At 62.4% G+C, this 104,923-nt stretch carries 111 protein-coding genes, 3 tRNA genes and 2 pseudogenes; 35 read left to right on the forward strand and 81 right to left on the reverse strand.

Going from position 1 to position 104,923, the window contains the following annotated elements; genetic code table 11:
* The 12 genes from ABW22_RS16840 to ABW22_RS11590 all read left to right on the forward strand — a co-directional run.
* A partial coding sequence (locus ABW22_RS16840) for an IS1595 family transposase (protein WP_193393299.1) occupies positions 1 to 614 on the forward strand: 614 nt, incomplete at its 5' end.
* Positions 615 to 1,106: 492 nt separating this feature from the next.
* A complete protein-coding gene (gene gspG / locus ABW22_RS11540) occupies positions 1,107 to 1,541 on the forward strand; it encodes a type II secretion system major pseudopilin GspG (protein WP_059756616.1) in 435 nt (144 codons plus the stop codon).
* Positions 1,541 to 2,725, forward strand: coding sequence for a type II secretion system F family protein (locus tag ABW22_RS11545; RefSeq protein WP_059756619.1), 1,185 nt, complete (start codon positions 1,541 to 1,543; stop codon positions 2,723 to 2,725). The genes gspG and ABW22_RS11545 overlap by 1 nt, the downstream gene beginning before the upstream one ends.
* On the forward strand, positions 2,722 to 4,398 hold the full coding sequence (locus tag ABW22_RS11550; RefSeq protein WP_059756621.1) for a GspE/PulE family protein: 1,677 nt from the start codon (positions 2,722 to 2,724) through the stop codon (positions 4,396 to 4,398). Before ABW22_RS11545 ends, ABW22_RS11550 begins: the two co-directional genes overlap by 4 nt.
* Positions 4,379 to 5,137, forward strand: a complete 759-nt coding sequence (locus ABW22_RS11555) for a hypothetical protein (protein ID WP_059756624.1) — start codon at positions 4,379 to 4,381, stop codon at positions 5,135 to 5,137. The genes ABW22_RS11550 and ABW22_RS11555 overlap by 20 nt, the downstream gene beginning before the upstream one ends.
* Before the next feature lie 2 nt (positions 5,138 to 5,139).
* The gene (locus ABW22_RS11560; protein WP_059756627.1) at positions 5,140 to 5,655 is read left to right on the forward strand and encodes a hypothetical protein; all 516 of its coding nucleotides are present in this window, start codon (positions 5,140 to 5,142) and stop codon (positions 5,653 to 5,655) included.
* Entirely contained in the window at positions 5,652 to 6,182 is a 531-nt protein-coding gene (locus tag ABW22_RS11565; protein WP_059756630.1) for a GspMb/PilO family protein, read from the forward strand. The genes ABW22_RS11560 and ABW22_RS11565 overlap by 4 nt, the downstream gene beginning before the upstream one ends.
* Positions 6,179 to 6,685 carry a hypothetical protein gene (locus tag ABW22_RS11570; RefSeq protein ID WP_059756633.1) on the forward strand — a complete coding sequence of 169 codons (507 nt, stop codon included), beginning with the start codon at positions 6,179 to 6,181 and terminating at the stop codon, positions 6,683 to 6,685. Before ABW22_RS11565 ends, ABW22_RS11570 begins: the two co-directional genes overlap by 4 nt.
* 1 nt (position 6,686) lies before the next feature.
* A complete protein-coding gene (locus ABW22_RS11575) occupies positions 6,687 to 8,603 on the forward strand; it encodes a secretin N-terminal domain-containing protein (protein WP_059756636.1) in 1,917 nt (638 codons plus the stop codon).
* A gap of 2 nt (positions 8,604 to 8,605) precedes the next feature.
* Complete coding sequence (locus ABW22_RS11580; RefSeq protein WP_059756638.1) at positions 8,606 to 9,091, forward strand: type II secretion system protein; 486 nt, start codon at positions 8,606 to 8,608, stop codon at positions 9,089 to 9,091.
* Positions 9,092 to 9,095: 4 nt separating this feature from the next.
* Positions 9,096 to 9,476, forward strand: a complete 381-nt coding sequence (locus ABW22_RS11585) for a type II secretion system protein (protein ID WP_059756641.1) — start codon at positions 9,096 to 9,098, stop codon at positions 9,474 to 9,476.
* On the forward strand, positions 9,463 to 9,960 hold the full coding sequence (locus ABW22_RS11590) for a type II secretion system protein (RefSeq protein ID WP_059756644.1): 498 nt from the start codon (positions 9,463 to 9,465) through the stop codon (positions 9,958 to 9,960). Before ABW22_RS11585 ends, ABW22_RS11590 begins: the two co-directional genes overlap by 14 nt.
* A 153-nt stretch (positions 9,961 to 10,113) precedes the next feature.
* Here the strand turns inward: ABW22_RS11590 and ABW22_RS11595 are convergent, their stop codons facing one another.
* From ABW22_RS11595 to ABW22_RS11620, 6 genes are all read right to left on the reverse strand, one after another.
* On the reverse strand, positions 10,114 to 11,463 hold the full coding sequence (locus ABW22_RS11595; protein ID WP_059756647.1) for an alkaline phosphatase PhoX: 1,350 nt from the start codon (positions 11,461 to 11,463) through the stop codon (positions 10,114 to 10,116).
* Between the two features lie 161 nt (positions 11,464 to 11,624).
* Positions 11,625 to 14,738, reverse strand: coding sequence for an efflux RND transporter permease subunit (locus ABW22_RS11600; RefSeq protein ID WP_059756939.1), 3,114 nt, complete (start codon positions 14,736 to 14,738; stop codon positions 11,625 to 11,627).
* 14 nt (positions 14,739 to 14,752) lie between these two features.
* Positions 14,753 to 16,117 carry an efflux RND transporter periplasmic adaptor subunit gene (locus ABW22_RS11605; protein ID WP_059756650.1) on the reverse strand — a complete coding sequence of 455 codons (1,365 nt, stop codon included), beginning with the start codon at positions 16,115 to 16,117 and terminating at the stop codon, positions 14,753 to 14,755.
* Between the two features lie 91 nt (positions 16,118 to 16,208).
* Entirely contained in the window at positions 16,209 to 17,186 is a 978-nt protein-coding gene (locus ABW22_RS11610) for a multicopper oxidase domain-containing protein (RefSeq protein ID WP_059756654.1), read from the reverse strand.
* A gap of 20 nt (positions 17,187 to 17,206) precedes the next feature.
* The gene (locus tag ABW22_RS11615) at positions 17,207 to 18,229 is read right to left on the reverse strand and encodes a multicopper oxidase domain-containing protein (protein WP_157648618.1); all 1,023 of its coding nucleotides are present in this window, start codon (positions 18,227 to 18,229) and stop codon (positions 17,207 to 17,209) included.
* Positions 18,230 to 19,134: 905 nt separating this feature from the next.
* A tRNA-Ser gene (locus ABW22_RS11620) sits at positions 19,135 to 19,224 on the reverse strand.
* Between the two features lie 121 nt (positions 19,225 to 19,345).
* On the opposite strand from ABW22_RS11620, the gene mltF reads away from it, so the two are divergent.
* Positions 19,346 to 20,707, forward strand: coding sequence for a membrane-bound lytic murein transglycosylase MltF (gene mltF, locus ABW22_RS11625; RefSeq protein WP_237763328.1), 1,362 nt, complete (start codon positions 19,346 to 19,348; stop codon positions 20,705 to 20,707).
* Positions 20,708 to 20,713: 6 nt separating this feature from the next.
* On the opposite strand, the gene serS is transcribed toward mltF, so the two are convergent.
* The 3 genes from serS to ABW22_RS11640 are packed head-to-tail and all read right to left on the reverse strand — an operon-like array spanning position 20,714 to position 22,632.
* Positions 20,714 to 21,997: a serine--tRNA ligase gene (gene serS, locus ABW22_RS11630; RefSeq protein WP_059756660.1), complete on the reverse strand. Its 1,284-nt coding sequence runs from the start codon at positions 21,995 to 21,997 to the stop codon at positions 20,714 to 20,716.
* A gap of 60 nt (positions 21,998 to 22,057) precedes the next feature.
* Complete coding sequence (locus tag ABW22_RS11635) at positions 22,058 to 22,399, reverse strand: type II toxin-antitoxin system RelE/ParE family toxin (RefSeq protein WP_059756664.1); 342 nt, start codon at positions 22,397 to 22,399, stop codon at positions 22,058 to 22,060.
* Entirely contained in the window at positions 22,396 to 22,632 is a 237-nt protein-coding gene (locus ABW22_RS11640; RefSeq protein WP_059756667.1) for a type II toxin-antitoxin system ParD family antitoxin, read from the reverse strand. Before ABW22_RS11640 ends, ABW22_RS11635 begins: the two co-directional genes overlap by 4 nt.
* 149 nt (positions 22,633 to 22,781) lie before the next feature.
* On the opposite strand from ABW22_RS11640, the gene ABW22_RS11645 reads away from it, so the two are divergent.
* Positions 22,782 to 23,327, forward strand: coding sequence for a TetR/AcrR family transcriptional regulator (locus ABW22_RS11645; RefSeq protein ID WP_059756682.1), 546 nt, complete (start codon positions 22,782 to 22,784; stop codon positions 23,325 to 23,327).
* Positions 23,328 to 23,470: 143 nt separating this feature from the next.
* On the opposite strand, the gene ABW22_RS18345 is transcribed toward ABW22_RS11645, so the two are convergent.
* Positions 23,471 to 23,677: a hypothetical protein gene (locus ABW22_RS18345; RefSeq protein WP_157648619.1), complete on the reverse strand. Its 207-nt coding sequence runs from the start codon at positions 23,675 to 23,677 to the stop codon at positions 23,471 to 23,473.
* Positions 23,678 to 23,734: 57 nt separating this feature from the next.
* Between ABW22_RS18345 and ABW22_RS11650 the strand changes: the two genes are divergently transcribed.
* Together ABW22_RS11650 and ABW22_RS11655 are read left to right on the forward strand one after the other, a co-directional pair.
* Positions 23,735 to 24,289 carry a pyridoxamine 5'-phosphate oxidase family protein gene (locus tag ABW22_RS11650; RefSeq protein ID WP_193393300.1) on the forward strand — a complete coding sequence of 185 codons (555 nt, stop codon included), beginning with the start codon at positions 23,735 to 23,737 and terminating at the stop codon, positions 24,287 to 24,289.
* Positions 24,290 to 24,295: 6 nt separating this feature from the next.
* Complete coding sequence (locus ABW22_RS11655) at positions 24,296 to 24,631, forward strand: hypothetical protein (RefSeq protein WP_059756685.1); 336 nt, start codon at positions 24,296 to 24,298, stop codon at positions 24,629 to 24,631.
* Positions 24,632 to 24,987: 356 nt separating this feature from the next.
* Here ABW22_RS11655 and smc read toward each other — a convergent pair whose 3' ends face one another.
* On the reverse strand, positions 24,988 to 28,485 hold the full coding sequence (gene smc / locus ABW22_RS11665; protein ID WP_059756692.1) for a chromosome segregation protein SMC: 3,498 nt from the start codon (positions 28,483 to 28,485) through the stop codon (positions 24,988 to 24,990).
* A gap of 226 nt (positions 28,486 to 28,711) precedes the next feature.
* Here smc and queF point away from each other — a divergent pair, with 226 nt between their 5' ends.
* Complete coding sequence (queF, locus tag ABW22_RS11670; protein WP_059756696.1) at positions 28,712 to 29,131, forward strand: preQ(1) synthase; 420 nt, start codon at positions 28,712 to 28,714, stop codon at positions 29,129 to 29,131.
* Between the two features lie 4 nt (positions 29,132 to 29,135).
* Entirely contained in the window at positions 29,136 to 30,404 is a 1,269-nt protein-coding gene (locus tag ABW22_RS11675) for an FGGY-family carbohydrate kinase (protein WP_059756699.1), read from the forward strand.
* 47 nt (positions 30,405 to 30,451) lie between these two features.
* Here ABW22_RS11675 and ppx read toward each other — a convergent pair whose 3' ends face one another.
* Genes ppx through ABW22_RS11695 form a run of 4 tightly spaced genes read right to left on the reverse strand, consistent with a single transcriptional unit; the run spans position 30,452 to position 34,631 of the window.
* Entirely contained in the window at positions 30,452 to 31,930 is a 1,479-nt protein-coding gene (gene ppx, locus ABW22_RS11680; protein ID WP_059756703.1) for an exopolyphosphatase, read from the reverse strand.
* Positions 31,927 to 33,165 carry a nucleoside recognition domain-containing protein gene (locus ABW22_RS11685; protein ID WP_059756706.1) on the reverse strand — a complete coding sequence of 413 codons (1,239 nt, stop codon included), beginning with the start codon at positions 33,163 to 33,165 and terminating at the stop codon, positions 31,927 to 31,929. The genes ppx and ABW22_RS11685 overlap by 4 nt, the downstream gene beginning before the upstream one ends.
* 21 nt (positions 33,166 to 33,186) lie before the next feature.
* Positions 33,187 to 34,104, reverse strand: a complete 918-nt coding sequence (locus tag ABW22_RS11690) for a CobD/CbiB family protein (RefSeq protein ID WP_059756710.1) — start codon at positions 34,102 to 34,104, stop codon at positions 33,187 to 33,189.
* Positions 34,104 to 34,631 carry a hypothetical protein gene (locus ABW22_RS11695; protein ID WP_059756712.1) on the reverse strand — a complete coding sequence of 176 codons (528 nt, stop codon included), beginning with the start codon at positions 34,629 to 34,631 and terminating at the stop codon, positions 34,104 to 34,106. Before ABW22_RS11695 ends, ABW22_RS11690 begins: the two co-directional genes overlap by 1 nt.
* 111 nt (positions 34,632 to 34,742) lie before the next feature.
* Between ABW22_RS11695 and ABW22_RS11700 the strand changes: the two genes are divergently transcribed.
* Both ABW22_RS11700 and ABW22_RS11705 read left to right on the forward strand, forming a co-directional pair.
* Positions 34,743 to 35,690: an MBL fold metallo-hydrolase gene (locus ABW22_RS11700; protein ID WP_059756716.1), complete on the forward strand. Its 948-nt coding sequence runs from the start codon at positions 34,743 to 34,745 to the stop codon at positions 35,688 to 35,690.
* Positions 35,691 to 35,830: 140 nt separating this feature from the next.
* Positions 35,831 to 37,435 (forward strand): diguanylate cyclase, encoded by a 1,605-nt coding sequence (locus ABW22_RS11705; protein WP_059756720.1) that lies wholly within the window; start codon positions 35,831 to 35,833, stop codon positions 37,433 to 37,435.
* A gap of 158 nt (positions 37,436 to 37,593) precedes the next feature.
* Here the strand turns inward: ABW22_RS11705 and ABW22_RS11710 are convergent, their stop codons facing one another.
* From ABW22_RS11710 to ABW22_RS11725, 4 genes are read right to left on the reverse strand one after another with little or no spacing between them, the layout of a single operon-like run.
* The gene (locus ABW22_RS11710) at positions 37,594 to 38,343 is read right to left on the reverse strand and encodes a sulfite exporter TauE/SafE family protein (protein WP_059756723.1); all 750 of its coding nucleotides are present in this window, start codon (positions 38,341 to 38,343) and stop codon (positions 37,594 to 37,596) included.
* A gap of 5 nt (positions 38,344 to 38,348) precedes the next feature.
* Entirely contained in the window at positions 38,349 to 38,660 is a 312-nt protein-coding gene (locus tag ABW22_RS11715) for a DUF190 domain-containing protein (RefSeq protein ID WP_059756728.1), read from the reverse strand.
* Positions 38,657 to 39,031: a fluoride efflux transporter CrcB gene (crcB, locus tag ABW22_RS11720; RefSeq protein WP_059756732.1), complete on the reverse strand. Its 375-nt coding sequence runs from the start codon at positions 39,029 to 39,031 to the stop codon at positions 38,657 to 38,659. The genes ABW22_RS11715 and crcB overlap by 4 nt, the downstream gene beginning before the upstream one ends.
* Before the next feature lie 60 nt (positions 39,032 to 39,091).
* Positions 39,092 to 39,550, reverse strand: coding sequence for a DUF302 domain-containing protein (locus ABW22_RS11725; protein ID WP_059756736.1), 459 nt, complete (start codon positions 39,548 to 39,550; stop codon positions 39,092 to 39,094).
* Positions 39,551 to 39,607: 57 nt separating this feature from the next.
* Here ABW22_RS11725 and ABW22_RS11730 point away from each other — a divergent pair, with 57 nt between their 5' ends.
* Complete coding sequence (locus ABW22_RS11730) at positions 39,608 to 39,967, forward strand: winged helix-turn-helix domain-containing protein (RefSeq protein WP_237763329.1); 360 nt, start codon at positions 39,608 to 39,610, stop codon at positions 39,965 to 39,967.
* Positions 39,968 to 40,082: 115 nt separating this feature from the next.
* On the opposite strand, the gene ABW22_RS11735 is transcribed toward ABW22_RS11730, so the two are convergent.
* The 11 genes and pseudogenes from ABW22_RS11735 to mobB form a co-directional block, all read right to left on the reverse strand.
* Positions 40,083 to 42,026 (reverse strand): peptidase U32 family protein, encoded by a 1,944-nt coding sequence (locus ABW22_RS11735; RefSeq protein ID WP_059756738.1) that lies wholly within the window; start codon positions 42,024 to 42,026, stop codon positions 40,083 to 40,085.
* A 54-nt stretch (positions 42,027 to 42,080) separates the two neighbouring features.
* Complete coding sequence (locus ABW22_RS11740; protein WP_059756956.1) at positions 42,081 to 42,656, reverse strand: YceI family protein; 576 nt, start codon at positions 42,654 to 42,656, stop codon at positions 42,081 to 42,083.
* A gap of 175 nt (positions 42,657 to 42,831) precedes the next feature.
* The gene (locus ABW22_RS11745; RefSeq protein WP_059756741.1) at positions 42,832 to 43,389 is read right to left on the reverse strand and encodes a YceI family protein; all 558 of its coding nucleotides are present in this window, start codon (positions 43,387 to 43,389) and stop codon (positions 42,832 to 42,834) included.
* Positions 43,386 to 43,934 carry a cytochrome b gene (locus ABW22_RS11750; RefSeq protein ID WP_237763330.1) on the reverse strand — a complete coding sequence of 183 codons (549 nt, stop codon included), beginning with the start codon at positions 43,932 to 43,934 and terminating at the stop codon, positions 43,386 to 43,388. The genes ABW22_RS11745 and ABW22_RS11750 overlap by 4 nt, the downstream gene beginning before the upstream one ends.
* Positions 43,931 to 44,371 (reverse strand): MarR family winged helix-turn-helix transcriptional regulator, encoded by a 441-nt coding sequence (locus tag ABW22_RS11755; protein ID WP_059756744.1) that lies wholly within the window; start codon positions 44,369 to 44,371, stop codon positions 43,931 to 43,933. The genes ABW22_RS11750 and ABW22_RS11755 overlap by 4 nt, the downstream gene beginning before the upstream one ends.
* A 110-nt stretch (positions 44,372 to 44,481) precedes the next feature.
* Complete coding sequence (locus tag ABW22_RS18090) at positions 44,482 to 45,318, reverse strand: hypothetical protein (RefSeq protein WP_237763331.1); 837 nt, start codon at positions 45,316 to 45,318, stop codon at positions 44,482 to 44,484.
* 52 nt (positions 45,319 to 45,370) lie between these two features.
* Positions 45,371 to 45,586 (reverse strand): annotated as a pseudogene (locus ABW22_RS18095) (GntR family transcriptional regulator); the annotation flags it as partial.
* A gap of 331 nt (positions 45,587 to 45,917) precedes the next feature.
* Positions 45,918 to 46,373 (reverse strand): molybdopterin synthase catalytic subunit MoaE, encoded by a 456-nt coding sequence (gene moaE, locus ABW22_RS11770; RefSeq protein WP_059756754.1) that lies wholly within the window; start codon positions 46,371 to 46,373, stop codon positions 45,918 to 45,920.
* Between the two features lie 4 nt (positions 46,374 to 46,377).
* On the reverse strand, positions 46,378 to 46,629 hold the full coding sequence (gene moaD / locus ABW22_RS11775; RefSeq protein ID WP_059756758.1) for a molybdopterin converting factor subunit 1: 252 nt from the start codon (positions 46,627 to 46,629) through the stop codon (positions 46,378 to 46,380).
* On the reverse strand, positions 46,626 to 47,819 hold the full coding sequence (gene glp / locus ABW22_RS11780) for a gephyrin-like molybdotransferase Glp (RefSeq protein ID WP_059756761.1): 1,194 nt from the start codon (positions 47,817 to 47,819) through the stop codon (positions 46,626 to 46,628). Before glp ends, moaD begins: the two co-directional genes overlap by 4 nt.
* Positions 47,794 to 48,327, reverse strand: coding sequence for a molybdopterin-guanine dinucleotide biosynthesis protein B (mobB, locus tag ABW22_RS11785; RefSeq protein ID WP_269083912.1), 534 nt, complete (start codon positions 48,325 to 48,327; stop codon positions 47,794 to 47,796). The genes glp and mobB overlap by 26 nt, the downstream gene beginning before the upstream one ends.
* A 47-nt stretch (positions 48,328 to 48,374) precedes the next feature.
* Between mobB and moaA the strand changes: the two genes are divergently transcribed.
* A complete protein-coding gene (gene moaA, locus ABW22_RS11790; RefSeq protein WP_059756768.1) occupies positions 48,375 to 49,358 on the forward strand; it encodes a GTP 3',8-cyclase MoaA in 984 nt (327 codons plus the stop codon).
* A gap of 5 nt (positions 49,359 to 49,363) precedes the next feature.
* Here the strand turns inward: moaA and senA are convergent, their stop codons facing one another.
* Positions 49,364 to 50,521, reverse strand: coding sequence for a selenoneine synthase SenA (senA, locus tag ABW22_RS11795; RefSeq protein ID WP_059756770.1), 1,158 nt, complete (start codon positions 50,519 to 50,521; stop codon positions 49,364 to 49,366).
* Positions 50,522 to 50,585: 64 nt separating this feature from the next.
* On the opposite strand from senA, the gene selD reads away from it, so the two are divergent.
* The 5 genes from selD to ABW22_RS11820 all read left to right on the forward strand — a co-directional run bounded on the left by selD (position 50,586) and on the right by ABW22_RS11820 (position 55,619).
* Entirely contained in the window at positions 50,586 to 51,656 is a 1,071-nt protein-coding gene (gene selD / locus ABW22_RS11800; RefSeq protein ID WP_059756773.1) for a selenide, water dikinase SelD, read from the forward strand.
* The gene (egtD, locus tag ABW22_RS11805; RefSeq protein WP_059756775.1) at positions 51,657 to 52,607 is read left to right on the forward strand and encodes an L-histidine N(alpha)-methyltransferase; all 951 of its coding nucleotides are present in this window, start codon (positions 51,657 to 51,659) and stop codon (positions 52,605 to 52,607) included.
* A 135-nt stretch (positions 52,608 to 52,742) separates the two neighbouring features.
* The gene (locus ABW22_RS11810; RefSeq protein WP_059756778.1) at positions 52,743 to 54,209 is read left to right on the forward strand and encodes a protein adenylyltransferase SelO; all 1,467 of its coding nucleotides are present in this window, start codon (positions 52,743 to 52,745) and stop codon (positions 54,207 to 54,209) included.
* Positions 54,206 to 54,928 (forward strand): hypothetical protein, encoded by a 723-nt coding sequence (locus ABW22_RS11815; RefSeq protein WP_082708776.1) that lies wholly within the window; start codon positions 54,206 to 54,208, stop codon positions 54,926 to 54,928. Before ABW22_RS11810 ends, ABW22_RS11815 begins: the two co-directional genes overlap by 4 nt.
* Before the next feature lies 1 nt (position 54,929).
* Entirely contained in the window at positions 54,930 to 55,619 is a 690-nt protein-coding gene (locus ABW22_RS11820) for a transcriptional regulator domain-containing protein (protein WP_059756783.1), read from the forward strand.
* Between the two features lie 108 nt (positions 55,620 to 55,727).
* On the opposite strand, the gene ABW22_RS11825 is transcribed toward ABW22_RS11820, so the two are convergent.
* From ABW22_RS11825 to ABW22_RS11895, 15 genes are all read right to left on the reverse strand, one after another.
* A complete protein-coding gene (locus ABW22_RS11825) occupies positions 55,728 to 56,312 on the reverse strand; it encodes a superoxide dismutase (protein WP_059756786.1) in 585 nt (194 codons plus the stop codon).
* Between the two features lie 217 nt (positions 56,313 to 56,529).
* A tRNA-Pro gene (locus ABW22_RS11830) sits at positions 56,530 to 56,606 on the reverse strand.
* A gap of 47 nt (positions 56,607 to 56,653) precedes the next feature.
* A complete protein-coding gene (locus tag ABW22_RS11835; protein ID WP_059756790.1) occupies positions 56,654 to 57,013 on the reverse strand; it encodes a MerR family transcriptional regulator in 360 nt (119 codons plus the stop codon).
* Positions 56,991 to 57,302 (reverse strand): integration host factor subunit alpha, encoded by a 312-nt coding sequence (locus ABW22_RS11840; RefSeq protein ID WP_059756792.1) that lies wholly within the window; start codon positions 57,300 to 57,302, stop codon positions 56,991 to 56,993. The genes ABW22_RS11835 and ABW22_RS11840 overlap by 23 nt, the downstream gene beginning before the upstream one ends.
* Positions 57,303 to 57,372: 70 nt before the next feature.
* Positions 57,373 to 59,718: a phenylalanine--tRNA ligase subunit beta gene (gene pheT / locus ABW22_RS11845; protein WP_059756794.1), complete on the reverse strand. Its 2,346-nt coding sequence runs from the start codon at positions 59,716 to 59,718 to the stop codon at positions 57,373 to 57,375.
* A gap of 11 nt (positions 59,719 to 59,729) precedes the next feature.
* The gene (pheS, locus tag ABW22_RS11850) at positions 59,730 to 60,767 is read right to left on the reverse strand and encodes a phenylalanine--tRNA ligase subunit alpha (protein WP_059756797.1); all 1,038 of its coding nucleotides are present in this window, start codon (positions 60,765 to 60,767) and stop codon (positions 59,730 to 59,732) included.
* Positions 60,768 to 60,961: 194 nt separating this feature from the next.
* Positions 60,962 to 61,321, reverse strand: a complete 360-nt coding sequence (gene rplT, locus ABW22_RS11855) for a 50S ribosomal protein L20 (protein ID WP_059756800.1) — start codon at positions 61,319 to 61,321, stop codon at positions 60,962 to 60,964.
* 12 nt (positions 61,322 to 61,333) lie between these two features.
* Positions 61,334 to 61,531, reverse strand: coding sequence for a 50S ribosomal protein L35 (rpmI, locus tag ABW22_RS11860; RefSeq protein WP_059756802.1), 198 nt, complete (start codon positions 61,529 to 61,531; stop codon positions 61,334 to 61,336).
* Between the two features lie 136 nt (positions 61,532 to 61,667).
* The gene (infC, locus tag ABW22_RS11865; RefSeq protein WP_082708777.1) at positions 61,668 to 62,192 is read right to left on the reverse strand and encodes a translation initiation factor IF-3; all 525 of its coding nucleotides are present in this window, start codon (positions 62,190 to 62,192) and stop codon (positions 61,668 to 61,670) included.
* Between the two features lie 106 nt (positions 62,193 to 62,298).
* Positions 62,299 to 64,206, reverse strand: a complete 1,908-nt coding sequence (gene thrS / locus ABW22_RS11870; protein ID WP_059756807.1) for a threonine--tRNA ligase — start codon at positions 64,204 to 64,206, stop codon at positions 62,299 to 62,301.
* A 192-nt stretch (positions 64,207 to 64,398) separates the two neighbouring features.
* Positions 64,399 to 64,475, reverse strand: a tRNA-Val gene (locus ABW22_RS11875).
* 68 nt (positions 64,476 to 64,543) lie between these two features.
* On the reverse strand, positions 64,544 to 65,101 hold the full coding sequence (thpR, locus tag ABW22_RS11880) for an RNA 2',3'-cyclic phosphodiesterase (protein ID WP_088178783.1): 558 nt from the start codon (positions 65,099 to 65,101) through the stop codon (positions 64,544 to 64,546).
* Entirely contained in the window at positions 65,094 to 65,576 is a 483-nt protein-coding gene (gene ispF / locus ABW22_RS11885; RefSeq protein ID WP_059756810.1) for a 2-C-methyl-D-erythritol 2,4-cyclodiphosphate synthase, read from the reverse strand. Before ispF ends, thpR begins: the two co-directional genes overlap by 8 nt.
* Positions 65,569 to 66,267: a 2-C-methyl-D-erythritol 4-phosphate cytidylyltransferase gene (gene ispD, locus ABW22_RS11890; RefSeq protein ID WP_059756813.1), complete on the reverse strand. Its 699-nt coding sequence runs from the start codon at positions 66,265 to 66,267 to the stop codon at positions 65,569 to 65,571. Before ispD ends, ispF begins: the two co-directional genes overlap by 8 nt.
* Positions 66,264 to 68,537, reverse strand: coding sequence for a DNA translocase FtsK (locus ABW22_RS11895; protein ID WP_059756817.1), 2,274 nt, complete (start codon positions 68,535 to 68,537; stop codon positions 66,264 to 66,266). The genes ispD and ABW22_RS11895 overlap by 4 nt, the downstream gene beginning before the upstream one ends.
* Positions 68,538 to 68,647: 110 nt before the next feature.
* Here ABW22_RS11895 and trxB point away from each other — a divergent pair, with 110 nt between their 5' ends.
* The 3 genes from trxB to ABW22_RS11910 all read left to right on the forward strand — a co-directional run bounded on the left by trxB (position 68,648) and on the right by ABW22_RS11910 (position 70,873).
* Positions 68,648 to 69,604, forward strand: a complete 957-nt coding sequence (gene trxB / locus ABW22_RS11900; protein WP_059756818.1) for a thioredoxin-disulfide reductase — start codon at positions 68,648 to 68,650, stop codon at positions 69,602 to 69,604.
* A gap of 139 nt (positions 69,605 to 69,743) precedes the next feature.
* Complete coding sequence (locus tag ABW22_RS11905) at positions 69,744 to 70,406, forward strand: Smr/MutS family protein (RefSeq protein ID WP_059756821.1); 663 nt, start codon at positions 69,744 to 69,746, stop codon at positions 70,404 to 70,406.
* Positions 70,407 to 70,417: 11 nt separating this feature from the next.
* Positions 70,418 to 70,873: a peroxiredoxin gene (locus ABW22_RS11910; protein ID WP_059756823.1), complete on the forward strand. Its 456-nt coding sequence runs from the start codon at positions 70,418 to 70,420 to the stop codon at positions 70,871 to 70,873.
* 365 nt (positions 70,874 to 71,238) lie between these two features.
* Here ABW22_RS11910 and ABW22_RS11915 read toward each other — a convergent pair whose 3' ends face one another.
* From ABW22_RS11915 to ABW22_RS11950, 10 genes are all read right to left on the reverse strand, one after another.
* Positions 71,239 to 71,562 (reverse strand): hypothetical protein, encoded by a 324-nt coding sequence (locus ABW22_RS11915; protein WP_202813947.1) that lies wholly within the window; start codon positions 71,560 to 71,562, stop codon positions 71,239 to 71,241.
* 1 nt (position 71,563) lies between these two features.
* Positions 71,564 to 71,842 carry a BrnT family toxin gene (locus tag ABW22_RS11920; protein ID WP_059756830.1) on the reverse strand — a complete coding sequence of 93 codons (279 nt, stop codon included), beginning with the start codon at positions 71,840 to 71,842 and terminating at the stop codon, positions 71,564 to 71,566.
* A gap of 131 nt (positions 71,843 to 71,973) precedes the next feature.
* Positions 71,974 to 72,273 (reverse strand): HigA family addiction module antitoxin, encoded by a 300-nt coding sequence (locus ABW22_RS11925; RefSeq protein ID WP_059756965.1) that lies wholly within the window; start codon positions 72,271 to 72,273, stop codon positions 71,974 to 71,976.
* Positions 72,274 to 72,285: 12 nt separating this feature from the next.
* Positions 72,286 to 72,567 carry a type II toxin-antitoxin system RelE/ParE family toxin gene (locus ABW22_RS11930; RefSeq protein WP_059756834.1) on the reverse strand — a complete coding sequence of 94 codons (282 nt, stop codon included), beginning with the start codon at positions 72,565 to 72,567 and terminating at the stop codon, positions 72,286 to 72,288.
* Positions 72,568 to 72,714: 147 nt separating this feature from the next.
* Positions 72,715 to 73,488 (reverse strand): nuclease-related domain-containing protein, encoded by a 774-nt coding sequence (locus ABW22_RS11935; RefSeq protein WP_059756837.1) that lies wholly within the window; start codon positions 73,486 to 73,488, stop codon positions 72,715 to 72,717.
* Positions 73,489 to 73,624: 136 nt separating this feature from the next.
* On the reverse strand, positions 73,625 to 73,801 hold the full coding sequence (locus ABW22_RS17340; protein WP_162264487.1) for a hypothetical protein: 177 nt from the start codon (positions 73,799 to 73,801) through the stop codon (positions 73,625 to 73,627).
* A 379-nt stretch (positions 73,802 to 74,180) separates the two neighbouring features.
* The gene (locus tag ABW22_RS11940) at positions 74,181 to 74,654 is read right to left on the reverse strand and encodes a group I truncated hemoglobin (protein WP_202813948.1); all 474 of its coding nucleotides are present in this window, start codon (positions 74,652 to 74,654) and stop codon (positions 74,181 to 74,183) included.
* Between the two features lie 178 nt (positions 74,655 to 74,832).
* The gene (locus ABW22_RS11945) at positions 74,833 to 75,132 is read right to left on the reverse strand and encodes a hypothetical protein (protein ID WP_059756840.1); all 300 of its coding nucleotides are present in this window, start codon (positions 75,130 to 75,132) and stop codon (positions 74,833 to 74,835) included.
* Positions 75,133 to 75,220: 88 nt separating this feature from the next.
* Positions 75,221 to 75,670 carry a hypothetical protein gene (locus ABW22_RS17345; RefSeq protein WP_157648622.1) on the reverse strand — a complete coding sequence of 150 codons (450 nt, stop codon included), beginning with the start codon at positions 75,668 to 75,670 and terminating at the stop codon, positions 75,221 to 75,223.
* A gap of 63 nt (positions 75,671 to 75,733) precedes the next feature.
* On the reverse strand, positions 75,734 to 76,093 hold the full coding sequence (locus ABW22_RS11950; RefSeq protein ID WP_059756843.1) for a hypothetical protein: 360 nt from the start codon (positions 76,091 to 76,093) through the stop codon (positions 75,734 to 75,736).
* Positions 76,094 to 76,245: 152 nt separating this feature from the next.
* On the opposite strand from ABW22_RS11950, the pseudogene ABW22_RS18100 reads away from it, so the two are divergent.
* A pseudogene (locus tag ABW22_RS18100) lies at positions 76,246 to 77,261 on the forward strand (integron integrase).
* Between the two features lie 176 nt (positions 77,262 to 77,437).
* Here ABW22_RS18100 and ABW22_RS11960 read toward each other — a convergent pair.
* From ABW22_RS11960 to ABW22_RS11970, 3 genes are read right to left on the reverse strand one after another with little or no spacing between them, the layout of a single operon-like run.
* The gene (locus ABW22_RS11960; protein WP_059756846.1) at positions 77,438 to 78,325 is read right to left on the reverse strand and encodes a pseudouridine synthase; all 888 of its coding nucleotides are present in this window, start codon (positions 78,323 to 78,325) and stop codon (positions 77,438 to 77,440) included.
* Between the two features lie 2 nt (positions 78,326 to 78,327).
* Positions 78,328 to 79,008: an SMC-Scp complex subunit ScpB gene (scpB, locus tag ABW22_RS11965; RefSeq protein ID WP_059756849.1), complete on the reverse strand. Its 681-nt coding sequence runs from the start codon at positions 79,006 to 79,008 to the stop codon at positions 78,328 to 78,330.
* Positions 78,989 to 79,816, reverse strand: coding sequence for a segregation and condensation protein A (locus ABW22_RS11970; protein WP_059756852.1), 828 nt, complete (start codon positions 79,814 to 79,816; stop codon positions 78,989 to 78,991). The genes scpB and ABW22_RS11970 overlap by 20 nt, the downstream gene beginning before the upstream one ends.
* Positions 79,817 to 79,921: 105 nt before the next feature.
* Between ABW22_RS11970 and ABW22_RS11975 the strand changes: the two genes are divergently transcribed.
* From ABW22_RS11975 to ABW22_RS11985, 3 genes are all read left to right on the forward strand, one after another.
* The gene (locus tag ABW22_RS11975; protein ID WP_193393301.1) at positions 79,922 to 80,140 is read left to right on the forward strand and encodes a hypothetical protein; all 219 of its coding nucleotides are present in this window, start codon (positions 79,922 to 79,924) and stop codon (positions 80,138 to 80,140) included.
* A 102-nt stretch (positions 80,141 to 80,242) separates the two neighbouring features.
* Positions 80,243 to 80,494: an AbrB/MazE/SpoVT family DNA-binding domain-containing protein gene (locus ABW22_RS11980; protein WP_059756857.1), complete on the forward strand. Its 252-nt coding sequence runs from the start codon at positions 80,243 to 80,245 to the stop codon at positions 80,492 to 80,494.
* Complete coding sequence (locus ABW22_RS11985; RefSeq protein ID WP_059756860.1) at positions 80,488 to 80,883, forward strand: type II toxin-antitoxin system PemK/MazF family toxin; 396 nt, start codon at positions 80,488 to 80,490, stop codon at positions 80,881 to 80,883. Before ABW22_RS11980 ends, ABW22_RS11985 begins: the two co-directional genes overlap by 7 nt.
* 120 nt (positions 80,884 to 81,003) lie before the next feature.
* Here the strand turns inward: ABW22_RS11985 and lon are convergent, their stop codons facing one another.
* The 22 genes from lon to clpS form a co-directional block, all read right to left on the reverse strand.
* Positions 81,004 to 83,412: an endopeptidase La gene (lon, locus tag ABW22_RS11990; protein WP_237763332.1), complete on the reverse strand. Its 2,409-nt coding sequence runs from the start codon at positions 83,410 to 83,412 to the stop codon at positions 81,004 to 81,006.
* Positions 83,413 to 83,444: 32 nt separating this feature from the next.
* Positions 83,445 to 84,221, reverse strand: coding sequence for a flagellar motor protein MotD (gene motD, locus ABW22_RS11995; protein ID WP_059756864.1), 777 nt, complete (start codon positions 84,219 to 84,221; stop codon positions 83,445 to 83,447).
* 4 nt (positions 84,222 to 84,225) lie between these two features.
* Entirely contained in the window at positions 84,226 to 84,963 is a 738-nt protein-coding gene (locus ABW22_RS12000) for a flagellar motor protein (protein ID WP_059756867.1), read from the reverse strand.
* A complete protein-coding gene (locus tag ABW22_RS12005) occupies positions 84,945 to 85,676 on the reverse strand; it encodes an RNA polymerase sigma factor FliA (protein WP_059756869.1) in 732 nt (243 codons plus the stop codon). Before ABW22_RS12005 ends, ABW22_RS12000 begins: the two co-directional genes overlap by 19 nt.
* Before the next feature lie 9 nt (positions 85,677 to 85,685).
* Entirely contained in the window at positions 85,686 to 86,567 is an 882-nt protein-coding gene (locus tag ABW22_RS12010) for a MinD/ParA family ATP-binding protein (protein WP_237763333.1), read from the reverse strand.
* The gene (gene flhF / locus ABW22_RS12015; protein WP_059756878.1) at positions 86,560 to 87,828 is read right to left on the reverse strand and encodes a flagellar biosynthesis protein FlhF; all 1,269 of its coding nucleotides are present in this window, start codon (positions 87,826 to 87,828) and stop codon (positions 86,560 to 86,562) included. The genes ABW22_RS12010 and flhF overlap by 8 nt, the downstream gene beginning before the upstream one ends.
* The gene (gene flhA, locus ABW22_RS12020; RefSeq protein WP_059756882.1) at positions 87,825 to 89,909 is read right to left on the reverse strand and encodes a flagellar biosynthesis protein FlhA; all 2,085 of its coding nucleotides are present in this window, start codon (positions 89,907 to 89,909) and stop codon (positions 87,825 to 87,827) included. Before flhA ends, flhF begins: the two co-directional genes overlap by 4 nt.
* Positions 89,906 to 91,060, reverse strand: a complete 1,155-nt coding sequence (gene flhB, locus ABW22_RS12025; protein ID WP_059756886.1) for a flagellar biosynthesis protein FlhB — start codon at positions 91,058 to 91,060, stop codon at positions 89,906 to 89,908. The genes flhA and flhB overlap by 4 nt, the downstream gene beginning before the upstream one ends.
* A gap of 150 nt (positions 91,061 to 91,210) precedes the next feature.
* Positions 91,211 to 92,143, reverse strand: coding sequence for a flagellar motor protein MotB (motB, locus tag ABW22_RS12030; protein WP_059756889.1), 933 nt, complete (start codon positions 92,141 to 92,143; stop codon positions 91,211 to 91,213).
* A 49-nt stretch (positions 92,144 to 92,192) separates the two neighbouring features.
* Positions 92,193 to 93,053: a flagellar motor stator protein MotA gene (motA, locus tag ABW22_RS12035; RefSeq protein ID WP_059756892.1), complete on the reverse strand. Its 861-nt coding sequence runs from the start codon at positions 93,051 to 93,053 to the stop codon at positions 92,193 to 92,195.
* 155 nt (positions 93,054 to 93,208) lie between these two features.
* Entirely contained in the window at positions 93,209 to 93,967 is a 759-nt protein-coding gene (locus ABW22_RS12040) for a class I SAM-dependent methyltransferase (RefSeq protein WP_059756895.1), read from the reverse strand.
* Between the two features lie 22 nt (positions 93,968 to 93,989).
* Positions 93,990 to 94,541: a flagellar transcriptional regulator FlhC gene (gene flhC / locus ABW22_RS12045; protein WP_059756899.1), complete on the reverse strand. Its 552-nt coding sequence runs from the start codon at positions 94,539 to 94,541 to the stop codon at positions 93,990 to 93,992.
* 32 nt (positions 94,542 to 94,573) lie between these two features.
* Positions 94,574 to 94,891: a flagellar transcriptional regulator FlhD gene (flhD, locus tag ABW22_RS12050; RefSeq protein WP_059756902.1), complete on the reverse strand. Its 318-nt coding sequence runs from the start codon at positions 94,889 to 94,891 to the stop codon at positions 94,574 to 94,576.
* A gap of 258 nt (positions 94,892 to 95,149) precedes the next feature.
* Positions 95,150 to 96,571 carry a mannose-1-phosphate guanylyltransferase/mannose-6-phosphate isomerase gene (locus ABW22_RS12055; protein ID WP_059756905.1) on the reverse strand — a complete coding sequence of 474 codons (1,422 nt, stop codon included), beginning with the start codon at positions 96,569 to 96,571 and terminating at the stop codon, positions 95,150 to 95,152.
* A gap of 22 nt (positions 96,572 to 96,593) precedes the next feature.
* Entirely contained in the window at positions 96,594 to 97,499 is a 906-nt protein-coding gene (gene rfbD, locus ABW22_RS12060; RefSeq protein ID WP_059756908.1) for a dTDP-4-dehydrorhamnose reductase, read from the reverse strand.
* Complete coding sequence (gene rfbC, locus ABW22_RS12065) at positions 97,481 to 98,023, reverse strand: dTDP-4-dehydrorhamnose 3,5-epimerase (RefSeq protein WP_059756910.1); 543 nt, start codon at positions 98,021 to 98,023, stop codon at positions 97,481 to 97,483. Before rfbC ends, rfbD begins: the two co-directional genes overlap by 19 nt.
* Positions 98,023 to 98,907, reverse strand: a complete 885-nt coding sequence (rfbA, locus tag ABW22_RS12070) for a glucose-1-phosphate thymidylyltransferase RfbA (RefSeq protein ID WP_059756913.1) — start codon at positions 98,905 to 98,907, stop codon at positions 98,023 to 98,025. The genes rfbC and rfbA overlap by 1 nt, the downstream gene beginning before the upstream one ends.
* Positions 98,908 to 98,909: 2 nt before the next feature.
* Positions 98,910 to 99,971 carry a dTDP-glucose 4,6-dehydratase gene (gene rfbB, locus ABW22_RS12075; RefSeq protein ID WP_059756915.1) on the reverse strand — a complete coding sequence of 354 codons (1,062 nt, stop codon included), beginning with the start codon at positions 99,969 to 99,971 and terminating at the stop codon, positions 98,910 to 98,912.
* An 8-nt stretch (positions 99,972 to 99,979) separates the two neighbouring features.
* Entirely contained in the window at positions 99,980 to 100,924 is a 945-nt protein-coding gene (locus tag ABW22_RS12080; protein ID WP_082708787.1) for an EpsD family peptidyl-prolyl cis-trans isomerase, read from the reverse strand.
* A gap of 157 nt (positions 100,925 to 101,081) precedes the next feature.
* On the reverse strand, positions 101,082 to 101,681 hold the full coding sequence (locus tag ABW22_RS12085) for a hypothetical protein (protein ID WP_157648625.1): 600 nt from the start codon (positions 101,679 to 101,681) through the stop codon (positions 101,082 to 101,084).
* 157 nt (positions 101,682 to 101,838) lie between these two features.
* Positions 101,839 to 104,094, reverse strand: a complete 2,256-nt coding sequence (gene clpA / locus ABW22_RS12090) for an ATP-dependent Clp protease ATP-binding subunit ClpA (RefSeq protein WP_059756922.1) — start codon at positions 104,092 to 104,094, stop codon at positions 101,839 to 101,841.
* Complete coding sequence (clpS, locus tag ABW22_RS12095; protein WP_059756925.1) at positions 104,095 to 104,403, reverse strand: ATP-dependent Clp protease adapter ClpS; 309 nt, start codon at positions 104,401 to 104,403, stop codon at positions 104,095 to 104,097.
* A gap of 307 nt (positions 104,404 to 104,710) precedes the next feature.
* Between clpS and ABW22_RS12100 the strand changes: the two genes are divergently transcribed.
* Positions 104,711 to 104,923 (forward strand): EAL domain-containing protein (locus ABW22_RS12100; RefSeq protein ID WP_237763334.1); only part of this gene is annotated, 213 nt, incomplete at its 3' end.

The raw sequence follows: 104,923 nt of genomic DNA on the forward strand, positions 1-104,923 counted from the left end.
AGACCATGATTGGCGGCGTTCGGCCTGGGAAGCGCGGACGCGGGGCTGCTGGCAAGGCTCTCGTCGCAGTGGCGGTTGAACAGATGCAGCCAAAAGGATTCGGTCGGTGCCGGATTCAAGTCATCCCCAACGCCGAAACAGGCGCTCTGCGATCCTTTCTCCTGGCTCATGTTGAGCCCGGCTCCACGATCCATACTGACGGACTGGCATCCTATCCGGGAGCAGCCGGGACCGATTACGCCCACCAAAGTACCTCCATCAAGGGTTCCGGCAAAGACGCGCACGAAGTGCTCCCGGGAGTGCACCGAGTCGCCGCTCTCGTAAAAAGGTGGCTGATGGGCACCCATCAAGGGTCGATTGGCGCCGACCACTTGCAGGCCTACCTGAATGAATTCGCCTTCCGTTTTAACCGCAGAGGATCGCGCGCCAGGGGAATGCTCTTCTACCGGCTTCTTCAGCAGTCGGTTGCTATGCACCCAATGTCCTTTCGCGATCTCGTGGCCAACCCAAAACCAAGGAAGGCGGGGCAAGACCGGCCCGCACCGCCTGGCGTGCGCCGCACAGCACCATCGTCGCTATATGTGCCAACCCCGTCAAATCCTTGGCGTAGCTAGATCGCCGCATTTGTATGGATACCCCATTTCTTCAATGCGCGCCCATTCCCGGGTGTGGATCAACTTCGTCAGCCGGGGTGTCAGTCCTTCAATTTCCCGACCCAGGCTAGGGATCAGTTCTTCCTGTACCACAGACCAACGTTGCAGCAGTCCAGCGCGTTGTGTAGCATCCATTTCGGGCGTCCGATGGTTGTCTCAACAGCCCCCATCTTGCCAGCAATGGCGGCGCCCAACCCCGCTTCTCACAACAATAATTCAGTAAGGATGGCGGGTTTTGCAACTACCTCAGCTGACAAACAGTCCAGCAGCGGCATGCGACTGTAGACAGGGAGGTTGATCGCCCCGACATACCCATAAATCAGGCATCCATATTTCTGTAACCTGATTTACGCAATATGTTGTTCTTTATTGCAGCTTTGCCCAGTTGATGCTGCTCGAAGATGGTCATGGATCAGCACCATTAAGCCGGGATATTCATAAGGAGACTCAACCGTGTTATCCACAAAACGGGTTGTCAGCATCCGTCGCCATGGCGGTTTCACCCTGCTTGAACTGCTGGTGGTGCTGGTCATTCTGGGTTTGCTGGCGGGCTATGTGGCACCCAAATATTTTTCCCAGATCGGCAAGTCGGAAGTGAAGACGGCCCAGGCGCAGATCGGGGCGCTGGAAAAGGCGCTCGACCAGTACCGCATCGATACCAGACGTTACCCCAGCACCGAACAGGGGCTGGCGGCGTTGAACGCCAGGCCGGCCGACGAGGCGCGCTGGGACGGTCCCTATCTGAGAAAAGCGGTGCCAAACGATCCCTGGGGCAAGCCGTACCAATACCGCATGCCGGGCGAACATAGCGAGGTGGATATCTTTTCCTTCGGCCGCGATGGCGCGCCCGGCGGCAGCGGCGACGGCGCCGATATCGGCAACTGGTAATGCGCTATCGGGTAAAAGCCTTGCGTCCAGGCGCCGGCGTGACAGCGCTGACGGTTGAAGCGCTCGACGAAGCAGAGGCCACCGCACGGCTGCAACACGAAGGCGCGCAGGTGCTGTCCATCGTCGCCGAGCGCGGCAACTGGCTGGCAACGCGGCGCGCGCGCTTTCCGCTGCTGCTGTTCACCCAGGAACTGATCGCGCTGCTGGACGCCGGGCTGACCTTGACCGAAGTGCTGGAAACGCTGACCGAAAAGGAGAGTCGGCCTGAGTCGCGCCAGCTGATCGAACGCCTGCTTGCCACCATGCGCGAAGGGCGGCCATTTTCGGCGGCACTGGCGGCACAGGCCGAAACCTTTCCCCCGCTCTATGCCGCCACGGTGCGTGCGGCGGAAAACACCGGTGATCTGTCGCCTGCGCTGGCCCGCTACGTCGGTTATCAAAACCAGATCGACACGGTGAAAAAGAAAGTGCTGTCGGCGTCGATTTACCCCTTGCTCCTGATCAGTGTCGGCACGCTGGTGATCGGCTTTCTGCTCGGTTATGTGGTGCCGCGCTTTGCCACGGTATACGCCGACTCAGGTCGCGACCTGCCATGGATGTCACAGATGTTGCTGGCCTGGGGCGAGGCGGTCGAAGCGCACGGCGTCTGGATCGCGCTGGGGGTGGCGGGTGCCCTCGCCAGCCTCATCCTGGCGCTGGCGCAGCCTGCCACCCGCGCGGCGCTTACCCGGCTGGCCTGGCGCACGCCGGCGATCGGCGAGCACCTGCGTACCTTCGAACTGGCCCGTTTTTACCGCAGCCTCGGCATGCTGCTGGTCGGCGGCATTCCGATCGTTCCGGCGCTCGGTATGGTGTCGGGCCTGCTGTCCGCCCATCTGCGCAGCGGCGCGGCGACGGCAATGGACGCGATGCGGCGCGGCGAAACCATCTCGGCCGCATTCGCCCACGGCGAACTGACCACGCCGGTGGCCGCGCGGCTGCTGCGAGTCGGCGAAAAAAGCGGCCGTATGGGTGAAATGATGGAGCGCATCGCCATCTTCCACGACGAGGAAATGGCGCGCTGGGTGGACTGGTTCATCCGCCTGTTCGAGCCGCTCTTGATGGTGTTCATCGGCCTGACCATCGGCCTCATCGTGGTGCTGCTCTATATGCCGATTTTCGAACTGGCGGGATCGATCCAGTGAACGCACCGCAACCCGAGCTAAACGCCGAAACCCTTGCCAAGCTGCGTCAGGAATCGCGCGCCGCTGGCCAGCCCTTCATGCTGCGGGTGCAGGAACAGTTCGGCCTCGACGCCGATGCCACGCTGCATATGTTGGCCGCACACAGCCACCAGCCGGCCTTCGACATGGGCGCGCTGAATGCGCTGACGGTCGACTTCAGCCAGCTGAATTTCAACGAGGCCGCACGACGGCATTGTCTGGCCGCGCGCGACGCCGATGCGCAACTGTGGCTGCTGCTGACCGACCCGTGGGACAGCGCCGGCCGCGCCTATGCCGCGCATGTGCTGGGCGTGCCGTTCAAGACCGGCCTGGCACACCCTGCCGATCTGGCTGCCCTGCTGGCGCGCCACGAAGAAGGCCTGCGCGCAATGGAAGGCGTGGGCGACAGCGGCGCGCTGTCGGTGCGGGATTCGGGCGCCGAGGCGCTGTCGTTTGCCAGTATCGCCGAGGACACCAGCCCGGTGGTGCGACTGGTCCGCTCGACGCTGTACGACGCCCTGAAAGCCGGCGCCTCCGACATCCACCTGGAAACCGATCCGCGCGGACTGACGGTGAAATACCGCATCGACGGCGTGCTCTCGCACATTGCCCACGCGCCGGGAATGGAGGTGGCCGAACAGGCGGTGTCGCGCATCAAGGTGATGGCCGAACTCGACATCGCCGAGCGCCGGGTGCCGCAGGACGGCCGCTTCAAGGTGGCGATCCAGGGCCGCGAAGTCGACGTGCGCGTGTCGGTCATGCCGAGCGTGTTCGGCGAGGACGCGGTGCTGCGCATTTTGGACCGGCAGGCGCTGTCGGATGAACTCTCCGGCCTCACGCTGGAAGGCCTGGGCTACGCCGGAACGACGCTGGCGCGCATCCGCAAGCTGGCGGCCGAACCCTACGGGATGCTGCTGGTGACCGGGCCGACCGGTTCCGGCAAGACCACCACGCTGTACGCGGCGATTTCCGAAATCAACCACGGCCGCGACAAGATCATCACCATCGAAGACCCGGTCGAATACCAGCTGCCCGGCGTGCTGCAGATTCCGGTCAACGAGAAAAAAGGACTGACCTTCGCGCGCGGCCTGCGCTCCATTCTGCGCCATGACCCCGACAAGATCATGGTCGGCGAAATCCGCGACGCCGACACCGCGCAGATCGCGGTGCAGTCTGCGCTCACCGGGCACCTGGTATTCACCACGGTGCATGCCAACAACGTGTTCGACGTCATCGGCCGCTTTATGCACATGGGGGTCGATCCCTACAGCTTCGTCTCGGCGCTCAACGGCATCGTCGCGCAGCGTCTGCTGCGGATAAATTGCCCGCATTGCGCCGCGCCCAATGTGCCATCGGCTGAAATCATGGAGCTGTCAGGATTGACTACCGAAAAAACCCATGATTTCACATTTCGCCAGGGCAGTGGTTGCGGCCATTGCCGCGGCAGCGGCTACAAAGGCCGCCGTGCGATCGCCGAAATCCTGCTGCTCACCGACGAGCTGCGCGAACTGATCGTGGCCCGCGCGCCGATCGGCCAGATCAAGGAAGCCGCCGCCCGCGGCGGCACCCGAAGCCTGCGCGAGGCCGCGCTCGCGCTGGTGAAGTCGGGCGACACCACGCTGGAAGAAATCAACCGTGTCACGCTGGTCGGCTGAAACGCTGCGCATCGCGCTCGCCCCCGGCGAAGCGGCCTTGCTGCATCCGCGCGGCACGCGCGTGCTGACCACGCATGAACGCAGCGCGACGAGCCTGCTGCCGCTGCTGGACGAGGCGCTTGCCGATCCAGCCTGGCATGGCCGCCGGGTCGAAGTGGTGCTGTCGCAGCACTTCGTGCGCCACGTGCTGACGCCGGCGCCCGGCAAGGCCTTGCGCCGGAACGAGGAAGCGGCGCTGGTGGCCGCCAGCCTGCGCGAGATATACGGCGACGAAGCGGCCCATTGGCGGGTTCAGGTGCACAGCCAGCCGCCGCAATACGGCCTGCTCGGCGCGACAGTGGACGAATCCTTCGCGCAGCAGCTGGACGCGCTGCTGGCCCGTCACGGCTTTCGCGACGTGGCCATCCGCCCGCTTGCCAGCGTTGCCGCGCATCATCTGCCGAAACGGTTTCAGGGCTGGTGGGTGCTCGCCGAGCCGGGCTGGCTGAGCCTGTTCGGCGGGGCAAATGGCGTCTGGCAGCATCTCGCCGGCCAGCCGGTCGACGCCGACTGGGCCGCGGCGCTACCCGAACTGATCGAGCGTGAGACCGCCTGGGCACCGCTGCCCGCGATGCCCACGGTGTGGATTCAGGCGCTCGGCGTCGGCTCGGTTTCAACGCCGGACTCCGTCAACGCGCGCTGGCAGGTGCTGCCGCACGATAGTCAGGTTCGTGGCGCACTGGCGCTGGCAGGAATATAACAATGGCGCGCCTCGATTTCGATTTCCATGCGCGCCCGGCGCGCTCCGGCAAGCTGGGCATCGCGCTGGCGCTGGCCGGCGTGGCGGCCCTGGTCTGGGCCTGGAGCAATCTGCAGGCGGCACGCACAACCGAAGCCGGTCTGGCGCTGCAGATTGCCGCCATCGAGCAGGCCCGTCCGCGCCCTGCTGCCAAGCCCGCCTCACCCACCGATCATGCAGCGCAAACCACACAGACGCGTATCGCGGCGCAGCTCGCCTATTCATGGCAGCCCGCCTTCGACGCGCTGGCCGCCGCGCGCAGCAGCAAGATCGCGCTGGTGTCGCTCGATGCGGTGCAGGCCAAGTCGCAAATAAAACTGGTGGCAGAAGCGCGGCAACTGGCGGATGCCGTCGCATTCATCGAAGTCCTGCAGCAGCAGCCGGGGATCAGACGCGCCGCGCTCACCCAGCACGAGGAGCAGGCGGACGACGCGCAAAAACCGGTGCGCGTCCACATCCTGCTGGAGTTGGATACATGAACACGCTGCGCTGGCATCTGCATCAATGGGTACGACGTCTGGGGCGCAGCGGGCTGGTGGGGCTGGGTTTGCTGACGGCTGCGCTGCTGCTGCAGGTGATCCAGGTCGAGTCCTCGCAGCAGGCAGTCATCGCACAGCATGAAAAGTTGACCGCGCTGCGCCTAGCCGCCGTCACGCATGACGCCGATCCTGTGCCGGCTCCGCTCAACCCGCTGGCCATGTTGCCGCCAACAGGCGAAGCCTCGCAACGCATCGGCGAACTGGAACAGCTGGCGCATGCACACGGCATAAGCTTGCCGCGCGGGCAATACAGCGTATCGCCGCTGGCGGGCACGACGCATGCGCGCTGGCAGCTGGTGCTGCCGATCGAGGCACCCTACCCGGCCTTGCATGCCTTTCTGGCTGCTGCGCTGGAGCGCCTGCCCAACCTGACGCTGGACGAACTGAAGCTCAAGCGCGAACGCATCGAGACAAGCGAACTGCAGGCCGAACTACGTTTGAGCCTGTTTGTGGAGACCGCTCCATGACTAAAAAACAGCGGCGCTCGGTATTGTTCATCGCACTGGCGGGCGTCGTCGCGTGGTCGGCCTGGCTGGCATTCAACAAACCGGCGAGCGATGCGAATACCGATCTGGTCGAAGTGGCTGCGCCGGCGGCGCGCACAAACCCTCCAACCGCCGCAGTCGCCATTGCCCCGATTAAATCGCAGGCAGCCGCGCCGCGGCTGGCACTTTCCCGCGCCAACCTGTTCCCCGAGCAGACCTGGTTCGTTGCGCCGCCCCCGCCTCCTGCGACCCCCTATGTGCCGCCGCCTCCGCCGCAGGCGCCTGCATTGCCGTTCAGCTACATGGGACGCTGGCAGGAAGCCGACCAGACCACGTATTACCTGGCGCGCGGCATCCTGCCGGTCAGCGTGCGCGCAGGCCAGGTGCTCGACGGCGTGTGGCGGCTGGAGCCGGTGACCGGCGGCCAGTTGAATTTCACTTACCTACCGCTGGACCAGACGCGCAGCCTGCGCACAGGAGATTGAGTTGCAGCCTACCCGCCATTCCATTTTGACCACCGCGCTGCTCGCCCTGAGTCTGGCCGGCTGCGCCAGCACCGGCCTCAACGAAGGGCGCGAACTGATCGCCGCCGGGCAGACCGAAGCCGGCATCGCCCGTCTGCGCACGAGCCTGGCCGAGGAACCCGACAACATCGAGATCAAGGCCTATTACCACACGCAGCGCGAGCGATTGACCAGCAATCTGTTGACCCAGGCGCAGCAGGATCTGGACGCAAGCCGCTTCGATGCTGCCGAAGTCACGCTGCGAAAGGCACTGGTACTGCATCCCGAGAATCCACGTGCAGGCATGCTCCTGTCCAACCTCGTCACGGCGCGCCAGCACGAGCAAACTTTGCAAACGGCGAACCAGGCATTGGCATCCCACCCGGCCGAATCCGAACAGGCTGCGCGCCTGATCCTGGCGCAGGCGCCCGGTCATGCCGGTGCGCTGGCACTGCTGCAGCAGATCCAGGCGGCGCGCACAGCAGACGAACTCAACCCCCGCGAACTGGGCGCGGCCTACCGCAAGCCCATCACCCTGGAATTTCGAGATGCCACGCTGCGCAATGTGTTCGACATGATTGCGCGGCAGTCGGGCATCAATTTCATCTTCGACAAGGACGTGCGACTGGACACCAAGGCTACGCTGTTCGCGCGCAACACGCCGATCGTTGATGCGGTGGACATGCTGCTGATGACCGGGCAGTTGTCGAAAAAGGTGGTCAACGCCAACACCCTGCTGATCTATCCTGACCTGCCGCAAAAGCAGAAGCAGTATCAGGAACTGCTGGTGAAAAGCTTTTATCTCGGCAATGCAGACGCCAAGTCGACCATGGCGATGCTGCGCACCCTGATCAAGGCCAGAGATTTATACGTGGACGAGCGGCTGAACCTGCTGGTGATGCGCGACACGCCCGAAGCCATCCGCCTGGCGGAGAAGATCATCGCGGTGCAGGACCTGGCCGAGCCGGAAGTGATGCTGGATGTTGAGGTGCTCGAAGTCAAACGCGGGCGGCTGCTCGATCTGGGAATACAGTACCCCAACCAGTTTTCGTTGCTGAATTTACCACCCGCGACCACTTCAACCATTGGCCAGGGGGGCGTTGTCACCAACACCACACCTCCTGCTTCGGTGCTGACCGTCGAGAGTTTAAAAAACATCGCCGCAAGCCAGATTGCCATCAGCCCCGTGCCCACGGTGAATTTCCGCAAGGACGACAGCGACGTCAACATTCTGGCCAACCCGCGTATCCGGGTGAAGAACCGCGAAAAGGCCAAGATCCACATCGGCGACAAGGTGCCGGTCATCACCTCCAACACCACGGCGACCGGCGTGATTTCGGAATCGGTGTCGTATCTGGACGTGGGACTCAAGCTCGACGTCGAGCCCAGCGTGCTGATGCGCGATGACGTGCAGATCAAGGTCGGCCTGGAAGTCTCCAATATCGTGCGCGAAATCCGCAGCAACAGCGGCACGCTGACCTACCAGATCGGCACCCGCAATGCCAGCACCACGCTGCGCCTGAAGGACGGCGAAACCCAGGTGCTGGCCGGCCTTATTTCGGACGAGGACCGCAGCACCGCCAGCCGCATTCCCGGACTGGGCGACCTGCCACTCCTGGGCCGGCTGTTCTCCAACCAGCGCGACGAACGCAGCAAGACCGAAATCGTGCTGTTGATCACGCCGCGCGTACTACGCAGCGACGCCACCCGCCAGCCGGCGCTGACCGAATTCCGCGGCGGCACCGAAAACGCCATCGGCGGCGGCTTGGTTCCCGCGCCCTTTGTGGTCGGGACGGAACTGGTTCTGCCGTCGCAGCTCGTTCAGCCCGACGGCATCCCGGTGACGCCGCCGCTGCTGCCCGCCCCCCAGACGCCCCCGCCCACGGACACGCCTGACTGATCATGCAAGCACGACGTCTTGGCGGCTTCAGCCTGATCGAGCTGGTGGTGACCCTGGCCATCCTCGCGCTGCTCGCCAGCATGGCAGTGCCGTTCGCCCAGCTGGTGCAGCAGCGTCACAAGGAAACCGAACTGCGCGAGGCGTTGCGGCAGATTCGCACCGCGCTCGACAAATACAAACAGATGGCAACGATGGACAACGGCCCCATCACGAGAACCGAGGGCGCCAGCGGTTACCCGCCCGATCTCGATACCTTATGGAAAGGCGTGGCCGACCAGACCAAACCGGACGCGAGCAAGCTCTACTTCATCCGCCGTCTGCCGCGCGATCCGTTTTACCCCGACCCGGCCGCAGCTGCGGCCGAAACCTGGGGGCTGCGCAGCTATGCCAGCCCGCCCGATGCGCCGACACCCGGGCGCGACGTTTTCGATGTCTATTCGCTGTCGGCGAAAACCGGACTGAACGGCGTGCCGTATCGTGAATGGTGAAGCCATGCTGAAACAGACAAAACGCGGATTCACCCTGGTCGAACTGATGGTGGTGATGGCCATCATCGCGCTGCTGCTGGCGCTGGCGCTGCCGCGCTATTTCAATCACCTGGAAAACTCGCGCGAAACCATTCTCAAGCAGGATCTCGCCGTCATGCGCGACGCCATCGACAAATACCATGGCGACCGCGGCCGCTACCCCGACAGCCTCGACGAACTGGTAGGTGCGCGGTATCTGCGCACGCTGCCGGTCGATCCGATCACCGAGCGCCCGGACACCTGGCAAGTGGTGGCACCGTCGGGCGACGAAGCCGGCGCGGTGTACGACATCAGGAGCGGCGCGCCCGGCACGGCGCGCGACGGCAGCGCCTATGCCGACTGGTAAGGCCGCCCAGTCCGGTTTCACCTATCTGTATGTGCTGATGCTGATTGCGCTGATCGGCATGGGCCTCGCCGCCGCAGGCACGCTGTGGCATACCGATGCGCAGCGCGCACGCGAGACCGAGCTGCTGTTCATCGGCGCCCAGTATCGCCAGGCGATCCGCAGCTACTACGAGCTCGACCCCGCGCAGCCCCGCCTGCCGCAAAGCATCGACGATCTGCTGAAAGACAACCGCCGCCCCGGCATCGTGCGACACCTGCGCCGCGCATATCGCGACTCCCTCACCGGTGGCGAGTTCGCGCTGATCCGCGCGCCCGATACCCGAGGCATCGCAGGCGTTTACAGCCTGGCAGCGGGACGCCCCTTCAAGATCGCAGGATTCCTGCCCGAAGACGAGGCGTTTTCCGGTGCGGCCAGCTATGCCGACTGGCGCTTTGTCTTTAGCCTTCCAGCCACGCAGACACAGCAGGTGAAGCCGTCACCATAACAAGCCCATCAACCAATTGATCCGGACGGCTGGATCAGGACGGTGCACAGTACTCCACTTCCATATCCCATACTGGGCGCACGAAATAAAAAGCCCCTGCCGAACCGGCAGGGGCTTTAAGGCGAAAAGCGAATCAACGCCCCTCACATATCATCAGTCATTGTGATGCTTGTCATGGCCTTTGTGCTGCTTGGTAATGGCCATGGTCTTGTCGTTGCCGGTGCCGGAATGCTGCACGTTGACGAACAGGGTGCGCGGATCCTTGCCGAAGTAGATGCCGCTGCCCTCGGCCGGCTTGTCCTTCAGTGAGGCGAACAGATGCACGCCATCCTTGTAGCCGTCGCCGTTGGCGTCTTTGGAGCGCGGGTCGTACACCCAGATATCGCTGAAGGCGTTGTCTTCGATGATCCACAGCTTGCCGTCGGGGCCGTTGGCCAGGTTGTCCGGGCCTTTGAAGCCGGTGATGCCGGCGGCCTGGTCTTCAATCGGCGCATTCTTGCCGGCGGAAACGACATAACTGACCATGGGCTTGTCGCCCAGTTCGACGGCCATTACCGCGCCCTTGCCGCTGGTGTTGGCGGGGTTGTCGACGTCCTCGCAGGTCAGCGCCACATACAGGGTGCTGTCGATGCGCTCGAGGTCCTCGGGGCGGCAGAACTCGGTGGCGCCAACCGCGGTCGCGGCAGCATGCGCCTTGATCTGGGCTTGGGTCATGTCGAGAGCAACCCATTCGGCGGCGCCGGTCTTGGCGCCGTCCATCACCTTCAGGGCATACAACTGGCCGCTGGAAAGATCGCCGTAGGTGGTCGGCACGAATTTGTAGATCGAACCCTTGCGGTCTTCGTCGATGACGTAGACGTTGCCTTCGGCGTCGATTTCGAGGCCTTCGTGGGCCAGCGCGCCGAGCATAGGACGCACGGTCACGCTCTCGGCGGACATGGGGTCATGCTTGTCCAGCTTGAGCTCATACACCAGGCCAGCCTGGGCTTGGGGCGCATCGGGATCGGGACGCGCAGCGGTACCGACTTCTTCGGCGAACAGGACGGTACGCCACGGGGTCCAGACGATGCCATCAAGCGCTTCCCAGTCGGCACGGCCAACCACTTCCTTGGAAATTCCGGTTTTCAGGTCGACCACGGACACGGCACCGCCGCTGCCTCCGTCGACGCGCAGCGAATTGCCGTCGTTGCCGATGGCACCACCGCGCACTTCGTGCGTGCGGTACATGTAGCGGCCGGCGTGCTTGCCGGTCTCGTTGACGGTGTTCATGTCGTGCCAGTCATTGGCAACATAGATGTCCAGGTCGGTTTCGTCGGAGACGATGGACTGGACATAGCCCTCGGGAATCACCCAGGGGGTGGTGGTGATGTCAGCATCGTTTTCCATGCCGTAGGCGGAAGCGGCGATGGGGTTGAACGCCATCGGGCCATTTACGGCGGAACCGGCATGGACATTGGCCGCAAAAGCAGCGACCAGGGTCAGGGCAAGCGTGGATTTTTTCATTGAAAACTCTCCTGAAACTGTAGGGATAAAAGGCGGGGCGACACGGCTATGCCGCACTGAGCATTGTTCTCAGGATGTATTGCGGACGTGTGATGGTTTCGTGAAATTGGCAAAAAGCGGATCGGAATGATCACGCACCTGCCCGGCGCCGGCATGATGCCTTATTCACCGTCCGGAAGCGCTTTCCCGTACCACAGCGAATACACCACGGGAATCAGAATCAGCGACAGCAAAGCGGCCGACACCATGCCGCCGACCAGCGGGGCGGCGATGCGCTTCATGACGTCGGCCCCCGTGCCCTGGCTGAACAGGATCGGCAGCAGGCCGACGATGATGACGGACACGGTCATGATCTTGGGGCGGATGCGCAGCAAGGCACCTTCCACGATGGCCTGGTGCAGGGCCGCGCGGTCTTTCAGTTCGCCGGCCTGGCGAAAGCGCTCGATGGCGTTGTCCAGGTACAGCAGCATGACGATGCCGAACTCGGCGGCCACGCCGGCCAGCGCGATGAAGCCGACCGCCACGGCGACCGAAAGCGGGTAGCCCAGCGCATAAATCAGCCAGAAGCCGCCCACCAGCGACAGCGGCAGGCAGGCCATCACCAGCATGACCTTGCCGGCATGGCGGAAGTGCATGTACAGCAGCAGCAGCACCAGCAGGAGGGTGAGCGGCACCACCCACATCAGTCTGTCCCTGGCGTGCTGCATATGCATGTACTGGCCGGTCCACGCCACCGCATAGCCGGGCGGCAGCTTGACGGACTGGTCCACTGCCGCCCTCGCCGCCTTGACGTAGCCGCCCTGGTCGCTGCTTTCGATATCGACGTAGACGTAGCCGACCAGCCGCCCGTTTTCGCTCTTGATTTCAGCGGGCCCATCGACGACACGCACGGACGCAATCTCGCCCAGCGGCACGTGCAAGCCGGCGGGCGTGGTGACCCGGCTCGCGGCCAGCGCGTCGAGCGAGTCGCGGTGGCCGCGCGGGTAGCGCAGGTTGATCGAATAGCGCTCGCGGCCATCGACCACCCTGCCGATGGTGTCGCCGCCGATCGCGGTGCGCACCAGGTTCTGCACATCGGCGACCCGGATGCCGTAGCGCGCCGTCTTCGCGCGGTTCACCTCAATATCGATGTAGCGCCCGCGGGTCACGCGTTCGGCAAACGCGTTGCGGGTGCCCGGCACCTCGCGGACCACCGCCTCGATCGCCTGTGCGACCTCGACAATACCCTGAAGGTCCGGCCCGGTGATCTTGGCGCCGACGGCGGTGCGAACGCCGGTCGACAGCATGTCGATGCGGGTGCGGATGGGATAGCCCCAGGAATTGGTCAGCCCCGGCAGGTTGACCGTCTCGTCCAGCTTGCGGATGAGGTCCTCGACGCTGGAGCCGGGCGGCCACTGGTCACGTGACTTCAGCAGGATGGTGGTTTCCAGCATGGACAACGGCGCCGGGTCGGTGGCGGTGTCGGCCCGCCCAGCCTTGCCGAACACGCGCTCGACTTCCGGCATTTGAAGAATCAGCCGATCGGTGATCTGCAGGATATGGGCGGCCTCGTCGATCGACAGCCCGGGCAAGGTGGTGGGCATGTAAAGCAGGTCGCCTTCATACAGCGGCGGCATGAACTCGCTGCCTGCCCTGCCCGCCGGCCAGGCGATGCTGGCCAGCGCCAGCGCGGCAACCAGCAGCGTGGCGCGCGGCCGCCGCAGCGCCCACAGCAGCAGCGGGCGGTAGGCGTTCTGCAAAAAACGGTTAGCCGGATTCCGGGTTTCCGGGGTGATGCGACCACGGACCAGATAGCCCATCAACACTGGCGTCAGCGTCACCGCCAGCGCCGCGCCGGCAGCCATGGCATAGGTCTTGGTGTAGGCCAGCGGCGCAAACAGCTTGCCTTCCTGCCCGGTGAGGGTGAGCACGGGGAGGAAGGAAACGGTGATGACCAGCAGCGAGAAGAACAACGCCGGGCCGACCTCGATCGCGCTTGTGCGTGCCACCTCCCAGACATCGTAATCCGGGCCCGCGCGCTCCAGGTGCTTGTGCATGTTCTCGATCATGACGATGGCGGCGTCGACCATGGCGCCGATGGCGATGGCGATGCCGCCCAGCGACATAATGTTGGCGGTAATGCCTTGTTGCTGCATCACGACGAAGGCGGCCAGGATGCCCAGCGGCAAAGTCACCACCACCACCAGCGCGGAACGCAGGTGGAACAGGAAGACGAGACAGACGAGCGCGACGACGATGGATTCCTCCATCAGCTTGCCGCCTAGGGTGTCGACTGCGCGCCCGATCAGGCCTGAGCGGTCGTAGGTCACCACCAGTTCGACGCCCGGCGGCAGCCCCGGTTTGAGTTCCTCCAGGCGCTGCTTGACCCGGGCTATTGTGTCCAGCGCGTTCTCGCCGTAGCGCATCACCACGATGCCGCCCGCCACCTCGCCCTCGCCGTCGAGGTCGGTCACCCCGCGGCGAGCTTCCGGGCCAGTTTGGATATGTGCCACATCGCCCAGCCGGATCGGCACGCCTTTTGCGTCGGTGCCAAGCGGGATGGTCGCAAAATCCTCCACCGATTTGAGGTAGCCGCGGACGCGCACCATGTATTCGGCGTGGCCCATTTCCATCACCGCCCCGCCGGTTTCATCGTTGCTGGCGCGCACGGCGTCCCCGATCTGCTGCAGGCTCAGGTTGTGACGCGACAGCCGGTTGGGGTCCACCTCGATCTGGAACTGCCGCACCGTGCCGCCGACGCTGGCGACTTCGGCCACCCCGGGCACGTTCTGCAGTTCGACCTTCAGGAAGAAATCCTGCACCGCGCGCAGCCGGTCAAGGTCATAGCGGTTCTCGCGGTCGACCAGCGCATATTCGAACACCCAGCCGACGCCGGACGCATCAGGGCCCAGCGTCGGGCGGACGCCTTCGGGCAGCTGCGGCTGCGCCTGGGCCAGATACTCCAGCACCCGGCTGCGCGCCCAGTAGGGGTCGGTTCCGTCCTCGAAAATGACGTAGATGAAGGATTCCCCGAACATGGAAAAGCCGCGCACCGCGGTGGATTTCGGCACTGCGAGCAAGGCGCTGGTCAGTGGATAGCTGACCTGGTCCTCCACCGTTTGCGGGGACTGGCCGGGGTACGATGTCTTGACGATGACCTGCACATCGGACAGGTCGGGTATGGCGTCCAGCGCGATCTGGCGCGTGCTGAAATAGCCCGACGTGGCGAGCACGATGCCGGCGAGCAGCACCAGCAGGCGGTTCTTCAGCGACCATTCGATCAGGCGGACGACCATCCCGTTTTCGGCCATCATTGCGCCGGGGCTTGGCTGGCGCGCATGCGCTGCGCGCTATCGGCAATGGACGCGGCGGCATCCAGCAGGAACAGGCCGTTGACCGCCACCTGATCGCCCTCGTCGAGCCCGTCACGAATCGCGATGCGCTCGGCGGTCTCGATGCCGGTGACGACCTTGACCGGCATGAAATGTCCCTTGTCCAATGCGCGCATCACAAAATTGCCGCGCCCGCTGCGCATCACCGCGCTCTTCGGCACCGACAGCACCTCGCGCGGCGTGGCATGGATCGTCACCTGGGCATATTCGCCCAGCCTGGGCGTGCGCGAGAGCGTCACCGGCATGCGTACCCGAAGCGTGCGGGTCGTCTCGTCCAGCAGTGGATGCAGGCCACGCAGCTTTGCCTTGATCGTTTCGCCGTCAGAAAACACCAGGGTGACGGCATTGCCCTCCTCCACCCAGTTGAGCTGGTCCGGGTACAGCACCATTTCGATCTGGGCGTGCGCCGGGTCGACGCAGTGCAGGATCTCGGTCATGGTGCCCACCGTCATGCCCGGCCGCGCCATCACCGCCTGCACCACGCAGTCGCGCTGTGCCCGGGCCTGCACCACGCCGAGCGCCTCATCGGTTTGGATCAGCCGGTCCAGCATGGCGTCGCTAAAGCCGATTTGCTGCAGACGCAGCTTCACTCGCGCGCGGTCGCGCTCCAGCGGCTGCAGGATCGACCTCAACTGCTCCTCGCTCTGACGGACGCCGCGCTCGGCCTGCTCAAGTTCGGCGGGATCGTAGTCACGCGCTTTTTCCAGAATGACGCGATTCTGCCCACGCCGTTCCGTCGCCATGTTCATGGCGGGCAAGCCGCGCCGCAGAATATCGATGTATTCGTACTGGAGATCCAGGGCTTCCTGCGAGGACAGCTCGTACAGCAGCTGGCCGCGCTCGATGCGCTGGCCGACGCGGCTCACATGCAGCCGCGTCAGCAGGCCGCTTACATTGGGGGTAATGCGCAGCACCGCGCTTTCATCGGCCACCAGCGTCCCGTAGATGGGCATGTCGTGCGTCAGGGTGGCGCGTTCTGCTTTCGCCAGGCGCACGCCGAGCTTTTGCTGCGTCGCGGTGTCGACGTGGATCTGGCTGTCTACCGCGCCGGACGCATCCTTCAGCACCACCAGATCCATGCCGCAAATCGGGCAATCGCCGGCGTGATCCTGGGCAATGTGCGGGTGCATCGGGCACACATAGGTCTGCCCGGCAGCCGAGGTGGCCGGTTGTGATAAAGCATCAAGGGAAGCGGGCGGGGATGAAGCCTGGCGGGTTCCCAGCCAGAAACCGCCTGCGCCGACGGCCACCGCGATCAGCAATACCAGCGCTGCTTTATTCATTCAGGTCGCACCGAAATCAATCAGAAAACAGGATGGCCATGCCAAAAAAAAGGGGGGAAGCCCCCCCTTTCAACCTGGCATGGCCGTGCGCTCAGGTCACGTTGATGCGCGTGCGCGCCGTCCCCATCACCGCGCCGGTGCGCCAGTGCAGGAACTGGACGGTCACGGTCCAAGTCCCGGTGGTAGTCGGCTTGATGATGCAGTCGTAGCGCTCGGCCGAATGAGCCTCGATCGCCTGGGTCTGCCAGACTGCGGGCAGCGGGCGGCCGTCGGAGGCCACCACATCAACGGTGAGGCCGCCGAAATCGATCTTTTGCGGATGGAAGCCGGCGCAGATATAGCGCGCCAGCAAGGTCTGGCCGAGCGTCATGTCGACCGCCACGCCCGGATGGGTCAGCGCAGAGCTCGCGCCGTCCACGCCGCTGATGATGAAATACTTGGGATTGAGGTTGTTCAGTCCGACATCGCCGCCGCAGGTGCCCGCATACCACGGCAGGTTGTGCCAGGCCGGGTCGATTTCATCCGCCGCCCAGATCGCTTCCACATCGTAGATCGGTCCGTTGGCAAAGGCGCGCCGCGTCCCCGCCGGATCGTTCGGATCCGGCTTCGGATCCACGATCAGCCCGCCATACATGCCCATTTCCGCATGCAGCGGGGTGTTGGTATGGCAGTGATAGAAATAGGTGCCCGCGCTAGAAGGCCGCCACTGATAGGTGTACGTCCCATTCGTGACATCCCATGAAAAATGCCCGACGCCGTCGTTCTCCTCGCTCGGCTCGATGCCGTGATGATGGATGGTATGCATCCACATCATGCCCACCGTCAGTTCGGTATGGACGATCTGCCCTTCGGTCACGCGGATCGCTGGTGACGGGAAGGAGCCGCCGCCCATCCCGTCGTCCTGCCCTTGCCCTGCCGCAAGGTCGGTAAAGCCCCAGATCGTCACCGATTTTCCGTCGTCGAAGCTCATCGAGCCGTTCATGTAGATGCCGCGTCGGAACAGCACGTCGGGCGTGACCCGTCCCGGCGTCGCCGGCGCATCCGGATACACATAGCAGGCATCGCTCATTTGTCAGTCTCCTCGATTTTTTATTTGAATACGATTTCGGTCATCGCGCCGAACTGGTACATGCCACCACCAGCGGTCTGCGACATCTCATCGTGCAGGTGCATGGGGAAATGCCCCGTGGTGACCGGCGGATAGGCATCGGGCGGCGCCTCGAACGGGTAGATGGCGTCGATCTTGCCCAGCTTGTTGCGCACCTGAATCGTGTCCTTCTTCCACACCTGGGGCCGCACCGAACCGCGATCGGTTAGCCACTCCATATGGTTGGCATGCACATGCATCGAATGCGTACACATGCCCGCATTCAGCATGCGAACGAGGGTGCGGTCGCCCAGATATCCCGCCAGCTGAGAACGCGTGTCGAACAGGGCGTCGCGCGTGGGATCGCCATGACCCGGCGCGCCCGGCGGCAACGAGGTGAGGCCATTGATGGTGAAGTAACGCGGGGTGAAACTGGTGGGAATGGCCGTGCCATCCTGCACCGCCTTGTTCAGCGCCGGATCGATGTCGTTGAAGATCCAGAATGTCTGCTTCTTGAACGTCGGGCTGCCCGAATACATCTGATTGGTCTTGCCCGCCGGCATGATCGCCAGCCCGCCGTGCAGACCGAGGAAGACGTTGTAGTTCGTCTTGTTGTCGTAAAACAGGTAGGAGCCTGCTTTGCCGGTGGGGATGGTGTAGGTGATGGTCTTGCTGCCACCCCCCGCGATGTCGCCGGTGCTGGCCAGCGGCGCATCGCCTGCCTTGAGGCCGCCGATCACGAAGTTATGCGTCACCGCGAGGCGGTTGATCACCGTGATCTCCAGCGTGTCGCCTTCCTGGCAAATGATCGGGGTGGCCGGGATATTGAGGTCGGCGGACGAATCGCTGAACCCCTTGACGTAAATCGACACGCCGTCCGGCATCGTCTGCGTGCCGGCGGTAATGTAAAACGTCTTGCTGATGGTGGCCGCTTCCGAACGGGTTGACCACGACAACAAGCCGGTCCCCGTCATCAAGCTGGCAAACCCGGCCGTTCCGGCCTTCAAGAACCCTCTACGCTCCATGGTCTTCTCCTTTTGCTTGTGTGATGCTGTTTTGAACTACAGGGGTGATGCAAGCCATGCGTGAAAGCCGCCCGGCTGAGCGGCTTTCACATCAGCTTAGAGAGACGCTGATTAATCCGTCTTTGCGAGGAGCGAAGCGACGCGGCAATCCAGAAAGCCTGCTTAATCAATGCGCTGGATTGCCGCGCTTCGCTCGCAATGACGGCTATATCGAATTAATCAGTGTTTCCTTAGTCCTGGCTTGGGGTACGTTGGGGCGGAGACACGCTGCCAAGCAATTCGGAAGGAGGACAGCGTAAAGGGGCGATGCGTGCTTCATGGTCGTCTCCGCCAAGCTTACTCGTTACGCCAATAATTTATTTTATGGCCTTCTTGTTTATTGGTTTGTAATGTTTATGTATAGGCATTGTTTTTCCGCTGAATCTTTTCAGCAATAGTACTTTTGTGACCACATCATCAAAGTGGGAACTGAAATGAAGATACAAGCGCGCCGGCGCGAGGCGACATTCGCCACAGAACCGGCCCACCAGGCCGCGCCTCACATGCGCTTCATCTGCACGCATGCCGTTTTCACCCCCTTGCGGATCGGGACGATGAGCCCTCGGCCACGGGTATGAATTGCACTGGTGCAATCGGATTCCCCGCAGTGCTACGCCTCAGCGGGAATGCTTATCTTCGCCGCGCGCCCTGTTTCGCGGCGGTGCGGGCGAACGTCTCCGCAATCTCGCCAAGCGATAGCCACACGATGTCGGCGGGGCCTGCCTGCCAGAGGGGCCTGTCGAATCGCGGAAAAGCATTTTTCCAACGTAGTGCGGGAGTGGGTCTTGAGGGATTCGCTTGGCGATACGCCAGCTTTTTCAATACAGCGATACGCCGGGGGTAGGCGTTGGGGGTTTGGTGTTAGATGGCGGAGAGGGTGGGATTCGAACCCACGGTAGGCTTGCACCTACGCCTGATTTCGAGTCAGGTACATTCGACCACTCTGCCACCTCTCCGGCGGCGCGTATTGTAACCGAGCCGCGCGGTTTGCTGGACGAAAATTTCACACTCGGGCAGACTGTGGCCATGCCAGTCAAAAAAATAATGGCTTGTCTCGGGAGGGGCGCCGCGCTTGCATTGAGCCTGGCACTGGCTGCCTGCAGCCAGCCGGTGCCGCCGCCGGAAATCAGCGGCGAGTTGCGGGTCGGCGCGCGCAACAGCCCGGCCACCTACTACATCGCCCCCAACGGCGAGCCCGCCGGGTTCGAGCACGACTTGATCCGGGCCTTCAGCCAATCGCAGAACTGGTCGCTCGACTGGACGGAAAAATCCCGCCCTGAAGCATTGTTCGAACTGCTCGACAGCCATCATATTCACCTGGCGGCGGCGGCCCTGCCGCGTGCTGTCGTCAAGGATCGCCATCTGATTGCCGGGCCTGTTCTGTTCGAGACCCCGGTCCATATCGTGTATCGCACCAGCGACAAGCAACCGCGCAGCATGGCCGACCTGTCGGACAAGAGGCTGGCGCTGATTATCGGTGCCGGGCACACCCCCATCCTGATGCGCCAGAAGCGCAAGCACCCTGGCCTCAGCTGGGCGGCGCTTGAGAATGTCTGGCCGGAGGAACTGCTGGCGCAGTTGCAGGCTGGCAAGTACGACGCGGTGGTGATCAACGGCATGGATTTCGACCCGATGCGCAATGTCTACCCCGGCCTGGCCGTGGCGTTCGACATCGGCGACACGCAACAAATCGTGTGGGCGTTGCCGCCCCGCAGTTCGCAGGCGCTGCGCAATGCGCTGGCACGCTTTGTCGAGCAGGCGCGCAAGGACGGCACCATCAAGCGCATTTACGAGCGCTATTTCGGCCACGTCAGGAAACTGGACAGCGGCGATATCCTCGGCATTCTGCAGCGCCGTCCGCAGCGGCTGCCCGGACTGCGCCAGCATTTTCACGAGGCGCAGACGCTCACCGGCATTGACTGGCGCCTGCTGGCCGCGATCGGTTATCAGGAGTCGCAGTGGAATTCCATGGCCACCTCGCCGACCGGGGTGCGCGGCCTGATGATGCTGACCGGGCAAACGGCCGACCGCATGGGCGTTTCCAACCGCCTCGACCCCCGCCAGAGCATCCTGGGCGGCGCGCGCTATCTGGCACTGATGAAAGACAGCCTGCCCGCCCGCATCCCCGAACCCGACCGCACCTGGCTGGCGCTGGCCGCCTACAACCAGGGACAGGGGCACATGGAAGATGCGCGCCGCATCGCGCAGGCGCGCGGCGGCAATCCGGACAACTGGGTCGATGTTAAGGAAGCGCTGCCGTATCTGGGCCGCGGCACCTATTCGAAAGTGATGCGCTACGGCTACGCCCGCGGCGGCGAAGCCCTGCACTTTGCCGAGAACATCCGCAACTATTACGACATCCTGCTGCGGCTGGAACCGGAGTTCAACCCGCTGATCAATCTGGGAAGCAGCGAGGATGGGCTGGCCGCACCGGGCTGACCCGACTCAGGCGGGCGTCAGCCTGTCCACGCCGCCCATCCACGGGCGCAACGCTTCCGGCACGGTCACGCTGCCGTCGGCATTCTGGTAGTTTTCCAGGATCGCCACCAGCGTGCGCCCCACCGCCAGCCCCGAGCCATTCAGCGTATGCAGCAGTTCCGGTTTGCCCTGCCCCACTTTGAAACGCGCCTGCATGCGGCGCGCCTGGAAGGCCTCGAAATTGGAGCAGGAGGAGATTTCGCGGTAGGTGTTCTGCGCCGGCAGCCACACTTCCAGGTCGTAGGTCTTGGCCGCCGAAAAGCCCATGTCGCCGCTGCACAGCGCCATTTTGCGGTAAGGCAGGCCAAGCTTCTGCAGGATCGTCTCGGCGTGTGACGTCAGGCTTTCCAGCGCAGCGTAGGAATCCTCCGGGCGCACCATCTGCACCAGTTCCACCTTGTCGAACTGATGCTGGCGGATCATGCCGCGGGTGTCGCGGCCGTAGGAGCCGGCTTCCGAGCGGAAGCACGGCGTGTGGGCGACAAACTTCAGCGGCAGCGCTTCGGCGGCGACGATCTCGTCGCGCAGCAGGTTGGTCACCGGCACTTCGGCGGTGGGAATGAGATAGAGCTTGTCGGCGTCCGGGCGCGGGACCTGGAATAAATCTTCCTCGAACTTCGGCAAGTTCCCAGTACCGCGCAGCGAATCTGCGTTCACCAGATAAGGCACGTAGACCTCGGTGTAGCCGTGCTCGTTGGTGTGCACATCGAGCATGAACTGCGCGAGCGCCCGGTGCAGCCGCGCCAGCCCCCCCTTCATCACCGAAAAGCGGCTGCCGGTGATCTTCACCGCCGCAGCGAAATCGAGCTGCCCCAGCCCTTCGCCCAGATCGACATGGTCGCGCATCGGGAAATCGAAGCGCTTCGGCGTGCCCCAGCGGCTCACCTCGACGTTGGCGGTTTCGTCCAAGCCGTGCGCCACCGATTCGTGTGGCAGGTTCGGCACCCCCATCAGGAAATCGCTGAGTTCGGCCTGCAATTCGGACAAGCGCGCTTCGAGCTGCTTCTGCTCATCGCCCAGCCCCGCCACCTCGGCCATCACCGCCGTGGTGTCCTCGCCCTTGCCCTTCAGCATGCCGATCTGCTTCGACAGGGTGTTGCGGCGGCTCTGCGCCTCCTGGGTGCGGGTCTGGATCGTCTTGCGTTCGGCTTCCAGCGCGTCGAAGCGCACCGCATCGAACACAAAACCGCGCGCCGCCAGGCGCTCGGCTACGAGGGCTGCGTCTTTGCGCAGCAGCTGGATATCAAGCATGGGAGATTACAAGCAGTACGTTGAAGAAAGGATTGTCCATGATCGCGCCGGCTATTGCCATCAGTCGCCGGCAATGCCGGTCGATTCGTCCAGCAACCACGCCGGAATATCTCGCTGGCTATGCAGCACCCGCCAGACATCGATGTGGTCGGCACGCTCGACATAGAAAACCAGATAGGGGTAAGTTTTCAGCGGCCAGCTTCTCAGCCCGGGGAGATTCAGTTCAAGCGCGTATCGCGCCGAGCCCGTGGCCGGATGACGGGCGATATGCGAATACGCGCGTTCCAGCGCATCGACCAGACCAAGCGCCGCCTGCGCCGCATTCTCATTCAGATACCAGGCGATGGCCTCGTCCACATCCCGGTTGGCAAGCGCACGCGGGATGATGGGCTTTACTTTCAACCGCCGTGTCCGCCGACGCGGCGACGCAAGCCCTCGAAATACGAGGCGTCCGCCGGGCCGGCCGGTGCGGAGGCCGCGCCTTCAAGCAGCAGACCGCGTAAATGCTGGCGCTCTTGATCCTTGCGGATCAGTTCGCGCACGTATTCGCTGCTGGTGCCGTAGCCGCGCTGCGAGACCTGTTCGTCGACGAAGGTCTTGAGCGAGTCGGGCAGGGAAATGTTCATCGTGCTCATGGCTTGATGCTAGGCAGTTTGGCAAATTTTGGCAAGTGGCCCGCACAGGCATGTTTGATTGCGCCAATAAAACACTGTCGCCAACAAAACACTTGATATGGCCTCTGCCAGCCAGCAAGATTTAGGCAAACAAACGTTTGGTATTGACAATGAAGAAGACCGACCCGGAATCTATCCTTGATAACGCCTTGTCCCTGTTCAGAGCCAAGGGTTACAAGAGTATGTCGATGGCGGATATCGGCAAGGCTTCTGGCCTGCTCAAGGGAAGCATCTATCATCACTTTCCGAGCAAGGAAGCGATACTAATCAGCTCGATTGATCGCTTGTCCGACCATTTCGAGAAGGCCGTTTTTTCGCTGGCGCACTCTGAAAGCATGAGCGAGAAGCAAAGGCTCGAAGCGATGGTCTCTGCCATAGAAGGCTACTTTATAGAAAACAAAGCCTGTGTAATGGCGCATCTGTCCATGGAAGCGATGCAGGACACAACACAGGCCAAAAGCCAGATTCAGTCCTTCTTCCGACGGTGGCGTCGCGCATTTGAGAGTGTTCTGGTTTCACGTCACGGCGCTCCCGTTGCGCGGCGTCTAGCCGAGGATGCCGTTTCTCAACTCGAAGGAGCCATTCTCTGGCTCAACATCTTCGGCGATCCGGCTCCGCTGAGGTGGATGTGCGGCTCAATCAAAGAACTGCTGTAATTATTTTTTCTTAAATTAAAAGGCTCTTTCACCGTTAGCTGTTGGCGAACATGCAACCAATTGAATTTATTGGGAAACATGGTTTTTGGTTCCTCTACGTAACCACCTGTTATCAAACGGGAATCTGAAATTACTTGTTGGGATCAACAAATAACGGTGAAAGAGCCAATTAAAAACAACGGCGTTTGTTTGAAATAAGGAGGTGAATTAATAGAGATACACAAAACAGCTCCGGCTGCCTTGGCAGATGCAACGAGGGGCCAGTCCTTGTCATTTACCCAGAGGGTGTCTGGTACACCTTTGTCGACGAGGATGATGTGCGTGAAATCCTCCATGAACACATTCTTCATGGCCGTATCGTGCAGCGGCTGAGGCTGTGACCGACTGCCCCTTAGAAAGGAATTTGAATGCAGATCAAGAATAAAGAGGACATCCTCCATGAGGGGGAATTAGAGGCTCAGCGACGCTTCTGTGCCAGACAACCCTGGAATGACGCCAACCTGAGCGCCATGATCCAGGATCAAATCGCTCCGTCATGGGCCAGATTCCTGGAGAGCCAGCCATTCTTCTTCATCGCAACGTCCAACAACTGCGGCCAATGCGATTGCAGCTTTAGGGGGCGCGAGTTCAATGTCTCCGGCCAACCTTATCCCCTGCTCAAGGTGCTTGGCCCTAAGACCATCGTGTTCCCCGACTACAGCGGCAACAACCTCTACAACTCTCTCGGTAATATTCTGGTCAATCCTCACATTGGCATGCTTTTCGTGGACTTCCAGACCCGATCCAGGGCGCGGGTGAACGGGGCGGCGGAAATCATTGAGGACAAGAATGCGTATGCAGAATTGTGGCCTCTCGCCTTGCGCTACGTCAGAGTCACCGTGGAGCAGGCTTATCCCAACTGTAAGGCCAGAATTCCGAGAATGACGATGGCACCCCTCACTGATGAGTTTTTTGACGAGTGACCAGGCATGTTTAAGCTCCCCAAGGCTCTAAGTGCGTGGAACACCGACGCCTTTGAACAGACTCTTAAAATTGAGATCCGAAATCTTGGCATAGATTCGCTGCCTTTGTCCCATGGACTTGACATGGGCGGATATGTGGATAACGGACACATCACGATCATGGTCTTGCGTGCTGTAGATGTAGGCGTTGCTATCCAGTGTAAGGTGGGGATCTTTTTTACCGAGATTGTTCCGTGCTGCGGCTGCCCCATTGAGCCCATGGAAAGAGACGCCTATTGCGTGATGCAGGTCAGGATTGACAAATCCACCGCAGATGCCGAGTTCGTTGCAACCCCGGGCTGAACCTTCTCGTCATCAACGGCCAATTTCTTGTCTGCATGTAAGCTGGGGGACCTGGATGGAGACTGCGTGACGGAAGTACGAATTCGCTGCTGAGGATGGCGGGTTTGAACTGGAACAGGTGGCGGTTTTCGCCGGAATACGCGGCTTTTCGCACGGTTTTGTCTATGCCATCAGGACACGTCGCAAGAACCACCGTTTGTTGAATAATTTTCCGTTTCTGAATGGCCTAATCCAGTCCCAACCGGACTATCGCGTTGACAATCCTGACGGCCCGTTCCTGGCCGATAACGGCCTGCAAGATGGCGTTTAATCAACTCACTGCTTTTTTCGCAAGTCTTTGATCGACAGAAGCCCACTCAGGCCGCTTCGACCATCCCCACCGCCTCTTCCACATCGACCGCGACGATGCGCGACACCCCCGGTTCCTGCATGGTGACACCGGCGAGGTGCTGGGCCATTTCCATGGTGACGCGGTTGTGGGTGATGAAGAGGAACTGCGTATGCTCGGACATCGCCTTGACCAGCTTGCAGTAGCGCTCGGTGTTGGCGTCGTCGAGTGGGGCATCGACTTCGTCGAGCAGGCAGAACGGCGCCGGGTTGAGCTTGAACATGGCGAACACCAACGACAGCGCGGTGAGGGTTTTTTCGCCGCCGGACAGCAGGTGAATGGAGGCGTTTTTTTTGCCGGGCGGCTGGGCGAAGACCTGCACGCCGGCGTCGAGCAGTTCGTCGCCGGTGAGGATGAGCCGCGCCTGACCGCCGCCGAACAGCTGCGGAAACAACTCGCCCATATGCTGGTTGACGGTGTCGAAGGTTGCCTTGAGCTTGGCGCGCGATTCCTGGTCGATGCGCTGGATGGCAGCTTCCAGCGTGGTGACGGCCTCCAGCAGGTCGGCGCATTGCGCGGCGAGATATTCGCTGCGTTCCTGCGCCTGGGTCAGTTCATCCAGCGCGGCCAGGTTGACGGCGCCCAGCGCGGCGATCTCGGTCTGCAGGCGGCTGATCTGCGCCTGCAACTGGGCGGGTTTGGGGCTGTCGGTCAGGCCCGATTCGAGGCTGGCCTCGTCGGCCGCCGCCTCGCGCAGCTGCAGTTCGAACTGCGACTGCAGCAACATGGCTTCCTGATCCTTGAGCTTCAGTTGCTCGATGATGCGGCGCAGCGGGTCGAGCCCCTGCTCGCACGCCATGCGCGCCTCGTCGTGGCTGCGCAACTGGGCAGTCAGGCCTTCCAGCGTGTCGCGCGCGGCGGCCAGCGCGGTTTCGGCCTCGATGCGCGCGGTCAGGGCACCTTGCAGCTCGGCGTCGAGGGCATCGGCCGGCAGGCGCGCCAGTTCGTCGCGCGCCTGGGTCAGGCGGGTTTCGTCGTCCGCGATTTCCTGGTCGATGCGGGCCAGCGTTTCGCTGCGCTCCTTGAGCTTGTTGGTGCAGGTGGTGAGCGCGAAGCCCGCTTCCTGATGCCGCCGCTCGGCCGCGCGCTGCAGTTCGCGCGCCTCGAACACGGCGCGGTCGGCCTGGTCGCGCTGCTGGCGCGCAGCGTACAGCGCCTCGCGGGCGGCTTCGCCCTGCGTGCGATACTCCTTGAGGCGGGTTTCCAGGGTGTCCAGCGTGGCGCGCTCGCTGGTCAGCAGGCGAGTGACCTCGTCCAGTTCCTGGGCGATCTGCGTCGCCCGGCTCTGCACCCGCTCCACCGCCTGCTGCAGGCGCAGCAGTTCCATCTGCGCGGTGTGGTGGCGGCTTTGCGTCTGGCCGGTCTGCGCGCGCAGCGCCTGGACCTCGCGCTGACGTTCCAGGCAGCGCTGCTGCGTCTCGGCGTAGGCGGCGTCGAGCCGCGCCACGTCTTCGCGCAGTTGCACGGCATCCACCGTCAGCCTTTCGAGTTCACGCCCGCGCGCGAGAATGCCTTCCACCGCCGTGTGCGAGCCATGGAAGGTGACGCTGTGGCGGCTGAACAGGTGGCCTTGCGGGGTGACCACGCATTCGCCGGCCGCGAGGCTGGTGCAGCGGGCCTGCGCGGCGTCCACGTCATCGGCCCAGTAGACGCCGGTGAGCCAATCGCCCAAAGCCGCGCGCGCGGCGGCATCGTCAGTGTCGATCTTGCTGGCCAGCCCTTCCGGTGCAGCCAAAGCCGCAGCGCCATTCCCGGCCCATACCGTGAGCCGTGCCGGCGGTGCATCGGCAAACCATCCAGGCTGCGCATCGGCCGCCACCGCCTGCAGGCGTTCCCTCAGCACCGCTTCGACCGCCGCTTCCCAGCCTGGGGCGACGCGCAGTTTTTCCCACAGGCGCGGCGCAGCATCCAGGCCGCGGCTACGCAGCCAGGCGCCGAGTTTTTCGTCGGCCTTGAGGCTCTCCTGCAGTTTTTTCAGCGCAGCAAGTTCGGCTTCGGTCTGGTGCAGGGCGCGGCGCGCGGCTTCGAGTTCGCGCGTGTGCTGGGTGCGCGCGGCGTCGAGTTCGGGCAAGGCGGTCTCGGCTTCCTTGAGTCCGGCCTGCGCGGTCGTTAATGTTTGCGCCAGTTCTTCAAGTTCGACCTGCTTCTTCGCCAGACCGGCCGTATCGGTACGCGGCAGCTGCGCCTGTTCCTGGGCGAGCCTGCGCTGGCGCGCGTCCAGTTGTTCGAGCTGGCGCTTGGTATGGCCGAGGCTGTTTTCGTCGACCTGGCGCGCCTGCTCGGCTTGCGACACCACGCGCTGCGCCTCGCCCACGCCCTGCTGCGCCTCGCGCAGCGCCGCTTCCTTCTGCGGCAGCGTGCTGTCGGTGGCCTGGCGCGCGGCGGCCTCGGCGTCAACCAGCGCGGCCTCAAGGCCGGGCTGCTGCGCGTTCACCTCGTTCAGTGCCTCAAGCGTGGTGGTGTGGCGCGCCTGCTGCGACGCCATGCGCGCGCCCAGGTCCTGCACCTGGCGATACAGCCGATCGCGGGTGGCGTTCTGGTGCGCCATGGTCTGCTCGATGCGCGCGACTTCGGATTGCGCCTGGTAATACGTGGCCTGCACAGTGTTCAGCGTGTCCTGCCCGGCAAACTGGGTCTGGCGCGCGGTTTCCAGCTCGGATTCGATATGGCGCAGCCGTGCGGTTTCGGCTTCCAGCCGGCTCTGCGCCTCGACCAGATCCTTGTCGATGCGCGCACGCTGCTGGGCGGCGTCGTGCTTGCGGGCAAACCACAGGCGATGCTGTGAAAAGGTCAGGTCGGCCTGCAGGCTGCGGTAGTGCTGGGCGACTTCGGCCTGCGCGGCAAGCTTTGCGACCTGGGTCTTGAGTTCGCGCTGGATGTCCTCGACGCGATTCATGTTGTCGCGCGCGTCCTTCAGCCGGGATTCGGTTTCCTTGCGGCGTTCCTTGTATTTGGATACGCCCGCGGCTTCTTCAAGGTAGCCGCGCAGTTCCTCCGGCTTGGCCTCGATCAGCCGCGAGATCATACCCTGCTCGATAATGGCGTAGGCACGCGCGCCGACCCCGGTGCCCAAGAACAAGTCGGCAACGTCGCGCCGCCGCACCCGCATGTTGTTGATGTAATAGGTGGAGTCGCCGCTGCGGTCGAGCACGCGTTTGACCGCAATCTCGGCGTATTGCGACCACTGGCCGGCAGCGCGGCCGAGCTCGTTGTTGAACGCCAGCTCGACCGAGGCGCGCGACGATGGCTTGCGGCTGGCGGAACCGTTGAAGATCACGTCCTGCATGGTTTCGCCGCGCAGATTCTTGGCCGACGATTCGCCGAGCACCCAGCGCACCGCGTCGATCACGTTCGACTTGCCGCAGCCGTTCGGCCCCACCACGCCGGTCAGCTGCGCGGGGACGGGAATGACGGTGGGATCGACGAAACTCTTGAATCCGGCAAGTTTGATGTGGGTTAAACGCAAGACAGCGGACCTAAGCTTTTATAATGGGTGTCGTCTCAACGCGTAGTTAGGGAAGTTCTGAGCAAGCCGTCATTGCGAGGAGCGTAGCGACGTGGCAATCCAAAAAGGCCTTTATTTATATTGATACGCTGGATTGCCGCGCTTCGCTCGCAATGACAAAGATTCAGGTTTGTTCAGGAGTTCCTTGGCGGCGTCTGATTTCGTCACATTCTACACCGAGCCCCATATGCCCTCCACGCCTACCAAAACCCTGGAAACCTTTCCCAACCCCAAAGTTGGGCGTGACTTTCACATTCACATGGAAGTCCCTGAATTCACGTGCCTTTGCCCCAAGACGGGGCAGCCCGATTTCGCCACCTTGATTCTCGACTACATCCCCGACAAGACCTGCGTCGAGCTCAAGAGCCTGAAGCTCTATATGTGGAGCTTTCGCGAGGAAGGCCATTTCCACGAGGACGTCACCAACCGCATCCTCGATGACCTGGTCAAAGTGACGAAGCCGCGCTTCATGCGGCTCACCGCCAAGTTCTACGTGCGCGGCGGCATCTTCACCAATGTGGTGGCCGAGCACCGCAAGAAAGGCTGGGCGCCGGCCCCGCGCGTCGACCTTACGCAGTTCGAGCATCAGTCGAACACACGCGGATAATCCATTGTATTTTATTGGAATTGACTTCGGCACCAGCGGCGCGCGCAGCTGCGTAATCGACGCCGAAGGTAAGCTTATTGCCGAGGACGCGCGCGATTTCGGCGAACTCGCCGAGTTCGAGCGCGCCGGCATCTGGCGCGAGGCGCTGTGGGATCTGGTCACGGCGCTGCCCCCCGCGATTCGCACGCAGCTGTCGGATATCGCGCTCGATGGCACCTCCGGCACCGTGCTCGCCTGCGACGAGGCGCTTGCGCCGCGCCACCCGCCGCTGCTGTACAACGACGACCGCGCGGTCGACGAAGCGAAGCTGATCGCGAAAACCGCCACTCCGGGCCACCCCGCCGCCGCCGTCACCTCGGGGCTGGCCAAGGTGCTGTGGCTGAAAAAACGGCTCGGCCTGACCGGGGCGCGGCTTTATCTCAACCAGGCCGACTGGCTCTCGGGCCTGCTGACCGAGCGCGCTGGCGTTTCCGACTACCACAATGCGTTAAAAATGGGGCTCGACCTCGATACGCTGAAATGGCCGGCGTGGGTGGATTCCCTGGCCGATGCCGGCACCCTGCCGACGCCCGTTGCGCCGGGCACCCCAATCGCCACGGTGTCCCGCTCACGCGCCCGCTATCTGGGCGTTCACCCCGGCTGCAGGGTGCACGCCGGCACCACCGATTCCATCGCCGCATTTTTGGCCGCTGGCGTCACTCACAGCGGCGACGCCGTCACCTCGCTCGGCAGCACGCTGGTGCTGAAACTGCTGTCCGACACCCGGGTGGAATCGACCGAGCACGGCGTCTACAGCCACTGGTTCGGTGCGCGCTGGCTGGCGGGCGGCGCCTCTAATTCAGGCGGCGCGGTGCTGCGGCAGTTTTTCGACGACCGCCAATTGGCCGCACTCAGCGAAAAAATCGATCCCACCGTCGTCAGCTTGCTCGACTACCTGCCGCTGCCGAAACCCGGCGAACGCTTCCCGGTCAAGGACCCGCAGCTTTCGCCGCTTCTCACGCCGCGCCCGGCCGACGACGCCGAATTCCTGCACGGCCTGCTGGAAAGCCTGGCCCGTATCGAGGCGCGCGGCTATGGCCTGCTGGCCGAATTCGGCGCCTCGCCGCTGCGCCGGGTCGAAACCGCCGGTGGCGGTGCCCGCAATCCTGCCTGGACACGCATCCGCCAGCGCCTGCTCGGCGTGCCGGTGGCACGCGCCATCCACACCGAAGCGGCCTACGGTGCCGCGCTACTGGCGCGCGACGGCCTGGGGCTTTTCAAGTCGGCGAGCTGACCGCGACACGCCAGGGTTTCGATATGAAGCGCTGGGGTAACCCGCGCTTAGCCGAACGTGTATTTCATCCCGGTCGCGTGCCAGTGAACCGCCTCCTCCTCCAGCGCACGCTGGGTGAGTGGGCGACTTTCCAGCCAGCCTTCGGGCAGGGTCAGACGAAAACGCTTGCCGCTGGCGTCCACTGCCACTTCGGGTAGCTGGGGCTCAGCGCGGCTGCGGCAAAGGATGGCCGCCTGGCGCAGCAGCCAGACCAGCAGGCGATCGTTGTCGGGCAAGGTGGCGTCAGCGGAAAACTGCGGCAGCTTGACCAGCGCGCCGCGCTGGGCACGTGCCAACAGCGCCAAGCGCGCCTGATCGGACCTGGAAAACCCTGGCATGTCGGCGTTTTCCAGGATGTAGCCTGAATGGCGATGGTAGCCGCCGTGCGACACCGACAGGCCGATTTCGTGCAGACGCGCCGCCCAGTCGAGAAAGCGCACGTCGTTTTCGTCGCCGCCGCCAGCTGCCGCCAGCAGCTTCAGCGCCACCCGCTTGACGCGCGCAGCCTGCTGGGGGTCGATGTGATAGCGGCGCATGAATTCGTCCACGGTCGCTTCGCGCATGTCCTGCTGGTGGAAGCGTCCCAGCAAATCGTAGAGGATGCCTTCGCGCATGGCGGTTTCGGCGACGTCCATCTGCTCGATCTCGAGCTCGGCGAACAGCCCGGCCATGATGGCGAAGCCACCGGCGATGACCGGTCGGCGGTCGCGCGACAGGCCGGGCAGTTCGAGCGCGTCGACATGGCCGGCCTTGATGAACTGGGCGCGCAACAGCGCCAGCCCGTCGGCGGTGATGCCGCGCGCAGACCATCCGCTCTGTTCGAGGATTTCGCGCAGCGCGCGCGCGCTGCCGGACGAGCCGATGGCCTGCTGCCAGTTGCCTTTGGAAAACGCTTTGGCAATGATCTCGGCCTCGACCCGCGCGGCCACTTCGGCGGCTTTCAGTGCGGCCTTGTCGATCACCCCGCCGGCAAAAAAACGCTGCGAGAAATTGACGCAGCCCATGTGCAGGCTTTCGCGCTCGTGCGGCTTCAGGCCATGTCCAATGATGAGCTCGGTGGAGCCGCCGCCGATGTCGACCACCAGCCGCCGGTCGGGCGAGGCCGGCAGTGAATGGGCGACGCCGAGATAGATCAGCCGCGCTTCTTCGCGCCCGGCGACGATTTCGATCGGGTGGCCGAGCGCGGCTTCGGCTTGACGAATAAAGACATCGGCGTTGCGGGCGACGCGCAGGGTCGAGGTGCCGACGCAGCGGACCGTTTCCGGCGACAGGCCGCGCAGGCGTTCGCCAAAGCGTTGCAGACAGGCCAGCGCACGCGTCTGGGTGGCTTCGTCGAGCTGCTTGTCGGCGGCAAGCCCGCCGGCCAGGCGCACGGTTTCCTTCAGCGAATCGAGCGGATACAGCTGGTCGCCGGCCACCCGCGCCACTTCCAGGCGGAAGGAATTGGAGCCGAGGTCGACCGCCGCGAGGGTGTCGTAGGTTTTCATACGGATGCACCAAAAAACAGATAGGCCATGCCGATGGCGGCGAGGATGCCGGCCACATCGGCGATCAAGCCGCAGGCGACGGCGTGGCGCACGCGTTTGATGCCGATCGCGCCGAAATACACCGCCAGCACGTAAAACGTCGTCTCGGTGCTGCCCTGTACGATCGACGCCAGGCGGCCGGCGAACGAATCCGCGCCGTGCGCCTGCATGGTGTCGATCATCATGGCACGCGCGCCGCTGCCGGAAAACGGTTTCATCAGCGCGGTGGGCAGGGCGTCGACCCAGCGCGCGTCGTACCCCAGCGCCAGCACCATGCCGCGCATCCCGTCTATCAGCAGGTCGAGCGCGCCGCTGGCGCGAAACACGGCGATCGCCACCAGCATCGCGACAAGATACGGAATGATCGTGACCGCCGTGTGAAAGCCTTCCTTGGCGCCTTCGACGAAAGCCTCGTAGGCATTGACGCGGCGCCGCACCGCCATCAGCAGGAAGGTGACGATGAGGCCAAACAGCAGCACGTTGCTCAGGATCGACGACTGCCGCGTCATCGCCGCGGCGTCGAGGCTGCCGAAATACAGCACCAGTCCGCCGATCAGCGCCGTTGCCCCGCCCAGATAGGCCATGGTGACGCGATTCCACAGGTGCAGGCGCTGGAAGAAGCCGGTGACAAAGAGCCCGACCAGGGTGCCGATGTAGGTGGTGATGAGGAGCGGCACGAACACATCGGTGGGGTCGGCCGCGCCCAACTGCGCGCGGAAGGTGAAAATGGTCACCGGCAGCAGGGTGACCGACGCGGTATTGATCACCAGAAACAGGATTTGCGCGTCGCTGGCAGTATCGCTGGACGGGTTGAGTTTCTGCAGTTCCTGCATCGCCTTGATGCCGAGCGGCGTCGCCGCATTGTCCAGCCCCAGCATGTTGGCGCCCATGTTCATGGTCATCGCGCCAAGCGCCGGATGGTTGGGCGGCACGTCGGGGAACAGGCGGCGAAACAGCGGCGCGAGGCCGCGCGTCAGCACCTCGAGCATGCCGGCACGCTCGCCGATTTTCATCACCCCCAGCCACAACGCCATCACACCGGTCAAGCCCAGCGCGATTTCAAATGCGGTCTTGCTGCTGGCGAACAGCGCTTTTACCAGCGCGGCGAAGATGTCGGCATCGCCGAGGAAAACCAGTTTGAACAACGCAATCAGAAAGGCGGCCAGAAAGAAGCCGATCCACAGCGCGTTGAGCATGACTGGCGGCGGGGTTAACGCTTAAGCGAACCAGCCGGCGATGACGACCAAGAGGCCCGCCACCAGCCAGATCGCCAGGCCGCGCCAGATCATGCTGACGGCGCTGTCGATGCAGTCGGCGTCGGGCGCCTGCCCGGTTCCGAGCTCGGGCCGCCACACGATTTCCCCGCCCACGTTGACGCTCTGCCCCAGGCGTACGCCCATGGCGCCGGCGCCGGCGGCGAGCACCACGCCCTCTTCCGTTTCCGGCCAGGCGGATGCCTGGGTCCGCCAGCAATAGGTGGCGTCCTCGAAGTTGCCGGCGATGGCGTAGGTCAGCGCGGTCAGCCGGGCGGGCAACCAGTTGATGACGTGAAACGCACGTTGCGCAAACACGCCGAAATGGCCATTGGCGTTTGCCCAACGCCGCGCCAGAATCGAGGCGCTGCGGAACAGCACCGCGCCAACCGGCCCCAGCGACGACAGCAGCACAAACCACAGCAGCACGCCGAACATCTGGCGATGGCTTGCGGCCATCACCTGCTCGATGGTGACCCGCGCCAGATCGTCGGCGCTGAACTGGCTGGCATCACCGCCGCGCCAGGCGTCGAGACGCGCACGCGCGCCTTCGATATCGCCGGCGCGCAGCAGACGCGCAATCTGTTCGGCGGCGTCGCTGAAATATTTGAACCCAAGGGTGAAATACAGCACGGCCACATTCCATATCCAGCCGAGGACCGGGCTGATGCCATCGAGCAGGGCAAAAACCAGCCACACCCCAGCCAGTACCGGCAGCACCGCCAGCGCCCAGGCAATCGCACCGTGGCTGTATTCGCCGGCATTGAAGCGACGCTCAAGCCACTGGGTGAGGCGGGTGTAGTGCCGGTAGTACGACAGCGGCTGCCGCAACGGGCGCAAGTGTTCGAAGACAACGGCGGCGAGAACGGAAAGGAAAGCCATCAGCGGTTCATCTCCAGGGTAAAGCTACCGATGCGGTTTGCCTGCCCTGCCGGGCGATACAGTTCGACCGTCGGCATGACGATGGCCTGCCCGCGCGACTCAAGCGTATCGGACAGCGCCTGGTAGGCCTTGGACGGTGCCAGTAGCACCGCTGCCTGCACCTTGGCGGCAAACACTGGGCGACGTTCGATGCGGCCTTCCTTCAGGCCATCCGGGATCGGGGCGTTCTCGGCCAGGGTGTAGCCCAGTTGCGCGCGCACCTTGCCGTCGGCTACGCGCGGGTCGGTCAGGATCACGCTGATTGTGTCGCCCGCCGCCACCTTGGCCGCAGTGAAATGATCCAGCGCCGTGCGATGCGATTTCCGCAGGTTGCTGATCGGGCCATCGTAATCCAGATAGGCATAGCGATAAGGCCCCGCCTCGGTTTCGGTCACGCTGACCGGGTTGAATCCGCCCCACCACCAGAACACCGCCAGCAGCGGCAATATGAATGCCAGCACAAACGCCGGCCACTGTTTTTTGAACACGCCTGAGACTCCCCGTTACAGCTTTGAAGATATCACAGCATCACCCTCTGGTGCCCAGACTGCCGCCCGCCCTCTCTATAATGTGTGCATCCCCGTCGATGGATAACCACCATGCAACGTATTCTGCTCGCACTGTTCTGCCTTGCCTTGCCGCCTGCCGCCTGGGCCAAAACCGAAGTTGCCACCGTGCCGATGGAGGCCGTGCAACTGGGTCCCCACAGCTATTTCGTGCAGGGCCTGCCGGGCGCGGCGTCCAGCGAGAACGAGGGCTTCATGTCCAATGCCGGGTTTGTCGTCACGCGCGACGGCGTGGTGGTGTTCGATGCGCTGGCCTCGCCGCCGCTGGCCGAAAAACTGGTCAGCCTGATTCGCCAGATCACCGATCAGCCAATCAAGCGCGTCATCGTCAGCCATTACCACGCCGACCACTTTTACGGCCTGCAGGTATTCAAGGCGCTGGGGGCCGAAATCTGGGCGCACCGCTTCGCCGAAGGCGCCACCCGCAGAGAAGGCGCGGCCGAGCGCTTTGAGCAGCGCAAGGAAGTGCTTTTCCCCTGGGTCGACGACGACACGCAGTTGCTGGAGGCAGACCGTTTTCTGGCGGGCGACATGGACTTTGAAATGGGCGGCGTCGAGTTCGCGCTGCGTCACGTCGGCCCGGCCCACTCCAGCGAGGATCTGGCGATGCTGGTGAAGCAGGACGGCGTGCTCTATGCCGGCGACCTGGTGTTTCGCGGCCGCGTGCCTTTTGTCGGCGACGCCGACAGCCGCGCCTGGATCGCCGCGCTCGACAAGCTGATTGCGCTCAACCCCAGGGTGCTGGTGCCCGGCCACGGCGAGCCCTCGCACGCACCGCGCACCGACCTCGTCTTCACCCGCGACTATCTGCGCTATCTGCGCGACCAGATGGGTCCGGCCGCACGCAAGCTCGTGCCGTTCGAGGAAGCCTATGAAAAAACCGACTGGTCGAAATACCGCGCCATGCCGGCATTCGACGAAGCCAACCGGATCAACGCGTACAACCAGTATTTGCGACTGGAGCAGGAAGGCGGAGAGTGAACACAGCAAGCACGAGGGGTCTGGCGCGTCCGGATTCAAGTACATGGCGCGGCGAATCGCGTTGCCGCAACCCAAACCATCCATAAAGCGCGATAATTATTAGTTACGCCTCAACAAAAAAAACTTATCCAGCTCGTTCCATGCTCTGCTCACCCGAAGAACTCCTGCAAAAAAACCAGGCATTGTCGAACACTTGGCAGCGTTATCAAGCGCTGCCAAGTTTTGACAGCTTCGTCGAGCTGGCGGTATCGATCAACAGCTTCACCGAGTTCCTGATCGACAAGGGCATCACGGCCCTGCATCACGCCAGCCACCAGCTGGAGCAGGTGACGCTGACCTTGTTCAGCGAAGACGTGGCGCATCCGCTGCCGCAAGCCGCGCTGAACGACCTGAACGAACGCGTGCTTGCGCTGGGCCGCATGGCGAATACCCATGCCACAGCCACCGCCGATCTGGCCGAGCGGCGCCATGACCCGTTGCACCCCGCCCCCCATGACATGCCGATGGACCAGTCCTGGCTGATCGGGCATGACCAGTCGGCCTGGGCTGACTTACAGGCCCAGCTGGGTTATTTCGGCATGGCCGCGCAGTTCATCACCTGGCAACAGCCCTTGCCGGACAACGCAGGCGTTGCCCCCTTGCTGCTGCTCGACATGAGCAGCCTGCCGGAAGCTGAGTGGAGCAGCCGAATCCAGACCCTGCGGCAACGCTTCGTGATGGGGCAGCTGATCGGTCTCGGGGTGCGCTCCGATTTCGAGCGGATGCAACAAGCCCTGCGCGGCGGGTGCGACAGCTGTCTGCTGGAAGGCACGCCCTCGCATACCATCGTCGAGCACATCCTGGAACTGAACGAGCGCCAGGATCAGGAAGCGTATCGCGTGCTGATCGTGGAAGACTCCAAGACCGCCAGCCACCTGATCCGCCGCACCCTGGAAGAAAACCAGATTGACACCAAGATCGTCAACGATCCGCGACAGACGCTCAATGCGCTGCGGCAGTTCAATCCCGACCTGATCCTGATGGACATGTACATGCCGAACTGCACCGGCGTCGAGGCCGCGCGCATCATTCGTCAGCATAGCGAGTTCCTCAGCACCCCGATCGTCTACCTGTCCGGCGAAACCAACGTCGCCCTGCAGGTCGACGCCATGCGGCTGGGCGGCGATCACTTCCTCACCAAACCGTTCAACCCGGTATTCCTCAACGCGATCGTCAAGAGCAAGATCGAGCGCTATCGGGCGCTGCGCCGCACCATGTACAACGACAGCCTGACCGGCCTGCTCAATCACTCCAGCGGCAAGAACACGCTGGATATGCTGCTGTCCAGTGTGGCGCACGATGGCGGTTTCCTGTCGGTGGTGATGATGGACATCGACCATTTCAAGCAGGTCAACGACACCTACGGCCATCCCGTGGGCGACCAGGTCATCCGCAGCCTGTCGTGGCTGCTCAAGCAGCGCCTGCGCAAGCAGGACATCATCTGTCGCTACGGCGGCGAGGAATTCCTCATCGGCCTGCCGCACACCGATGCCGAAAACGCGTTCGCCATCATGAATCGTATCCGCCAGGATTTTTCGCAAATCCGCCATCCCGTTGACGACCGCCATTTCGTTGCCACTGCCAGCGGCGGCATCGCCACCTACCCACTCTATCAAAACGGCGATTCGCTGATCAAGGCAGCGGACGAGGCGCTCTACCAGGCCAAGCGCGATGGCCGCAACCGCATCCACGCCGACGAAGATTAGCAGGCGGTCCGCCCCGTTGTAGGAGGATCGCCCCCGGCCCGATGCACGGTGCGAAAATCGCGGCGAGGGCGACGGTGCGTGGTGGTTGCCGCTTTAGCGGCTTACCAACACGGCCTACCCCTTGCGGGTACTCCTACAGGTGATGTCCGCAGTGCTTCCTAGCTCAGGATCAGCTTCAGGCCGATCAGGATCGTCACGATCTCGAACGCCCGCTTGATCCACAGGTTGCCTTTTTTGATCGCCAGATGGCTGCCCAGATAGCCGCCGAGGATCGAGCCGGCCAGCAGCGCCGGCATCCAGTCCCACGCTACCGTACCGATCACACCTAGTATCAGCGCGCCGGTGCCATTCCAAACCAGTCCGCACAGAATCAGGGTGTAGGCCACGGCCCGCGTGTAATCGAGGCCGAACCAGCGGATCAGCCAGAGGGTGAGAAACAGCCCGGTGCCGCTGGTAATCGAGCCATTGAGAAAGCCGACGACAAACAGCCCCGCCATGCCGCCGATCAACGCCGCGCCCTGCCGGTTCCTGGGCGTGTGGTCCATGCCGAGACGGGGTTTGAACACCGAATACAGCCCCAGCCCGAGCGTCAGAACACCCAGCGCCAGGGTGGCGATGCGCTCGGGAATCTGCAGGATCATCAACGCGCCCAGCACCACGCCGGGCAGACCCGCACCGAGAATGATCAGCGAAAAACGGCGTTCGAGATGCGATTCCTTCAGATGCCGCAGCGTGGCGCCCAGGCCAAGCGCGACGCTGGCGACTTTGTGGGTGGCAAGCGCCACGCCGAACGGCAGCCCCAGAAAAATCAGCATGGGAAACTGGATCAGCCCCGCCCCGCCGCCCGACAGCGCCGAAAAGAAATTCGCCGCCAGCGAAGCGACGAACAGGATCAGCTGGTCGAGCACGCTTACTAAAGCGTGACGCCTATTTCTGCCGGCAGTCTGGCGTAGACGAGCTTCAGACCGGCGTCGGCGATGACTTTCAGCAACTGGTCTGCCAGCGCCGCATCGACGAAGAACTCCACCACCACCGGCAGTTCGCCCGCCAGCTCGAAGAACCCGGCATCATGCCGGCCGTGGCGGCCGAAGCCGGCCAGCGCAAGGAACGCCGAGCCCCCGCTGACACCGAGTCCCTGCGCCGCATCGAGCAGCCATTCATACGTCAGCTTGCTGTGATGGCGGCTGGCTTCTGACACAAACACCTGCAGGCAGACCGCGTTCATTTGAAAAGCCTCATCGAATAAAACCCCAGCCCGGTGGCCATAAAAGAGCCCAACATGTGGGAAAACGCAATCAGGCCGCCGGTCATCCACAGGCCGCGCATCATCGCCGTGACGACTTCGGCGGAAAAGGTGGAAAACGTGGTCAGCCCGCCGAGCAGGCCGGTAATGAGAAACAGCCGTGCTTCCGGTGGCACGCCGGGGTGATCGGCAAACCAGGCGATGACCAGGCCAACGAAATAGCCGCCGATCAGATTGGCGGCCAGCGTGCCGAGCGGCATGGAGGGAAACACGGGGTTCAGCCACAACCCCAGCCCCCAGCGCAGCCACGCGCCGATGGCCGCACCTAGGCCAATGGCGAGGAAGGCGGTCATGGATGGTGCGAGGCGGCTGGTGTCATGCGCGGATTCTAGCCGATGACACCAGTCAAGGGCTTACATCGCGTCCTTGATGATGTCGGTGAGCAGTTTTTCCAACTCGACCAGTGTCTTCTTCAACGCCGGATTCTTGGTGGCAGCCGGCTTGCGGTAAGCGAGGTATACCGTCTTGTCGTTGGGAATCGTGTAGACCACCACGCTGTACGGGCACATCACGATCGAGTGCGGGTCGGCTTCCATCATGTGGCGCGAAATGGTGGCACTGCAGAATTCGAACTGCTCGGCGTTTTCGTACACCTGCCGGGTCTCGCCGATATCCATGCCGGTGCGTTCCAGCATTTCGGCGATCTTGTTGGTGTTGGTGATTTTCAGGCCCTTGCCCTCGATCGAGAATTGAAGCAAATCGCGCACCTCCTGGAAGCTTCCCTGGGTCTTGAACAGCACGGTGTAGCTTTCGACGGCCTGGGCAGAAAACGGCAGGCAGAGCATCGCGCAGACGGCGAGCAGTTTTTTCATGGCACTCTCCTTGGATTACAGTTTTATCAATTCTCTGCCGCCCGCACGAGAACGGCAATGGTCGTTTGCTACACTCGCCGCATGACGACGCGATCCAAGACAGCGCAACTCAAGGCGGACGGCCGCTTCTGGCTGACGCTCGATGGCAGGAATTTCCTCGGCCGCGGCCGCGTCGAACTGCTGCAGCGCATCCGTGAAACCGGCTCCATCTCCAAGGCCGCCAAGGCCATGAAAATGAGCTACAAGGCCGCTTGGGATGCGGTGGATGCGATCAACACCGCATGGCAGTCGCCACTGGTCGAAAGTGGTCCCGCCGGCAGCCGCCTGACCGAAGACGCCGAGCGGCTGATCGCGGCCTTCCACAAGGCTGAAGCGCGGCATGCGGCCTTCATGGAAAAACTCGCCGCCAGTCTTTAGCGTGAAACTCGCGCAGCGACTCGTTCGCCCCCTCGCCCGCTTGCGGGAGAGGGTTGGAGAGAGGGAAACGGGCAGGGTGAGTTTCATTGTCAGGGGTGGCAACTCGCCATGCCCGTTAGGCCCGCGTTTTGAAGAACATCAGCGGCGCGCTGTTTTTTGCGACCGCCGGTTTCAGTTTCCCCACCACGTGCATCTCGCACGGCTTGCAATCGAAGCGCAGGATGAGCTTTTCGCTGCCGTTGATCAGCGTCAGCGGCGCGGCACGCACGGTGCCCTGCACGCCGGTCACGCCCTTGGCCTGCTTGGGACACAAACTCAGCGAGTAGCGCACGCAATGCTTGGTGATCATCAGCGAGACTTCGCCGGTTTCCTCATGGCTTTCGTACGCGGCGGCAATGAGCCTGACGCCGTGCTTCGCATAGAAATCGCGCGCCTTGTGGTTGTAAACGTTGGCGAGATAAGAGAGCGTGTCCTCGGGGTAGATCGCCGGCGGCTCGACCGCCTGTGCACACGCGGGACGGACATAAGCGGCGGCGCGCGCGGTTTCCAGCGCGGCGACCGCATCGCGGCGCAACGCATTGAGGAAGGACGCCGGCACGAACCAGGGCTGCCTCAGTTCGAGCGCAATGCCCATGGCGGCAAACGGCGTGGTGCCGAGCTTGCCGAGGTGCTCGCGTAGCGTCGCTTCGGCTTTTGCCGCGTCCTTGGCCACTTCTTTGGCGTGCGCGGCATTCACCGCCGCGGTGTTGCCTTCTTCGTCGACCAGCGTCAGCGCAAATCCCGCGTCGGTTTCGTCCAGCCGCAGCCACACGCCGATGCGGCGTTCGCTCGACGGCCTGTCCAGCAGACGCGTCCAGTTCATGTCGCGGTTGCGGTTGACCAGTGTGCCGGCGCGCAAGTCCTTGAAGCTTGCCATCGGGTCTTTCGGGAACACGCGCCACACGCCCGAGCCCTGCTTTTCTGAACGGTTGATCGCGAGACCGGCCAGATCCTTCTGCAGCGTGTAGTAGCACAGACCATCGCCGTTGTTGAGCACGATGTCGGGCGAATCGGTCTGCAGTTCGACCCATTTGTCGCCGACCTTGCTGACGTAGCCGATGAAAAGGCCGGGATTCTTCGGCGTGTCGAACGCGCCAATGTCGTCCTTGCGGCCGCTGACAAAGTAGTCGGTGAACTCGCGGTTGAAGTTCTGGTTGGGATCGGGCGTGAAGGCAAAGGTGGTGCGGCCTGCGGACGCGCGCGCGAATTCCGGGCGGCGGTCGATGATCTCGTCGAGCAGGGTGCGGTAATGGGCGGTAATGTTCTTCACATAGCCCATGTCCTTGTAGCGGCCCTCGATCTTGAAGCTGCGGATGCCGGCGTCGATCAGCGCCTCGAGGTTGTCGCTCTGGTTGTTGTCCTTCATCGACAGCACATGCTTGTCGTGCGCGACGATGCGGCCTTTCATGTCGGTGACCTGGTAGGGCAGGCGGCAGGCCTGCGAGCAATCGCCGCGGTTGGCGCTGCGCCCGGTGTGGGCGTGGCTGATGTAGCACTGGCCGCTGTAGGCGACGCACAGCGCGCCGTGGACGAAAAATTCCAGGGTGGTTTCAGGTCGTGTGGCGGCGCGAATGGCGGCGATCTGGCCGAGATCGAGCTCGCGCGCGAGAACAATCTGACTCAGCCCCACATCCTGTAAAAAGCGGGCTTTCTCCGGCGTGCGGATGTCGGTCTGGGTGCTGGCGTGCAGCTGGATCGGCGGCAGGTCGAGTTCCAGCAGGCCCATGTCCTGGATGATGAGCGCGTCGACGCCGGCGTCGTACAGCTGCCAGATCTGCTGGCGCGCCGGCTCGAGTTCGTCGTCGCGCAGGATGGTGTTGAGGGTGACGAACACGCGCGCGTTGAAGCGGTGGGCGTGGTCGACCAGTCGCGCGATGTCGGCGATATCGTTGGACGCCGCCGCGCGCGCGCCGAACGACGGCCCGCCGATGTATACCGCATCGGCGCCGTGGTTGACAGCTTCGATGCCGATGTCGGCGTCGCGCGCGGGCGCGAGCAGTTCTAGTTGATGGGGTTGCACAGGGGTCGTTCCGGACAGCAAAGACGCATTTTACCGGAGACCGTCCTGTCCGGCTTATTGCGCCGGCTGATTGACCGCCTCGATCGCCAGCGTCAGCGTGACTTCGTCGCTAACAAAAGGCACATTCTTGCCCATGTTGAACTCCGAGCGCTTGACCTGGGTGGTCGCGTTGGCGCCGCAGGCGTCGACTTTCAGCATCGGATGCGGCTGGCACTTGAAGTGGGTGATGGTGAGCGTCACCGGGCGGGTCACGCCCTTGATCGTCAAATCGCCTACCAGGCTCACCGGCTGGTCGCCCCTGAACGCCATCTTGTTTGATTTGAACGTGATCGTGGGGTGATTGGCGGTATCGAAAAAGTCAGCGGCCTGGAGGTGTTCGTTGAACACCGCATGGCCGGTGTTGACCGAGGTGGCGTCGATGGTCACAACGACCGAACCGGCTCCCCCTTCACGGTCGAGCACCACGGTGCCGCTGCTCTTGTCGAACTTGTGGGTCTGGTTGGAGAAACCCAGGTGGTTGTAGCTGAAATGCGGATAGGTGTGGCTGTTGTCGATGGTGTAGGTGACCGGCGCGGCCTGGGCGGCAACGGATACGGCGGCGAGTGCGGCGAAGAGGGCAAGACGTTTCATGTAAGGCTCCTTGAGATGGATGAACAACGGGTTATTGAAGGGAAATTCAAGTTCTTGAATTCCCCTTCAATAACGTGCCTGGGTTTAAACGATATTGATCCGAAACCAGACGTGGCATTCGGGCCAATCTGTGATTTTCGGGATCATCGGGCGTTTCAAGTCCATGGATATCGGATCAATATGTGCCGGTGGCGGCAATTCTGAATCGGACCTGGACTTCGTCGGCGACGGTGGAGACGTCGGCCCACATGCCTTCGCCGATGCCAAAGTCGAGGCGTTTGAGGACAAAACTGCCGTCGAAGATGGAGGCGTTTTTACCGGGCACGTAGGTCACCGACACGGTCATCTCGCGACTTTTGCCCTTGAGCGTGAGCGTGCCGCGCATCTCGTAGCGGTTGTTGCCCAGCGCGCGCACCTGGCTGGAGACGAAAGTCGCCTTCGGATACGCGCTGCGGTTGAACCACAGCTTGCCGGCGGATTCGTCGTCGGCCTCGGGCGAACCGGCGTCGATGCTGGCAAGGTCGATCTCGATCTGTGCGCGGGCAGCCTCGGGTTTGGCCGGGTCGAACGCCATTTCAGTAGTGAAGCGCTTGAAGCCGCCCTTCACCGGCACGCCCATCTGGCGGAATTCGAAGTGGATGGTGCTCTGCTTCGGCAGCACCGTGCGGTATTCCACCGCGTGCGCCGCCGGCGCTGCAAGCGCCGCAAGCAGGACCAATTGGGTGATTTTCATGTGCGCTCCTTTCTGCCCCAGCCCATGCGCTGCAGGAAGGGCTGGCGTTCGATGAAATGGTGTTTGAGTGCCGCGCCCACGTGCAGGATGACCAGGCCCAGCAGCGTGAAGTTCAGCACTTTGTGCACACTTGCGAGCAAGTCGCCCAGTTCGCGGTTTTTTTCTAACAGGTCGGGCAAAGGCAGCACGCCAAACCACACGGTCTGGAAGCCCTTGGCCGAACTCATCAGCCAGCCCGACAGCGGAATCGCAAGAATCAACGCATACAACAGGCCATGCACGATCTGGCTTGCACGACGTTGCCAGACGGCAATACCGGCCGGCAAGGACGGCGGGGTATGCATCAGCCGCCAGCTCACCCGGACAGCGACCAGCAGGAACACCGTGATGCCGATCCACTTGTGGTAGCTGTAGAGCTTCAGCTTGTCGGGCGACAGCGGCAGGTCGACCATGTAAACGCCGAGCGGAAACCCCACGAAGATCAGCAGCGCCACCAGCCAGTGCAGCACGATGGCCGGCGTCGAATAACGCATCGCGACGCTCATGCGCTCCCCTTCCTGAAAGCCTGCTCCAGCGTCCGCAAGGCGGCTTGCCAACGCTTGTGCTCGGCGGCGCTCGCCCCGGCAAAACACGCGCCCAGATGCGCCAGATGCGCCGGGAACACCCTGGCAAACAAGGCCTCGCCCGCCTGGGTCAGCCGGACAATCTGACAGCGCCCATCGCTGACGTGCGCGATTCGCTCCACCCAGCCGCGATCAGCCAGGCGGTCGACCACGCCGGTCAGCGTGCCCTTGGTAATGAGCGTTTTTTCGCCGAGTTCGGTGGCGGTCATCCCGGGGGTATTGCCAAGTGTTGCAATGACGTCGAACTGCGGCGGCGTCAGCCCCAATTCGCGGATGTGCGCGGCAGAAAAGCTTTCAAACGCCTGATAGCACCGAACCAGTGCTTGAACAGTCGGCAGGAATTCTGCTTGCGAATTCATTGAAAACCTTAATTAGTTCTAACACAAACCAATTTAGTTCGTGTTAGAACTAATGTCAAGCAGTTCAGCAAGCTGACAGCGGGTTGCGCTGCAAGTGCATGTCTAGCGCATCAAGGCGCGGGGTGGTTGTCCTGGTCGACGGGTTCGTGGGTAACTTCGTGAGCCCACGCGCTCACTGCATCTTGCATCGCGGGCTCCGTCTGTCTGCCCTCTATCAGATAATCGAGCCAGGCATTGGATAGCTTTTCTTGAACGCTGTTTTGTCCCTGGCGCGCCAGCAGATTCTTGAAATCGAGTTCAAACAAAGGCTGGTGTTGGTTGAAGCAGGAAAAGACATACCTGGATGGCTCACCTGTCACGCTGTCCACATGACGACAGAGACACTGGGCGCAGACTTCCTTCATCATGCACTGCATGGGGCTGTTCACTGCGGCAATCGCATTGAAACCGGGTTTCAGATAGGGCTTAAGATCGCCACTCAACATCGTGCGGAAGATTTCCATCGATTCGGGATGGTCGGAGAGGATGAGCTGGTCTGTGCTGCTTACCCACTCAGCGAAAGGTGCGTCCATCTCTGCACACGATTGCAGAAACTCATCCAGCCCGTGCACAAAGCAGGCATCCTGTTGCCGCCTCAGTTTCAGGGCCGGCCCTTCGTCCAGCACCCAGATGGCCTGATCCGTCAGGATCTCGATGGCACGCTGGACTGCACGTGCCCGCTCCGCATCGCGAAAATGCCCGATAAACACAATCCGGTTGCCCGCAGCGCGCCACATCGCCGCACCGTCCACCGTGCTGGTCACGGCGGAGTGACTACCCGCCACCGTCACGGTTGCGTTTTCGGGCACGGGCAGGCCGGTGCCGGTCGGCCCCATCAAAATCACGCGGGTGCCGGGTTTGAGCGTGGACGCGATATGGCTCGACACGCCCACGGCGTTGATCAGCAACTGCACTTCGCCACGCGACGGGTCGACATGCACGCCATCGATGAATCTTGAAAATGAGGCCTTCCTTTTGCAGATCACCCAATGCCTGCCTCACCGTGATACGCGATACGCTAAAGGTGTTCATCAGTTCGCTTTCGGATGGCATCTGCTGATGTTCCTGGTAGGTGCCGTCGAGGATGCGGTCACGCAGAATTTCCTTGATCTGTGTATACAGCGGCACCGGCGACATCTGCAGCACCGCTGGATTCTTCTTTCGGGTTTTCTCCATATCTCGTCACGCTCCATTACTTGTTATGACGAGTAATGACAAAGCAACGCCCATGCCAACCATGCGGCGTGATTAGTGAAACAATCCGAAAGCATTGTGGATATTGGCTTGCAGCCAATATGGGTGGACGAATAAACGCCCATGATTGAGCGATGCGTGCAGCACTGGCTTAGTGCGTAGATCGCTAAACTTGTTTTAGATTGGTGCAGACAGAGGGATAAAAGTACGCCCCTGCGAGGCGTCGTCATACCCTGAACAACGTGGTGAGAAACTACAGTTAAGGCACTGGGGAAATGCCTTGGTAGCCCCGATCAGGTTTGAGTTTGAGGAATCAGGAATCCGTCCAGCGCGCTGCGGCTGCGTCGTCGCTGACACGCGCATCCACCCAGCGCTCGCCCTCAGGGGTTTCTTCCTTCTTCCAGAACGGCGCGCGGGTTTTCAGCGCATCCATGATGTATTCGCAGGCGGCGAACGCTTCGCCGCGGTGGCTGCTGGCCACGGCCACCAGTACGATAGAGTCGCCCGGCAGCAGCCGGCCGACCCGGTGGATTACGGTGACGTCAAGCAGCGCCCAGCGCGAGCGTGCCTCATCGACCAGCGCGGCGAGCGCCTTCTCAGTCATGCCGGGATAGTGTTCCAGCGTCATCGCCTGCACGCCACTGCCTTCGTTGCTATCCCGCGCCAGACCGACAAAACTCGCGATGGCGCCGATGTCGGTGTGGCCCTGGCTGATGGCATTCACTTCGGCACCCAAATCGAAGGCTTCGGCCTGAACAAGTATCTTCATCAGATCAGCCTCCGGTCACCGGCGGAAAAATCGCGACTTCGGCGTGATCCGGCAGTATCGCGTCGAGCGTAACGATGTCCTGATTCACCGCGACACGAAACGCCCGGCCTGCGGCCAGTTCTTCAGCCCACACGCCGCCGCGCGCCTGCAGCTGCGCGACCAGATCGGCCGCGGTGGCGCCAGCGAAGTCCACATTTTCTTCGGCCAACCCGAAGTGCTCGCGCAGGCGGGCGAAATACAGCACACGGAGGTTCATGCAAGGAGTTCCGAGAAAGGAATGAAGCGCACCCAGTCGCCCGCCTGCACGGTCTGGCCCACTTCAAGGTCAATCAGGCCGTCGGCCCAGGCGCACGAGGTCAGCACGCCCGAGCCCTGGTTGGGGAACAGCGCCAGCTTGCCGTTGGCCTGAAGTTGCGCGCGCAGGAACTCGCGCCGCACGCCCGGTTTCGTCCAGGCGAAATCCGCCTGGACGACAAACGCGCGGTACAGCACGTCGGACGCGCCCATGCGCTTTAGCAGGAAGGGCCGAACGAACAGGCAGAAGGTGACGAAGGCCGACACCGGGTTGCCGGGCAGACCGATGAAGTCGGCGCCATTCACGCGTCCATAGACAAGCGGCTTGCCGGGCTTCATCGCGACTTTCCACATCTCGACGCGGCCGAGTTTTTCGACCGCCACTTTCACGTAGTCGGCCTCGCCCACCGACACGCCGCCGCTGGTGATGACGACGTCGGCCAGGCTGGCGGCGCGCGCCAGCGCGGCTTCGGTCGCCTCCAGCGTGTCGGGCACGATGCCGAGGTCGATCAGTTCGCAGCCCAGGCCGTTCAGCAGCCCGGTCAGCGTGTAGCGGTTGGAGTTGTATATCTGGCCGGGCAGCAAGGGCGCGCCTGGCGTCACCAGTTCATCGCCGGTGAAGAAACACGCGACCTTGAGCTTTCTGAAAACCGGCAATTCAGCCAGTCCGACCGAGGCAGCAAGGCCCATTTCTGCCGCGCCGAGGCGGGTACCGGCAGCGAGAACTTGCGCACCCAACTCGATATCTTCGCCCGCGTGGCGGATATTTTCGCCTGGCTGCGGCAGTTTGTTGATGACGACGGATTCACCCTCCGTCGCGCAATATTCCTGCATCAGCACGGCGTTGGCGCCCGGCGGCACCGGTGCGCCGGTGAAAATGCGCGCGGCGGTGCCAGGCTGCAGCGGCGACCCGACGGTGCCGGCGAGGATGCGCTGCGACACCGGCAAGCGCACGCCGGCCACCACCACGTCGGCGGCGCGCACGGCGTAGCCGTCCATTGCGCTGTTGTCGAGCGGCGGCACGGTGATGGCAGAGGTCTGCGGCGCGGCAAGCACGCGCCCGAGCGCATCCGTCACGGACACGGTCTCGGTTTCGGTTACCCCGTGCGCACGTTCGAGCAGGGCATCAAGCAGTTGGTCGGCTGAGAGCATGGTCAATAATGAAATCGGTAAGTTGGGAAATAGCATCGAGGTCGATGCGGGGAAAATCGGTAGGCGGACCGACGTCGGACGCCACCGCCAGAATATCCGGGTCGTCCGGAAACAGCCAGGGCTTGGCGGTCTCGGCGCGATGCACTTCCAGCTTTGGGATGGGCTCACGCTTGTAGCCTTCGACCAGCACCAGATCGCACGGCGGCAGTTGCGCAAGCAGATCATCCAGCAAGGGCGGCGTGTCGCGATGCTCGGTCAGCACCGCCGTGCGGTGGTCCGACGCCAGCAGCACCGCCGCCGCGCCCGCCTCGCGCGCACGCCAACTGTCCTTGCCGGGGCGGTCGATGTCGAAGTCGTGGTGGGTGTGCTTGATCACCGCCACCTTCAGCCCGCGCGCCGCCAGTTGCGGCAGCACGCGCTCGATCAGCGTGGTCTTGCCGCTGCCGCTGTAACCTGTGATGCCGAATACTTTCATGCTTGCGTTGCCAGTCCGACTGAATAGGGTTATATTTTTTCATATATAACCCATTCCTGCCAACCACTTCCGCTCTCATCATGAACGCTACCGTTCTCACCGATCAGTTTGGCCGCCGCATCGACTACGTACGGCTGTCGGTGACCGACCGCTGCGACCTGCGCTGCAGCTATTGCATGCCGGAAGGTTTCACGGGCTTCGAGGAACCCGAGCACTGGCTCAACTTCGACGAGATCGAACGCCTGATCGGCGCGTTTGCGCGGCTCGGCGTGAGCCGCATCCGCCTGACCGGCGGCGAACCGCTGCTGCGACGCGACATCGCCGGACTGGCTGGGCGCATTGCCGCCCTGCCCGGCATTCATGACCTGTCAATGTCGACCAATGCCACCCAGCTCGACCGCCACGCACAGGCACTGAAAGCCGCCGGCGTGACGCGGCTCAACGTCAGTCTCGATTCGCTGCAGCAGGCGCGGGTGGAAAAAATCAATGGCCGCGATGTACTGGCCAAGGTGATGGCGGGGCTCGCCACCGCGCAGGACGCGGGCTTCACGCCGATCAAGCTCAACATGGTGGCGCTTGCCGGCACCAACGACGACGAAATCGACGAAATGGTGGCCTTCTGCATGGCGCGCGGCTTCGTGCTGCGGCTGATCGAGGCGATGCCGATGGGTGACACCGGCCGCAACGCCGAATACCTCGACCTGCAGCAGGTGAAGGAACGCCTGCGAGCGCAGTTCGATCTGGTCGAAACCACTCTGCATGGTGCCGGGCCTGCCCGCTATCTGGGTACCGCCGACGGCCGCTTCAACGTCGGCTTCATCACACCCATCTCGCAGCATTTCTGCCAGACCTGCAACCGTATCCGCGTCGCCGTCGACGGCACCGCCTACATGTGCCTGGGGCAGGAGGAAAAATTCGAATTCCGCCCGCTGCTGCGCGGCGGCTGTAGCGACGCCGAACTGGAAGCGGCCATTCTCGAAGCGATCAACCTCAAGCCGGAACGCCACGAATTCAACGAATCGCCGCACAAGATCCTGCGCTTCATGTCGATGACCGGCGGCTGAACCGCTTAAGCCGAACTTGCAGTGCGGAATCCCGCAAACGGATCGCGCCGATGCGGCAGGTAGAAATTGCGGAAGCCGGGACGCTTGAGGGACGGGTCGGTGACCGGCCCGCCGCCGCGCAATTCCCCGTGGGTGTGGAACCAGGGCTCTGAATAATCGTGATACGGATCGGGCGCAAAGCCCGGATACGGTGTGAACGGATCGCGCAGCCATTCCCACGCCATGCCCCAATGAAAATCCGGCTGCGCCACCGCACGCAGCCACTGCGCAGCCGTCGGCAGGCGCCGGCCCCTCCACGCAGCGAAAGCTTCGGCCTCAAAGCGGTTCACATGCAGCATGGGCGCCTCTGCACTCAGCGGCAGCCAGCGGTTGAAACGGCGCACCTGCCAGCCGCTGTTTGCCTGCTTCCAGTACACGGGATGATGCGCGTCGCTGGCCAGGCGCCAGGCCCAGCCGTCAGCCGACCATCCCGCCCGGCACTGGTAACCCCCCGCCTCGACGAATTCGGCGAAGGCCGTCTCGGACAGTGGATTTGCGTCGATGTCGAACGCCGCGACCGGAACCGTATGGCGCCATTTTTCATTGTCGAAAATGAACCCGTCGTCCGGTCCGCTCCCCAGCACCACTTCACCCCCACCAATCGCCAGCCGCTGCGCAGACAGCACGCCGGCAACGTCGGGGCGGGCGGGCGGCGCATAGCCCAGATCCTGGAAGGCCATCCACCAGGCCTCGATGTGCATCAGCTCGTGATAGAGACACAACTCGGCGAAATACGCGATTTCGGCGTCGAGTCCGCTGCGCAGGCGGGCGGTCACGGCATCGGCCACCTGGCTCGCGTAGGCGTCGACTGCCGCCGGCTCCAGCAAAGGCAGGTCCCAACGAACGTCGTGCGGTACGCTGGAGGAATCGTACAAGGCGTCGGCACCACGCAACAGGCTGGGCGCGCGCGCGCCGTCGGGCCTTTCGCGCAGGCACCAGCGTTCCTGGAACCAGACGATGTGTCCGTATTCCCACAGCGGCGGGTTCAGACGCTCTGCGCGCGGCCCCAGCCAGCCGCCGGCCGGCAGGCAGTCGATCAGTGCGCGCAAGCGGCCGCGCGCCCGCTCAAGCCGGTCGATAAGTTGGTCTGCGGTATGGCCGCTGACGGGTCGAGTTCGATTCATGTGTAATATAAAGCACTGTAGCCCAGCATTCCGGGTGCCCACTCTCGACAGACGAATTCGGACCATGAACGATACCCTCCTCGCTCCCCCCATCCGATTGACCCAGTTTTCCCACGGCGGCGGCTGCGGCTGCAAGATCGCACCCTCGGTGCTGCGCGAGATCCTGTCCGACACGCCCTTCGCGTCGCACCTCGCGGCGGCGTACCCTGATCTTTTGGTGGGCATCGAGCACGGCGACGATGCCGCAGTCTACCGGCTGAACGACGAACAGGCGATTGTGGCGACCACCGACTTCTTCATGCCCATCGTCGACGATCCCTACGAGTTCGGCCGCATCGCCGCTACCAATGCGCTATCCGACGTCTATGCCATGGGCGGACGGCCGTTGTTCGCCCTGGCCATCGTCGGCATGCCGATCGGCAAGCTGCCCAACAGCGTCATCCGGCAAATCCTCGCCGGTGGCGAGTCGGTATGCAAAGCCGCCGGGATTCCCATTGCCGGCGGCCATTCCATCGACGCGCCGGAGCCGATCTACGGCTTGGTCGGCATCGGCGTGGTGAATCCGCGCAAGGTCAAGCAGAACGGCGGTGGCCAGGCCGGCGACCTGCTGATTCTCGGCAAGCCGCTGGGCGTCGGCATCTACAGCGCGGCGCTGAAAAAGGGCCTGCTGAGCGCGGATCAATATGCGGTGATGATTGCCGCCACCACCCAGCTCAACACCGCGGGTGCCGATCTGGCCGAAATGGAGGGGGTGCATGCGATGACCGACATCACCGGCTTCGGCCTGCTCGGCCATCTGCTCGAAATCACCCGCGCATCGCAACTGTCGGCGCGCGTCGAATTGGCCCGTCTGCCCCTGTTTCCAGGCGTAGGCGAGTTGGCTCGGGGCGGCCATATCACCGGCGCCAGCGAGCGCAACTGGGCGAGCTATGGCAGCGAAGTCAATCTGGCCGACGGCATCGCCGACTGGCAGTGCGCCCTCTTGACTGATCCGCAAACCAGCGGCGGCTTGCTGGTGAGCTGCGCGCCTGAATCTAGAGAAGCGGTGCTGGAAATCTTTAGCCGGCACGGCTTCGCGCAGGCGACGGAAATCGGACGACTGGACGCCGGCAGCCAGGTTTCGATCGGGGCCTGAGTGTCCTTTACCTTCAAGGATTTCCCCGCTGCGTGCGACGATTTGCGCCGCGACGTGCTGGCCGGTCTGGCCGCCCGCCCCAAGTCCATTCCGCCCAAATACTTCTACGACGAAGCGGGCTGCCGGCTGTTCGAATCGATCTGCGCGCAGCCCGAATACACGCTCACCCGAACCGAAGAGGCGCTGCTGCGTGACCGGCTCGGCGACATCGCCGCCACCATTGGCCCGGTGGACTGCATCGTCGAACCGGGCGCCGGTGAGTGCGCCAAGGTGCGCCTGTTGCTGGAGGCCCTGCGCCCCCCCCACCTGGTCGTGCTGGACATTGCCGGCGCCCCGCTCGCTGCTGCGGCCGAACCACTCTCACGCGATTACCCGGGGCTTGCCGTCACCGCGCTGGGGATGGACTTCATCCACGATCTGGAAGCCGCGACACCCTGGCTGCCGGCCGGACGGCGGCTCATCTACTATCCCGGTTCAAGCATCGGCAACTTCGCGCCGGATGCAGCAACTGCCTTGCTAACCCGCTTTCGCCAGCTGGCCGGCGCGGAAGGCCAACTGCTCATCGGCTTCGACCTCAAGAAAGACCCGCAGCGGTTGCACGCCGCCTACAACGACGCTGCCGGCATCACCGCCGCCTTCAACCTCAACCTGCTTGAGCGGCTGAACCGCGAACTGGACGCCGACTTCGACCTCGCCCACTTTCGTCACTACGCGTTCTACAACCCAACCGCCGGCCGCATCGAAATGCACCTGGTCAGCCTCGCCGGACAGCATGTGACCGTCGCGGGCCGGCGCTTCAATTTCGCCCTCGGCGAAACGCTGCACACCGAAGACTCCTACAAATTCCGGCGCGACGAATTCAGCGCAATTGCGACAAACGCCGGCTGGCAGCTCGCTGCGGAATGGGAACACGACGGGTTCGCGATCCATCTATACAGGGGTTCCCGCTAGAAGCCGAGTTCGAGCAGAGAACGATTGCGCGCGCCATGCAGGATGAAATGCAGTTCATGTTTTTCCTCAAGCATTGAGTGATAACCCTGAAGTCGGACGGGTCGCGCAAACCTTGCAAGGCCGTAAAATTTCCACATGCCCAAACTTGAATCGCTCATCTTCGACAACGGCTTCGCCCGCCTGCCGGAAGCCTATTATTCGCGTGTCTGCCCGACGCCCGTCCCCGATCCCTACCTGGTCTGCTACAGCCCGGAAGCGCTGGCCTTGCTCGACCTCGATGCAAGCGAAATGACGCGTCCCGAGCTGATCGAGGCGCTGGCGGGCAACCAGCTGCTGCCGGGGATGGACGCGATCGCCGCACTGTACGCCGGCCACCAGTTTGGCCATTTCGTGCCCCAACTGGGCGACGGCCGCGCGATCCTCTTGGGCGAAGTCAAAAACGCAGCAGGCGAAGGCTGGGAAGTGCAGCTGAAGGGCGCCGGCCGCACCCCCTACTCGCGCGGCGGCGACGGCCGCGCGGTGCTGCGCTCGAGCATCCGCGAGTTTTTATGCTCGGAGGCGATGCATGCGCTCGGCATTCCCACCACCCGCGCGCTCGCCATCGTCGGCAGCGACCGCCCGGTGTACCGCGAGGATCAGGAGACCGCCGCGCTGGTCACCCGGCTGGCGCCGAGTTTCGTGCGCTTCGGTTCGTTCGAAGTCTTCTACTACCGCAACCAGATCGAGTCGATCAAACAGCTGGCCGACTACGTCATCGCGCGCTACTACCCGGAACTGGCCACGCTTTCCGACCCCTACCCCGAATTCCTGCGCCAGGTTGCGCTGCGCACGGCCGAACTGATGGCGCAGTGGCAGGCGGTGGGCTTTTCGCACGGGGTGATGAACACCGACAACATGTCCATCCTCGGCCTCACGCTCGACTACGGCCCGTTCGGCTTTCTCGACGCCTTCGATCCTGGCTATATCTGCAACCATTCCGACACGAGCGGGCGCTACGCCTTCGACCAGCAGCCGGACGTCGCCGCGTGGAACCTCACCAAGCTGGCACAGACGCTGGTGCCGCTGATGTCGGTGGAAACCGCATCGCAGGCGATCAGCGAATATCCGCAGGTGTTCGGCCGCGCCTACCTCGAGCGCATGGCCGCCAAGTTCGGCCTGCCGCCGGGCAGCGAAGCCGCCACGTTGGTCATGGACGCGCTGCAGCTGCTGGCGCAGAACCATGTCGACTACAGCATCTTCCTGCGCCGCCTGTGCGACTTCGACAGCGGGGAAAGTGCCCCCAACACGCCGCTGCGCGACCTGTTCCTCGACCGCGCAGGCCTCGATGCCTGGGCGGCGCGTTACGCCGCCACGCTGCGCCAGCAGGCTTCAATCGACGCCGAACGTGGTCAGGCGATGCGCATGGTCAATCCCAAATACATCCTGCGCAACCATTTGGCCGAAATCGCCATCCGCCGAGCGACAGACGATCGCGATTACAGTGAGGTCAATCGCCTGCACGCGCTGCTGACGCGGCCGTTCGACGAACAGCCGGAATACGAGGCCTACGCCGCCGAGCCACCCGACTGGGCCAGGCAGATTGAGGTAAGCTGCTCTTCGTGAACCGTAGTCCCACCCTGCTCGCCGGCCTCATGATCGTTACCCTGCTCGCCGGGTGCAGCGGGCAACCCATCCAGCGCCGTGACGGCAGCAGCAGCGTGCGCAGTTTCAGTATGAAGGAGCTGGTCAAGGGCGATATCGACACGGTGGTGGAAATCCACCAGCAGGAAATCATTGGCATCCTCAGGACGCTGACGCTTAAGTTCTATCGCCGCAATCCCAACGAGTGGCGCAAATCCGGCTTTGCCAGCGCCGACGCGGCAACCGCGGCCCTGTTCAAGCCGCTGCAGCACTGGCAGCTGGCGCAACAGAAAAACCTCCCCTGGGAAACCGTCCTGCTCGAACCGTGGCGTGCCGATTTCACCGGCGACCGGGTGAAGGCCCTGATGGACGGCCTGCTGGTCATGCACATGGCGGCATACAACCACCAGACCGAGTTTTATCTGCTGACCGAAGTGGATGCGCAGAAGCTCTACAACGCCGCACGCAATACCGAGGCCGTGGCGTGGAAGCTCTCCAATGCCAGAAATCTGCGCGGCGAGTTCATCCTGCTCTCCAACAGCATGGATGCCGGCGGCGTAGCCAACCTCAGCTTCGAGCGCGAATTCGGCAAGCTCATCGGCATCCAGGACACGCTGGCCCGGATCATCGAAGACAAAAGCAACCGCGCGATCCGCTTCGGCGTGGTCAACGTCGCCAGCATGGTCTTCCTGCCGATCTGACATGCGCGATCAGCAGGATGCCCATGCCCGTTGCGCCGCACTGACGCGCGACCAGTGGGCGTGGGAATTCCTCCGCCGCAACCCCGACTACCAGACCGACTACCGCCGCTTCATCGCGCTGTGGCGCGCGCTCGAAGCCGACTATGGCATGCCGCCCAATCGTGATTTCCAGCGCTGGAAGCGCGACCCGCGCGCCTATGGCCCGCTGCCGGGCGAGGCACCGCTCGCTGCGCCCAGCGGCGACCTGTGCGTGGGGGACGATGACCGCGTGCTGCTCGAATGCTGGATGGGCGCGAAATGGGGCTTCTACAAGTTCCCGCTCGATCCCGCGCGCACCGCGCCGCCCGGCTCCGACGAACTCGCCTGGCGCCCGCCGCAGCCCGCCGCACTTGTCGATGAGGCCTTTCGGCTGGACATCCGCTTCGACCTGTCGCTGCCGCTGCCGCCGCAACTGGAAGCGGCCAAATTCCACCTGGTCAGCCGCGCGGCCGAACTGCGGCGCAGTGGCCTTGCCGCGCCAATGACGGTGGCGAACCAGCGTGAACGCTGGACGATGATGTTGCAATTGCTGGATACAGGGAAAGCCTGCAGTGAGGAAGAAACGGCCCTGCTGCACGAAGCACGGGCGATGACGCGCTGCGGCTATCGGGAGATTCTGCGGCTGGTTGAACCCGGCGCGGACACAAAATAAAACCGGGACGCGATGCCCCGGTTTTATTTGATTCACCCTGCCAGCAAGCTGGATCAGGCAAGTCGCTTCTGTAAGCTGATTTTAGCGAGTCGCTTCCGCGAAGCCGGCTTAAGCGAAATTCGCTTCCGCGAATTTCCAGTTCACCAGCTTGTCGAGGAAGGTCTCGACGAACTTGGGGCGCAGGTTGCGGTAGTCGATGTAATAGGCATGCTCCCACACGTCGATGCACAGCAGGGCCGTGTCGCCGGTGGTCAGCGGGGTGCCGGCGGCGCCCATGTTGACGATGTCGACCGAGCCGTCGGCCTTTTTCACCAGCCAGGTCCATCCGGAACCGAAGTTGCCGACGGCGCTGGTCTGAAAGGCTTTCTTGAATTCGTCGAGGCTGCCCCACTTGGCATTGATAGCGTCGGCCAGCGCGCCAGTCGGTGCACCGCCGCCGTTGGGCGACAGGCAATTCCAGAAGAAGGTGTGGTTCCACACCTGGGCGGCGTTGTTGTAGATGCCGCCAGCAGGGGCAGTCTTGACGATGTCCTCGAGCGACTTGCTCTCGAAGTCGGTGCCCTTGATCAGGTTGATGAGGTTGGTCACGTAGGCCTGATGGTGCTTGCCGTAGTGGTACTCAAAGGTTTCCTGGGACATGTGCGGCACAAGTGCGTCCATGGCAAAAGGCAGTGCGGGCAAAGTGTGTTCCATGACTCTCTCCAGAATTGAATGAACAACAATCAATATAGTGTGTCGCGCAAGCGTGACAAGCTGATGGGGCGGCACGATTGAGCGCAATGGGAAATGTGCCGGGATCCCATCAAGGATTTATCCCTGGGGACATCGACGATGGCTTGTGTGTGGCCGGACGAGATGTGTGTCCGGCTGAGGTTGTGGCGTGCTAAATGTTGCACGCACAACGGGAAACTGGTCGGGACGAGAGGATTTGAACCTCCGACCACTTGACCCCCAGTCAAGTGCGCTACCAGGCTGCGCTACGCCCCGATCAAGCCCGCAATTCTAACAGATGAGCCGCGTCTGGCGGAAGCCCGTCAGGCCAATATTTTCAGGATGGCCGTGATTTCGGCGCGCAGTTTGCCGACATCAAGCGCGCTTGAAGCGGGCGCAGTCTCGGGTGGGGTTTCGCTATCGTGCTCCAGGCGTTGCCGCGCGCCGCTGATGGTGAATCCCTCTTCGTACAGCAGTTCACGGATGCGGCGGATCAGCAGCACCTCGTGGTGCTGGTAGTAGCGCCGGTTGCCGCGCCGCTTGACCGGACGCAGCTGGGCGAATTCCTGCTCCCAGTAACGCAACACATGCGCCTTGACGGCGCACAGTTCGGACACTTCACCGATGGTGAAATAGCGTTTCGCCGGAATCGGCGGGAGTTCACTCTTCGCTGGGCGTTCCAATTTGGGCGCCTTCGACCTGGGACTTGAGTTTCTGGCTGGCGTGGAAGGTCACCACGCGACGCGCGGAAATCGGCATTTCTTCGCCGGTTTTTGGATTGCGGCCCGGCCGCTGCGGTTTCTCGCGGCACTGAAAATTGCCGAAACCGGACAGTTTGACGATGTCGCCCTTTTCGAGGGACAAACGGATTTCGTCGAAAAACGACTCGACGACATCCTTGGCCTCGCGTTTGTTCAGGCCCACTTTTTCGAACAGCAGTTCGGCTAGATCAGCTTTGGTGAGGGTGGTCATGCTTGTGTGTTGTCAGGGGGTGGCTGGTGAAAAATAGGGTCACGCACGCGCCAACAAAATTAGTTTTGCGTTATGCACGCAAACTGGCATCGCACTGATGACGCGCGGCGCTAACCAGTTTTTGCACGGCTTCGTCCACTTCCTGATCCGTTAATGTGCGTTCAGTATCTTGCATAACTACCCGTATGGCAAGGCTTTTTTTGTTTTCAGGCATGCCTTTTCCGCGGTAGTCGTCGAATACATCGATCGACCGTACACAGCCGGCCGAGGCCTCGCGCAACGCGGCCAGCAACTCGCCTGCGGGCATCCGGACGTCCAGCACGAACGCCAGATCGCGCCGCACCTGCGGGAAGCGGGACAACGCTGCATGCCGCGATAAGCTGCGCTGGACGAGCACCTGACTGCCGAGTTCGAACAGCACCGGCGCGGCCGGCAGGTCGAACGCCTGCACCAGACGCGGATGCAGGGTGCCGACCCAGCCGATGGACTGGCCTTCGGCCCACAGTTCGGCACACTGTCCGGGGTGCAGGGCGGGATGTGCACCGCTGCGGGCATCGAGCGCATGCCCGAACAGCCGTTCCAGGTCACCCTTGAGGTCGAAGAAATCGACGCGGCGCGATGGCGCGCCCCATTGCTCGGGAAGCGCGTCGCCGTAGACCAGGCCGCCCAGTTTCATCGGCTGCTCGGCAAGCGATGCATACACCCGCCCCAATTCGAAAATCCGCACCCGCTCCTGCTGGCGATTGAGGTTGTGACGCAGGGTTTCGATCAGGCCGCCCCACAGGGTCGTGCGCATTGCCGATAACTGGCTGGCGAGGGGGTTGGCGAGCAGCAGCGGACGCGCGCCGGCATCCAGCGCCGTTTCCCACGCGGGATCGACAAAGCTGTAGGTGATGACTTCCTGATAATCCAGGTCGACCAGCATCTGGCGCAGGGTGTCGTCGGCCAGCACCGTCTCGTCCTGCGGCAGCATGCGCGAAGGCGCCGCCGGCGGCTGGGCGGGAATGTTGTCGTAGCCGAACAGGCGCACCGCCTCTTCGATCAGGTCTTCCTCGATTGCGAGGTCGAAACGGAAACTCGGCGGCGTGACGACGAGGCGGTCGTCCTGGCGTTCGACATTCATGCCCAGCGCGGCGAGGTCGCGCGCCACCTGGTCGGCGTCGAGCTCGATGCCCGCCACGCGCGTCAGGCGCGCCAGCCGCAGAGTGATCGGCTCGCGCCTGGGCAATTCGGCGACTGCCTCGGTGATCGGTCCGGCCTGGCCGCCGCAGATGTCGAGGAGCAGCTGCGTCGCGCGTTCCATCGCCTGGCGGGTGGCGCCGAAATCGACGCCGCGCTCGAAGCGGTGCGACGAATCGGTCGACAGCCCCAGGCGGCGCGCGCGGCCGGCAATCGCCGCCGGTGCGAAAAATGCGGCCTCCAGCATGACGTCGACGGTGACGCGCTCCACGCTGGTCGGCTTCCCGCCCATGATCCCGGCCAGCGCCACCGGCCCGCCGGCATCGGCGATCACCAGCATGTCGGGGGCAAGTTCGGCGACCTGGCCGTCCAGCAGTTCGAGTGTCTCGCCCGCACGGGCCAGCCGCACCTCGATGCCGCCGTTGAGGCGCGACAGGGCGAAGGCATGCATCGGTTGGCCGAGTTCGAGTAGCACGTAGTTGGTGATGTCGACCGGCGCCAGCAGCGGACGGATGCCGCTGCGCTCCAGCCGTTCCGCCATCCAGCGCGGGGTGCTGGCCTGCGCATCGATGCCGCGCACCACCCGCGCCAGATAGCGCGGACAGGCCTCGGGCGCCGATAGCTGCATCGGCACCATGTCCTCGATGCGTTCAGCGACCCCGCCAATCTGCGGCAGCCGCACCTCGGCGCCGGTGATCGCGCCGACCTCGCGCGCCAGGCCCTGCATCGACAGGCAGTCCGCGCGGTTGGGCGTGAGCTTCAGCGTGATGAGGGTGTCGTCCAGATTGAGCCAGTTGCGGAAGTCCTCGCCGACCGGCGCATCGGCATCCAGCACCATCAGGCCGTCGGCCGCCCCTTCCAGGCCCAGTTCCCTGGTCGAGCACAGCATGCCGAAGGATTCGACGCCGCGCACCTTGACGACCTTGATCTCGAACCCGGGCAATTTGGCGCCGGGGCGGGCGCACGGTACCTTGAGTCCGGCCGCTGCGTTGGGCGCACCGCACACGATGGTGACCGGCGAAGATTCGCCGACATCGACCTGGCACACGCGCAGACGATCGGCGTCGGGATGGTTCTCCGCTGACAGGATTTCGGCCACCACCACGTTGTTGAAAGGCGGCGCGGCAGGGGACAAGGCCTCTACCTCCAGTCCAGCCATGGTCAGGGCATGGGCCAGCTGGGCGGTATCGAGCGCGGGATTGACGAGGCTGCGCAGCCAGGATTCTGGAAATTGCATGTTAAAGCGCTCTAGTGTGTGAATTGCTTGAGAAAGCGAAGGTCATTTTCGAAGAACAGCCGCAGGTCATCGACGCCGTAACGCAGCATCGCCAGGCGCTCGACGCCCAAACCGAAGGCAAAGCCGACAAAGCGCTCGGTATCGATGTCAACGTGCTTGAACACGTTGGGATGCACCATGCCGCAGCCCAGCACTTCCAGCCAGCCGGTGTGCGAGCACACCCGGCAGCCTTCGCCGCCGCACATCACGCAGCCGATGTCCATTTCGGCCGACGGTTCGGTGAAGGGAAAGAACGACGGGCGGAAGCGCACCGGCAGATCGTCGCGCTCGAAGAAGTTGCGCATGAAGTCGGCGAGCACGCCCTTGAGGTCGGCAAACGACACCGTCTCGTCGACCCACAGGCCTTCGATCTGGTGGAACATTGGCGTGTGCGTGACGTCGGAATCGCAGCGATACACCCGCCCCGGCGCGATGATGCGCAGCGGCGGCTGGTGGGTCTGCATGTGACGCACCTGCACCGGCGAGGTGTGGGTGCGCAGCAGCTCGCCCCCACCCAAATCATCCTGGCGCAGGTAGAAGGTGTCGTGCATCGCCCGTGCCGGATGGTCTTCCGGGATGTTGAGCGCGGTGAAGTTGTAGAAGTCGGTCTCGATTTCGGGCCCCGTCGCCACCTCGAAGCCGATCGAGCGGAACAATGCCTGAATGCGCGCCAGCGTGCGCGAAACCGGATGCAGGCCACCGTGCCCCAAACCCCGTCCCGGCAGCGTCACGTCCAGCGTTTCGGCCGCCAGCTGGCGATCCAGTTCGGCCTGCTGCAGCGTGTCGCGGCGGCTTTTCAGCGCCGCCTCGACCGCCTGCTTGGCTTCGTTGATGCGAGCGCCGGCGGTCTTGCGCGCGTCGGCGGGCATCGCACCCAGGCTTTTCAGCAGTTCGGTGAGTTGACCGCTTTTACCCAGGTAGCCCGCCTTGACCTGTTCCAGCGTCGGCAAATCGGGACTGGCCTGAATCGCGGCGAGAGCGTCTGCAACGATTTCGTTTGGATTGCGCATGGCGGTTTTTTTATATCTTGAATTGATCCGCGAAGAACGCGAAGTTCACAAAGAAAGGCGAAACGACTGAAGCTGCGGTCGATACGCCAGCCGGTCCTCTCTTCGCGCGTCTTCGCGCCCTTCGCGGATAAACTCGTTTGAACAATACCAACAAAAAAAGGCCTTGCGGCCTTTTTTTGTGACGGTTTGACGGCTTACGCCGCCAGCTTGGCCTTGACCTGATCGACGATCTTGGCAAAGGCATCCTTGTCGAAAATCGCGATATCGGACAGCACCTTGCGGTCGATCCCGATCTCGGCGCGCGACAGGCCGTTCATGAACACGCTGTAGGTCAGGCCGTACTGACGCGCGGCGGCGTTGATACGGGCAATCCACAGCCTGCGGAACTGGCGCTTGCGCTGACGACGGTCGCGGTACTGATACTGACCGGCTTTCATCACCGCTTCGTTGGCAACGCGGAATACGTTCTTGCGACGACCGCGATAACCCTTGGCGGCGTCGATGATCTTTTTGTGACTGGCGCGGGCGGTTACACCCCGTTTGACGCGTGGCATGGTCTTTCTCCTTTATGCGTAGGGCAACATGCGTGAAACCGACTTGTGGTCGCTGGCATTGACAGTTTCCATGCCGCGCAACTGGCGCTTACGCTTGGTGCTCTTCTTGGTGAGAATGTGACGCATGAACGCGTGCGAGCGCTTGAATCCGCCGCCGCCCAGTGCACGGAACCGCTTGGCGGCGCCGCTCTTGGTCTTCATCTTAGGCATGATGCTTCCTTTTATCTCATGCGGCCAGGTGATCCCACGACGTGGAATGCTTCACCAACCCGACTGCACGTATTGTGGCGTTTTTACCCTCTCGGGTTGAGAAACGCCGGTCTCATTGAATCTAAATCTTCCTGGCTTAAATCTTCTTTTTCGGCGCCAGCATCATCACCAGTTGACGACCTTCCATCTTGGGAAACTGCTCGACCACCGCCAGTTCGGCCAGGTCGGCCGCGACCCGCCTCAACTGGTTCATGCCGATGTCCTGGTGAGCCATTTCACGGCCCCGAAAACGCAGTGTAATCTTGGTCTTATCGCCTTCTTCCAGAAACTTGATCAGGTTGCGCAGCTTGATCTGGTAATCGCCTTCGTCGGTACCCGGACGGAACTTGATTTCCTTGATCTGGACCTGCTTCTGCTTCAGCTTGGCTTCGTGCTGCTTCTTGCTTTCCTGGTACTTGAACTTGCCGTAGTCCATGATCTTGCACACGGGCGGCTGGGCCGTCGGCGCAATTTCCACCAGATCCAGTTCAGCCTCTTCTGCCTGACGCAGCGCATCGTAAATTTTTACGATGCCAAGCGGCTCGCCTTCCACACCGACCAAACGTATCTCAGAGGTGGTAATTTCCCCATTGATGCGTGTCTGTTTCTTTTCTGTCGCGATGAGTTGTTCTCCAAATGAAAACCTGACGCTGCGCGTCGAGGCAAAAAGGCCAAACCAAAAATAAAGAAGGCGCGGGACGAAGTCCCTACGCCTTGTTTGACCGCTATTACTGGCGCGCCAGCGTTTCCGCTTTCAGGCGCGCCATCAAGTCATCCAAACTGAGCTGCCCCAGATCCTGGTTGCCGCGGGCACGGACGGAAACCATCCCGGTTTCCATTTCCTTGTCGCCGACCACCACCTGATAAGGCAGCTTTTGCAAGCTATGTTCGCGGATTTTATAAGTAATCTTGTTATTACTCAAGTCCGACATCGCACGGATGCCTGCCTCGCGCAGCGCGCGGGTGACTTTTTGCGCATATTCGGTCTGGCGCTCGCTGATATTCATCACCATCACCTGCACCGGCGCCAGCCACAACGGGAAGTTGCCGGCATGGTGCTCGATCAGGATGCCGATGAAGCGCTCCATCGACCCAAGAATCGCGCGGTGCAGCATCACCGGGGTTTTGCGGCTGTTGTCCTCGTCGACGAATTCGGCGTCGAGGCGCACCGGCAGGTTGAAATCGAGCTGGATGGTGCCGCACTGCCACAGCCGGTGAAGCGTGTCTTTCAGCGTGAACTCGATCTTGGGGCCGTAGAACGCGCCCTCACCCGGCTGCAAGTCGTAGGCCAGCTTGCTCTTGTCGAGCGCCGCCGCCAGCGCCGCTTCGGCCTTGTCCCAGGACGCGTCCGAGCCGACCCGCTTGTCCGGCCGGGTCGACAGCTTGACCAGCACATCCTCGAAGCCGAAGTCAGCGTAGGTCTTCTGCAGCATGACGATGAAGTCGGCGACTTCCTGCTCAATCTGGTCTTCGGTGCAGAAAATGTGGGCGTCGTCCTGGGTAAAACCGCGCACCCGCATGATGCCGTGCAGCGCGCCCGAGGGCTCGTTGCGGTGGCACGAACCGAACTCGGCCAGGCGCAGCGGCAGGTCGCGATAGGAATGCAGGCCGCTGTTGAAAATCTGCACGTGGCCGGGGCAGTTCATCGGCTTGACCGCGTAGTCGCGGTTTTCCGACGACGTGGTGAACATGTTGTCGCGGTAGTTTTCCCAGTGGCCGGACTTCTCCCACAGGCTGCGGTCCATCACCGCCGGGGTGCGTACTTCCTGGTAACCGTATTCGACGAACTTCTGCCGCATGTACTGCTCGATCTGCTGCCACACGATCCAGCCCTTGGGGTGCCAGAACACCATGCCCGGCGCCTCGTCCTGCATGTGCAGCAGGTCGAGCTGCTTCGCCAGCTTGCGATGGTCGCGCTTCTCGGCCTCTTCCAGCCGATACAGGTAGGCTTCGAGGTCTTCCTTCTTCGCCCATGCCGTGCCGTACACGCGCTGCAGCATCTCGTTCTTCGAGTCGCCGCGCCAGTAGGCGCCGGCCAGCTTCATCAGCTTGAAGTGTTTGAGCTTGCCGGTCGACGGCACGTGCGGGCCGCGGCACAGGTCGATGAAATCGCCTTCACGGTAGAGCGAAATGTCCTCATTGCTCGGGATCGACGCGATGATCTCGGCCTTGTAGGCTTCGCCCATATTCTTGAAGAAGGTCACAGCCTCGTCGCGCGGCATCACGCTGCGCTCGACCGGGATGTCCTGCTTCGCCAGCTCGGCCATTTTCTTCTCGATAGCCACCAGGTCTTCCGGCGTGAACGGGCGCTTGTACGAGAAATCATAAAAGAAGCCGTCCTCGATCACCGGGCCGATGGTGACCTGCGCATCGGGGAATAGCGACTTCACCGCATACGCCAGCAGGTGTGCGGTGGAATGGCGAATCATGTCGAGGCCGTCGGCGTCGCGGTCGGTGACGATAGACAACTGCGCATCGGCGTCGATCACATGGCTGGTATCGACCAGTTCGCCGTTGACCCGCCCGGCGAGCGCCGCCTTGGCAAGGCCGGCGCCGATGCTGGATGCGACCTGCGCGACCGTGACCGGACCCTCGAACGGGCGGACGGAACCATCGGGAAGCGTGACGTTGACCATGATTCAAACTCCAGAAACAAAAAAAAGCGCGGACCGACCGCGCTTTTGGGTATTACAGGAAGATTGCAGAGACTCTGCGAACAGCGATGCGCCGGGTTTATCCAGTAACAAGCCGACTAGTTCGCGTTGACATCTCACAAGCTCCACGGGGCGAACCCCACTAAAACGGGTCATCCCGACCCTTCAAATATTTGGTAGGCGCGAATGGACTCGAACCATCGACCCCCACCATGTCAAGGTGGTGCTCTAACCAGCTGAGCTACGCGCCTAATGCGGGGCGGATCATAACCGAAACGCCACGCGCGTGTCGAGTCGGCCGGGGTTTTTTTGTCTTGCCTCACGCCAGCGGCCAGCGCCGGATCACGTCGTAATGCATTCCGTCGACTTCGCGGCGCGAAGCCACCAGCACGAAATCGCTGATCGGCCAGTGTACCGGCATGCACTCAGGCACCTCACCGCCGGCGGAATTGCGCAGCAGGGTGACATGCGGCACGTGCGGACGCGCATCGACGGCAAACCCGGCGCCCTGCAAGGCGGCATTCACCGCGTCGACCAGTTCGAGGTGCTGCGGCGGCGCCTGGCTCGCACCCAGCCAGCCGATCCGGTTGTGCCGCCAGTAGCCGGCCTGATCGAGGACGAGTTCGAACGCATCAGCCTGAGCAGCGTCGACGCAGGCGGTCAGGGCATCCAGTTGTTCGGCCGGCGTGCTGCCGAGAAAGACCAGGGTGATGTGCAGGGTCTCCGCGCGCATCCGCCGGCCGCCCAAGTGCTGATGCAGCCACTTGCCGGCGCGGTTGAGTGCGTCGCGGGTGGCATCATCCGGCCACAGGGCGAAGAACAGCCGTAGCGTGTCGGGGTCGACCGGCCCGGATTCTGTCAGACCGGGTTCAATCACGCGCGATCAGGCACACCGCTTCCGCCGCGATGCCCTCGCCGCGTCCAGTGAAACCGAGTTTTTCGGTGGTGGTGGCCTTGACGTTGACGTGCTCAATCGCAACGCCGAGGTCGTCCGCGATATGCGCCGTCATCCTCGCAATATGCGGGGCCATTTTCGGTGCCTGCGCGATGATCGTGGCGTCGACGTTGCCGACGCGCCAGCCGCGGGACTTCAATTGTTCGGCCACCCGGCGCAGCAGGATGCGGCTGTCAATGCCGGCAAACGCCGCGTCGGTATCCGGGAAATGGCGGCCTATGTCGCCCAGCCCTGCCGCGCCCAAGAGCGCGTCGCAGATCGCGTGCAGCAGCACATCGGCGTCGGAATGCCCGGCCAGTCCCAGCTCAAAGGGAATGTCGACGCCGCCGAGGATGAGCTTGCGGTTCTCGGCAAAGGCGTGCACGTCGAAGCCGTGGCCGATGCGGAGTTCACTCATTCAAGTGCTCCAGGATCAGGCCCGCCAGAACCAGGTCCTGCGGATAGGTGACTTTGAGGTTACGACTGTCGGATTCGACCAACTTTGGCTGCAAGCCGAGCTGTTCGATGGCGGAGGCTTCGTCGGTCATGTCAGCACCTGCTGCACGCAAGGCTTCGCTCAAGGTTCCATGCCGGAACATTTGCGGCGTCTGCGCCTGCCACAGGCCGGCGCGCGGCACGGTGGCTTCGGCGCGTGCGCCTGATTCAGTACCGGCGGCGCGCTTCAGGGTGTCGGCCACGGGCACGGCGAGCAGGCCGCCGACCGGATCATCGGCCACCTCATCGAGCAATCGGCTCAAGGATTCTGCCGGCAAGCATGGCCGCGCCGCGTCGTGCACCAGCACCCAGTCGTCCGCCGCGCATTCTGTCGCCATCGCCTGCAGCCCGTTCAACACGGTCTCGGCGCGGGTGGCACCGCCGCAGCGCAGCACCTGCAAGCGATCTTCCCAACCTGCCCACTCGTAGTTCCCCCACCTTTTGTCGGTGGGCGAGAGCACGACGAAAAGCTTGGAGATTCGAGGCTCGCGTGCCAACACAATCAGCGCATGCGCAATCATCGGGATCGAGTTAAGCGGCATATATTGCTTGGCCACTTTCCCGCCCATGCGCGAGCCGCTTCCTGCGGCAGGGATCAGTGCGTAAAAACTCATGCGTCGCCTCCGGGCGCCAATACATCACGATTGCCGTTGGATTGCATCGACGACACCAGGCCGGCGCGCTCCATGTCCTCGATCATGCGCGCGGCACGGTTGTAGCCGATGCGCAGCTGGCGCTGCACCGACGAGATCGACGCGCGGCGCGTTTTCAGCACGTAGGCCACGGCCTGGTCGTACAGCGGATCGGCTTCCGCCGCCTCGCCGAATTCGCCGCCGCCCTCGCCCGTTTCTTCCAGCGACTCGAGCACGCCTTCGATGTATTCGGGTTCGCCCAGCGATTTCAGATAATCGACCACGCGGTGCACTTCGGCGTCGGATACGAAGGCGCCGTGCACCCGTTGCGGGTGCCCGGTGCCGGGCGGCAGGTAGAGCATGTCGCCCTGCCCCAGCAAGGCCTCGGCGCCCATCTGGTCGAGAATGGTGCGCGAGTCGATCTTGGAGGACACCTGGAAGGCGATGCGCGTCGGGATGTTGGCCTTGATCAGGCCGGTGATGACGTCGACCGACGGCCGCTGCGTCGCCAGAATCAAGTGAATGCCGGCCGCCCGCGCCTTCTGCGCCAGCCTCGCGATGAGCTCCTCGACCTTCTTGCCGACCACCATCATCAGGTCGGCGAGCTCGTCGATCATCACCACGATCATCGGCATGGTTTCCAGCGGCTCGGGATTGTCCGGCGTCAGGCTGAACGGATGCGTCAGCGGCGTGCCTGCTTTCTTCGCGTCGCGCACCTTCTGGTTGTAGCCCGCGAGGTTGCGCACGCCGACGGCCGACAGCAGCTTGTAGCGCCGCTCCATTTCGCCCACGCACCAGTTGAGCGCGCTGGCGGCCTGCCTCATGTCGGTGACCACCGGCGCCAGCAGATGCGGGATGCCCTCGTAAATCGACAGTTCCAGCATCTTGGGGTCGACCATGATCATGCGCACGGCGGACGGGTCGGACTTGTACACCAGCGACAGGATCATGGCGTTGACGCCGACCGACTTGCCCGAGCCGGTGGTGCCCGCGACCAGCAGGTGCGGCATCTTGCCGAGGTCCGCCACCACCGGGTTGCCGGCGATGTCCTTGCCCAGCGTGATGGTCAAGGGGCTGGCGCTGTCGTGGTAGGCCTTGGAGCCGAGAATCTCGCTCAAACGCACCATCTGCCGCTTGGGATTGGGAATTTCCAGCCCCATGGTGTGCTTGCCGGGGATCGCCTCGACCACGCGGATGCTGATCACCGACAGCGTGCGCGCCAGATCCTTTGCCAGATTGACGATCTGGTTGCCCTTCACCCCCACCGCCGGCTCGATCTCGTAGCGCGTGATCACCGGGCCGGGCGATGCCGAGACGACCTTCACCTCGACGCCGAATTCGGCGAGCTTGCGCTCGATCATCAGGGACGTGAATTCCAGCGCCTCGGCGCTCGCGGTTTCCACCGCCTCCTCGGCCGGGTCGAGCAGATGCAGCGGCGGCAAGGGCGAGTCGGGCAGATCGGAGAACAGCGGCGACTGTTTTTCGGTGACGGCGCGCTCGGATTGCGGCACCTCCTTCACCACCGGCTCGATGCGGATCGGCGGCGCATCGACGCGCTTTTTCTTTTCCACCGACACGATGGCCTCGCGTTTCTGCTGCGCCACCTCGCCCAGTTGGCGGTCACGATACGCCTGCCAAGCCTGGATCGACTTCCACCAGGTCCGCTCCACCCACTCGCCGGTGCGCTCGGCCATGCCCAGCCACGACACGCCTGTGAACAGGCTGAACCCGACCGCCATCAGCAGCAGCAGGACCAGCGAGCCGCCGGTGAACCCCAGCAGCGCACCCGCCACCCCCCCAATGCCAGCCCCCAGCACGCCGCCGTGCGTGTCAGGCAGCGCCACCGTCCAGTGCCAGGCGCGCAGCCATTCGACTCCAGTGCTGGCAAGCAGCAGCAGGCCGAATCCGCCGAGCCGGAACCAGCGTTGGCGGCCGTCCGCCAGTGGAGTTTCATCCAGATGGCGAAAGGTATGGATGACATAGGCCACTGCCAGCAGCACCCACCACCAGGCCGACACGCCAAAAATCATCAGCAGCAAATCGGACAACCAGGCGCCGCTTTTGCCGCCAAAGTTATGGATCACAGCGCCATCGCCGGTGGTGCTGAAACCGGAGTCGGCCACATTATGGGTGAGCAGAATCGCCGCCAGCAGCAGCGCGGCAAATCCCACCAGCAGCGCACGGGCTTCGCGCAGCAGACGCTGCATACGGGGCGGCAAGGGGGTCGGTGAACGGGAAGCAGGACGCGCCATGGGAACTTAACAAACCAGAGTGCTTTGAATTATACCGGGCAGGCAGCATGGAAACGCTGCCGCCAAGTTTGGTTAGAATAGCCAGCTTTCCCATCGTCCGAGCGCAGACCATGAGCACCCAACACCACAAACTCGTCATTCTCGGTTCCGGCCCCGCCGGTTATTCCGCCGCCGTCTACGCCGCGCGCGCCAACCTCTCGCCGGTCGTCATCACCGGCATGCAGCAGGGCGGCCAGCTGATGACCACCACCGAAGTCGACAACTGGCCGGCCGACGTCGACGGCGTGCAGGGCCCCGAGCTGATGGACCGCTTCCAGCGCCACGCCGAACGCTTCAAGACCGAAATCATTTTCGACCAGATCAATGCCGTCAAACTGACCGAAAAGCCCTTTAGCCTGACCGGCGACTCCGGCACTTACACCTGCGATGCGCTGATCATCGCCACCGGCGCCTCGGCCATGTACCTGGGCCTGCCATCCGAGGAAGCGTTCATGGGCAAGGGCGTATCGGGCTGCGCCACCTGCGACGGTTTCTTCTACAAGAACCAGGATGTAGCGGTCATCGGCGGCGGCAACACCGCGGTCGAAGAAGCGCTGTATCTCGCCAACATTGCCCGCCACGTCACCGTGGTGCACCGCCGCGACACCTTCAAGTCCGAGAAAATCCTGGTCGACCACCTGATGGCCAAGGTCAAGGAAGGCAAGATCACCCTCGCGCTCAATAACACGCTGGACGAAGTGCTGGGCGACAAGACCGGCGTCACCGGCATGCGCATCAAGAGCACCAAGGACGGTAGCACCAAGGACATCGCGCTCACCGGCGTGTTCATCGCGATCGGCCACAAGCCCAACACCAGCTTGTTCGAAGGCCAGCTCACGCTCGAAGGCGGCTACATCGTCACCCGCGGCGGCAACAAGGGCAACGCCACCGCCACCAGCATCGAAGGCGTGTTCGCCGCCGGCGACGTGCAGGATCACATCTACCGCCAGGCCGTCACCAGCGCCGGCACCGGCTGCATGGCCGCGCTCGACGCCGAGCGCTACCTGGACGCGCTCGGCAAGGCGTAAGTCAAAACAAGCCATACCTTTGTCATTGCGAGCGAAGCGTGGCAATCCAGCGTCCTGATCAATCTCCCGTTCTGGATTGCCACGTCGCTACGCTCCTCGCAATGACGGCTTGTTCCACACTTCGGTAAAGGTATACAGCATGAAGCGCGCCCGCGACAGTGCACTTACCCCCGCCTCCTTCGAGGCGCTGGCCCGCATGCGCCGCGCGCTGCGCGAGCAGGCCGCGGCGCCGGTCTTGCTTCACCAGGCACCGCATAAGCCCAAGGTTCCGGAGGACGGCGTCATGCTGTTTCGCCGTGCCGTCGCCGACGTTGTTCCCCTTCCCCCGTCCGGCCGTGTGGAGCCCACGCGTCCACGCCCCAAGCCCATCGCTCGCCAGCGCCTGCGCGACGAGCAGCAAGTGCTGGTCGACGCCCTGGCAGACCCCTGGGACTGGGAAGCCGCCACCGCCACCGGCGAGGAGCTGGTTTTCTCGCGCCCCGGCGTGCCAACTGCCGCGCTGCGGAAACTGCGGCGCGGCGGCTGGGTCATCCAGGGCGAGCTCGACCTGCACGGCCACACCGGCGATGAAGCACGGATTGCACTGGCCGCCTTCCTCAACCGCGGCATGCTCGAAGACCGGCGCTGCGTACGCATCATCCACGGCAAGGGCCACGGCTCGAAAAACCGCCTGCCGGTATTGAAAAACAAGGTGCGCCACTGGCTCACCCAGCGAGAAGACGTGCTCGCCTTCTGCCAGGCACGCACCATCGACGGCGGCGCCGGTGCCGTCATCGTGTTATTGAAATCTTCGTCACGTTAAAGAGACCCACCATGAGCGAATCCGTCATCAAAGATTTCGAACTGCCGTCCACCGGCAATGCCACCTTCAAACTGTCCGATCATTGCGGCAAGAACGTCGTCGTCTATTTCTACCCCAAGGACAACACATCAGGCTGCACCCTCGAAGGCCAGGAATTCCGCGATCTGTATGGCGACTTCACCAAGGCGAATACGATTGTCGTCGGCGTCTCACGCGACAGCCTCAAATCGCACGAAGGCTTCAAAGCCGAATTCGACTTTCCATTCGAGCTACTCGCCGACACCGATGAAAAGGTCTGCGAACTGTTCGGCGTGATGAAGCTGAAAAACATGTACGGCAAGCAGGTGCGCGGCGTCGAGCGCAGCACCTTCGTGTTCGACGTCAACGGCAAACTGGTCAAGGGCTGGCGAGGGTTAAAGGCGCCAGGCCATGCGGCGGAAGTGTTGGCGTTTGTAAAGACGCTTTGAGCGCTTGATGCCCGATCCGTCATTGCGAACGCCACGGAGCAATCCAGTTTGAATGAATTAAGGCTCGCAGCACCGCCGAGCAGCGCATGTTGTAGTCGACTGCTATCCGTTGGCCGGGGCAGCCCACCCTCATCCCAATTGTCCTCCCTTTACTTCGCGTGCCCTAAAGGGACGTGCGTAGCCGATTGTCAAATTTTCTCTAATAGATGTCGTTAAGCGCTTGTAATTTTCGATAAAAACAGAAGGGACGCGAAAATGAGAAGGCGTGATTTTTTGACAGAGCTCGCCCTGCTCCCGGCTTTAGCTGTTCAAGCTCACTCTGAATATTTTTCTCAGCAGGTTGCATAAGAGTGGCTAACGTCAAGTTAAGGGGCGCGCCGCTTTTGGCGCGTCCCGCTTGAACGAGGGGTTAGGCTGGCCTGCGGCTCTACAAGACGTCCTGTGACGTACTTGTGAAGGACGCTGGACATCAGTGTTTGATAAGGGATCGCTTCTTCTGCGGCCTTTGCTTGAATATCGTCGAGGTCGCGGGATGAGATGCGAATATTGACCCGCTTGTCTTTAGCCAGAGAGGCAGAAGCCATTGCCGCAAAACGTGCGATTTCACTTTTGTTTTTGGCGACGGGCTGCCACTCACCCCTTTCAAAAGAAGCCAGAATTTCTTCTTCAAGTTTATTTTCTTTGTCCATTTCAACGCTCCTCATCAAGATAGATACGAGTGGCCTTTCGACTCGGGATGATCGTTTTCAGGAAGACCTCATGCTTCGTCTCCACAAACGGCACCAAATAGGCGTAGCCACGAATACGAACCACAAACATGCGTTGGTTCGGATATTGAATTGTGTTCGGATGGTCTAGCACGACAAGAAGGCCACCATTCGACATGGCCGACACCACTTCCTCAAAAGATACGCCGCGCTCAGCCTTGAGGCGGATATTTTTCTCGGTGCTCCAGTTCACAGATTTCATGCTGCGAATACTACACCTGTGTGCCTTATGGCATCAAGAGGCCCAACGTTCAAGGTAACCGGCGCTGCGCGGCTTCATCGCGCAGCGTCCGGTTGACCGCAGGGTTCGGCCACACCGTCGGCATGGACGGCTTAGACAACCAGCAGTCGACACCGGGAAATGCGTGAGAGTGCTTCGCCCATGATTTCACGAGCGACCGCTGTATCATAGTTGGCCTGTCCCCGAAGCCACCACCCGTCGCTGAGTCCGAAGTACCGACACAGCCGCAGGTCGGTGTCTGCCGTAATGGCCCGCTTACCCGCAACGATGTCCCCGATTCTTTGAGGGGGAACACCGATGTCCTTGGCCAAACGGTACTTCGTCAGGCCAAGCGGCTTCAGAAATTCCTCATCCAGCATTTCGCCGGGAGACACGGGGGGAATGGTGCGCATGATCAAACTCCTTCAGTGATAATCCACAATCTCAACATCCTTCGGACCCTCTGCGGTCCAAGCGAAGCACACGCGCCACTGATCGTTGATGCGAATGCTGTACTGCCCCTTGCGACTTCCCTTCAAAGCCTCCAGTTGATTGCCGGGTGGTACACGCAGATCATCCAAGACCGCAGACCAGTCAAGCTGTTCAAGCTTGCGTAGCGCAGGTCGCTCAATATTCACCCAGCGGCGAACGCGTTTCCCGAGGAAGAGCGCCTGCGTGTCCTTGCACTTGAAGCCCTTAATCGCCATCAGCGAAGATTAACGCGTAGCGTGCATAACGTCAAGCGTCAATATCGTCCAGCCACAGCGCGCAATGGTGGGCAAGGGCAATTCGTGGGGCCGAACGCTCAAATTGAGGGGCGCGCCGCTTTTGGCGCGTCCCTCTCGAATGCAGGGTTAGGTAACGTTTTGGATCGTGCGACACTTCGGAAACGCGGAGCACCCCCAAAATTTGCTACCCGCCTTATCGCCGCTCTTCACTGTACGCTTAACCATCTCGGCTCCGCACTTGGGGCATGACCTTGGGGTATCGGGATCCAAGCGGAGCTGAACTTTTTTCACATGCTCACGATTTGTCGCGAGCGATGGAGCCATGCGACCGGTACTGATCGCCGAATACACTGCCTCAACCTCGGAGGCGGAAAGAATGGGGCTTGTCTTTGACTTGATGTAGGAAATGTATCCGCCAGCGCGGGTGACATTTTGTGGCATTTTGGTTTTGAATTCGCTGCCACCCACAAAGACTATGACGGAGTGAAATGTTTCTGAAGGAAGACTGACCAAGGATTCAAGCGCCTTGATGTGCTTGAAATTCTGGCGAAGTGGATTTTGAAACTTGTTAGTGGTTTTGAAGAGCTTCTGGGTCCACGTGGCCTGATTTTCATCTCCGAATATCCAACCGCTGTAGTTTTTTGTTTCAACAACGAATACGCCAAAACGTGACACGAATATGTGATCGATTTGCGTCGTTCCGTCCGGTGTTTTGAGCGTTACGTTGTGTATCGCTCGGTACTCATTGGGGTTGAGCAGAAACTTTGCCGATAGTCGGACAAGCAATTCGCCAAAGAACCCTTTGAACCAAGGGGTGTTAGCGATACCCGCTGCAATAAGCAGGGGTAGCAGCCACCACAGTTGATCGAAGAGAGGTTTCAGTACGGATGTAAGGTGCATGTGAAGTTACCTAACGTCGAAGCTCAGGGGCGCGCCGCTTGCGGCGCGTCCCGCTGGAGCGCAGTGTTAGACATGGCGGCCAACTGGAAAAGTCGGCGCTGACGGGACGGCATAAAAGCAGCAGTGAGCCAATGGTTCATGTGTAGATAACGGTAACGGCAATTGCCGCACTGGCAATTACACCAAGAATCAAATACTCGCCGATTGCTTGAGCCTTCTTGGGGGGAAGATCGAACGTGCGACCCACGACCAAACCAACAAGGTAACCAGCGAGTTCGCCAATCGAAAGGGCTATTGCTTCAAGCCAGGGCATAGGGTGAATGTCTAACGCTGAAATAACCGGGCGCACGATGGCCCAGGATGGAACCGATGGCGCTTAGGGCGCTCCGGTTCATTGAATTGTTAGGCGTGGCAAAGGATAGAAGATGCTGACCCCGGACCAAATAAAGCTGAGACGCCGAGACAATGAGATGCGACAACTGAGAATTGAAAACCAAAGGCTTGAAAACAAACTTGCCGAAATTAGAGTTGGCTTTGCAGTGCTACTGAGAGGCATGGCAAGGCACGTAAATTTCAGTTTGGGAGTACGGCTTTGCAATATGGCAAGTGAGCTTGAGAGTGACGCCTAACGTAAAGTTGAGGGGCGCCGCGCTTTTGGCGCGTCCCTCTCGAACGCCATGTTATGCCCACACCTATGCCTCGACCATGTCATTTTTCGTGCTTTGTATAAACGCAACCAGTTCGTCACGCTCAGGCTGTTGGATATTAAAAGCGTCCAACGTGGCATGAAGGTGTGTCATGAATGCCGACCAGTCAGCTTCGTTGAGTTTCATGCCTTTGTGGGATGTTTTCATGTCTCGCCCAGTGTAGTACACCGGGCCGCCTGCATTCGAACACAGAAAATCAATCAGGAGTTGCTTTGACCGTTGCAGACTGTCCTCTGGACGACGCTGCCAGAAGTGGGCTAGTAGTGGATCCTGTTGCAGTCGTGGCAACAGGTCGCTAACGACGGCCGAAATGGCGTCATAACCCAATACTGTTCGTTTAAGCAAAATTCCGTTCGTCCTGAGCCTGTCGAAGGGCTCTTGGTGAGTAGCTGGTGGTTCGACAAGCTCACCACGAAGGTTAACCGAACAGCATTGCGTCATAACCACCAAGACGTTCATAGAGTGTTTTCGTGTTCATTGCATTATCTCCTTCTGGTTAGAAATGGGTATAACGTTCAAGGTGACCGGCGCTGCGCGGCTTCATCGCGCAGCGTCCAGAGAGCGAAGCGAACGGGGTCGACCGCCGGGTTGGGCGTCAGTTTCGTCGACGGCACTTTCGACGAGCACGCACAGCCACTTAACTGTTCTTGACATTCGGTGCCTTGAGCAGGACCGTCTTGTAGACAATTGTCGCCACTATCGCTCCAACTGCGATGACGATTGCGAAATACGAGTAGAAAAGCCATGCTCCACCGTGGCTGGATCGGAATTTATCGATCGCAATTGGAAACAAAATGGTGACCGGAACACCATAGGCAAGTGTGCCGATGAAGCCCCACAGGGCAGGGCCCTTGCCTATCTTGCGCGCAGCGACGAAAAACACCCTGAAGACGGGAATGGTGGTGAGAATCAGGATGAGGAGGAGGATCTTAATCATGTGTATGTTTCCTTATCTAGTTTGCGAAATGGAAATGAGTCGGGTCTTCATGGATGGTTGCTTCGCGCCATGACGCCCAACGTAGAGCTCAGGGGCGCGCCGCTTTTGGCGCGTCCCCTGGAGCGCCGTGTTGGGGGGATTGCTTGCCACTGGGACCGACTTGCTTTTCCGCTTGGACTTTTTTAGTTTGAGCTATTAGGTTTTCGATGCCCTGTTGGGTCAATTTTTGAAGCTCGGCTAGCGCAGCGCCACTAGCTTCTTTACTGCCTTGACCCTCTCCATATAAACGATAGACACCGTTTTTGATGTAGAAGAAGAAAACAAACGGCATGGCAGGATTGCCGGGAGCAGAAACGAGCACAACCCTGGCATTGCCTTCTGCTGCATCGTTGTTGCAGCTATAAACTAGCCACGGCGTGTTGCCATAAGTATTACTGAGTGGCCCAACGTCACACGCTTGAGGCGTATTTTCTGCTGTGGATGCAGAGCTGACGAGCGCGGCAAGCAATAAAAGAAGCAAAGATGCGCGGTATTTCATTTATCCCCCCAACGTAAAGTTGAGGGGCGCGCCGCTTTTGGCGCGTCCCTCTCGAACGCCATGTTAGCGCTCGGCCTTACTGTGGTGGTAATAAAGGTAAGCAAGACCAATGGGAGCCACAAATATGGCAAACACCCAGCACATTGCCATTGTGAAGAACTTGGTGATGAGCATAAAAATGGCGTTTACGAAGAAGACATTTTCGCCCATGACAAAGCCAATGACGCTTTCATAGACGAAGCGCGAATATGGATAAAGAAGCGTGCTGACTATAGTGAAAAGCAGCATGCCGATTGGCATTGAGCGCCCGCCTTGAGTTGACATGAAGAAGATGAAGGCGGCTATAGCCAAGCCAAAGAAAAATTGCCGGAAATAGTACTGAATGGACAGACCGCCGAGCGTTTTTTGAATGACTGGATGCATGAAAGTTTTCCTATGGTTGAGTTGGTGAGAAGAGCGCTAACGTTAAATAGCCGTCACTTGACGGAATGACAGATTACCGGACATGTCCGATAATCTGGCGTGAGTGGTAAGCTGTTGATTCATATTACTAATCCTGTCAAAGACAACCGACTATGTCCGATAATCCTGCACACCCGGAAAAAACCGCTGCCACGCCCCCCAAGCTGCTCGATCAGGTGCGCGACCGCCTTCGCTTAAAGCATTACAGCCTCCGCACTGAGCAGGCTTATGTCGGCTGGGTCAAACGATACATTATTTTCCACAATAAGCGGCATCCGGCCGAAATGGGCAAGCTGGAGTTGGAGACATTTTTGACGTCTTTGGCGGTGGAGCGAAATGTGAGCGCGTCGACACAGACCCAGGCGCTTTCTGCGTTGCTGTTTTTGTACAAGGAGGTGTTGGGGCTGGAGTTTCCCTGGCTGGATTCGGTGACGCGGGCGAAGAAGCCGGTGCGATTGCCCACGGTGTTGACGACGGATGAGGTGAAGCGGCTTTTCAAATATCTGGACGACCCGTTGATGGATTTGATTGTGCGCTTGCTATACGGAACCGGGATGCGCTTGCTGGAATGTTTGCGGCTGCGGATGAAGGATGTGGAGTTCACCGGCGTGAAATCGTGGTGCGCGAGGGCAAGGGCAATAAAGACAGGGTGACGATGTTGCCGGATAGTCTGGCGGATCGCTTGCGCGCCCAGATGGCTTTTGTGAAAGGCCAGCATACGCAGGATTTGGCGGTGGGGCGCGGCGAGGTGTGGCTACCGGATGCCCTGGCGGTGAAGTATCCCAATGCGGCCAGGGTGCTGGCCTGGCAGTATGTGTTTCCGGCGGCGGGGTTTTCGACCGACCCGCGCCACCCAGAAGGTAAAAATAGTGGGGCGGTGCGCAGACACCATGTGGACGAGAAACGGGTGCAACGTGCGGTGAAGCGTGCGGCAGAACGGGCGCAGCTGGTGAAGTTGGTCAGCCCGCATACGCTGCGCCATTCCTTCGCCACGCATTTGCTGGAGGGCGGTTACGACATCCGCACGGTGCAGGAACTGCTCGGGCATTCGGATGTTTCGACGACGATGATTTACACGCATGTGCTGAACAAGGGCGGACGCGGTGTGGTGAGTCCGCTGGATCGATAGGCGGCAAAGCGACTCCTCGCACCAGACTTCCTTGAGGAAACGCTGATTAATTTCGATATGACGGTTATTGCGAGGAGTGCAGTAACGCGGCAATCCAGAAATTCCTGCTTGATCATTGCGATGGATTGCCGCGCTTCGCTCGCAATGACGGCCATATTGAATCAATCAGCGCCTAATCAGCGCATGCGCGGCTTGCGGGTGTGCTTGTCCGGCACGCCGCGCGTTTGCCGGCGCGGGCTGGCTGCCATGCCGGCCCACTCCAGCACGCGCGCAACCAGCTCGTCCTCGAGTTCCATTTTCTGCCCACGGCGCAGCTGCGGCGGCAGCGCAATCGGGCCGAAACGGATGCGCGTGAGGCGCGACACTGTCAGGCCGAAGTGTTCGAACAGCCGCCGCACCTCGCGCTTGCGGCCTTCCTTGATCACAATGCGATACCAGCGGTTGGCACCCTCGCCGCCTGCGGCGAAGCAGCTTTGCAGCTGCGCCATACCGTCGTCGAGCTCAACCCCGGCCAGCAAAGCGGCAATCATGTCTTCGGTCAGTTCGCCCAGCACCCGCACGGCGTATTCACGCTCGACTTCGAAGCGCGGGTGCATCAGGTTGTTGGCGAGTTCACCCGAGGTGGTGAAGATCATCAGGCCGTCGGTGTTGTAGTCGAGCCGGCCGATGGCGATCCACTTGGCGCCGCGCAGCTTGGGCAGCGCGTCGAACACGGTGTCGCGCCCCTCGGGGTCGTCGCGGGTGACGATTTCGCCTTCCGACTTATGGTAGATCAGGATGCGCGTGCGCTTGTCCTCGAAGCGCAGGTACACGCGACGGCCGCTGACCTTGACCACGTCACCCGGCCCGACCTTGCTACCGATCGTGGCGGTTTCGCCATTGACCTGCACGCGGCCCTGGACAATCCATTCTTCCATCTCGCGGCGCGAGCCGAGGCCGGCTGACGCCAGCGCCTTTTGCAGGCGTTCGCTGGGCGCCTCGGGAGCGGTTGCCTGTTGCAGGCGGCTCGCCGCGCGCCCCAGGGGGGCGGCGGGCGAACGACGGATGGGGGTTGGGCGGCGCATAGTCAATCAATCTCGGTTGCTGCTCGAACAGGAGCGGTGCTGGCGCCGGCGGTTTCGATCACCGTGCCAAACATCTGGGGGACGCTATTGTCCAGCAATTCCGGAATCAATGCAGTTTCATCTGGGGTGACGAGGTGGCCGAGCTCCTCCAGCGGCGGCAATTCCGACAGCGTGACGAGGCCCAGATCGCCGAGGAAATGCCCGGTGGTGCCAAACAGCGCCGGGCGTCCCGGCACGTCGCGATGGCCGATGGCCTCGATCCAGCCGCGCTCTTCCAGCGTCTTGATAATGCGGGGATTGACCGACACCCCGCGGATGTCCTCGATGTCGCCGCGCGTCACCGGCTGGCGGTAGGCGATGATGGCGAGCGTTTCCAGCACCGCGCGCGAATAACGCAGCGGCTTCTCGTTCTTCAACCGCGACAGCCAGGGCTGCATCTCGGCGCGCGTCTGGAAGCGCCAGCCGTCCGCCACCTGCACCAGTTCCACCCCGCGGCCGTGCCACTGCGCGCGCAATTCATCGAGCGCGCGGCGCAGCACCTCGTTGGACAGGCCTTGATCAGGTGCATCCTGCTCGAACATGCGCTTGAGCTCGGTCAGCGACAGCGGCTCGACGGCCGCCAGCAAGGCGGCCTCCAGCACCAGCTTCAAGTCATCGGGATGGTCATTCGGTTGCAGATTCATGGAGCTTTACGTAGATGGGGGCAAACGGTTCGGCCTGGGTAATGTCGAGCAGGGTTTCCTTGGTCAGTTCCAGCACCGCGAGGAAGGTGACCACGAGTTCATGCACGGTCGACGCCTCCGGGAACAGGTCCTTGAATTCCACGAACTCGCCCGGCGTCAGCCGCTTCAGGATCCGGCTCATGTGTTCGCGGATCGACAGTTCCTGGCGGCCGATGCGGTGATGCGTGCGGTTTTTCGCGCGCGACAGGATCGCCAGCCAGGCCGCCGCGAGTTCTTCCGGATGCAGGCTCGGCAGGCGCCTGGCCGCTGCCGGCAGGAACACGCTGACCGTGTCGAAATCGCGTCCGGCCTGCGGCATGGCATCGAGATGCTGTCCGGCGAGCTTCATCTGCTCGTATTCCAGCAAACGGCGCACCAGTTCGGCGCGCGGGTCGTCGCCCTCGTTCGCCTCCTCGGCCTGCTCCCGCCGCGGCAGCAGCATGCGCGACTTGATGTCGATCAGCATCGCCGCCATCAGCAGGTATTCCGCCGCCAGTTCCAGCCGCGTCGCACGCGCCGCCTCGACGTAAGCCATGTATTGCTTGGTCAGCGCCGCCATCGGGATGTCCAGCACGTCCAGGTTCTGGCGCCGGATCAGGTAGAGCAGCAGGTCAAGCGGACCTTCGAAGGCTTCAAGAAAGACCTCGAGCGCGTCGGGCGGAATATAGAGGTCTCGCGGCAGTTCGGTGAGCAGCTCGCCGCGCACCTTGATGACGGGCGCGGGCGGCGTTTCCAGGTGCGGCGGGGCGAGAAGTGCGGGGGCATTCATGACGACATTTTACCTGAGCCTGCCGGCATGGCTTAACCCAGTGCGGCCAGGGATCACTGCGGAACGCGCAATGTCCTGAATTTTGGCTGCATTTGAGCTAAAGTCGTGATGGTTTTCACCACCCGCGACGTCATCCTGATGGACACACAACGCCCCGGCGACACCCACCCATTGGAACGTGAACGCATTCATTTTCTGCTGCTCGACGACGCGCTGCGCGGACTGGAAGACATCGCCGCCGACCGTACCGAGGATGCCGACACTGCCCTCTCCCGCCTGCAACAGCAGCGCACTGAAAAACCATCCGACCGCAAACGTGGCTGAACACCCGTATACAGTGGATATCGCCACAAGCTTTCATCAATTGACACGCTGCCAACGCAATGTTTAAACTTGGTTTATACATTCCTGCCAAAGGAGCATGACATGGCCGAAGTTTTCCTGGATATCAAGCAGTGGGGCAACAATCTGGGCGTGCGTTTGCCCGCTGCAGTGGCGCGCGCGGCGCATCTGCGTGCCGATCAACGGGTGCGCGTATCGGTGGAAGACGGGCATATTGTGATTCATCCAGTAGACGAATCTTCGCTTACGCTGGAACAGCGGTTGGCGCGATACGACCCCGAGCGGCACGGCGGGGAGGCGATGGTCAGCGAACCCGTTGGCGCCGAGCGGTGGTAGCCCCATCGAAACGCGCCCGGCGCGATGCCTGGGCGCCCGACCGGCAGCAGGTCATCTGGATAGACTGCAACCCGCAGGCCGGACGGGAAATGAAAGACACCCACCCCTTTCTGGTGCTGTCGCCGCGCAACTTCAACACCCGCACCTCGCTGGTCATCGGCCTGCCCATGACCACGGCAGAATACAACGCCGACAACCCGTTCGCGGTGGCGGTCGGGCTTGCCAAAGGACGCGGCAAGCCCGGCAAGACCAGCTACGTGCTTTGCCACCAGCCCAAGTCATTCGATTGGCGCATTCGGGGCGCCAAGGCCCACCCATTGGGCGCATTGCCCGATGCGCTGTTTACCGATGTGTGCGAGCGCCTGAACCAGATTATCCGTTTGGCGTAAGCGGCATTCTGGGTTCGACAGTCGAAAATCGACCCATTTCGGAAGGTCGGCTTTTGGCCGATTTTTGCCTGACAGAGCGAGCACACATCCCCCATCTTCTCCCGGTTGATTCGCACCGGATCAATCCGCACCAAACACCACGGCCGCCACATCCTGATAGCGCTTGGCAAAGTGCACGGTGAACCCGGCGCGGATATGCTCGGGCAGTTTATCGAAGTCGCGCCGGTTGGCGTCGGGCAGAATCAGCTCATTGATGCCGACCCGGCGCGCGGCGATGACTTTCTCGCGGATGCCGCCGACTGGCAGCACCTGGCCGGTCAGCGTGAGTTCACCGGTCATCGCCAGCGGGCGGCCGATCTTGGCGTTTTTCGCCAGCGACAGCAGCGCGGTGGCCATGGTGACGCCGGCACTGGGGCCGTCCTTGGGGGTCGCGCCTTCCGGCACATGCAGGTGGACGAAGCTGGTGTCGTAGAACTTTGCGTCGGCGCCGTAGGGCTTCAGGTGCGAGGCAATATAACTGTAGGCGATCTCGGCCGATTCCTTCATCACCTCGCCCAGCTTGCCGGTGAGCTTGAAGCCGCGATTCAATGTATGCACGCGCGAAGCCTCAATCGGCAGCGTCGCACCGCCCATCGATGTCCACGCCAGCCCGGTGACCACGCCGACGCCGCTCATCGGTTTTTCGCGGCTGAACACGGGCTTGTCGAGGTAGGCCTCGACTTCCTTGACGCCGATTTTGATCGGCGTGGCTGCGCCGCCGAGAATCTTGACCACGGCCTTTCTCGCCACCCGCCCCAATTGTTTTTCCAGGTTGCGCACCCCGGCTTCGCGGGCGTAGCCCTCGATGACGTGGCGCAGCGCGCCTTCGCTGATCGCGAGCTGGTTTTTTTTCAGCCCGGCGCGGGTGAGCACGCGCGGCCATAGGTGGTGTTTGGCGATGGCCACTTTTTCTTCGGTGATGTAGCCCGACAGGCGGATGACCTCCATGCGGTCGAGCAGCGCCGACGGAATGGAAAAATCGTTCGCGGTGCAGATGAACAGCGTCTTCGACAGATCGAAGCGCACGTCGAGATAATGGTCGAGAAAATCGGCGTTCTGCTCGGGGTCGAGCACTTCCAGCAACGCCGAGGCGGGGTCGCCCTGGTAGCTGGCACCGATCTTGTCGATTTCGTCGAGCATGATGACAGGGTTGGCCGATTCCACCTCTTTCAGCGCATGCACGAACTTGCCCGGCATGGCGCCGATGTAGGTGCGGCGATGGCCCTTGATCTCGGCCTCGTCGCGCATGCCGCCGACCGAAAAGCGGTAGAACTTGCGTCCCAGCGCCTCGGCGATGGATTTGCCGATTGAGGTCTTGCCGACGCCAGGCGGCCCGATCAGCAGCAGGATCGAGCCGGCCATTTCGCCGCGCATCGCGCCGACGGCCAGGAATTCGATGATGCGCTCTTTTACATCATCCAGCCCGTCGTGGTCGCGGTCGAGGATTTTGCGCGCATGTTCGAGGTCGATCTTGTCCTGCGTGTGCACGCCCCACGGCAGCACGGTCAGCCAGTCGAGGTAGTTGCGGGTGACGGTGTATTCCGGCGAGCCGGTCTCCAGCAAGGAGAACTTGTGCATTTCCTCGTCAATGCGCTTTTTTGCCTGCTCGGGCAGCGCAAGCTTGGCGATGCGCTCCCTGAAGGTGTCGAGTTCGGCAGTCTTGTCGTCCTTGGCGAGCCCCAGTTCCTTCTGGATCGCTTTCAGTTGCTGGCGCAGGAAAAACTCGCGCTGCTGATCGCTCATTTTCTCGTCGACCTTTTCGCGGATGTCCGATTGCAGGCGCGCCACGTCGAGTTCCTTCTTCAGCAGCACCAGCACCTTTTCCATGCGTTTTTTCAGGCCGAAGGCTTCCAGCACGTCCTGCAAGGCCTGCTTCGAGGCGGTGGTGAGGCTGGCGGCGAAGTCGGTCAGCCGCGATGGTTCGTTCGGCCCGAAGCGGTTGAGGAAGAACTTGAGTTCCTCGGAGTACAGCGGATTGAGCGGCAGCAAATCCTTAATGGTGTTGATGATGGCGATGGAATAGGCGCGGATTTCCTCGGAATCCGGCTTGCCGGTTTCGTTCGGGTAGTCGACCCGAACCTTGTAGGGCGCCGTCTCCGACAGCCATTCGACGATGCGGAAACGCCGCGTGCCTTCGGCGATGAACTGCATCTTGCCGTCGGTGCGTACCGGATGATGGATGCGCACCACCGTGCCGACGCTATGGAAATCCGCCCGCTTTACATCGTCGGTGTTGTCGGGCTTGACCACCACCAGGCCCACCATGTGGTGTGCGGTCTCGCCGATGGCCTCGACCGTCGGCAGCCACGGTGCCTCGTTCATCAAGAGCGGCAGGGTTTGCGCCGGGAAAAAAGGTTTTTCGGTCAGCGGCAGCAGGTAAAGCTCATTCGGCAGCGCCGGGGAAGCCGGCAGCTGGCGATCATCGGACAGAATTTCGCCTTCCAGTACGGAGTCATTGGGCATGATCTGGTCTTCTTGTTCGGTCGACATGAACAAGCAGTATCGGGCCTATCCGCGCGATTTCAAGGTCGGGGTGGATTGGGCTGCAGCGGAATTTCCTCGACCGTGTCCGGTAAGCCGGACAGGATCATCAGTTCGACCCGGCGGTTGCGTGCGCGCCCTTCCGCTGTGTCGTTGGCCGCAATCGGCTTGCTGGCCTCGCGCCCGATGGCGAGCAGGCGTGCTGGCGCAATGCCGCTGTCGGCCAGCAGGCGCACCACGCTGCTGGCCCGCACCGCCGACAATTCCCAGTTGGAGGCAAACACAGAATTGCTGATCGGGATGACGTCGGTGTGGCCGGTGATTTCCAGTTTGAATGGCTCATTCTTCAAGGTTTCCGCCACTGCGCGCAGCACTTCCAGCGAGCCGGGATCCAGTTCGGCTCGACCCGGCTCGAACAGCACGTTGGCATTGATTTCGATGCTGACCCCGCGCCGGCTCTGCGTCACCCGCACCTTGCCTTCCTTCACCAGAGGCCCCATCACATCGAGCAGGTTGCTCGCCACCTCGGTCATGTGCGCCTGCTCTTCGATCGCCTGCTGCTGCTTGAGGGTGCGTTGCCTGACTTCCGCAGGCAACGCCTCCGTTGTCAGTTGCGGCACCGGCGCGTCGCCTGCCGACGACCTGCCGAAGGCGTCGCCAAGTGAGCCTGCCAGGACACGGAATTTGTTTTCATTGACTGCCGAGATGGCATACATCACCACGAAGAAAGCGAACAGCAGGGTGATGAAATCGGCGTAGGAAATCAGCCAGCGGTCATGGTTTTCGTGATCGGCGGCAATGCGGCGACGGCGGCGCATGATCCTAGAGGTAGCCTTTTAGCCGCGCCTCGATGATGCGCGGGTTGTCGCCCTGGGCAATGCCGATGAGGCCGTCGCAGATGATTTCGCGCTCACTCACCCGGCGCGCGATGGTGAACTTGATCTTGTTGGCGATCGGCAGGAACACCAGGTTGGCCAGGCCGACGCCATAGATGGTCGCGACAAAGGCGACCGCGATGCCGGTGCCCAGTTTGCTGGGATCCGCCAGGTTTTCCATGACGTGGATCAGGCCGATCACCGCACCCAGAATGCCGAGCGTGGGCGCATAGCCGCCCGCCGCCTCCCACACCCGCGCGGCCTGGCGCTCGGCGGTTTCGAAGTTGACGATCTGCACGTCGAGCGTGTCGCGCAGCTTGTCTGCATCGGCGCCGTCGATCAGCAGTTGCAGCCCGGTTCTCTGGAACGAATCGTGCGTCATGTTGACGTGTTTTTCCAGCGCCAGCACGCCCTCCTGCCGCACGGTGTGCGACCACTGGACGACGCGGCGGATGAGCACCCCGGCTTCCGGTTCGGGCGGTCGGAAAACCCACTTCGCCATGCGCACCCCCTGCATGAAAACCGGCAGCGGATGATGCAGCAGCACGGCGCCCAGGGTACCGATCACCACGATGACGAAGGCGGCCGGTTGCAGGAACAGGCTGATCTGCCCGCCTTCCATCGCCTGGCCGCCAAAGATGGCGACCCCCGCCAGCCCGAGCCCGATCAGGCTCCCACGATCCATGCGTCTTCCTTGAGTTTGGTGCGCAGCCGCGCGATGGCCTGGCCATGCAGCTGGCAGATGCGTGATTCGCTGACGCCGAACACTTCGCTGATTTCACGCAGGTTGAGCTCCTGTTCGTAATACAGCGACATCAGAAGCTGTTCGCGCTCGGGCAGGTTTTCGATCCCGGCGATGATGCAGGCACGCAGGTTGGCGTCGAGCAATTGCGGCAGGGGCATGCTGGCTTCGTTCGCCGACTGCTTGTCGAGGAAGGAATCATCCTCGTCGGATTCGCCGAAATCCTCGAAATACAACAGCTGGTGGCCGCGCGCGTCACCCAGCATGGACTGATATTCGGCCAGCGGGATTTTCATGGCCGCGGCGATTTCGGTTTCGCTGGGCTGGCGTCCAAGCTGATGCTGCAAGGCGCCGATGGCCTGTTCGATCTTGCGCATCGACTGCCGCGCACTGCGCGGCAGCCAGTCGGACTGGCGCAACTCGTCGATCATCGAGCCGCGGATGCGCTGGATGGCATAGGCCTCGAACTGCGCGCTCTGCGCTTCGTCGTAGCGGCTGATGGCGTCGAGCAGGCCGATCATGCCGGCCTGCACCAGATCGTCCTCCTCCACGCTAGGCGGCAGCCGCCCCATCATGTGATGGGCCAGCCGTTTGACCATCGGCATGTGTAGCGTCAGCAGATCGCTTTTTTCGCTTTTGCCGCTTGCGGTGTACATATTTCTTGGTTATCCCTTTCTGCATGCATCCACCAGGCTGCTGCCCTGGATCACACGCTGCATGAACCCCCCTACGCTGCCCAGGCTGGGCGGCTGCGGCCAGCGCAGCAGGCCGTCGGCCAGTTTGCGAAACTGCGAGGTGGACTGCGCAACCGGAAACGCGTCCACCACCGAGGTATGCAAATGACCGGCATGGGTCAAGCGCTCGTCCAGCGGAATATACCCCAGGTAATCGACCGACACCCCCAGATAGCGCTCGGCGGTGTGGGCAAAATTGTGCGCCACGGCCTGCGCCTGCTCCGGCGACTCGATGCGGTTGAGCAGCAGGCGGAACTGGCGCTTGCCGAAGTTGTGCGCCAGCCGTTTGACCAGGGTATAGGCCTGGGTAATCGCCGTGCTGCCGGGCGGCAGCACTACCATGATTTCGGAGGCGGCCAGGCCCAGCGGCAGCGCATCGGGGTCGGTGGCCTCTTCCATGTCCACCAGCACCACGTCGACGCCGCACTGCAGACGGTTGAAGCTCTGCGCCAGCCATTCCTGATCGCGTTCGGACAAACGCCCGAGGCGGTTGAAGCCGCCGCCGATCGGCAGTACCTGCACATTGTCGGGGCCGTTGAGCATCAGCGCATCCAGGGTGCAGCGGCCTTCGAGCACGTCCGCCACGTCGTAGCGCGGCGTCAGCCCCAGCGCAGCGCAAGCGCCGCGGCCATGCTGGTCCTGGTCGATGATGAGCACGTCGCGCCCGGAACGCGCCAGGGCGACCGCCAGATTGGCGGTCGCGGCGGTCTTGCCCGCGCCCTGCTGTCCCGACATCACGGTGATGACCTGAAACCCGGGTTGCCCCAGCAAGCGGCGCAGTCCGGCGGCTTGATCGCTGACGAATTTATCCAAGGGACACCGCGCTTTCACGCTGCACGGTTTGAATGCCGGAAAGCGCGAACCCCAGTTCGCTGTCGTCCAGCTGCCAGGGCGAGGCGTGCGTGCGGGCCTTGAAGGCGCGGTGAATGAGGGCCTGGCGATTGGCCAGATGCAGGTCTTCGGGCACGCGCTGGCCGGTCGCCAGATAGTGCACGTTCAAGTCGTGGCGAATCGCACAGTCGAGCGCCGGGCCCAGGCTCGCCGCTTCGTCGATCTTCGACAGGATGCAGCCGTCGAGCCCGCGCGTCCGGTACGCCTGCACCACTTCGTCCAGCGTATCGCCGTGGCTGGTGGCGTTCAGCACCAGCAGACGCTTGATCTGCTTGCCGGTCTGGCACAGCATTTCGACCTGCTCGGCAACCGCCTGGTCGCGCTGGCTCATGCCGACGGTGTCGATCAGCACGGTGTGCTTGTTGCGCAGTTCGGACAGCGCCAGCCGCAGGTCGGCGGCGTCGCGCACCGCATGCACGGTCACGCCGAGAATCTTGCCGTAAATGCGCAGCTGCTCGTGGCCGCCGATCCGGTAGCTGTCAGTGGTCAGCAGCGCCAGCTTGTCGGCGCCGTGGCGCACCACGAAACGCGCGGCCAGCTTGGCGGTGGTGGTGGTCTTGCCGGCCCCGGTCGGCCCCATCAGGGCAAACACGCCGCCGGTGTCGAGCATGTCGGTCTCGCTCTGCATCACCTGCAGGCGCTGCATCAGCGTGTTCTTCATCCAGGCCTGCGCCTGTTCGGCATCGCTCTTGGGCAGGCTTTCCAGCAGTTCGCGCGCCAGGGTGGCGGAAAAGCCCGCCGCCAGCATGTCGCGCATCACGGCGGCACCGGACGGGTCGCGTCCCGGCAGGTCGCGCCAGACCAGGTCGGCGAGCTGACTCTCCAGGCACGTCTGCATCGACTTGATTTCGCTGATGACGCTTTGCGCAAGCTGGGCGCTGTCCTGGCTGGGCACGGCGACGCGCTCGATCAGGCGGCGCTTGATGGTGACCGCGGGTGCCGGCTCGGCCTGCTCTTCCGGCGCCTGCATCCGGGGTGCCGGTGATCGAGGCGCGGACGCCGGTGCGGGTGAATCATTCACAGCCGGCGCCATCGCGGCGATGTCATCCGCCGCCAGGGCCAGCACCTCGACCCCGCCTTCGACAGCACGGTTGGAGAGAATGACCGCATCGGGTCCGAGCGCCTCGCGCAACTGGCGCATGGCTTCACGGGATGTTTTGGCGACGATACGTTTGACGTTCATGCTGCTCCTCCTATCAGGGAAGTGACTTTGATCTGTTTGCCTTCGGGCACTTCAGCGTGCGAAAGCACCTTGAGTTGCGGCACGGTGCGCCGCAGGAAACGTGCGAGTAGCGGACGCAGCACGGCCGGCGTCAACAATACGGGGGGGTGGCCCAGCGCCTCTTGCCGCTGCGTCGAGGTCTGGGTTCGTTCCAGCAGGGTGTCGGCCAGTCCCGGCTCCATGCCGCCGGCATCATTGCCGACCTGCAGGGTTTGCAGCAGCAGGCGTTCCAGTCCCTGATCCAGCGCGATCACCGGCAGCTCGTTGGCCGAGCCGTAAATCTGCTGCACGATCGAGCGGCCCAGCGCCACCCGCACCAGCGCGGTGAGCTCGTGCGGATCCTGTACCCGCGCGGCGTTCTCCAGCAGAGTGTCGATGACGGTGCGCATGTCGCGGATGGCCACGCCTTCCAGCAGCAGGTTTTGCAGCACTTTCTGCACGGTGGAGAGCGTCAGCATTTTCGGCACCAGGTCTTCCACCAGTTTGGGCGCGCTCTTGCCCAGGTGGTCGAGCAGCGCCTGCGCTTCCTGCCGGCCGAGCAGTTCGGCGGCATGCTGGGTCACCAGATGATTCAGATGCGTGGCCACCACGGTGCCGGGGTCGACCACGGTGTAGCCCATCGCCTGCGCCTGTTCGCGCAGGCCGGATTCGATCCACACCGCCGGCAGGCCGAACGCGGGATCCGTCGTGGCGACGCCCGGCAGGGTGGCGCTGGTGCTGCCCGGGTCGATGGCGAGGAACAGCCCGGTGCGCACTTCGCCGCTGCCGATTTCCACGCCCTTGAGGGTGATGCGGTAGCTGTTCGGATTGATCTCGAGGTTGTCGCGGATATGCACGGCGGGCGGCAAAAAGCCGATTTCGCGGGCGAACTTCTTGCGGATGCCCTTGATGCGGCGCACCAGCTCGCCGTCGGCGGCGCTGTCCACCAGCGGGATCAGGCGATAGCCGACTTCCAGCCCCAGCGTATCGATGGGCGCGACATCCTCCCAACTGGCTTCCTGGCTTTCGACCGCGACGACGGGCGCAGTCTGCACGTCCGGCGCGGCCTCGGCCGCCTGTTTCCGCTTGCTGTTCTTGTAGGCCAGCCAGACCATGCCGCCGGCCAGCAGCAGGAAGGCAAAGTTCGGCATGCCGGGAATCATGCCCATCATGCCGAGGATGGCGGCGGTGATGTAGAGCGCCTGCGTCTTGTTGAAGACGTTGGACATCATCTGGCCGGCGATGTCCTCATCGGTGCTGACGCGGCTGACGATGATGCCGGCGGCGATCGAAATGACCAGCGCCGGAATCTGCGCCACCAGACCGTCGCCGATCGCCAGCAGGGTGTAGTTGCGCGCCGCGTCGGCCAGCGACATATCGTGCTGCAGCAGGCCGATGAGCAGGCCGCCGACGATGTTGATCAGCAGAATCAGGATGCCGGCGATGGCGTCGCCGCGCACGAATTTCGAGGCGCCGTCCATCGAGCCGTAAAAATCGGCCTCCTGGGAGATTTCGGCGCGGCGACGACGCGCCTCGTCTTCGTCGACCAGGCCGGCGTTGAGGTCGGCGTCGATCGCCATCTGCTTGCCCGGCATCGCGTCGAGAGTGAAACGCGCGCTGACCTCGGCGATGCGCCCCGCACCCTTGGTGATGACGATGAAGTTGATCACCACCAGGATGACGAACACGATAATGCCGACCGTGTAATTGCCGCCGACCAGGAAATGGCCGAAAGCCTCGATCACTTTGCCCGCCGCATCCGGCCCGGTATGGCCCTCCAGCAGCACCACGCGGGTGGAGGCGACGTTGAGCGACAGTCGCAGCAGCGTGGAAAGCAGCAGCACCGTGGGGAAGGCCGCGAATTCGAGCGCCCGCTTGGTCGACAGGCTCACCAGCAAGACCATGATGGAGAGCGCGATGTTGAAGGTGAACAGCATGTCCAGCGCAAACGGCGGCAGCGGCAGCACCAGCATCGCCAGGATGAGGACGATGAAAATCGGCGCGGCCATCGCCCGAGCGTTGGCGCCGCTGAACAGGTTGGAGATGCTCAGGGTGCCGTTCATGCTTTAGAGCCTATGCCAGCCTGCAGCGGGTCAAGCTCGGGCGGAACCGGCAAGGTGGTCGGCGCATTGGGATAGGCCCCGCCCACTTGCTGGAAATGGCGCAGCTGGAATACGTAGGCCAGCACTTCGGCCACCGCTGCGTAGAGTGTGGCCGGAATCTCGTCGCCGAGTTCGGTGTGGCGGAACAGCGCACGCGCCAGCGGCGGCGCTTCCAGCAGCGGCACACTGTGCTCGGCAGCCAGCTCGCGAATGCGCGCAGCAACCGCGTCGGCGCCTTTGGCCACCACGCGCGGCGCGCCCATCTTGCCTTCGCTGTATTTGAGCGCAACGGCGTAATGGGTCGGGTTGGTCACCACCACGTCGGCAGAGGGGATCTCGGACATCATGCGGCGGCGCGCCACTTCGCGCTGCTGGGCACGGATGTGCGCCTTCAGGTGGGGGTCGCCTTCCGACTCCTTGTTTTCCCGGCGCACTTCCTCCTTGCTCATCCTGAGCTTCTTGAAGTGACTCCAGAGCTGGTACGGCAGATCGATCACGACGACGAAAATCATCGTGCCCGAGACCAGCAGAAAAACCTTGCCGATGAGGTTGCCCATATGCTGGATGGCGATAGAAGGCGATTCCAGACTGAGCGAAAAAATCGCGCCCACATTGGACCAGATCAGCCACACGGCGACCCCGCCCAACAAGCCGGCCTTGGCCAGCGCCTTGACCAGCTCGATCAACCCCTGGCTGGAAAACATGCGCTTGATGCCGGAAAGCGGGTTCAGGCGATCGAACTTCGGGGCAAAGGCCTTGGCACTGAACAGCCAGCCGCGCAGCAGCAGCGGCGAAGCCAGGGTGGCGACCACCACCACCGCCAGGAAGGGAGACAACGCCAGCGCCGCTTCGAAAAACTGGCTCGACAGCTGCGCCATGACGTACGAACTGTCGCGGGCGATGCCGGGATTGAACTGCAGGCCGTCGCGCACGATATGCGACAGGGTCTGGCCGAGGCCGCTGGCCATCGTCCACAAGGTCGCGCCCCCCACCATCAGCACGACAAACGTGCCCAGCTCGCGCGACTGCACGACCTGGCCGTCTTCACGTGCCTTCTCCAGCCGCTGTGGCGAGGCTGGTTCGGTTTTTTCCTGATCGCTTTCTTCAGCCATCCCTGATTTCACCTGTTGGTGGGGAGCTCGCCTCTCGCATCGGCTGGAGGCGGGCTTTCTTCAGGCTGAATTATTGGTCATGCCCGGCGCGGGCAATCAGGGGAATAAGGGTGGATTTGGCCTGCTATTTCGCGCCAGGCGGCGCGCGGATCAGCGTGGTGGCGCGCTGTCTTGCCCGGATTCGCTGCTTGTTACGTCCTCGTCACTAGCGGTATTGCCGGAGGCTTGCTTGGTCACCGCTTCTTCGGTGCGCTTGTTCATCACGATGATGCTGATGCGGCGGTTGACCGGGTCGCTGGATTTGGCGTCCTTGAATGGCACCGATGCGGCCAGTCCGACCACCCGCAGCATTTTCGCTTCGTCCATGCCGCCGGCAATCAGTTCGCGGCGCGACGCATTGGCGCGGTCGGCCGACAGTTCCCAGTTGCTGTAGCCGCGTCCCGCATTGCCATACTGAACGGCATCCGTGTGGCCGGAGAGGCTGACGCGGTTCTGCACATCGTTCAGCACCTTGCCGATCTCGCGCAGGATGATCTTGGTGTAGGGTTGCAGCTCGGCGCTGGCCAGATTGAACATGGGGCGGTTCTGTTCGTCGACGATCTGGATGCGCAGGCCTTCATTGGTGATGTCGATCAGCAACTGTCGCTTGAACTGCTTCAGGGTGGGGTTGGCCTCGATTGCCTGTTCCAGGCTTTTTTTCAGCTGCTTCAGCTTTTCCGCCTCACGGCGTTCCAGTTCGGCCTGCGCCGCCTTCAGGTTGTAGGATTTCTTCTCGGCTTCGGTCTCGCCTTTCTTCACCTGCCCGGCCTTGCGCGTGAGGTCCGTACCGCCGCCCTTGATGACGCTGGAGCTGTCGCCGCTACCGGAACCCCCTTGCATGGCCACCTTGAGTGGTGTCTTGAAATAGTCCGCAATCCCGCTCAGGTCGCCCTTGGCGGTCGAGCCCAGCAGCCACATCAGCAGGAAGAACGCCATCATCGCGGTCACGAAGTCGGCATAGGCGATCTTCCACGCCCCGCCGTGATGGCCGCCCACCACCTTCCTGATGCGCTTGACGACGATGGGCGCTTTTTGCTCGCTCATTTATGCTCTATGGGTATGAGATGGTTTTATGCAGCGCGGGCAGCGAGTATCAGCGCGATTTCGCGCCCTTGACGTGCTCTTCCAGCTCGCTGAAGGAAGGCCGCTCGGTCGAGAACAGCACCTTGCGCCCGAACTCGACCGCAATCGCCGGCGCATAGCCGTTAATGCTGGCCAGCAGGGTAACCTTGACGCACTGGAACATCTTGGTCGATTCGTGGAGCTTTTGTTCAAGCAAGCCGGAAAGCGGGCCCACAAAACCGTAGGCCAGCAAAATACCGAGGAAGGTGCCGACCAGCGCGTGCGCGATCAGAATGCCCAGTTCCGCCGGTGGCAGGCCGACCGACTCCATGGTGTGGACCACGCCCATCACCGCCGCGACGATACCAAAGGCTGGCAGGCCGTCACCAAGCTTGGCGATGCAATGCACGGGCACCTCGCCTTCGTGATGGTGGGTTTCGATTTCGTTGTCCATCAGGTTTTCGATTTCAAAGGCATTCATGCTGCCGCTCACCATCAGCCGCAGATAGTCGGTGAGGAATTCGACGATGTGGTGATCAGCCATCACCGTCGGATATTTCTGGAACAGCGGGCTGTTCTCGGGCGAGTCGACATCGGCCTCGACCGACATCAATCCTTCCTTGCGAATCTTGGTGAGCAGTTCATACAACAGCGCCATCATGTCCATGTAGGACGCACGCGTGTATTTTGTTCCCTTGAGAACAGTGGGCAACGCCTTCAGGGTGGCCTTGATGGACTTGGCATTGTTGCCGACCAGGAACGCGCCACCCGCGCCGCCGCCAATCATCAGCAATTCAACCGGCTGCAGCAACGCCGCCAGATGTCCGCCCGCCAGCGCAAAGCCGCCGAAGACGGTGATCACCACGACAATATATCCAGCAATGACTAGCACGTCAGTCTGTTCCTTTTGATTGATTCACCGGGCGGAAGCGGTCCCGCCCTACCCCGGTTTTTTAAGCACTCAAAGCCAGGGCTCTCAGCATGAAGATTCGACCGGATCGAAAGAAACTTGATGGCGCGGCGTGAGTATTTCCGCGTGACGACCCCTTACATCCGCCACGCATACAAGGTGTGACGGGCACCTTCAGCCAGCGTCACCACGTGATCCGGCGGTCGGGTGTCGACCGCAAACGACAGGCTGATGAACAGGCAGCCGCTGCGCATCTGGGCTTGTGCCTGCCGCCACAGGTCGGGCATGGCCGCGGGCGAGAGAAAAGCAAACACCACATCGAAATCGGCCAGGTCGAGGGTCGTGTAATCGCGCCGCATGAAGCGCACCCGGCTGCGTTTGAACCCGGCGCGCAGACGGCTAATGAGCCAGGGGGCCGGGGCCGTTTCGGTGCCGTAAAAAAGGCCCTGCGAAAAAAGCGGCGCCAGATATAAGGGCACCCCACCCAGCCCGCTGCCGAGGTCGATGAAGCGGAACGCCTGTGTTTCAGGCAACAAGGAGGCCACGGCCTGCCAGGCTTTGCGGTCGGACAGATACAAGGGCACCCGGGTGCGGAAGCTGCTCCAGTAGAACAGCACCAGCAGCAGGAAGGCCGCCAGATAGACCCAGGCGGGCACACTTGCCTGCAGCGCCAGCAGGATGGTCGGCAAGAAGCCGAAATGCAGTGGGGGCCACCAGGCAGGTTGACGCCAGAGAAAGCTCAGCCCGGCTGCGATCGCCCCCTGGACGAGAGCGAGTTGCCACAGGGCGGGTTGATCCGAAAATGGATTTTGCAGCAGAGGGTTCAACAATGCAGCCAGCAGCAGGGCAATGCACTGGATGACAAGCGACTGGAGGCTGACCGGCAGGCGCGTCATCACCGGACTAGCGGAAAAACGGTCAGGCGGCGGCGGTCAGTTCGATCTGGGCCATCTTGGCCTTGCGGGTTTTGCCGGCGCGCGCAGGCACGTTGCACAGGCCGCACACATACTGGTCATGCAGGTCGTCCGGATGCACCACGAAGTGGCCGCCGCAGCCGCTGCAGACGGCGGTTTCGAGCATGCGGCTTTCGAAGAAGCGGTTCAGGGTCCAGGCACGGGTGAAGCTCAACACGCCTTCGATCTGGTTGGTGTGCAGATATTCCTGATACAGGCGGTAGCTTTTGAGCACCGCTACGATGCCGCTGCAATCGCTGTTCTTGGTGAGGTAGCGATGAATGTTGATGAACAGCGAGGAATGGACGTTGGGCAACCAGGTCAGGAACCAGTCGGTCGAAAACGGCAGCATGCCCTTGGGCGGCGAAACGCCTTTGACTTCCTTGTACAGCTTGAGCAAGCGTTCGCGCGACAGCGTGGTTTCGGATTCCAGCACCTGCGGGCGGGCGCCGAGTTCGATCATTTCGATCGCCAGCTGGGTGTCGCGCATTTCGGTCAGCAGACTTTTCTTGCTCATTGGGACACGCCTTCTTTTATTGTGCGACGGAATCAGGCAAAGGCTGCCACAGCCTGGCCCGCCATCAGGATAGCGGCGTGGGACTGCGCCATGGTGCGATCCTTGGTGTAGCTGGTCAGCATGTTGAGCACCATGCCGTCGTCGAAGCGGAAGCGCGACACCATCATGCCGGATGCGGCAAGCTTGAGAATTTGTGCGGGGGTCAGCGCCTTGATCAGCTCGGCGACGTCCTGGCTGATGCCCAGACGAAAGATGGCGGTCGCTTTATCGTGCTGGATCATGCTTTGCGCCAGCATCAGGTAGTTGAGATTGACATCGCGCATTTCGTCCAGCATTTCGTCCATTTTCATTTGCGTGTCCTTACTTCGTTGAACTTTTTTTCGATTTCACACTTAAGTCAGTGTGGTGAATTCGTTATCGGATGACACCCGACAAAGTTAACGTGGACTAGCGCTGTATTCTCGGACGGAAATTGTCGACTTCTTCTGTCGGCGTTTGTCTTACAGAAAGCCCCTGTGTATGCCGCTGATGCCGGGCGGATACCAGGGCGCAATAAAATTAAACAAGCAATAACAGGCGCTTGTGGCAAAGGCAGGCGGAACAGCGCCTCAATTGCGCTGGTAGACATCCTCGAAGCGCACGATGTCGTCTTCACCGAGATAGGTGCCCGACTGCACCTCGATCATGTGCAGGTCTATCTTGCCGGGGTTTTCCAGCCGGTGCGTCGTGCCCAGCGGAATGTAAGTGGACTGGTTTTCGGTCAGCAGCATGATCTCTTCGCCGCAGGTGACGCTGGCGGTGCCCGACACCACGATCCAGTGCTCGGCGCGATGGTGATGCATCTGCAGGCTGAGCTTCTCGCCCGGCTTGACCATGATGCGCTTGACCTGGAAGCGCTCACCCTCGTCGATGCCCTCGTACCAGCCCCACGGGCGGTAGACCTGCTTGTGGACGAGGTGCTCGCAACGCTGCTCGGCCTTGAGGCGGTCGACCAGCTTCTTCACGTCCTGCACCTGGTCCTTGTGCGCCACCAGCACCACGTCGGCGGTTTCCACCACCACCAGGTCCGACACGCCGAGCATTGCCACCATGCGGGTTTCGGCGCGGACGAAGTTGTTGCGCGCGTTTTCCAGCATGACGTCGCCACGGGTGGCGTTGCCCTGCTCGTCCTTCACCGCCACGTCCCACAATGCCGTCCAGGCGCCGATGTCGTTCCAGGCGATGTCGGCCGGCACCACCGCAGCGCGGCGGGTCTTTTCCATCACTGCATAGTCGACCGACTCCGACGGGCAGGCCTCGAATGCCACCGGGTCCAGTCGCACGAAATCGAGATCGGGCGTGGCAGCATCGAGCGCGGCGCGGCTGGCGTCCAGAATGTCCGGGCGCAGCGCCTGCAGCTCGTCGAGAAAATCCGATGCGCGGAACAGGAACATGCCGCTGTTCCAGAAATAGTCGCCGGAGTCGACATACTGCTGCGCGGTGGACAGATCGGGTTTCTCAACGAACGCCGCCACCTGGTGCGCGCCGGCGCTATCCGCCAGCGGCGCGCCCCGGCGAATGTAGCCGTAACCGGTTTCGGGGGTGGCGGCGACGATGCCGAAGGTGGCGAGGTGGCCGTTCTGCGCCGCCCGCGCCGCTGTGAGGATGGCCGCATGAAACGCCGCCACGTCGCCGATCAGATGATCGGCGGGCAGCACCAGCATCAGCGCGTCGGGGTCGTCGCGCGACAGCATCAGCGCAGCCACGGCAATCGCTGGCGCGGTATTGCGGCCCACCGGCTCCAGCACGATGGCGCGTGGCTGCGTGTCGATCTGACGCATCTGCTCGGCGATCATGAAGCGGTGCTCGACGTTGCACACCATCAGCGGCGCGCCCATTTCCGGCATGTCCGCCAGACGGCTGACGGTATCCTGCAGCAGGCTGTGGTCGCTGGCGAGCGGCAGCAGCTGCTTGGGCAGGGCCGCGCGCGACAAGGGCCACAGGCGGGTGCCCGAGCCACCGGAAAGAATGACGGGGTGAATGATGGTCATGTCGTGTGTCCTGTTAAAAATATCATTTTATCGATTGCGGAAAATCCTGGTCCAGACACAGGGCCAGCGCGGTTTCCCAGTCGGGCAGCCGCACCCCGAAGGTCGCTGCCAGCTTGTCGCCGTCCAGTTGCGAGTTGGCCGGACGCGCCGCCGGCGTGGGATAGCCGGCGGTCGGGATCGCGGTCAGGCAAGCCAGTTTCGCGTCCGTGGCAGCAAGGTGTGCCCGGATCGCTGCGGTAAAGCCGCGCCAGCTGGTGCGTCCGCCGCAGCTCAGATGATAGATCCCGGACGTTGCAATTTGATCGGGTCGATCCAGCCAGCGCACAATCACCAAAGCCGTTGCCTCGGCGATCAGGCGCGACCAGGTCGGCGCGCCAAACTGGTCGTCGACCACCGCCAGGGAATCGCGCTCGCGCAGCAGCCGCTGCATGGTCAGCAGGAAATTGCGCCCGCGCAGGCCGTAGACCCAGCTGGCGCGCAGGATCAGGTGCGGCGCGCCGGCGCGCGCGACCGCCTGCTCCCCCGCCAGTTTGGTCGCGCCATACACGCCCAGTGGATTCGGCGCGTCCGCTTCCGTATAGGCAGCGGACTTGCGCCCGTCGAACACGTAATCGGTTGAAAAATGCACCAGCGGAATCCCGCGCGCCGCCGCAGCCTGCGCCAGCTCGCCCGGCGCGGCCGCGTTGATGGCGTGCGCCAGGTCGGGCTCGGACTCGGCCTGGTCGACCACTGTGTAGGCGGCCGGGTTGACGATCAGGTCCGGGGCGATCGCGTCCACCGCGCGGCGGATGCCTGCCGTGTCGGCCAGGTCGAGGCGGCTGCGATCCACCGCGATCACCTCGCCCAGCGGCGCCAGCGTGCGCTGCAACTCCCAGCCCACCTGGCCGTTGACGCCGGTGAGCAGGATCCTCACGCGAACACCTCGCATTCGACGAGCGGCAGGCCGGCCTGGTCCTTGGCGGACAGCAACGACGCGCCGTCCAGCGGCCAGGCGATGTCGAGTGCCGGATCGTTCCACAGCAGGCAACGCTCGAACTGCGGCGCGTAATAATCAGTCGTCTTGTAAAGAAACTCGGCGTAGTCGGACAGCACCTGAAACCCGTGGGCAAACCCCGGCGGGATCCACGCCATCTCGTGCGTCTCGGCCGACAGGCGGAAGGCGGCGACGCGGCCGAAGTGCGGCGAGCTGCGACGCAGGTCCACCGCCACGTCGAACACCTCGCCCGCTGCCACGCGCACCAGCTTGCCCTGCGGCTGGCTGATCTGGTAATGCAGGCCGCGCAGCACGCCTTGCGCGGAGCGCGAGTGGTTGTCCTGCACGAACTCGGCGTCGATGCCGAGTTCGGCGAAGGCCTTGCGGTTGTAGCTTTCGAAAAAGAAGCCGCGCGCGTCGCCGAACACCTTGGGACGCAGCAACAGCACCTCGGGATGCTGGGTTTCGATTACCTGCATCAGAACACCCGGTCGTTCAGCACGTCGATCAGATAGCGCCCATAGCCGTTTTTCATCAGGGGCTGCGCCAGCGCTTGCAGTTGGGCAGCGTCGATGAAGCCCTGGCGGTAGGCGATCTCTTCCGGGCAGGCGATTTTCAGGCCCTGGCGTTTCTCGATGGTCTGGATATAGAGCGCCGCCTCGATCAGCGAGTCGTGGGTGCCGGTGTCGAGCCAGGCCTGGCCGCGTCCCATCACCTGCACATCGAGCTCGCCCCAGTCGAGGTACTGGCGGTTGACGTCGGTGATCTCCAGTTCGCCGCGCGGCGACGGTTGCAAGGCACGCGCGACGTCGATCACCCGGTTGTCGTAGAAATACAGGCCGGTGATGGCATAACGCGACTTGGGCTTGGCGGGCTTTTCCTCCAGGCTGACCGCGCGCCCGGCGGCGTCGAACTCGACCACGCCGTAACGCTCGGGGTCAGTCACAGGATAGGCGAACACGGTGGCGCCGTGCGTGCGCTGCCCCGCCGCCTGCATGTCCTGGCTCAACTCGTGGCCGTAGAAAATGTTGTCGCCCAGCACCAGGGCGCAGGGATCGGTGCCGATGAAATCGCTGCCGATGAGGAAGGCCTGCGCCAGCCCCTCGGGCGCATCCTGAACGGCATATTGAATATTGAGCCCCCACTGCGCGCCGTCGCCCAGCAACTGCTCGAAACGCGGCGTGTCCTGCGGGGTGGATATCAGCAGGATGTCGCGGATCCCCGCCAGCATCAGCGTGGTCAGCGGGTAATACACCATGGGCTTGTCGTACACCGGCAGCAGCTGCTTGGAGACCACCTGGGTGATGGGATACAGCCGGGTGCCGGAGCCCCCGGCGAGGATGATGCCTTTGCGTGTAGTCATGTCTAGCGTGCTGCGTAATTCTCCGAAACCCAGTTGCGGTATTCGCCGCTGGTGACGTGGGCCACCCACTCCTGATTATTCAGATACCACGCCACCGTCTTCCTGATCCCGCTCTCGAAGGTCTCGGCGGGCGTCCAGCCGAGTTCGCGCTCGATCTTGGTGGCATCGATCGCATAGCGCTGGTCGTGGCCGGGGCGATCCTTGACGAAGGTCATCAGGCTGGCGTGCGGCGTAATCGGCGAGCCGGGATGCAGCTCGTCGAGGATGGCGCACAGCGTCTCCACCACCTCGAGGTTGGTCTTTTCGTTGCAGCCGCCGATGTTGTAGGTCTCCCCCAGCCGCCCGGCCTCCAGCACCCGCCGAATCGCGCTGCAATGGTCGCTGACGTACAGCCAGTCGCGGACATTGCTGCCGTCGCCGTAGATCGGCAGCGGCTTGCCCGCCAGCGCGTTGTGGATGACCAGCGGGACAAGTTTTTCTGGAAACTGCAGCGGCCCGTAATTGTTCGAGCAGTTGGTGGTCAGCACCGGCAGGCCGTAGGTGTGATGATAGGCGCGCACCAGATGATCCGAGGCGGCTTTCGACGCCGAATATGGGCTGTTCGGCGCAAACGGCGTGGTTTCGGAAAACGCCGGATCGGCGGGACCAAGCGAGCCGTACACTTCGTCGGTCGACACGTGCAGGAAACGGAACGCCGCCTGCTCGTCTGCAGGCAACCGCGACCAATGCGCGCGCACCGATTCCAGCAGCTTGAAGGTGCCGACCACATTGGTCTCGATGAACTCGCCGGGGCCCTGGATGGAGCGGTCAACGTGGCTTTCGGCCGCGAAATTGACCACTGCGCGGGGGCGGTATTGCTGCAGCAGCGCATCGACCGTCGCGCGGTCGCCGATGTCGCCCTGCACGAAAACATGCCGCGCGTCGCCGCGCAACGGCCGCAGGTTCTCGAGGTTGCCCGCATAGGTCAGCTTGTCGAGGTTGACGACGGCTTCATCGCCCACCGCCAGCCAGTCCAGAACGAAATTGGCGCCGATAAAACCGGCGCCGCCTGTCACCAGAATCATAGGAGGAATTAGTTGGCAGGTTTTTCTTCGGCTTTGTCGCTCGCAGCTTTGTCGCTCTCGACTGTGTCGCCGGCAGCCTTGTCGTCTTCGGCTTTTACTTCGGCAGCGGGCGCATAGCCGGTTGCATACTCGACTTTGGCAGCTTCGCGCAGCTTTTTCAGATCCGCCGCCATCAATTCCTTGCGTTTCTCGGCCATCAGGGCCCGCTCGATGGCGTTATGCGCCTGTTCCAGCGAAGCAGGCTGCGACTGGCTTTCCTGCAGCTGCTGAACCAGCACATGCCCGGGGCGTCCCGGCAAAATCGTCACCTGGCCGTCCTTCATCTGGCTGAGGCGACCCAGCAAAGGTGCCGGGATCTGTTCGGCCGGCTTGACAGCCATGGCGGTCTTGCCCTCGATGCCCTGCTCCTTGATCCAGTTGACGAAATCGCCCATGGAATGGCTGCTTTTGAGTTTGGCCTCGACTTCGGATATGCGCGCTGGATCCAGTTTCAGTTCAAGTTCCTGGATGCGGTAAATCCGCCGCTCGGAAAAAAGCTCGGGATGCTGGCTGTAATAATCGGCGATCTCGGATTCAGAGGGTTTCGCAACATCCCTGAAGCTGCGCTCCGCATAAGTCTCCGCCAACACCTGGCGGCTGGCCTGCGCCATCGCAAATCCAACCTCGGGCTCCTTGTCCAGTCCTGCACTTTTGGCGGCCTGCGCCACCAGACGCTGATCGATCAAGGCCTGCAGCACCCGGGGTTTGGCCTCGGCTGCCTGCGTCTCGTCCAGCTCACCCAAACGGGAAAGTGCCACGTTCAACTCGGCTTCGCTGATCTTGTCTCCCCCCACCGTCGCCACGGTTTCGCTTTTCACGGCTGGGGCGGTCGCGTCAGTGGCGGGTTTTTCACAGCCGGACAACAACACGGCGAGAGCGGTCAGGGCAATAAACGTCGCATGGCAGGGTTTCATATGCACTCCAGTTAGCAGGATGGGTGCCGTATGGTGCGGGATTCAGCCGCATTCAGCAAGTCAGGATACCGCCCGCCATGCCGGCCGGCAGCATGTGCTCGCTGTTGACTTCCTTGCCTGCGCCCGGTTTGCCGGGCGCAGCTCACCCATTCAAGGCTTACAGGCCATCCTCAGCCATTCCTCGCGGACCCGAAGATTGACGGGCTTCCCTCAGCGCCCGGGCCGCTCTCTCCTTCGCGGTTTCCCTCGGAGCGGCATCAGCCATCCCTCGCGGGCCGGCAGATTGACGAGCTGCCTTCAAGGCTATGGCAGATCTTTCCTTGGCGGCCTGTTCATCTTTCACGCGCTGCATCGCCAGGGCCACCTGACGATCACGCGCAGCCTGCTCCGCCTGTTTCGCGGCCAGTTCCGCCCGTTTCGCGGCCTCCTGACGGGCCTGCGCCTGGGCGGCTTCCCTGGCCTGTCGCTGCCTGGCTTCCTGGGCCTGTCGCTGCTCGGCTGCCTCCTTGATCGCCTGCTGGCGCGCCCGCTCGGCCCCTCTCTTACGTTCCGCTTCCTGTTGCGCCTTCTGCGCTTCCATGCGGGCTCGCGCTTTCTTGAGATCTTCTTGCATCTGGGCGCCGGTCTGGCGGATGCGCTCGCCAGCTTTCGCCAATTCATCACCGGAAACGGCCGTGTTCTCGGCCGCATGGACACAGACCGGCAATAGGCTAAACAGGGTGACAACAGCAAAACGTGATGCGTGGTGGAGGTTCATTGTTATTCCTTCCGTCTGGGCGAATGTGCCACAGGCGCGGTATTCCCCCATCTCCCCGGCATTCATGAATACATGAAGCCGGAAACAGGATCAGTTACTGAAATACACGCCTGCTGCTTGTTCGCTTAACGACCACACACGCAAAATCTTTACGGCATTACGCTGGAACCGCCTCTTCAAACTCCAGGCAGACCTTTTGGTTGGCGTCGATATCGATGGTCACCCGCCCACCGCGCGCCAGTTTGCCGAACAGCAGTTCATCGGCCAGCGCCTTGCGGATGGTGTCCTGGATCAGTCGCGCCATCGGCCGCGCGCCCATCAGCGGATCGAAGCCATGTTTGGCCAGATAGGCTTTCAGCGCGTCGGTAAACACCGCCTCGACTTTCTTTTCGTGCAACTGCTCCTCCAACTGCATCAGGAACTTGTCCACCACTTGCAGGATGATCGGCTCAGAGAGCGACGCAAACGGAATGATCGCGTCGAGACGATTCCTGAACTCCGGCGTGAACATGCGCTTGATTTCGCCCATCTCGTCGCCGCTTTCGCGCGAGTTGGAAAAACCGATCGATGCCTTGTTGAGCATTTCCGCCCCCGCGTTGGTCGTCATGACCAGCACCACGTTACGGAAATCGGCCTTGCGCCCGTTCGTATCGGTCAGCGTGCCGTGGTCCATCACCTGCAGCAGCACATTGAAAATATCCGGATGGGCCTTTTCGACTTCATCAAGCAAAACAACGGCATAGGGATGCTTATTAACAGCCTCCGTCAATAGTCCACCTTGGTCGAAACCCACATAGCCGGGCGGCGCGCCGATCAGCCGCGACACCGCATGGCGCTCCATGTATTCCGACATGTCGAAGCGGATCAGTTCGACACCCAGCACATAGGCCAACTGGCGCGCGACCTCGGTCTTGCCAACCCCGGTGGGGCCGGAGAACAGGAAGTTGCCGATCGGTTTCTGGGGATTGCCGAGGCCGCTGCGCGACATCTTGATCGCAGTGGCCAGCGCATCGATGGCCACATCCTGGCCGAACACCACCGCCTTCAGGTCACGATCCAGCGTCTTCAGCGAGCTCCTGTCGTCGGACGACACGGTCTTGGGCGGGATGCGCGCGATCTTGGCAATGATGTCCTCGATCTCGCGCGGCGTGATCGTCCGTTTCTGCCTGGATTTCGGCAGGATGCGCTGCGCCGCGCCCGCCTCGTCGATGACGTCGATCGCCTTGTCCGGCAGATGGCGGTCGTTGATGTAGCGCGCTGACAGCTGCGCCGCCGTGGTCAGCGCGGCCGCCGTATATTTGACGCCATGATGGTCTTCGAAACGCGATTTCAGGCCGCGCAGGATCGCCACGGTTTCGTCGACCGAGGGTTCCGGTACGTCGATTTTCTGAAAACGCCGCGATAAGGCGTGGTCTTTCTCGAAAATGCCGCGATATTCAGTGTACGTGGTCGCACCAATGCAGCGCAGATTGCCCGACGACAGCGCCGGCTTCAGCAGGTTGGACGCATCGAGCGTGCCGCCGGACGCCGCCCCGGCACCGACCAGAGTGTGAATTTCGTCGATGAACAGGATCGCCTTGGGATTGTCGGTCAACTGCTTCAGCACGCCCTTCAGGCGCTGCTCGAAATCGCCGCGGTATTTGGTGCCGGCGAGCAAGGCGCCCATGTCCAGCGAATACACCGTGCTTTGCGCCAGGATGTCGGGCACCGCGCCTTCAACGATGCGGCGCGCCAAGCCTTCGGCAATGGCGGTCTTGCCCACGCCGGCCTCGCCCACCAGCAAGGGATTGTTCTTGCGCCGACGGCACAGGGTTTGGATCACGCGCACGAGTTCCTGTTCGCGCCCGATCAGGGGGTCGATCTTGCCGGCCAGCGCCTGCGTATTCAGATTCTGCGCAAAGCTGTCGAGCGGCGAAGCGGCAGGCGCATCGGTATAGGGCTCGCTGGGCTCATCCGCGCGCGGCAACGGTTCGCCCTGCGGAGTCTTGGTGATGCCGTGCGAGATGAAATTGACGATATCGAGCCGTGTCACCCCCTGCTGGGTGAGGAAATACACCGCATGCGAGTCCTTTTCGCCGAATACCGCCACCAACACGTTGGCACCGGTCACTTCCTTCTTGCCGGACGACTGTACATGCAGGATCGCACGCTGGATCACGCGCTGGAAGCCGAGCGTGGGCTGGGTATCAACCTCGCCCTCGCCCACCATCTTGGGCGTGTGTTCCTCGATGAACGAACCAAGCTGTTCGCGCATGAGTTCGATATTGGCACCGCACGCGCGCAGCACTTCCACCGCGGACGGATTGTCCAGCATGGCCATCAGCAGGTGTTCCACCGAAATGAATTCGTGGCGCTTCTGCCGGGCATCCATGAATGCCATATGCAGCGTGACTTCGAGTTCCTGGGCAATCATCTAACTTTCCTCCATCGTACATTGCAGCGGATGCTGGTGCTGCCGCGCGAAATCCATAACCTGTTCGACCTTGGTGTTGGCGATATCCCTGGGATATACCCCGCACACGCCTACACCCTCAGTATGGACTTTGAGCATGATTTGTGTCGCCCGTTCTTCGTCGATGCCAAAAAACTTCTTGAGGACATGCACCACGAATTCCATCGGGGTGTAGTCGTCGTTCAGCAGCAGCACCTTGTACAAGGGCGGCGGCTTCGCTTTGGCCACAGACGGTTCAAGTAGGGTACTGCCTTCTCGCTTGGTTGCCATAGCCCGAATAAGCCTGAATTACTGGCTTTATTTTGATGTGATGGGAGGAATTTTCAAGCCCGCTGGAAGTAGGGCCAAAGCATCAGTTGGATGCACGGGGCCAAAGGCAGAAAAAGAGGTCGTCTCGCCGCGTTGCATCCCACTACCGCGGGTTCGACGATAAATTCAGTGTAACAGTTTTCCTTCTCGGCTTTTCCTGTAGGAACTGTTCTACGTTCAGGTTGAATGACCCTCGCGCCTCATCCCCCGTCACACGCACGCAACACTTCCCGCCTATCGTCCCCGGTCAGCACTCCCCCAACCCAGCATGAGGCACGAAGAAATGCGCCAGCATCTGCAAGACATTCTGGCCAACGCACGGCTGGTCACCCTGCTGCAGCCCGTGCTCGACCTGGTCGAAGGGCGGGTGATGGCTTACGAGGCGCTGTCGCGCGGGCCGTCTAACAGCCCGCTGCATGCCCCGGAGGCGCTGTTCCGCGTCGCCGCACAACACGGCTTGCTGCCGGCGCTGGACTGGGCC

It is taken from the genome of Thiobacillus denitrificans, from assembly GCF_001530125.1.
In the GTDB taxonomy this organism is placed as follows: domain Bacteria; phylum Pseudomonadota; class Gammaproteobacteria; order Burkholderiales; family Thiobacillaceae; genus Thiobacillus; species Thiobacillus denitrificans_C.

Excerpts from the sequence above, each read along its gene's own strand:
- ABW22_RS11545 (WP_059756619.1), top strand. The coding sequence starts at position 1,541 with ATGCGCTATCGGGTAAAAGCCTTGCGTCCAGGCGCCGGCGTGACAGCG.
- ABW22_RS11560 (WP_059756627.1), top strand. The coding sequence starts at position 5,140 with ATGGCGCGCCTCGATTTCGATTTCCATGCGCGCCCGGCGCGCTCCGGC.
- ABW22_RS11565 (WP_059756630.1), top strand. The coding sequence starts at position 5,652 with ATGAACACGCTGCGCTGGCATCTGCATCAATGGGTACGACGTCTGGGG.
- ABW22_RS11570 (WP_059756633.1), top strand. The coding sequence starts at position 6,179 with ATGACTAAAAAACAGCGGCGCTCGGTATTGTTCATCGCACTGGCGGGC.
- ABW22_RS11580 (WP_059756638.1), top strand. The coding sequence starts at position 8,606 with ATGCAAGCACGACGTCTTGGCGGCTTCAGCCTGATCGAGCTGGTGGTG.
- ABW22_RS11585 (WP_059756641.1), top strand. The coding sequence starts at position 9,096 with ATGCTGAAACAGACAAAACGCGGATTCACCCTGGTCGAACTGATGGTG.
- ABW22_RS11590 (WP_059756644.1), top strand. The coding sequence starts at position 9,463 with ATGCCGACTGGTAAGGCCGCCCAGTCCGGTTTCACCTATCTGTATGTG.
- ABW22_RS11595 (WP_059756647.1), bottom strand. The coding sequence starts at position 11,463 with ATGAAAAAATCCACGCTTGCCCTGACCCTGGTCGCTGCTTTTGCGGCC.
- ABW22_RS11600 (WP_059756939.1), bottom strand. The coding sequence starts at position 14,738 with ATGGTCGTCCGCCTGATCGAATGGTCGCTGAAGAACCGCCTGCTGGTG.
- ABW22_RS11605 (WP_059756650.1), bottom strand. The coding sequence starts at position 16,117 with ATGAATAAAGCAGCGCTGGTATTGCTGATCGCGGTGGCCGTCGGCGCA.
- ABW22_RS11610 (WP_059756654.1), bottom strand. The coding sequence starts at position 17,186 with ATGAGCGATGCCTGCTATGTGTATCCGGATGCGCCGGCGACGCCGGGA.
- ABW22_RS11615 (WP_157648618.1), bottom strand. The coding sequence starts at position 18,229 with ATGGAGCGTAGAGGGTTCTTGAAGGCCGGAACGGCCGGGTTTGCCAGC.
- serS (WP_059756660.1), bottom strand. The coding sequence starts at position 21,997 with ATGCTTGATATCCAGCTGCTGCGCAAAGACGCAGCCCTCGTAGCCGAG.
- ABW22_RS11640 (WP_059756667.1), bottom strand. The coding sequence starts at position 22,632 with ATGAGCACGATGAACATTTCCCTGCCCGACTCGCTCAAGACCTTCGTC.
- ABW22_RS11645 (WP_059756682.1), top strand. The coding sequence starts at position 22,782 with ATGAAGAAGACCGACCCGGAATCTATCCTTGATAACGCCTTGTCCCTG.
- ABW22_RS18345 (WP_157648619.1), bottom strand. The coding sequence starts at position 23,677 with ATGAAGAATGTGTTCATGGAGGATTTCACGCACATCATCCTCGTCGAC.
- ABW22_RS11650 (WP_193393300.1), top strand. The coding sequence starts at position 23,735 with ATGCAGATCAAGAATAAAGAGGACATCCTCCATGAGGGGGAATTAGAG.
- ABW22_RS11655 (WP_059756685.1), top strand. The coding sequence starts at position 24,296 with ATGTTTAAGCTCCCCAAGGCTCTAAGTGCGTGGAACACCGACGCCTTT.
- queF (WP_059756696.1), top strand. The coding sequence starts at position 28,712 with ATGCCCTCCACGCCTACCAAAACCCTGGAAACCTTTCCCAACCCCAAA.
- ppx (WP_059756703.1), bottom strand. The coding sequence starts at position 31,930 with ATGAAAACCTACGACACCCTCGCGGCGGTCGACCTCGGCTCCAATTCC.
- ABW22_RS11685 (WP_059756706.1), bottom strand. The coding sequence starts at position 33,165 with ATGCTCAACGCGCTGTGGATCGGCTTCTTTCTGGCCGCCTTTCTGATT.
- ABW22_RS11690 (WP_059756710.1), bottom strand. The coding sequence starts at position 34,104 with ATGGCTTTCCTTTCCGTTCTCGCCGCCGTTGTCTTCGAACACTTGCGC.
- ABW22_RS11700 (WP_059756716.1), top strand. The coding sequence starts at position 34,743 with ATGCAACGTATTCTGCTCGCACTGTTCTGCCTTGCCTTGCCGCCTGCC.
- ABW22_RS11705 (WP_059756720.1), top strand. The coding sequence starts at position 35,831 with ATGCTCTGCTCACCCGAAGAACTCCTGCAAAAAAACCAGGCATTGTCG.
- ABW22_RS11715 (WP_059756728.1), bottom strand. The coding sequence starts at position 38,660 with ATGAACGCGGTCTGCCTGCAGGTGTTTGTGTCAGAAGCCAGCCGCCAT.
- crcB (WP_059756732.1), bottom strand. The coding sequence starts at position 39,031 with ATGACCGCCTTCCTCGCCATTGGCCTAGGTGCGGCCATCGGCGCGTGG.
- ABW22_RS11725 (WP_059756736.1), bottom strand. The coding sequence starts at position 39,550 with ATGAAAAAACTGCTCGCCGTCTGCGCGATGCTCTGCCTGCCGTTTTCT.
- ABW22_RS11730 (WP_237763329.1), top strand. The coding sequence starts at position 39,608 with ATGGTCGTTTGCTACACTCGCCGCATGACGACGCGATCCAAGACAGCG.
- ABW22_RS11740 (WP_059756956.1), bottom strand. The coding sequence starts at position 42,656 with ATGAAACGTCTTGCCCTCTTCGCCGCACTCGCCGCCGTATCCGTTGCC.
- ABW22_RS11745 (WP_059756741.1), bottom strand. The coding sequence starts at position 43,389 with ATGAAAATCACCCAATTGGTCCTGCTTGCGGCGCTTGCAGCGCCGGCG.
- ABW22_RS11750 (WP_237763330.1), bottom strand. The coding sequence starts at position 43,934 with ATGAGCGTCGCGATGCGTTATTCGACGCCGGCCATCGTGCTGCACTGG.
- ABW22_RS11755 (WP_059756744.1), bottom strand. The coding sequence starts at position 44,371 with ATGAATTCGCAAGCAGAATTCCTGCCGACTGTTCAAGCACTGGTTCGG.
- moaE (WP_059756754.1), bottom strand. The coding sequence starts at position 46,373 with ATGAAGATACTTGTTCAGGCCGAAGCCTTCGATTTGGGTGCCGAAGTG.
- moaD (WP_059756758.1), bottom strand. The coding sequence starts at position 46,629 with ATGAACCTCCGTGTGCTGTATTTCGCCCGCCTGCGCGAGCACTTCGGG.
- glp (WP_059756761.1), bottom strand. The coding sequence starts at position 47,819 with ATGCTCTCAGCCGACCAACTGCTTGATGCCCTGCTCGAACGTGCGCAC.
- moaA (WP_059756768.1), top strand. The coding sequence starts at position 48,375 with ATGAACGCTACCGTTCTCACCGATCAGTTTGGCCGCCGCATCGACTAC.
- senA (WP_059756770.1), bottom strand. The coding sequence starts at position 50,521 with ATGAATCGAACTCGACCCGTCAGCGGCCATACCGCAGACCAACTTATC.
- selD (WP_059756773.1), top strand. The coding sequence starts at position 50,586 with ATGAACGATACCCTCCTCGCTCCCCCCATCCGATTGACCCAGTTTTCC.
- ABW22_RS11810 (WP_059756778.1), top strand. The coding sequence starts at position 52,743 with ATGCCCAAACTTGAATCGCTCATCTTCGACAACGGCTTCGCCCGCCTG.
- ABW22_RS11820 (WP_059756783.1), top strand. The coding sequence starts at position 54,930 with ATGCGCGATCAGCAGGATGCCCATGCCCGTTGCGCCGCACTGACGCGC.
- ABW22_RS11825 (WP_059756786.1), bottom strand. The coding sequence starts at position 56,312 with ATGGAACACACTTTGCCCGCACTGCCTTTTGCCATGGACGCACTTGTG.
- ABW22_RS11840 (WP_059756792.1), bottom strand. The coding sequence starts at position 57,302 with ATGACCACCCTCACCAAAGCTGATCTAGCCGAACTGCTGTTCGAAAAA.
- pheT (WP_059756794.1), bottom strand. The coding sequence starts at position 59,718 with ATGCAATTTCCAGAATCCTGGCTGCGCAGCCTCGTCAATCCCGCGCTC.
- pheS (WP_059756797.1), bottom strand. The coding sequence starts at position 60,767 with ATGCGCAATCCAAACGAAATCGTTGCAGACGCTCTCGCCGCGATTCAG.
- rplT (WP_059756800.1), bottom strand. The coding sequence starts at position 61,321 with ATGCCACGCGTCAAACGGGGTGTAACCGCCCGCGCCAGTCACAAAAAG.
- rpmI (WP_059756802.1), bottom strand. The coding sequence starts at position 61,531 with ATGCCTAAGATGAAGACCAAGAGCGGCGCCGCCAAGCGGTTCCGTGCA.
- thrS (WP_059756807.1), bottom strand. The coding sequence starts at position 64,206 with ATGGTCAACGTCACGCTTCCCGATGGTTCCGTCCGCCCGTTCGAGGGT.
- ispF (WP_059756810.1), bottom strand. The coding sequence starts at position 65,576 with ATGAGTGAACTCCGCATCGGCCACGGCTTCGACGTGCACGCCTTTGCC.
- ispD (WP_059756813.1), bottom strand. The coding sequence starts at position 66,267 with ATGAGTTTTTACGCACTGATCCCTGCCGCAGGAAGCGGCTCGCGCATG.
- ABW22_RS11895 (WP_059756817.1), bottom strand. The coding sequence starts at position 68,537 with ATGGCGCGTCCTGCTTCCCGTTCACCGACCCCCTTGCCGCCCCGTATG.
- trxB (WP_059756818.1), top strand. The coding sequence starts at position 68,648 with ATGAGCACCCAACACCACAAACTCGTCATTCTCGGTTCCGGCCCCGCC.
- ABW22_RS11905 (WP_059756821.1), top strand. The coding sequence starts at position 69,744 with ATGAAGCGCGCCCGCGACAGTGCACTTACCCCCGCCTCCTTCGAGGCG.
- ABW22_RS11910 (WP_059756823.1), top strand. The coding sequence starts at position 70,418 with ATGAGCGAATCCGTCATCAAAGATTTCGAACTGCCGTCCACCGGCAAT.
- ABW22_RS11915 (WP_202813947.1), bottom strand. The coding sequence starts at position 71,562 with ATGGACAAAGAAAATAAACTTGAAGAAGAAATTCTGGCTTCTTTTGAA.
- ABW22_RS11920 (WP_059756830.1), bottom strand. The coding sequence starts at position 71,842 with ATGAAATCTGTGAACTGGAGCACCGAGAAAAATATCCGCCTCAAGGCT.
- ABW22_RS11925 (WP_059756965.1), bottom strand. The coding sequence starts at position 72,273 with ATGCGCACCATTCCCCCCGTGTCTCCCGGCGAAATGCTGGATGAGGAA.
- ABW22_RS11930 (WP_059756834.1), bottom strand. The coding sequence starts at position 72,567 with ATGGCGATTAAGGGCTTCAAGTGCAAGGACACGCAGGCGCTCTTCCTC.
- ABW22_RS11935 (WP_059756837.1), bottom strand. The coding sequence starts at position 73,488 with ATGCACCTTACATCCGTACTGAAACCTCTCTTCGATCAACTGTGGTGG.
- ABW22_RS17340 (WP_162264487.1), bottom strand. The coding sequence starts at position 73,801 with ATGCCCTGGCTTGAAGCAATAGCCCTTTCGATTGGCGAACTCGCTGGT.
- ABW22_RS11940 (WP_202813948.1), bottom strand. The coding sequence starts at position 74,654 with ATGAACGTCTTGGTGGTTATGACGCAATGCTGTTCGGTTAACCTTCGT.
- ABW22_RS11945 (WP_059756840.1), bottom strand. The coding sequence starts at position 75,132 with ATGATTAAGATCCTCCTCCTCATCCTGATTCTCACCACCATTCCCGTC.
- ABW22_RS17345 (WP_157648622.1), bottom strand. The coding sequence starts at position 75,670 with ATGAAATACCGCGCATCTTTGCTTCTTTTATTGCTTGCCGCGCTCGTC.
- ABW22_RS11950 (WP_059756843.1), bottom strand. The coding sequence starts at position 76,093 with ATGCATCCAGTCATTCAAAAAACGCTCGGCGGTCTGTCCATTCAGTAC.
- ABW22_RS11960 (WP_059756846.1), bottom strand. The coding sequence starts at position 78,325 with ATGCGCCGCCCAACCCCCATCCGTCGTTCGCCCGCCGCCCCCCTGGGG.
- scpB (WP_059756849.1), bottom strand. The coding sequence starts at position 79,008 with ATGAATCTGCAACCGAATGACCATCCCGATGACTTGAAGCTGGTGCTG.
- ABW22_RS11970 (WP_059756852.1), bottom strand. The coding sequence starts at position 79,816 with ATGAATGCCCCCGCACTTCTCGCCCCGCCGCACCTGGAAACGCCGCCC.
- ABW22_RS11980 (WP_059756857.1), top strand. The coding sequence starts at position 80,243 with ATGGCCGAAGTTTTCCTGGATATCAAGCAGTGGGGCAACAATCTGGGC.
- lon (WP_237763332.1), bottom strand. The coding sequence starts at position 83,412 with ATGTCGACCGAACAAGAAGACCAGATCATGCCCAATGACTCCGTACTG.
- motD (WP_059756864.1), bottom strand. The coding sequence starts at position 84,221 with ATGCGCCGCCGTCGCCGCATTGCCGCCGATCACGAAAACCATGACCGC.
- ABW22_RS12000 (WP_059756867.1), bottom strand. The coding sequence starts at position 84,963 with ATGGATCGTGGGAGCCTGATCGGGCTCGGGCTGGCGGGGGTCGCCATC.
- ABW22_RS12005 (WP_059756869.1), bottom strand. The coding sequence starts at position 85,676 with ATGTACACCGCAAGCGGCAAAAGCGAAAAAAGCGATCTGCTGACGCTA.
- flhF (WP_059756878.1), bottom strand. The coding sequence starts at position 87,828 with ATGAACGTCAAACGTATCGTCGCCAAAACATCCCGTGAAGCCATGCGC.
- flhA (WP_059756882.1), bottom strand. The coding sequence starts at position 89,909 with ATGAACGGCACCCTGAGCATCTCCAACCTGTTCAGCGGCGCCAACGCT.
- flhB (WP_059756886.1), bottom strand. The coding sequence starts at position 91,060 with ATGGCTGAAGAAAGCGATCAGGAAAAAACCGAACCAGCCTCGCCACAG.
- motB (WP_059756889.1), bottom strand. The coding sequence starts at position 92,143 with ATGAGCGAGCAAAAAGCGCCCATCGTCGTCAAGCGCATCAGGAAGGTG.
- ABW22_RS12040 (WP_059756895.1), bottom strand. The coding sequence starts at position 93,967 with ATGACGCGCCTGCCGGTCAGCCTCCAGTCGCTTGTCATCCAGTGCATT.
- flhC (WP_059756899.1), bottom strand. The coding sequence starts at position 94,541 with ATGAGCAAGAAAAGTCTGCTGACCGAAATGCGCGACACCCAGCTGGCG.
- flhD (WP_059756902.1), bottom strand. The coding sequence starts at position 94,891 with ATGAAAATGGACGAAATGCTGGACGAAATGCGCGATGTCAATCTCAAC.
- ABW22_RS12055 (WP_059756905.1), bottom strand. The coding sequence starts at position 96,571 with ATGACCATCATTCACCCCGTCATTCTTTCCGGTGGCTCGGGCACCCGC.
- rfbD (WP_059756908.1), bottom strand. The coding sequence starts at position 97,499 with ATGCGAGGTGTTCGCGTGAGGATCCTGCTCACCGGCGTCAACGGCCAG.
- rfbC (WP_059756910.1), bottom strand. The coding sequence starts at position 98,023 with ATGCAGGTAATCGAAACCCAGCATCCCGAGGTGCTGTTGCTGCGTCCC.
- rfbA (WP_059756913.1), bottom strand. The coding sequence starts at position 98,907 with ATGACTACACGCAAAGGCATCATCCTCGCCGGGGGCTCCGGCACCCGG.
- rfbB (WP_059756915.1), bottom strand. The coding sequence starts at position 99,971 with ATGATTCTGGTGACAGGCGGCGCCGGTTTTATCGGCGCCAATTTCGTT.
- ABW22_RS12080 (WP_082708787.1), bottom strand. The coding sequence starts at position 100,924 with ATGAAACCCTGCCATGCGACGTTTATTGCCCTGACCGCTCTCGCCGTG.
- ABW22_RS12085 (WP_157648625.1), bottom strand. The coding sequence starts at position 101,681 with ATGAACCTCCACCACGCATCACGTTTTGCTGTTGTCACCCTGTTTAGC.
- clpA (WP_059756922.1), bottom strand. The coding sequence starts at position 104,094 with ATGATTGCCCAGGAACTCGAAGTCACGCTGCATATGGCATTCATGGAT.
- clpS (WP_059756925.1), bottom strand. The coding sequence starts at position 104,403 with ATGGCAACCAAGCGAGAAGGCAGTACCCTACTTGAACCGTCTGTGGCC.